Raw genomic sequence first — 115343 nt, 5'->3', positions numbered from 1 at the left:
GGATGGATAGATTTTTTGTTGCTTATGATCGAAAATGTAAAGCGTATGGGTTCGATGTAAAGTGGTTCTTTTCAGGCGGAAAGCGATTTAGTTTTTATAAGGATCTCGATATTGAGATTTGCCGGAAAACATCAGTTGAAAATTGCTTTTTAAGTTTTCAGCGGAAAGAGAAGACAGAATTTGACTTTATAATCACTCATTTTGTGGAATTGTGCACTCCTTTTTTTAAAAAGGTTAAGAAAATTGGGCAGCCTTATGTCATTTCCGTAGATCATAATCCCAGGCCCTTAAATGGATTTCCGCTTAAAAAAAAACTAAAGAATAAGCTGAAAGGAAAATTATATTCGTGCTATATCGATAAATTTATCGGGGTTTCAAACTATACTAAAACCCAGATCCTTAACGATTACGGTAAAAATTTATCTTCAAAAACCGAAGTCATTTATAATGGGATCGCTTTTGGAGAATACGCTTTAAGACAGCAGGCAAATCATGGACAATTTATCGTAGCTTCTCATTTACGGTCATCCAAAGGCATTCAGGATCTGGTAAACGCTATTTCTATATTGGATGCTGAACTAAAACAATTGCTGGAAATTGACATTTTTGGGGAAGGTCCCATGGAAGCTGAATTAAAAGCCCTTGTAAAAGAGAAAAATTTAGAAGAGCAGATTCGCTTTTGTGGTAGTTCCCCGGAGTTGCCGAAACTTTTTCAGAAATACTCCTATCTGCTCCAGCCAACTTATATGGAATGTTTCAGCCTTTCCATTCTTGAAAGTCTTGCAGCAAATGTTCCGGTGATCACCACTCCGGTTGGGGGAAATCTGGAAATAATTGAAGACGGCACTAACGGATTCATCTTTGAAGCCGGAAATACCGGGCAGCTTTCAGCAATTATTAAAGAAATTCTTCAGCATCAAAGAACGATCGCAGGCCCGGTGAATCATTTAATCGAGAATAAATATTATCTTGAAAAAATGGTAAATGATCATCTCTATCTTTTAAAGCTCTGATCGGTTCTTAAAATCGGCCTCAATTCTATGCACCTCGCTTTTTTAACTCCTGAATATCCTCATGCGGCCAGTACTACTTCGGGTGGGTTGGGTACCAGTATTAAAAATTTGACGCAGGAGCTGGTTTTGAAAGGTGTTGAGGTTAGTATAATTATTTACGGTCAGAAAAGGAATCAGACATTTACTGAAGGTAACATCCATTTTTATCTGGTTAAACAGAAGAATTATAAATTTGGCGGCTGGTATTTTTACCGGAAATTTTTACAGAATTTTTTGAACCGGCTTGCGGAAAAGGAAAAAATCGATCTTATTGAAGCGGCCGATTGGACCGGGATTACCGCGTTTATGAACATTAAAAAACCACTTGTTCTTCGGTTGCATGGCAGCGACACGTATTTTTGTACGCTTGAAGGGCGAAAGCAGAAGTGGAAGAACCGCTGGTTTGAAAGAAATGCCTTGAAAAATGCAGACCGCATTATTTCCGTTAGTGAGTTTGCCGGAAAAAAAACAATGCAACTTTTCGGTATAAATACCGGTTTCAAAGTGATTCCTAACGCGGTGAATCTGAAAAAATTTACTGCGGAAGATGAAAATATCGATCCTGACCAGCTTCTTTATTTTGGTAGTCTTCTACGGAAAAAGGGTGTTTTGGAATTGGCATCTATTTTTAATAGTGTAGTTGAAAAAAGACCTTCCACGACGCTTACGGTTTTAGGAAAGGATGTAAAAGATGCCCGGGAAAATACTTCCACACTAGAACTTTACAGAAATTTACTTTCTGCAAAAGCCATTAAAAATTTCACATATTTGGGTGAAATGCAATATGAACAGGTAAAATTTCAACTGGCGAAGGCAGCGGTAATCGTATTGCCAAGCTTTGCGGAAGCTTTTCCCATGACCTGGCTGGAAGCGATGGCCATGGGAAAAGCCCTGGTGACTTCAAATATTGGCTGGGCTCCGGAAATTATGATCAATGGAAAAACCGGATTTACAGAGCATCCTGAAGATCATGACAACTACGCAACGAAAATTCTAAAATTACTGGGAAACCCCGATCTTCGCAGAGAAATGGGCGTGAACGCAAGGAAAAAAGTCTGTCATGAATTTTCTTCGGAAATAATCGCGTCTAAAAATATCAGTTTTTACGAATCTGTTTTAAAACAAACCGATAATTGATCTTTCTTTATCATAACAATGCCGAAAAAAAGGTAAATCTTATGCGGAAAGGGGAAATCTTAAAGGATTTTCCTAACCGCCTGGTCGCCTGTTTCTGGCAGTTATGTAGCGATTACCCTGAAGAGCTCATTATCTGGATAGATAACGATCTGGATATAGAACCTGCAAATAATCTGGAGAAAATTTTTGAACATTCCCTGATCATGGCTTCATTTCCGGTGAAAAATTATGTGATTTCTGATGAAATTGGTTACGTAGATCAGTTGCCTTTTGTAAATCCTGACAGGAATTCAAAATATCCCACCTGGAGAATGAGTGCCGACATTGGCGGGATCTTTGGCAAAACAGCACTTCAGTTCCTATCTGTGCTTGGTGAAATCGAAGATTTTGGTTATCTCATCAATTCGATCGCAAAGATCGGGCAGCAAAATTCACTGTTTTGTTACAGTGAGCCCGGCTTGATTCAAAATTCCGGTAATAATTTTCAGAATAAGGTCAATGATTCGGGTTTGTTTCGGTTTACGGCACAACATTATAAAAGAGTAAGATTAGCGCTGCTGTTTGTATGTTTTATTAAATACGAACGGAAATTTCCAATTTTTCATTTCCTTAGAAACTGCTTCCGAAAATCTTATTTTCAGCAGCAGATTGTTCTGCAGGAAATCCAGCAAATTTCAGAGCAAAATGCTCCCGGAGAAACCATAGATGTAATTATACCAACGCTGAAACGGCCGGAGCATTTAAAAAATGTTTTGACAGACCTTAAAAATCAGCAAAAACTGCCGGAACAGGTAATTATAGTAGAGCAAAATCCCGATAAAAATTCAGAAAGTCAGCTACCGTTTATTAATTCCGATGAATGGCCTTTTAAGATCATTCATCATTTTACCCATCGCACCGGCGCCTGTTATGCTAGAAATATAGCTCTTGAAAATGTGAAATCTGAATGGATCTTTTTTGCTGATGACGACATTAGGTTTGAAGCCGACCTTCTTCAAGAATCTTTAGCTGAAGCGGAAAGGCTGAAAATAGATGCCTTAAACATAAATTGCATTCAACCACATGAAAAAACGGTTTTTTCAAAGGTTAAGCAATGGGGAGCTTTTGGTTCGGGAACTTCCATAGTCAGCTCAGAATATGCCCTGAAATGCCGATTTTCAGAAGCTTTTGAGCGAGGTTTTGGGGAGGATATCGATTTTGGGATGCAACTTAGAAATGTAGGTTGTGATATAATTTATCATCCAAACATTGTTATTACCCATCTCAAGGCAGAGCGCGGGGGATTTAGAGAAATGATGTCAGCAGAAAAGTTGAAAACCAGTAATATTCAACCGAAACCATCGCCCACCATGATGCTGCTCGTGCAGAAATATTTTAATTTCTATATGCAAAAAGGGTATAAAATGAATCTTTTTTTAAAGTTCTTTGGAAGGCAACGCATCAAAAATCCTTTCCTATATTACCGCACGATGCAAAAAAGATGGAAATTAAGTGAAAGTTTAAGTCGGAAACTGGAAAATTCCGATTCAAATTAATTCGGGCAATGCAGCAGGAATCAAAGATCTTCAATTTAATTATCTGTACTTACAAAAGACCAGATTCGCTAAGGCGACTGCTGGAATCTGTTGCGCTTCAAACGCTTTATCCTGAAAAGATCCTCATTATTGACGGTTCTCCTTCGCTTGAAACGAAGCAGATGCTTGCTGAAAATAACTTTCAAAACACTGAATATTATAAGGTTGAGGAGAAAGACAGGGGATTGACGAAACAGCGAAATTTCGGGGTCGGGAAAGTAAACAGTGAATGCGAAATCGTCTGTTTTCTTGATGATGATATTATTTTAGCGAAAATTTACTTTGAAGAATTGATTGGTACGTATACTATTTTTCCGGAAGCGCTGGGCGTTTCAGGATATATCACCAATGAAACCGACTGGAAAAAAAATGAGCCCGATCAAAAACCTCCTGCCGGAATATTTTATTTCGATGGCTGGAATAGGGTGGAAGGTTCCCGTTTTGCCCTGCGAAGAAAATTCGGACTGGCGCCGGATAAAGTTCCCGGATTTATGCCAGATTTTTCTCATGGTTATTCTACCGGTTTTTTGCCGCCGTCCGGAAAAGTTTATGAGGCTGAAATGCTGATGGGCGGGATCGCTTCATATAAAACTTCCGTGCTAAAAAAGCTTCAATTTTCTTCCTATTTTGAAGGTTACGGACTTTATGAAGACGCCGATTTTTCCCTTCGCGTGTCGAAAATTGGCAAATTGTATGTGAATACTTCCGCGAAATTAGAACATCACCATGACCAGGAAGGGAGGCCAGATAAATACAAATATGGAAAAATGGTGGTTCGCAACGGCTGGTATGTGTGGCGAATTAAATACCCAAAACCGGTTCTCAGAGCAAAATTGAAATGGTATGCCACCGCCTTACTGCTCACGTTTGTAAGAATAGGAAATATTTTCACAACAGCAGAAAAAAAAGAAGCTTTTTCTGAATCTTTAGGCAGACTTGTCGGCTTAACTGGAGTGTTGTTCTATCCTCCAAAAAGATATGACGCCTGATGAAAAAGTGGAAATTTATTGGTATTATCGCTTTCATTGTTCTGGTAATTTCACTTTTGATAATGAATTACAGGTATCCTTTTGTTACTGAAAAGGTCGGAAAATGGTCGGTCGGTTATGGCTTTTCAGAAGATCCTATAACGAAAACTGACATTTCCGAAGATCATCTTATTTCATATGAAAAAGTAGATAGCCTGCTGCAAAATGAAGGAAATTATATTGCCGATCCATTTTTTATAAAAGAAAAAGACAGTTTCTATTTGTTTACAGAACTCAAAGGACAGAAAAATGCTGATATCGCCCTGTTTACTTCGGCTAACGGACTCAATTATGAGTATAAAGGTGTAGTTTTAAATGAAGATTTTCATCTGTCCTATCCGCAGGTTTTTAAATACAGAGATGAATTTTACATGCTGCCGGAAACCAACCAGTCCGGGAACGTTTTACTGTATAAAGCAGAAGATTTTCCGTATCAATGGAGAATAGTCGACACGCTTATCGAAAATGTCAATTTTAAAGATCCTTCCCTGCTTTTAAGCCCCGATCTAAACCTTATCGTTACGGTAGATGATCATATGAACCAGTTGATGTTTACTGCCGATTCCCTGGAAGGACAGTGGAGAGAAGTCAGGAAATATACTTCTAAGAAAGGTAACGAAACCCGGCCCGGCGGAAGGTTTTTCAACTATAAAGGCGAATGGTTTCTGCCAATTCAGGATCGGCGTTTTGGTTATGGTTCCGGGATTTCGATTTATAGATTAAAAAATTCAGAAGAGAACATAGAACTTGTTCCTTTTAAAAATCGTTATCTTAAAGAGATGAAAAACATAAAGTGGTTTAACCGTGGAATGCATCAGCTCGATATTCAGAAAATCGGGGATGCTTTTTATTCGGTTTATGACGGGGATCGGAATATAAATAGAGAAAAAGCTTTTCAGATTAAGCGAACGCTGAAGTATAACTGGTACGATTTCTCAAAATTATGGCGGTAATACTATGAAATTTGGGATCATTACTTATATCGAACATAAGGAATATGAGAAACAATACTATTCTTACAGTCCGTATATAGATGAAATGAATTTATGGCTGAAGTATGCCAATAGTGCTCTGGTTCTGGCACCAAAATTTTCACAATCTCCGGACGACAGTGAAACCTCCTATGCCACCAATCCCGATTTTATTGAAGTACCAGCTTTGAATTTTTCAAGTACAGGAGAAGCTTTAAGATCGACTTTTAAAACTCCTGGAATTTTAATGAAAATCTGGAAAGTTTGTAAGGATTCAGACCATATTCACCTGCGCTGTCCAGGGAATATTTCCTTATTAGGTTGTATTGTTCAGATCTTTTTTCCGAAGAAACCCAAAACCGTAAAGTACGCCGGGAACTGGGACCCCGCTTCAAAACAACCAGGGAGCTATCGCTTTCAGAAATGGATACTCAGTAATACTTTTTTAAGCCGAAATATGAAAGTGCTGGTTTATGGCAAATGGCCAAAGCAGTCGACCAATATTGTCCCTTTTTTTACAGCCAGTTATTCAGAAAAGGAAATTCAGAGTAAAGAAAAGGTTTTTTCCGGAGTATTGAATTTTATATTTGTCGGCTCCCTTTCCGAAGGAAAGGAACCGCTTAAAGCGATAAAGATTGTTCAGTTTCTAAGGAAGAATGGGTTGAATGTAAATTTGCGACTTTATGGAGAAGGAATTTTGAAAAATGAAATTGAGGATTATATTTCCACATCCGGAAGTCATGATTATATAATGTTGAAAGGATTTGTAAAAAAAGAAAAATTAAAGAAAATATATCAGGATTCTCATTTTTTACTCCTCCCGTCACGATCTGAAGGATGGCCAAAAGCAGTTGCCGAAGCCATGTTTTTTGGCTGTATCCCGGTTTCCACACCGGTTTCCTGCGTACCCTGGATGCTGGGAAATGAAAACAGGGGAATTCTTATTGAACCCGAACCTGCTGCTGCAGGGCAGAAAATTCTGGATCTAATTAAAGATAAGGAAAAATTGAAACGACTTTCCGAAAATGCCAAAAACTGGTCGCGGCAGTACACTCTGGAGAGATTTGAAAGCGAAATTTCCAAATTGCTATGAAAATCCTTCAGGTAATCGATACCCTGGAAGCGGGTGGAGCAGAGCGCATGGCCCTGAATTATGCCAATGCACTGGCAGGGAAAGTGGAAGAATCTCATCTTTGCTGTACCCGAAGAGAAGGGGTTTTAAAAGATAAAGTATCTCCAGATGTTCCCTATCTTTTTTTAGAGAAGTCAGGTACTTTTGATTTTCGGGCTTTTCAAAAATTGGCTGAATATATCGATAAAAATAAGATCACTATAGTTCACGCACACAGTTCTTCATGGTTTCTCGTAACACTAATCAAAATTTTCAGAAGAAGATCGCTGAAGATCGTGTGGCATGATCACTATGGGAACAGCGAGTTTCTGAAAAAAAGACCCAAAAAAGCGCTTCAGTTTTTTTCCGGCTATTTCAATGGTATTATTAGCGTAAATAAAAATCTGCAAAGCTGGGCGCTGGAAAATTTAAGGTGCAGGAATGTGAAGATTTTCAATAATTTTATTAGTGAAAATAATTTTAAAAGACCTTCCGCAGAAAAACTGAAAGGAAATAATAGTGATTTTAAGATTATTTGTGTGGCAAATTTGAGACAGCAGAAGGATCATTATACATTGTTAAAGGCCTTCAAAATAATTGATCAAAAAATTCCTGCCAGTCTTCATTTAGTAGGTTATGATCCTGATAGCGCTTATTCCCGGAAATTAAAGGAGGCCTTTAAAAATTCTTCAGAGAATGGGAGCATATTTTATTATGGAGAACAACCTGATATAATTGTCTTCCTTCATGAAGCCGATCTCGGGGTTTTATCTTCACGATCAGAAGGTTTACCTTTGGCACTTTTAGAATATGCGGGAGCTGGTCTGCCGGTGGTAGTAACTAATGTTGGAGAATGTTCCAGAGTGGTAGGAAAATATGGAAAGCTGGTAGCGAGTGGAAACCCCAGTCAACTTGCAGAAGCTGTAGTAAAGTATTATAACAACGAAAAGAAAAGAAAAGTAGATGCTGCAAAGCTTCAGGATTCAGTCTTAAAGGAATTCTCAGAAAAGGCAGTCATTCGCAAAATTCTGAAATTTTATCAGGAGCTTTAAAAACAACAGGCAAATAAAAACTCTAAACCACATATCATATTTTCAACTAATCCTGGGGCATGTGCTAATGGGATTTCTGGTTTACCTGTACAGGCCTATGGCAGAAATTCTGCTTTTTGCTGTTTTAGGTTTTGCATTATTTTATGTGATTATAAAAGATAACAGGAATAATGAGGCTTTAATGGCTGCTGCTTATATTGCCGGTGCAGAGGTGTTTTTTCGTATGAACGGCGGAATGGTATTTTATGAAACGGGGAAATATTCTGTGATTTTATTTCTTCTTATCGGGATGTTTTATAAAGGAGCATCATCCAAGACAATTCCCTTCTGGATCTATCTGCTAATTTTGATACCGGGAATTGTAGTCGCCTCTCAAACGCTTGACTATAACGTAGTCTTCAGGAAAGCTATCGCCTTTAATCTAAGTGGTCCCTTTTGTTTGGGGGTTTCGGCTTTATATTGTTATTATAAGAAAATTTCCCGTCTTCAGTTTGAATACCTGATTCTGATGCTTCTTCTTCCTTTGGTGGCCAATATGGCCTACCTGTATTTTTATACTCCAAGTATTGGAGAGGCACTTATGTCTGGAACTAATTCCAATTACGCAGCGTCGGGAGGCTACGGTCCTAACCAGATATCTACAGTCATGGGTTTAGGGGCATTTTTGGTTTGCACCAGGTTATTTACTGTAAAGAATAAAATTATAAACATGGTAGATCTTGCATTAATGGCTTTATTCAGCTATCGTGCGGTGGTCACTTTTTCCAGAGGCGGAGTTTTAACGGCTGTTGCCTGTATTATTGCATTTTTGTTAATTTATTTTTTAAAACAGAATTCTCCCGGGCAGTCCAGGCTAATCAGAAAGATTGCCATTCTTGTTTTTACTGTTGTTGCCATTTGGTCTTTTGTTACTATCCAAACCCGCGGACTTATTACTTACAGATATACCAACAGAGATGCGTCAGGGAAACTGGAAGATGATATAACAACAGGAAGAGCCGAGTTAATTATTACAGAATTGCAGGGTTTTTATAATAATCCAATAATAGGAGTCGGAGTAGGGAAAGCCAAGGAATTCCGCATGGAGGAAACCGGTATAGAAACCGCATCTCATAATGAGGTAAGCCGGCTTTTATCGGAACATGGGCTGCTTGGACTGGCAGCTTTATTAATACTTATTTTTGTTCCCATTATATTTTGGACTAAATTTAGGAACAATTATTATTTTTTAGCGTTCTTAGCCTTTTGGTTTCTTACGATAAACCATTCCGCTATGCGAATCGCTTTGCCTGGCTTTGTTTACGGGCTTGCATTATTATATATTGTAGATGACAAAAAGGATCCTGTACATAGGAAACGACTTACAGCTTAACAGCTTTACCGCTACTTATATTTCTTTTTTGAGCAAGATGCTGGAAAGGGAGGGGTACGAGGTGAAAACGGCTTCCACCCGAAGCAATAAAGGTTTGCGTTTGGTTGAAATGCTCGCGATGGTGGCCAGGCATCATAAAAAGACTGATGTGGTGCTTATCGACACCTACGGGGCCATGAACTTTTACTATGCTTACCTGGTTGGAAAAACCTGTGATCACTATAACCTGGATTATATCCCTATTCTTCACGGCGGAAACCTGCCGGAGAGGCTTCATGATTCAGAATCTTACAGCAGGAAACTTTTTGGAAATGCCAAAGTGAACGTGGCGCCTTCCCATTTTTTATATGATATTTTTAAAAATAAGGGCTTCAAAAATATTAAAATTGTTCCCAATGCCATTCAGATGGAAAATTACCCCTTTAAAGAACGGAAGAATTTTCGCCCGCGGCTGTTATGGGTAAGGCGCTTTCAGAAAAGATATAATCCCCTCCTGGCTTTAAAAGTGTTGGTGCAGTTATTTCGCACTTATCCCGATGCCGAGCTGTGTATGGTGGGGCCGGATAAGGACGGGAGTATGCAAACCTGCAAATCTTATGTGCGAAAGCATAAACTGCCTGTTCGTTTTACCGGGAAACTTGAAAAAGAGGATTGGGCTGAACTTTCTAAAGACTATGATTTTTTTATTAATACCACCACTATAGATAATACCCCGATTAGCGTAATAGAAGCGATGAGCCTGGGCCTCGCGGTGGTCTCTACCAACGTAGGCGGAATGCCGCTGCTTATTGCGCATGAAAAGGATGGAATTTTGGTGCCCGAAAATGATCCAAAGGCGATGGCCGGGGCAATTTCAGATTTAATAGAAGATCCCAGTAAGGCTACGGATATCTGTAGTGCAGCAAGAAAAAAGGTGGAAAACTTCGATTGGGAAAGGGTGAAAACGGAGTGGAACCGGGTGCTGAATTGAAGTCTCCTGTGAAGCGCATTATCTATATTGGTAATAAGCTGGAAAAACAAGGCGCCTCCCCCACAACTATCGATGTGCTTTCCCCGCTTTTTCGGAAAGAAGGTTTCCAGATAACTGCAGCTTCTACTAAAAGAAACAAAATTTCCAGATTGTTGGATATGCTCCTTACTATTTCAAGGGCTGGAAAAAGAGCAGGGTTTGTTTTGATTGATACCTACAGCACCCAAAATTTCTGGTACGCGGTTCTGTCGGGAAAAATGTGCAGGCTTTTGGGGATAAAATATATTCCTATTCTTCATGGGGGAAATTTGCCACATAGGCTTCAGAAGAATAAGAAGGTCAGCAGGAATTTCTTTGAAAATGCATTTATAAATATCGCCCCTTCCCGATATTTGCTGGAGAAGTTTAGCCAAAGCGGATTTAAAAATGTAAAGTATATTCCCAACCCGGTGGAATTGGGAAATTACAGGTTCAAACTTAGAAAAAAACTTCAGCCAAAAATCCTTTGGGTACGCTCTTTTGCTGAAATATATAATCCGCTTATGGCGGTAAAAACCCTGGAGCTGCTGCTGTCTGAATTTCCAGATGCCAGTTTATGTATGGTAGGCAGCTCTAAGGATGATACTTTTGAAAGCTGCAGGGATTATGCGGAAGAGAAGAATTTACCGGTAGTTTTTACGGGAAAACTTGAAAAACAGGAATGGATAGCACTGGCAGCAGAATTTAGTATCTTTCTGAACACCTCTGCTATAGACAATACTCCTGTAAGCGTTATAGAAGCCATGGCACTGGGGCTGCCGGTAATCTCCACAAATGTTGGAGGCATGCCTTACCTGGTGCAAGACGGGAGGGAAGGTATACTAGTGAATAAAAATGCTGAAGCTGCGGCCGCCGCTGTCAAATTTTTATTAGGAAACCCTGGAAAAGCTGAAAAAATGAGTGCTGCCGCCCGTAATAAAGTTGAAAAATTCGATTGGGAAATAGTTAAGCAGGATTGGTTGCAGGTACTTAGCTGAAATTTTTATATTAGGCCCCAGCCAGAATAATGAATATGTCTGAAAAGCCATTACTACATTTTGAAATCTCTGAACGCCGGGTGCTTCTGCGCTTATTTGACAATATCGTAGTTCTATTTACCCTGAGTATCGTAGGGATCATCTTTGAATTTGATTACTTCCGGATCGATTCCCAATATTGGATCTGGACCCTGGTACTAATCCTTTTTTTAAATTTCTTTTCCACGGTTTTTGAACTTTACGACCTTCAGAAGGCCAGCAGGATAGATAGTGTGCTTAAAAATGTGATTTTAACCACATCAACCACCGTACTGTTTTACATGCTTACGCCATACTTCACTCCAAGCCTGCCGGAAAACCGACTGCAGATCCTGTTTTTTTTTCTTTCCATTGCCGGCGCGCTGCTCACCTGGAGGATTGCGTATATAAACCTGATTACTACTCCAAGATTTTACAAACGGGTATTGGTGGTTGGGGATTCTTTCGACATTAAACTTATCGTGGAAGCCCTTCAGAAAACCGATCCCAACTACCATATTGTAGGGTTTATAAATACAGACAATCAGGTTAAAGCCGGGCTGGACACACATAATTTGAAAGAATTCCATGTAGATGAGCTCCCGGATATTGTTCCTGAAAACCATATCAGCGAAATAGTCGTAGCCAGCGCGTATCGCAAAGGCCTGATGCTGCCGCTTTATAACAAGTTGTACGAATTGTTGACGAGAGGTTTTCCTATTAAAGATTATACCCAGGTTTATGAAGAATTAACGCAGCGCATTCCGGTGGAAAATGTAGATAAGGATTTCTACAGGTACTTTCCTTTTAGCCGTAATAACGCGAATAAATTCTACACGCTGGTATTTCGTTTTTTTGATGTACTGATCGCCTTTGTAGGAATGGCTGTAGGTTTGTTGCTTTTACCTCTGATCTTAATTGGAAATATGCTGGGGAACAGGGGGCAGCTCTTATACTCCCAGGACAGGATCGGAAAAAACGGCCATGTCTTCAAAATTCTGAAGTTAAGGACTATGCGGCATGATGCGGAACATAGCGGCCCCCAATACGCGCAAAAAAATGATTACCGCATTACTAAATTCGGAAAATTTTTGAGGAGGTCGAGATTAGATGAGATCCCGCAGTTCTATAATGTGCTGAAAGGGGATATGAGTATTATTGGCCCCAGGCCGGAACGTCCTGTTTTTGTTAAAGAATTGTCACAGATCATTCCTTTTTATGAAACCCGGCACGTGATAAAACCGGGACTTACCGGCTGGGCCCAGGTAATGGCGAATTATGGTACTTCCCATACCGATAGCCTGGAAAAACTACAGTACGATCTTTACTATATCAAACACCGTGGCATTTTTCTGGACCTGAATATCCTTCTGAAAACCTGCAGTACGGTTTTGTTTTTTAGAGGACAATAGTGTGAAGTTAGAAGTTAGAAGTGGGAAGTTAGAAGTTGAAATTTTGTGGAACGTGGTGAGTTGGATCTGCGGAAATCTGCGTGATCTGCGGGAGAATTAGTGAAGAGTGAGAAGGGAATAGTGGAAGTGGAGAGCGGAAAAATCGCCCGTCCTTTCACAAAGGATTGAGAATTGACTATTGCAATGGTTAATAAAAGTCAATTCAATATTTAAAATTCAGCATTTAAAATAATCTAAATTAAAGAGTGAATGAGTCAAAAAGAAAAAGTTCCTGAGTTACTTTTGACAGTCTACAGTCTACAGTCTACAGTCTACAGTCTACTATCTAAAGCCTACCACCTACCGTCTAAAGTCTCTTTACCTTAGCGTTTTCTCCTGTACTTAACCATAGCGAAAAGAAAGATAAACAAAGCAAGAAATTGCGCGATCCTGGCGATATAGTTTCCATACTTCACGTAGAATGTTTGCTCATCATTTATAATAACATCATTTTTAAGGCTTCCTCTTTTTTCATAACCCAGGCTTTTTTCAATATCCCCCAGGGGATTAATAAAAGCGGAAATACCGGTATTGGCGCTCCTAACCACCGCTTTCCTGTTTTCTATAGCTCTTAGCTTAGAATAACTGAGGTGTTGTTTATGGCCCTGGGTATCGCCCCACCAGGCGTCGTTGGTAATAATAGTAAGAAACTGGGCTCCGTTGCGCACATATCCCGTTACATATTCCCCGTAAACCGATTCGTAGCAAATAATAGGGGCAGTAAGCTCGCCATTATCCAGCTGAAAAACTTCCCGGTCTGGCTGCGTGGTTTTCATGGCTACCGTTCCGCCAAGGTCTATCATAATATCTCCCAGGATTGGGCGTAGCACACTTTGATAAGGAAAATTCTCCACACCCACCACAAGTTTGGATTTATGATAAAGCTGCGCTTGTTTAAAGTTGCTTATCAAAAATGCCGAATTATAATCATCATACCAGTCGTTTATGCCAATCTGGTTGCTTTGTGGTTTTACCAGCGCAGGATCGCTAAAGCGCTGAAAGAAAGAAATTCCGCCAAGAAAGCTCAGATTTTCATGTTTTCTTACCAGTTGCCTGCCAAAAAAGGCGGCTTCAGAATTTTCAAATTCTGATAAAACAGTACCGTCAGCAAAAACAGTTTCCGGGGCAACAACAAGCGCGGTGGAATCTGTTACTTTTTCCTTGCTTAAATCTGTCAATAGTTCTCCAATGCGGGTATCGGTGGTGTTATATTTTTCAGTATAAGGATTGATATTGGGCTGTAAAATGACCGCTTCCATGGTTGCGGCGGGCATTTTATAATTGTTCCTTATCAGGTAAGAAAGAGCTATGGGAATTGCTATTATCAGCCCCAGTTTTATAATTCCGCGGTAAATAATGGCTTTATCTTTAAATTCCCTGAAAAGGAGCAGGGCTTTATAAACAGCAATATTGGCCAGCCAGATCCAGAGGGTTCCGCCAAAAGTGCCGGTATATTCATACCATTGGATAAGGTTGTGATATCCAGAGAACCCGTTGCCCAGGTTTAGCCAGGGCCAGGAAAAATCCCAGTTAAGGTGTAGCTGTTCAAAAACCATCCAGAAACTGACCAGGAAGGTGGCAGCTGCTGAAAAACCTGTACGCTTGGCAACAATGTGATAAATAAGAAAAGCAATGCTCATCAACAGGGAATTGGCAAGAATGGCAAAAACGCCGCCAAAGGGAGTGGAAAACCAGATCCAGTACGTGGTGATAAGGTTCCAGATGAAAAACGTTAGGTAAGCCGTCCCGAATACTTTCAGCTTAATTGATTTTTTTGAAAAATTCCTGATTTGAAATTCTGCGAAAAGCAGCGGTACAAAGGCAATAAAGAGTAAAAAAGGAAAACCGTAGGTTGGCCAACCCATGGCAAGAAGTAGTCCACTTAAAACCGTGAGAGCAAGTTGTTTCATTTATATTTTTTTCGAATAAATAAAGGAAAATCAGTCGGAAATTGAATTGCGACACCTCAAAAATAGGAAACTGAGCTTCATTATGCTGAAATTGAAAAGTTAAAATAGTGAAATGTGGTGAGAAGTGAATAGTGAAAATTCCAGGTTTCAAACCTCGTACTTCTAACTTCGTACTTTAAAACTTATATTTATTATTACATTAGTATCTTCATACAACAAAAAACATGGTGCTAAAAAAACATATCCCCAACCTGATTACTCTTTTAAACCTGCTAAGCGGAACCATTGCCGTACTGTTTGCTGTACAGGGACACCTGATTATGGCAGCCGTTTTTGTGGCGCTTGGGATATTTTTTGACTTTTTTGACGGGCTTGCCGCAAGGGCGCTGGATGTAAAAAGCGAAGTTGGGCTGCAGCTGGATTCCCTGGCAGATGCCGTAACCAGCGGGGTAGTGCCGGGAATTGTGATGTACCAGATGCTGAATAAAGCCTTACCCGGCGGTGGACAGGAAATTTCTACGGAATGGGCTGCAGATACTTCTTTCCTGGAATGGGACTTTAATACCACCGCTCTTGTTGGTTTATTGATCACGCTGGCTTCTGCCTACAGGCTGGCGAAATTTAATGTAGATGAAAGGCAGACAGACTCTTTCATAGGTCTTCCTACGCCTGCTAACGCCCTTCTTATCCTAAGTTTACCTTTAATCCTAACTTATCAGCCGGGAGAAATTGTTTCTTCCCTTATTTTGAATGAATGGTTTCTTATTGGCCTAACGCTGGTAAGTTGTTATTTCCTCAATGCTGAAATAAAATTGTTCGCCCTTAAGTTCTCCGACTGGTCCTTTCAGCATAACAAACTCAGGTATTTATTTATCCTGTTGTGCCTTCTACTGGTAATCTTTCTGCAGTTTGCAGCTATCCCGGTAATTATTGTAAGTTATGTCCTGCTCTCGCTTATTTTTGGAGATCAGAAGAAACCGGCCTGATTATTCGAAGATTTTCTTTTTCCTAAGTTCGAAATTTTTGCCTAAATAAACTTTACGAACCATCTCATCTTCAGCCAGTTCTTCAGGCTGCCCGTGTTTAAGGATAGAACCTTCAAACATAAGGTAGGTACGGTCTGTTATGGCAAGGGTTTCCTGCACGTTATGGTCGGTAATAAGAATGCCGATATTCTTGTTTTTCAACTGCGCGACAATACGTTGAATATCTTCTACGGCCACGGGGTCTACTCCCGCAAAAGGTTCATCTAAAAGAATAAATTTGGGATCGGTGGCCAGGGCCCGGGCGATTTCGGTTCTACGGCGTTCCCCACCGCTTAAAAGGTCTCCCCGGTTTTTACGGATATGGTTTAAGCCGAATTCTTCAATTAAAGATTCCATTTTAAGATGGCGTTCTTTCTTTGATAACGAAGTAAGTTCCAGCACGCTCATAATGTTATCTTCAATACTCAGTTTCCTGAAAACCGAAGCTTCCTGGGCAAGGTAGCCTATACCGTTTTGCGCCCGCTTATACATGGGGAATTTGGTAATGTTCACCTTGTCCAGGATAATATTTCCACTATTGGGCTTTATAAGCCCCACGATCATATAAAAAGAAGTGGTTTTTCCCGCGCCGTTAGGGCCCAGCAATCCTACGATTTCTCCCTGGTTTACCTCAAGGGAAATTCCCTTTACAACAGATCTTCCTTTGTAAGTTTTAATAAGTTTATCGGCGCGTAATTTCATATTTTTAATATTTGTTGGGTCGCCTGGTTCTAATCAAAAATTTATCCAAAATTATTCTGCCACCTTCTAATTATAAGAATTTACCGGTTATAGCCATAACTTAAGGTTTGCAATTTCCCGAAACCACCCCTCCGGCCTTCGGCCACCTCCCTTAAAGAAGTGGAGGAGCTTTTTTAAGCGCGTTTCTTATGCTTTAAGTTATTAAGTTTATGCTTTTTTAGCAGTCTTCAGCTATTTAAACCATAGATTACGAATTCCATCACCCATCGCTATTTACAGATAACAGACAACAGACAACTGGTAACCTATTTTAACTTCTCACTCTTTTCAACCTCAAAACTCAAGGCTACTCTTCCCTTTTTGCATCTTCCAGAGCTTCCCAGTATTCAAAAGCCCGGCGCAGGTGGGGAATAACAATGGTCCCGCCAATTAGGGTGCCAATACTAAGGGTTTCCATTACTTCTTCCCTGGTAATGTTTTCCTTATGGCTGGATTCCAGGTGGTATTTCACGCAGTCGTCACATCGCAAAACCAGCGAGGCTACAAGGCCCAGCAGCTCTTTTGTTCGCTTGTCCAGGGCACCTTCAGCGAAAGCATTGGTATCCAGGTTAAAAATCCTCTTTAGAACTTTATTGTTTTCACTCAGGATTTTATCATTCATTTGTTGGCGGTAGGAATTAAATTCCTCAACCTTATTGATCATAGCCTTTTTTATTTAAATTTTTCAATTCTCTTTTGTAGATTATATTGGAGATAACAATACTCACTTCATATAAAATCAAAACCGGGATAGCCACAATTATCTGGCTCACAATGTCTGGAGGGGTAATAACGGCTGAAACAATCAGCACCACAACCAGGGCATATTTTCGGTAAGTCTTCAGGAAATCTGGTGTAACCACTCCCACTTTGGTGAGGAAATAAATTACTATTGGAAGTTCAAATATCAGGCCGCTGGCAAGTACCGAAGCCCTCACGAGGCTAATATAACTGCTTAAATCGAACTGGTTAAGAACCATATCGCTCACCTGGTACTTTCCGAGGAAATTAATAGAAAGCGGAGTGATTACATAATATCCAAAAACAACGCCCAGGAAGAACAGGAGGGAAGTAATAAAAATAAATCCCTTTGCGTTTCTTCTCTCATTTTCATGCATGGCCGGCGCTACAAACTTCCAGAATTCATATATTATATATGGAAAGGCAACGATGAATCCTGCGGTTATGGAAGTCCATACGTGTGCTGAAAATTGTCCTCCCATGGTACGGCTTTGAATGGCAAATGGTAGTTTTTCCTGGCAAAACCCACTGTCGAAACCCAGGGCCTGAGACATTTGGCATAAGATTTTATAAGAAAAGAAACTTCCTTTACTAGGGCCAAACAGCAAAACATCGAATATAAAATCTTTGGCAAGAAAAGCCAGGCTGGCCGCAATTACTACAGAGAGTGTTGCGCGTATTAAATGCCACCTGAGATCTTCCAGGTGGTCTAAAAAAGACATTTCTTTTTCCTGTTCCGGTTGCGGAGCTTTGATTTTTTTCATCTATAAAATTCCTTCGCGAATTAAATTATGAAGATGCACCACGCCGGCGTATTTCCCGCCTATTTCATCATCTATGGCCAGCAGCTGGGTTATTTTATTATCTTCTATTAGTTCCAGGGCATCTACGGCGAGGGCGTCCTGGCTTATGAGCCGCGGATTTTTGCTCATGATGTCCCTCGCGGTCAGGCCTTTAAATTCTTTGTTGTCCTTCAGCATTCTCCTAATATCCCCATCGGTAATCACCCCAATAATTTCATCATTTTCGATCACGGCGGTAACCCCAAGCATTTTTTCAGAAATTTCAATAATCACTTCCGATACGCTGCTTTCGGGTTTCACCAAGGGCTTTTCATTTTGGGAAGTGATATCGCGCACCCGCAGGTAAAGTTTTTTCCCAAGGGAGCCGCCGGGATGGTATTTGGCGAAATCTTTCCTGGAAAATTTTTTCAGCTTTAAGAGGCAAACGGCTATGGCATCACCAATTACCAGCTGCGCGGTAGTGCTTGTGGTAGGGGCAAGGTTGTTGGGGCAGGCCTCCTTTTCTACGTAAGAATTCAGCACAAAATCGGCTTCTTTTCCGAGGAAAGAACCTTTATCTCCGGTGATTGCCAGCAATGGATTGTTAAAATTCTTGATTAACGGGATTAAAACTTTTATTTCAGGGCTATTCCCGCTCTTTGAAATACACAATACCAGGTCGTCTTTTTGAATGGTACCAAGGTCGCCATGAATGGCATCTGCGGCGTGCATAAAGATGGCGGGGGTGCCTGTAGAATTTAAAGTGGCCACTATTTTTGTAGCGATAACGGCACTTTTGCCAACACCTGTTACTATAAGCCTGCCCTTAGACCGGTAAATTTTTTCCACGGCGCTAACAAATTCATCATCAAGGAGATTCTCAAGATTTGCAATTGCTTTAGCTTCGGTAGAAATGGTTTCTTTTGCGGCTGTAAGAATTTTTTCCTGAAGTTTCAAATTTGATGAATTAGGGATTGTAAGTACTAAAGAAATATGTATATTTAGTATTGCAAATGTATATAAAATTGTAAGACAATTGAATGAGTTTGACGGAAATTGATTTACACCAACAACTGAAGAAATACTTTGGATTTAGCCAGTTCAAAGGGCTTCAGGAAGAGGTGATTACCAGTGTTGTGAAAGGTAACAACACGTTTGTGGTAATGCCAACCGGAGGAGGAAAGTCCCTATGCTACCAACTCCCGGCTTTAATTGCCGACGGGACAGCAATTGTGGTTTCGCCCCTTATTGCCCTAATGAAGAACCAGGTAGATGCCATTCGCGGCATCTCCTCAGAACACGGGGTGGCCCATGTTCTTAACTCCTCGCTGAACAAGACCGAAGTACGGCAGGTGAAGGAAGATATCAGCAATGGAATAACCAAGCTTTTATATGTAGCCCCCGAGTCGTTGACCAAAGAAGATTATGTGGATTTTCTAAAGACACAAAAGATCTCTTTTCTCGCTATAGATGAAGCGCATTGTATTAGTGAATGGGGGCACGATTTCAGGCCTGAATATCGGAATTTAAGGAATATCATTGGCCGCATTGGGGACAATATCCCTATTGTGGCACTTACGGCAACTGCTACTCCCAAGGTACAGGAGGATATTCTGAAAAACCTTGGTATTACCGATGCCACTACTTTTAAGGCAAGTTTTAACCGGCCTAACCTCTATTACGAAGTACGGCCAAAAACTAAAAACGTAGATGCCGATATCATAAGGTTTGTAAAGCAAAACGAAGGCAAGTCTGGTATAATTTATTGCCTTAGCCGTAAAAAAGTAGAGGAACTGGCGCAAACCCTTCAGGTAAACGGGATAAGTGCCGTTCCATATCATGCGGGACTGGAAGCCAAAACCCGGTCCAGGCACCAGGATATGTTCCTTATGGAAGATATAGATGTGGTAGTTGCCACAATCGCCTTCGGGATGGGAATAGATAAGCCCGATGTGCGTTTTGTGATCCATCACGATATTCCAAAAAGCATAGAAAGTTATTACCAGGAAACCGGAAGGGCCGGGAGGGATGGTGGCGAAGGCCACTGCCTTGCGTTTTATTCCTATAAAGACATAGAGAAGCTTGAAAAATTTATGAGCGGCAAACCCGTGGCCGAACAGGAAATTGGCCATGCGCTGCTCCAGGAAATAGTGGCTTATGCAGAAACATCGGTTTCCAGGAGGAAATTCATTCTTCATTATTTTGGGGAAGATTTTGACCAGGAGACGGGAGAAGGCGCTTCCATGGACGATAATGTGAGGCATCCCAAAAAGAAAACGGAAGCGCGGGAAGAAGTGGAGCTCTTGCTGAAAACGGTTAAGGAAACCAGGGAATTGTACAAGGCCAAAGACTTGGTACGCACGCTGGTTGGCAAATCCAATGCCATTATCGCTTCACATAAAACCGATGAAAACCCGCTTTTTGGAAAAGGGAATTATAAGGATTCAAAATATTGGATGGCACTCATCCGGCAGGTTCTGGTTTCCGGAATGCTGAAAAAGGATATCGAGACTTACGGGGTGATAAAGATCACCGCCAAGGGAGAAGAATTTTTGCAACAGCCGGAATCTTTTATGATGACTGAAGATCATATTTTTGATGTGACTACAGAAGGGGTTTCTTCAGCTTCAAAAAAAGCGGGCGGAGCAGTAGACCAGCAGCTGGTAAATATGCTGAAGGATTTGCGGAAAAAGGTGGCAAAAAAACTTGGTTTGCCGCCATTTGTCATTTTCCAGGATCCTTCACTTGAAGATATGGCATTAAAATATCCCATAAGTATAGAAGAGCTGGGGAATATTTTTGGTGTAGGAGAAGGCAAGGCTAAAAAATACGGAAAGGATTTCGTAGAGCTTATCGCCAGGTATGTTGAAGATAACGACATTATTCGCCCAGATGACCTGGTGGTGAAATCTACCGGTGCAAATTCGGCCTTAAAGCTTTATATCATTCAGAATGTAGACCGAAAATTGCCTCTGGACGATATCGCTTCAGCCAAAGGAATGGAAATGAATGAATTTATAAAGGAAATGGAGGCCATTGTGTATAGCGGAACAAAGCTTAACATCGATTATTACCTTCAGGATATTTTAGATGAAGACCAGCAGGAAGAGATACATGAATATTTTCTTGAGGCGGAAACCGATAAAATTGATGACGCGATAGAAGAATTTGACGGGGATTACGATGATGAGGAATTGCGGCTTTATCGTATAAAATTTATTAGTGAAGTGGCGAATTAAGTAAGAAGTGAATCCTTTATGATTACACATACGCTTGTTTTATTTTGAATGCTGAATTATGGATTCTTATTGGTTTCAATTTGGAGTGCACAAACTACCCAGCCAGAAAACTCACAACCCACAACTCATAACATTAGATTTTTCTGTTTAGCTGGATATCATTGTCCATTCTCCATTTAAGAATATAACTGACAACTAAAAACTATAATATAATTCGACTTTTCGCTTTTTCTCCCGCAGATAACGTAGATTATGGCAGGGGTATTTTGAAGTTTTGGACGAATAAACTACCCAAACAGAAAATAAATCAGACAACCGACAACGGACAACTCATAACATTGTGCTTCCGGTTAGCCAGATTTTCCATTTTCCATTCTCCATTTTCAATTGGCTATTTTTAAGAATCAGCAATTGGATAATCTTCAACCTATATTATAATTTTCAATTTTTTCTCCCGCAGATAACGCAGATTATGGCAGGGGGTATTTTGAAGTTTTGGACGAATAAACTACCCAAACAGAAAATAAAATCAGACAACCGACAACGGACAACTCATAACATTGTACTTCCGTTTAGCCAGATTTTCCATTTTCCATTTTCAATTGGCCATTTTTAAGAATCAGCAATTGGATAATCGCCAACTTATATTATAATTTTCAATTTTTTCTCCCGCAGATAACGCAGATTACCGCAGAGGATATTGTGAAATTTTGGACCAATAAACTACCCAAACAGAAAATAAAATCAGCCAACCGACAACGGATAACTCATAACATTGTACTTCCGGTTAGCCAGATTTTCCATTTTCCATTCTCCATTTTCAATTGGCCATTTTTAAGATTCAGCAATTGGATAATCGCCAACTTATATTATAATTTTCAATTTTTTCTCCCGCAGATAACGCAGATAACGCAGATTACCGCAGAGGATATTGTGAAATTTTGGACCAATAAACTACCCAAACAGAAAATAAAATCAGACAACCGACAACGGACAACTCATAACATTGTACTTCCGGTTAGCCAGATTTTCCATTCTCCATTTTCCATTGGCCATTTTTTACTGCCACTAAAACCACCCCGGCCTTCGGCCACCTCTCCTTAAAAAGGATGGGAGCTTTTTTCAGCTGCTTTAAAGAATGATTAATTTTTTCAACCACAACCCTTACCCGATAAAGAAACCTTCTAACTTCCCACCTCTAACTTCATTTTATTAATTATCGGCCACCGTTGGCCTGAAGATCTGTAATACATTGGGCGTCCAGCATGGGAACGCCATTTTCATCCAGCATGTTGGCAATTCCATAGCCAAATTCTATAGAAGAACGCATAAGACAGCCGCGGGCAGTGCAATGTCCGTCATTCTCACTGTCGGCATGGTCACTTTGTGCTTCAGAACCAATGTCTACGAGGCCCAGCAGATGCCCGAATTCGTGGTTTAGTACCGCAGCTTCAACGGTTTTCCTGGACGGATTACCTGGTTTTGCCACAAATTCTTCTATTGTTTTAGTATAAATCACCATGGAGGTATTTCTAAAAGCCGAACCAAGAATTACTTTGCTGTCTTCATCATCTTCGTTACTGCCATCGGCATAATAAATAAAAACGGCAATTTCATCACCCGCATTGTAAGTGGTTCTTGTAGTCTTTTCGATATCTACAATTTCATCTATTTCAAAGGGCGCCAGGCCTGAAGACTCCACTGAGCGAAGGTTAATATTAATTCCATCGGGTTTAAATGTTCTTCTTTCCAGATAACTTTTAAAAATTTTAAGCGCATCAGGATTTGGCGCATAACCAGCTACATAAGCAATTTCAATATTAATAGAAGTGAATTTTTCATCGCTTAATAGATCGTGCGCAGAATCTCCCAGGCTCCTTAGATTTACACTTTTATCAATCCGGCTGCTTAGATCGTCATCGCCGGTAGTACAGGAAATAATAGTTGTAAATAGCGCAAAGATTAGCAGCAACCTGTTTAGCTGAATTTTCTTCGGAAGGTTTTTGGAGACTTTATAATACATTGAGCTTTAAAATCGGGATCTGGGTACCGCTTGTGCGGCATAAAAATCCAAAAATATAAAATTACTTCTTCTTTGGCTGAAGTCTTGCCAGATAATCGTAATGCCTGCCTTTTTTTAGAAGTTCACAATTAAAATTGTTATAATCGGCTATGTGTTTCAGCGATTCAAAATCTATATAAAGCCAGTCAAAACTTTCTGACTGTTCTCCCTTATAGCTTAGCTGAAACCGGATTTCCCCAATGTATTTATCATCCGGATCGTCGTCTTCATCCTGCAAATAACTCAGGTCTGAAGAGTCTATTAGCAGCTGCCCACCAGGTAGCAGCAGATTTTCGACATGTCTGAAAAATGAATTCAAATTCTTCAGGTTTCCTATTATGCCGGTGCCGTTCATCAGCATCAGGATAGTATCAAATTTTTCGTTTTTTAGCTCAAAGAAATCGAGGTGGCGAGCATCTTTTAATCCTCTTTCCGAAGCAATTTTAATGGCGCCCCCGGAAGTATCTATGGCCGTGACCTTTAATTTTTTCTTATTCTGAAGATATAAGGCATGGCTGCCTGCCCCGCAGCCAACATCGAGCACGCTCCCGCGGCAGGTTTTTAAAGCGGTTTTTTCTATGGGAGGCATATCGCCAAATTCCCTGAACAGGTAGAAAACCGGAATAATATCATCGTCAAAATCTGGGGAATGTACAATAATATCACTTTCATCCTTATGATAATAATAGGCTGAAATAGCCATTCCAAATATGTCCTTCTTAGTCTTATTCATATCTTTGCCAAATGCAGGAAACCTTAGAAAATCTTCCCGACCGCGCCAAAGATAAGCATAAGGAGAATAAAAAGTTTTTTTCAAAATTGAGAAAAAAGCCTCCCAAAGATCTGGACCGGCAAATGCAGGAGCTGCATGAGGAAGAATTTGCCAAAACAAATTGCCTTGATTGTGCGAATTGCTGTAAAACAACCGGCCCTCTTTTTACTAATAAGGATATTGAGCGTATTAGTAAGCATTTAAAACTAAAGCCACAGCAGTTTATTGAGCAGTATTTGCGGATAGATGAAGATAAAGATTATGTTTTGCAGGAGGTGCCATGTGCTTTTTTAGCCCCCGATAATTATTGTCTTATTTATGATGTTCGCCCCAAAGCCTGCAGGGAATATCCGCATACCGACAGGAAAGACTTTCATAAAATTTCTAATCTCACCATTAAAAATACCGCAATTTGTCCTGCCGCTTATAATATCGTGGAAAAAATGAAGGCGAGGCTGAAATAATTTTTAAAAAATTTTTAGCAGAGTTAAAAGAGAAAACTTATTTTGTGAAATATTTAAGAATTTATGAGAAAAATTACTCTTTTTATTTTAGTCCTTTTTAGTTTCAACTCCTATGCTGCCAATTGGCTTACCTCTTTAGATGAGGCCCAGGAACTCGCGTTAGGAACAAACAAATTAATTATTGTCGATTTTTGGGCAACGTGGTGCGGCCCGTGTAAGAAAATGGATTCGGAATCGTGGAGCGATCCGGAGATAGAGACATTAATGCAAAACTTTGTTCCTGTAAAAATTGATATTGATCATGAAAGGGCACTTGCCGGTAGTTATAATATAAGGGCAATTCCGGATGTTTTTATTCTGAATGGAAATGGGGACGTGATTGTTCACCACAAGGGGTATATGTCTAAATCACAATTAGCGGAGTTTTTAACGGAATATTCCCTGCAGACTTCTTTTTTACAAATGGAATCTATAGCCTATTTTAAAAATCCCAAATATCACACCGCCCTTAGGCTTGCCAAAAAGTATCAGGATTTTAGCCTTTACCTGGAAGAAGAGGTGCAAAGCAATATGCTGCGGTTATCTGAAGAATACCTGCGGGCGGCAAAAAGTTTATTAGACAAAGACCAGGCAAATTATGAGTGGGTGAACCAGCAGATTGAGTTGCTGGAAATGATCCCATTCCTGTACACCGGAAACTATGATAAAGTAGCAAGAAAACTTGATAGGAATTTTGAGCAGGAAGAAATCCGGGATAACAATCTGGACCTTTATTATTATCTCAATTACTGTTGTTCGAAAGGACTGGATTCTGAAGAAAAAGCCGAATGGAGGGAAGGTTTAAGCTCGTATGATACTACTCAGGAATTCTCAAAGAAGGCTAAGATTTTATTCGGGGAAATATAAAGCGCTAGGTCTTTTCCCCTTGAAGTAGGGAGCCTGCCGGAAATATTCCTTTTATGGAAGAAATATTAAAATCTATAATTTACCTGTAAATCGAATATTTCTTTCTGGTCTTCTGAAAATCTTCCAACCCTGGCTTCCAGCTTTTTCTTATTTCTTCAGCTGAAAGTCCGCTCTCTATTTGCTGCTGAAGTTTTTTTGTACCTGCCAGTTTTGTAAAAAATGAGTTGAAAAATTGCCCTTTATCTGAAGTATTTTGATAAGCTTTAATCAGCCATTCCAGGTTGATTTTTTCAGGGACATTAATTTGGCTAAGATCTTCTCCATAACATATCTTTCCAAGGTGCTTTGGGGATTTTGCCCCTGGCATTGACTGTGGCGTATAGGAAAAGTCATAGATACTTTTATCCAAAAAAGGAGAGGCGTACACCTGGAACTGTTTTGATGTTCCGCGGCCCGCATTAACATTGGTACCTTCAAAAAAGCATAAACTTGGATACAGCTGTATGGCCTGGTCATTTGGTAAATTAGGAGAAGGTTTCACCGGTAGGCTGTAGGCTTTGGAATGATCGTAATTTTTCATCTCAATAATAGTAAGATCGGCTTTTTTGGAATCTTTAAGCCAGCCCTCCCCATTGATCATTTTCGCATATTCTCCCATAGTCATTCCATGAACTACAGGAATAGGGTGCATTCCCACAAAACTCTGATATTCATTTTCAAGAACCGGCCCGTCTATATAATTCCCGTTGGGGTTTGGCCGGTCCAGCACGAGAAGTTGAAGCTTGTTTTCGGCCGCGGCCTCCATAATATAATGCAGCGAAGAGATATAGGTATAAAATCTGGTGCCAACATCCTGAAGGTCAAATATCAAAACGTCAATTCCTTTTAACTGTTCTGCGGAAGGTTTTTTGTTGTTTCCATAAAGGGAAACTACCGGAAGGCCGGTTTTGGGATCTTTCCCATCCTGCACTGCTTCCCCGGCATCGGCGTCTCCCCGGAAACCATGTTCAGGCGCAAAAACTTTTTTTACATTCACTCCCAGGCTTGTCAGGGAATCCACCAGGTGGGTATAGGTGCCGTTTTTATTTTTAATAAGTGAACTCTGATTTCCCACAATTCCTACACTTTTTTTCTTTAGTAAAGGCAGGTATTCTTCAGTTCTGTTGGCTCCCACAACTATGTCTTCGGAAGTCTGAACATCCTCCTGTGTGTTTTCTGCATTAAAAGCTTCAGCCTTTTTTGGCTTATTGTTTGTGTTTCCGCAGGAAAGGAAGCTTATAAGAACGAATAAAAATGTACTTTTGAATAACCTCTTAATCATAGTTCTGGTTTGAATTTCGAGTTTTTCGTCGTAAAACGACTTATTAGCACCAAAAAGTATAAAAGTAGCATTTCCGCTCCTATAATGAAAATAGCAGTGGTGGCTATTGCCATTGGTGTAATTATGATGCTGGTTTCTTTCGCCACAGGACTTGGGCTTCAGCAGAAAATACGGGATAAAATTGCCGCTTTTAACGGCCACATTATTATTTCAAACTACGATAATAACAGCTCCCAGATCACCTTTGAGCCGGTTTCCCGAAACCAGGATTTTTACCCCGACTTTCCAGAGGTGGAAGGGATTGAACATATCCAGGCCGTGGCTACAAAATTTGGGGTAATAAGAACGGCTACAGATTTTGAAGGCGTGATTGTAAAAGGCGTGGGGGAAGACTATAACTGGAATTATTTTAAGGATTTTCTGGTTGAAGGGGAGCTTCCTGATGTCCAGAATAATTTGAATGATGAGGTGTTAATTTCTGATTATCTTGCTAACCGGCTTCAGCTAAAAGTGGGGGATAAGGCCCCGACTTATTTTTTAAGGGAAGATAATGAGCGGCCGTTACTTCGCGCTTTTGTGATTACAGGGATTTACGATTCCGGGTTTCAGGAATTCGATGAGCTCTATATGATTGCTGATATCAGGCATATCCAGCGCCTCAATAAATGGGAAGATGATGAAGTGGGCAATTTTGAAGTTTTTATAGATGATTTTGATGAGATTGACTCCAAAGGAAACCAGGTTTATGAAAATACCGGCTCTTTCCTGGATACCCAAACGATCACCCAAAAGTATTACGCGATCTTTGAATGGCTTTCCTTATTTGATTTTAATATCGCCCTGATTATTGGAATTATGATCCTGGTAGCGGGGATTAATATGATTACCGCATTACTGGTGCTTATCCTGGAAAGAACGCAAATGATTGGGGTACTGAAAGCCCTTGGGAGTACCGACTGGGCCATCAGGAAAATATTTTTATGTAATGCGGGATATCTCATATTGCGCGGGCTCTTCTGGGGAAATTTAATAGGAATAGGATTATTATTGCTTCAGAAGTATCTGAAATTATTTCCGTTGGATCCCCGTACTTATTATGTTACCGAAGTGCCGGTGTATTTAAACTGGGACTATATTTTTGCAGTGAATATTGGAACGATGCTCTTGTGTATGCTGATGCTGCTTATACCATCAATTATCATTTCCAAAATATCTCCCGTAAAAGCCATGAAGTTCGAATAAATGAAGTAAGAAGTTTAGAGGTGCGAAGTTGGCAGTGAAGAATCAAAATGTTATCATATTTCCGTTCCTGGTACAGGTTGGCCACTAAAAGTGCAAATCTGTTTTTTCTCACAAGCAACAAATAATAGACAACAGGCGCCCCCCCCCCTGGTGGCAAAATCTTTGTTTATCTGCTATTCTGCGGGATAAAATTTTACCTTTGCAATCTTAAATAGAAAGAATGGAATACGCAGAAAATATATTGGGTACAATCGGCAATACGCCGCTGGTGAAAATGAATAAGATTACAAAGGAAATTGACGCGCTTGTACTCGCAAAATATGAAACTTTTAATCCCGGAAATTCGGTTAAGGACCGTATGGCCTTAAAAATGGTGGAGGAGGCCGAAGCGAAAGGCCTGCTGAAGCCGGGAGGAACAATAATAGAAGGAACTTCCGGGAATACCGGGATGGGCCTTGCTCTTGCAGCTATTGTGAAGGGCTATAAGATGATTTGCGTGCTTAGCGATAAACAAAGCAAAGAGAAAATTGACATTTTGAAGGCTGTGGGAAGTGAGATTGTGGTGTGCCCAACAGATGTGCCGCCGGATGATCCAAAATCTTATTATTCGGTTTCCCGCCGTTTAGCTGAAGAAACTCCCAACAGCTGGTACGTAAACCAGTATGATAATCTGGCAAATACCAGGGCACATTATGAAAGTACAGGCCCGGAGATCTGGAGGCAAACCGATGGAAAAGTCAAGCATTTTGTGGTAGGCGTGGGAACCGGCGGAACCATATCTGGAGTTGGAAAATATCTTAAAGAACAAAACCCTGATATTAAAGTTTGGGGAATCGATACTTATGGTTCGGTTTTTAAAAAGTATCATGAAACCGGGGTTTTTGACGAGAAGGAAATCTATCCTTATGTTACCGAGGGTATAGGGGAAGATATTCTTCCTAAAAATGTTGATTTCAGCGTGATTGATGGTTTTACCAAAGTTACCGATAAAGATGCCGCGGTTTACACCCAGAAACTAGCCAAAGAGGAAGGCTTCTTCCTGGGGAACAGTGCAGGGGCAGCAGCAAAAGGATTGCTTCAGCTAAAAGAGCATTTTACAAAAGATGATGTGGTGGTGGTGCTTTTTCATGATCATGGTAGCCGTTATGTTGGCAAGATGTACAATGATGAGTGGATGAAGGAAAAAGGTTTTCTGGAAGATGGCCCTGTGGAAGATGAGATTTCTTGATTTTAAGAGCTGCTTTTTTGGGCGGCTTTTTTGTTGCTAAGATTTACATGCTGCATAAGAAAAAATAAAACGGCACCACTAAAGTACATGATAACATCTAAAAAGTCTGCTGTATATCTGGACATAATTTCGGGGAGTAGAAGTTCAAAATACAGGCTGTAAAAGACGGTTAGGGAAAGTATGGGGAGAATCTTCAGGTTAAGCTGCTTATCCTGCTTTAACCATTGCACGGTTTTAAGGCAAATGCCAAGCACAACAGGCATGCAAAGAAAATCTTTTAGATAATGCCGTATACACCGGGGAAAACCAAAGCTGAAAATATTCAATTCTATAATTAGAAATAAGCCGGTGCAAACAAAAAAGAAAAACCACACAAGCCTCATACTGCTACTAATGAAACTATAAAAGCCAGGATGCCACCAAGCACCATTACCGCAATCCAAATGGTATAGCCGGTTTTTGCAAAAGCCCTTATGATAGGATTTTGATGCTCCCTTAGCGATTTTTTGTTTTTTTTATTTGCCTGTGTCTTTTTTTCGGAAACTGGTGGAGACACATTGGGATTGTCCGGAGCTTTCCGGTTTGGATTATTTGGATTTTGGGAGTCAGGCATAGCTCATTCTTCTTTGTATCTTAGAAAATACAAAAAATGCCTTCTACTTTTCAAAGGCTTTTCAATTTTACAACAGCTTTAACTTTTTCTCCAATAAAAACCATTTGTAAATTCTGTAGCTATCCGTTTCATTAAAATTTTCTAATTTGTAGCGAAAATCGAGTAAATGAAAAAAGTATACTTCCTGATAATTGCAGTATTTTGTATGGCCTGCAGTTCTACTTCAGAAACCAATACCCCTCCGGTGCCCTCAGAAAATTACAACATTAGCTATCTTGCCCTTGGCGATTCCTACACCATAGGTGAAAGTGTAGAGGCAGATGACCGCTGGCCGGTACAATTAGCCGTGTCATTAAGGGACAGGGGAATTAAAATTGCGCCACCAAAAATAATAGCTAAAACCGGGTGGACCACAGAGGATTTGTTGGATGGGATAGAGGAAGAACTTAATGTTCAGCGGGATTTTGACCTTGTTTCCATCTTAATTGGAGTCAACAATCAATACCAGCAGCGGTCTATAGATGAATATGAAACCCAGTTGCGGGAAGTTTTCAGGAAGGCCATCAACCATTGTAAAACCATGGAAAAAGGTGTGTTTGCTGTAAGTATTCCAGATTATGGAGCAACTCCGTTCGGGCAGGCCAATGCTGAAGTTATAACGGAAGAAATCAATGAATTCAATGCTGTATTTCGGGAAGTGGCCGAAGATTTTAATGTGCCTTTCTATAATATAACTCCTATTTCACGGCGTGCTGAAGATAATCCGGAGTTGGTGGCAGAAGATGGACTTCACCCGAGCGGTTTGATGTACCAGTACTGGGTAGATGAAATTGTTGATGAGGTAGCGCAAATTCTTCAGGATTAATTTTAGTCCGCTGATTTTCAAATTGATATTTTGCCTACTTTTAGTAGATGCAGGAAGATTTTCTACATTATATCTGGAAGTTCCAAAAATATGATTTTGCCAGGGCGGCCACTACCGCGGGGGAATCGGTTTTAATTCAGGATACCGGTATTCACAACGAGCTCTCCGGCCCCGATTTTTTTAATTCAAGGCTCAAGATAGGGGAACAACTTTGGGCAGGAAATGTGGAAATCCACCTGAAGTCTTCAGACTGGTACCTCCATAGGCATGAGTCTGACGAAAGCTATGATAATGTGATCCTGCATGTGGTTTGGGAGCACGATGTGGAAATATACCGTGCCGATAATTCCCCAATTCCCACCCTGGAATTAAAAAACAAAGTTCCTTTAGAGGTTGTTGAGAAGTATGAACTGCTGCTTTCCAAAAAGGCCAGGTGGATAAACTGTGAAGATTCTTTTGGCAAATTTGAAAGATTTGAAACAGCACATTGGCTGGAGCGGTTATATTTTGAGCGACTCGAAGCGAAGTCGGCACTTGTTTCCCGGCTGCTTCAAAAAACTGAAAACGATTGGGAAGCTGTACTTTTTCAGCTTTTAGCAAAGGCATTTGGCCTCAACATTAACGGGGAAAGTTTTTTAAGTATAGCGCAGAGCTTTGATTTTAAGATCTTCCGCAGAAACCAGGGAGAGATACTGAAGCTGGAGGCTGTTTTAATGGGGCAGGCGGGATTTCTGGAAAAGGAATGTGAAGATATTTATTTTCAGAAGCTAAAAGAGGAATATCAATACCTTCAGCATAAATATAAGATGTCCAATGCTGAGGTTATTAAACCCAAATTTTTCCGCCTGCGGCCGGATAATTTCCCGATGATCCGCCTGGCGCAACTGGCTAAAGTGTACGCAGGCACAGCCTTTCTTTTGGACAGGATAATGGGCGCTGAAAGTATAGAGGATTTCTACGGGATTTTTCAGGTAGAGTTGAATGCTTACTGGAGTTGCCATTATAATTTCGGCAAAGAGCATAAGCCAAAGAAAAAGCGAACCACCTGGGCATTTATTGATCTTATTCTTATAAATACCATAATTCCTTTTCAATTTGCTTACTTTAAACATTTAGGAAAACCCGTGGAAACCATTTTGGAGCTGGCTGAAAAAGTTCCTGCTGAAAATAATACCATTGTCGCGAAATTTAACCTGTTAAAGCCTGCTGTGGCTTTAAGTTCTATGGAGTCCCAGGCGCTTCTTCAGCTAAAGAAAAACTACTGCGATTTGAATAAATGCCTGCAATGTGAGCTGGGATTGAAGCTTTTGCAGCAAAAGACGCTGCAGTCTCCTTAGAAGGTTCACTTTTTAAACATTTGCAGGAAACTTAAAATTATTACCGGTTCTTATTTCTAAGCTTGTTCCCGTCTTATCATTTTTTCCTAATTTTGAAATATGCATAGTTTTATCTACGATATTCGCTATTTCTTTGAACGCCACGGCTTCTATGTATCCTCGAGGTTGGCAGACAAGCTAGGGATGCGGGCAAAAAGCGTGCGCCTATTCTTTATTTACGCATCGTTTTTTACCATGGGAGCAGGTTTTATTATATACCTTACGCTGGCATTCTGGTTAAAACTGAAGGATTTGGTGTACACAAAAAGGACATCAGTTTTTGACCTTTAGGAATTTATTATTACAATTTCCGTAATAAGGGGGGTAAAACTAAGGGGTGGCTTCAGAATTATTAACAAATCATTTGGAATTTAACTCCCAAAAATTTGAAATAGGCTAATTTTTTAGCATCTTGCTGCGCTGAAAATTAATCTAATCTAAAATACCCCGCGAAACATATGAGAAAGTATTTGCTTTCATTTATTTTCCTATTTTCTGTACTATCTGGCTTTGCTCAGGATATGACTGTAGATGCTGAAGTAGGAAACCCTTCAAATGTTATTAATAATGGATTTATTGACCTGAATGTTACCGGAGGAACTCCTCCCTACACCTATAAATGGAGCAATCAGGAAACACCTTTAGAATCTAAAAGAGCTGAAGGCCTCGTAGAGGGAATTCCTTACAGTGTGGTAATTACAGATAGCCAGGGAAATTCGAAAACAGTAAGTTACACAGTAGAAGCAGAAGCAATTACCGAACATTTTAATGGTACTTTTGTGCCTATTGTTGGGAGTATGACAGAAATTTTGTTCTGGGATCCTTTTGCTGCAATGGGGATTTATGATCCTGTGCAATATGCCGATCTAAAAAATGTTGCCACTCCGGGCTGGAGTGCCGATGTTGAAGACAGATTTGTGCTTCAGGAATGGTTAGTGGAAGAAGGCACTCACGTGCAGGAAGGACAGGCTATTGCTGTTGTAAATTCTGATAAAGGTGGCCCTGTGGAAGTAGAGGCTCCCGCTTCAGGTGAACTTAATTACCTGGTGGAAGAAGGCAATGTGATTTTTGACTATCAAAACGCTGAAGATGTTATCCAGACAGGAGCGCATTACCTGGCACAGATTGAGTATGATGAGCCGGTAATCCTTACACATCCTAATGGGACGCCTAAAACCAATTCTATTCCGTTTATCGTGGTTTGGCTGATCTTTGGTGCAGCCTTTTTTACTATTAAAATGGGCTTCATCAATATCAGAGGTTTTGGTCATGCGCTGGATTTGGCCAAAGGTAAGTATGACGATCCCGACGCGCCCGGTAGTATCACCCATTTTCAGGCTTTAACAACGGCTGTTTCGGCTACTGTTGGCCTTGGAAATATTGCCGGTGTGGCTGTGGCGATTTCCCTTGGTGGGGCAGGAGCTACATTTTGGATGATAATTGCCGGTTTACTGGGAATGTCCTCAAAATTTGTGGAATGTACCCTTGGGGTGAAATACCGCTTTATTAATTCTGAAGGAAGAATCTTTGGAGGTCCTATGAATTACCTTCGTTACGGACTGGAAAAACGAAACATGAGGGGCCTTGGTAAATTCCTTGCCGGATTTTTCGCCATATTAGGTATTGGCGCTTCTTTTGGAGGTGGTAATATGTTCCAGGCTAACCAGTCTTTTGAAATCCTTCAGGGGCAATTCCCTATGTTAACGGGGAACGGCTTTTGGTTCGGGCTGGTGGTTGCTATTCTTGTTGGAGTGGTAATTATTGGTGGGATTAAAAGTATTGCCAACGTAACAGGAAAAATTGTTCCTTTTATGGCCGGGGTTTACGTAATTGGGGCATTGATCGTAATCGGAATCAACATTGAAAATATTGGCCCTGCTTTTTCTGCAATCTGGGATGGCGCTTTTAGTCCGTCAGCTTTAAAAGGTGGGATTATTGGAGTATTGATCGTCGGTTTCCAGAGAGCGGCTTTCTCTAATGAAGCCGGTGTAGGTTCTGCAGCCATTGCGCACAGTACGGCCAAAACAAACAACCCGCCTTCTGAAGGTTTTGTGGCACTGCTGGAGCCGTTTATAGATACGGTTGTGGTTTGTACCTTAACTGCCCTTGTACTTATTTTTACCGGTATGCATGAAGTAGAAGGAGTAGGAGGAGTAGAACTTACCTCTTCAGCCTTCGCCAGTGTTGTTTCTTGGTTCCCTTATGTACTTGCATTGGCAGTTTTCCTTTTCGCATTTTCAACCATGATTTCATGGTCTTATTACGGAATGAGGGCATGGACCTATCTCTTTGGAAAAAGTGAGAAAACAGAGCTTGTTTATAAAATTTTATTCCTTGTATTTGTTGTTGTCGGGGCTTCAGTAAGTCTTGGAGCTGTACTGGATTTTTCAGATATGATGATCCTGGCAATGTCTTTCCCTAATATCATAGGCCTCTATATTATGTCTGGTGAAGTGAGGAAAGACCTTAGCGAATATTTCAGGAAATTAAGGGCGGGTGAGCTTTTTACCAAAGAAGGCAAGCCTAAAAAAGTGAAAACCACCTAGTGGTTGGCCAAATATGAATTTTTTTAAATCCCATTTTGTTTTCAACAGAAGTCAGCAAAATGGGATTTTTCTTTTGGTGTTCATTATCATCATTCTGCAGGTCATTTTGTTTGCTGTAGATTTTTCTTCGGAAGCTGTTACGCCGGAAATTTCTGATCACGAACTGGAGGGTCTCCAGAAAAAAATAGACTCTGTAAAGCTGGCTTCAGCTAAAAAAGATCCTGAAATTTTTCCTTTTAATCCAAATTTCATCACCGACTATAAAGGCTATACCCTGGGAATGTCCCCTGCGGAAATAGATCGGTTACTTGCCTTCCGGGAATCCGGAAAGTGGATTAATTCAGCAGAAGATTTCCAGGAAGTTACCAATGTTTCAGATGCTTTGCTTAAAAAGATATCGCCATATTTCCAATTTCCGAAATGGGTTCAGCAGCAGGGAAAAATTGCAGCTAAGCTGAATAATGCAATTTCTGCAAAGGTTGAAAGAAAAGATATTAATCAGGCTGGGTTGGAGGATCTGATGCAGGTAAATGGAATAGGAGAGGTGCTGGCTCAAAGAATTATCAATTATCGTAACAAGATTGGTGGTTTTATAGATGATATTCAGTTAAAGGATATCTATGGACTTGGCTACGAAGCAAGGGAAAACCTTTTGCGGGAATTTTCCGTAAAAAACGAACCGGAAATCGAAAAGAAAAGCATTAATACAATTAATGTTCTAGAGCTTTCAGAAGTTCCATATTTCAGCTATGAACTGGCAAGGGAGGTGGTGAATTACCGGAATCTGCACAGCGGGATCACTTCTTTTGAAGAATTAGCAAAAATCAGCAGTTTTCCAGCTGATAAGATTGATAGAATTAAATTATATTTGACTTTAGATTAATTATATTAAAATAAAGGTGGGTTTTATAGAAATTTCTGTGAAAATCGGCAGATCTTAAAAATTGCTTTTATTTTAGTGGCTTTAATTTTTACGGCTACTAAAATTATTTCTTCGGAAATGAAAAAAACAAGAATTGCTAAGTATGAATAGTATGTATTTTACAGAGGAGCACGAACTTTTTAGAAAAAGTTTTCAGGACTTTCTTCAAAAGGAGGTGGTGCCTCATATTGATAAATGGGAAAAATCAGGAACCATAGAAAGGTTTATCTGGGCCAAATTTGGGGAGATGGGTTATTTTGGCCTTAACCAGCCAGAGAAATATGGCGGTTTGGACCTGGACCTTTTTTATACGGTTATTTTTCTGGAAGAATTGCAAAAAATAGATTCTGGCGGTTTCGCGGCTGCTATGTGGGCTCATGCTTACCTGGCGATGACACATGTAAAAACCGAAGGGAGTGATGCTATAAAAGAGAAATACCTTAGCGCCAGTATAGATGGCGAAAAAATTGGATGCCTTTGTATTACTGAGCCTTTTGGTGGTTCTGACGTCGCGGGAATGCGTACAACGGCTGAGAAAAAAGGCGATAAATTTGTGATAAACGGTTCCAAAACCTTTATCACCAATGGGGTGTATTCAGATTATCTTGTGGTCGCCGCTAAAACCAGTCCTGAAAAAAGAAATAAGGGAATGAGTATTTTTATTATAGATCGTGATACCCCGGGAATCTCTGCGGGAAAACTGGATAAGCTTGGCTGGAGAGCTTCGGATACCGCCGAGATCGCTTTTGATAATGTTGAAATTCCAGCGGAAAACCTTATGGGAGAAGTGGATAAAGGCTTTTCTTATATCATGCAGCACTTTGCCATGGAACGATTAATCATGGGGATCAATGCCCACGCCAGGGCAGATTACGCCCTTAACTACACCTTAAACTATATGTCAGAAAGGGAGGCTTTTGGAAAGACTATCGATAAATTTCAGGCGCTTAGGCATTCTGTGGCAGATATGGCCAGTGAAATAGAAATGTGCCGGGAATTTAACTATTCCGTGGCGAAAAGAATGGAGGACGGTATATATGTGGTAAAGGAAGCCAGTATGTCTAAACTTCTCTCCACAAAGATGGCAGATAAGGTTATATATGACTGCCTGCAAATGCTGGGAGGTTATGGCTATATGGAAGATTATCCTCTGGCAAGACTTTATCGCGATAGCAGGCTCGGCCCAATCGGCGGCGGTACCTCTGAAATTTTGAGAGAAATTATCGCTAAAATGATAATCGATAAAAAGGAATATAAGCCAGCGGCAAATTAGCTTGATTCTCATTTTAGCGAAAATGTTTTTCAAATTATCGCTAAAATGATAATCGATAAGAAGGAGTACAAGGCACCGGTAGCAAAAGAATAGTGGAGGAGAGGGAAAGAGGAAAGAGAGATTTTAACTCTGTACTTTCCTCTCTCCACTTTTTATTTATCTGAATGGAAATAAAAAATAAAAAATAAATTGCGGGTTTGCATAAATGATTTATATTTGCAGCCTTAAATAATTTTTAAAGAAAGGAGGTGACACTATGTTAATAATACCAGTAAAAGACGGAGAAAATATTGATAGAGCGCTGAAGCGTTTTAAGAGAAAGTTTGATAAAACCGGAACTATGCGTCAGTTGAGAAGTCGTCAACATTTCACAAAGCCGTCAGTAGAACGTAGGGCTCAAATCCAAAAAGCTGAATATATTCAGCATCTAAGAGATCAGGAAGAAATTTAATTTTCTTTTGGTTCTTCAATTGGAAAGATTTAATTAAAATCCACTGAAGCCCTGCTTCATTGGTATGATTATACTAACTGTTGGTAAGCTAAAGTTTTTTAACTTTGCTTATCAACAGTTTTTTTATGCCCTATCCTGAATTCTTCGATTATCTTCAGCTAGAAAAGAAATATTCTGCGCACACCATAACAGCATACAAAGCCGATTTGGAATCTTTTCATCATTTTCTTCAGGAGGAATATAGCACAGGAGATCTGGCAGATGTGAATTACTCTCAGATAAGAAGCTGGATTGTACAACTGGTAGAGGAAGGAGTGTCCAACAGGAGTATCAACCGAAAAATTTCTTCGCTTAAAGCTTTTTATAAGTTTCTTCAGAAAACAAAGCAAATAGAGTTTTCTCCCCTTGCCAGGCACCAGGCTTTAAAAACTCCCAAAAAGATACAGGTTCCTTTTTCAGAAAAGGAAGTGTCTGATGTTCTTAAGCAAATGGAATCTTCAGATTTTTCCGGTCTCCGTGATAAATTAATGGTGGAGTTGTTTTATTCCACCGGAATTCGTCGTATTGAGCTTATTGAAATCAAATTAAATGATGTAGATCTATCCGGCGGGATGTTGAAGGTTCTTGGTAAAAGGAATAAAGAACGTTATATGCCTTTACTGCCATCGGTTATAAAGAGCATCGAAACTTACCTGGAAGAAAGAAACAAGATGAACGGAGGAAATGGGGAAAATGTTTATTTATTTATTTCGGATAAGGGGAAGAAACTATATGAAAGTTTTGTTTATCGGCGCATTAATAATTATTTTAGTAAGGTTTCTGGTAAACTTAAAAAGAGTCCGCACATATTGCGGCACTCCTTTGCCACACACTTGTTGAACCAGGGGGCGAATTTAAATGCTGTTAAAGAATTGCTGGGACATTCCAGCCTGGCGGCTACCCAGGTTTATACGCATAACAGTATTTCAGAATTAACTAAAGTTCACCAACTGGCACATCCCAGGAACAGAAAGGACTACTAGATCATCCATTGTTTAATTTAAATTGTTAGGTATGAAAGTAAATGTGCAATCCGTAAATTTTAATGCAGATCGAAAACTTGTGGATTTTATCCAGAGAAGGTTGGACAAGCTGGAAAATTATTATGATAAAATAATTTATGCAGATGTTTACCTGAAGGTGCAGAATACAAGTGGCAAAGAAAATAAAATCACTGAAATTTTACTCAGTGTTCCGGGTGGTGATGTAATGGTAAAAAAGACCTGTAAAAAATTTGAAGAATGTGTGGATGAATGTGTTGCATCCCTGCAGCGACAGCTTATTAAGAGGAAAGAAAAATTAAGCGCTCACGTTTAGGTAATTTTTTTATCTAAATGTTTTGAGAAAGAAATAATTTAATTACATTTGCAGTCCGTTAGAAATAGCGGACTTTTTTATGCTGAAAAAGTAGTTTAAAAGCCGATGTAGCTCAGCTGGCTAGAGCAGCTGATTTGTAATCAGCAGGTCGTGGGTTCGAGTCCCTCCATCGGCTCTTGAAATTTTGAAGTGATATTCTTTAAAAAAAGTTTTTGTTTAAAAAGCTGGTTTTAAAGGTACTGAAAAAAGTTCTCAGAAATTTTGAAAAAATGCTTTGGATGGTGCGGTAAAATTCTCTTTATTTGCAGCCGCAAAATACCATCATAAAGCTTAGTCGGTAAAACGGCTACGGTTCTATGAAATAGTGGAAATTAATTGGGGAGATACTCAAGCGGCCAACGAGGACAGACTGTAAATCTGTTGTTTTTTAACTTCGCAGGTTCGAATCCTGCTCTCCCCACACAAGGTAAGGTCAAAGGTTGAAGGTGTAATGTTTAACATTAATCTTTAAACCTTAATCCTTCAAATGCGGGAGTAGCTCAGTTGGTAGAGCGTCAGCCTTCCAAGCTGAATGTCGCCGGTTCGAACCCGGTCTCCCGCTCTAAGAAGTCTGGAACTTTGAGTTCATGATGGCTTTGTGAAAAGTGAAAGTTTCTTCTTTCGCTGGTGAATTTGGAAATACTGTCGATTGACTGATTTTTCTGATTTTATTATTTGCAGGCTTTGAGTTTGAGAGCAGAAAGTGGATATGACTTTCTGTTTTGTTGTAGGCAATATTTTAACCCATAAACCAGTAGGTTTAAGGTTTTTGTTGTTTATGAATATTGAATTTAAGGCCAGGGATGTTGATCATCTTTTAAAAGCCGACGTAGCTCAGGGGTAGAGCGCTTCCTTGGTAAGGAAGAGGTCACGAGTTCAATTCTCGTCGTTGGCTCTTGTTTTTGTATAAAATTGAACACTAATATATAACTAAGATTAAATAAGTATTAATTATGGCAAAGGAAACTTATGATCGTTCCAAACCGCACCTAAATATTGGTACAATTGGACACGTAGATCACGGAAAAACAACTTTAACAGCAGCGATTACACGTGTAATGGCTGACGCAGGTTATTCAGAAGCCAGTGCTTTCGATCAAATCGATAACGCTCCTGAGGAAAAAGAAAGAGGTATTACCATTAACTCTTCACACGTTGAGTATTCGACTGCAAACCGTCACTATGCTCACGTTGACTGTCCTGGTCACGCCGATTATGTGAAGAACATGGTAACTGGTGCTGCTCAAATGGACGGTGCTATTCTTGTGGTGGCTGCAACTGATGGTCCTATGCCACAAACTCGTGAGCACATCCTTCTTGGGCGCCAGGTAGGTATCCCAAGAATTGTTGTGTTCCTTAATAAAGTTGACCTTGTTGATGATGAGGAGCTTCTTGAGTTGGTTGAAATGGAAGTAAGAGATCTTCTTTCTTTCTATGAGTATGACGGAGATAATGGACCTGTAATTTCTGGTTCTGCACTTGGAGCTCTTGAAGGTGATGAAAAATGGTCAAAAACAGTTCTTGAGCTTATGGAGGCTGTTGATAACTGGATCGAATTGCCAGAGCGTGATGTAGATAAGCCTTTCTTGATGCCTATCGAAGATGTATTCTCTATTACCGGTCGTGGTACTGTTGCAACAGGACGTATTGAAACTGGTGTGGCTAATACAGGTGACCCTGTAGAAATTATAGGTATGAACGCTGGTAAACTTACATCTACTATCACAGGTGTTGAAATGTTCCGTAAAATATTGGATAGAGGTGAAGCTGGTGATAACGTGGGTATCCTTCTTAGAGGTATTGAAAAGAGTCAGATTTCCAGAGGTATGGTAATCACCAAGCCTGGATCTGTAACTCCTCACGCTAAATTTAAAGCAGAGGTTTATATCCTTAAAAAAGAAGAAGGTGGACGTCACACTCCATTCCATAACAATTACCGTCCTCAGTTCTACGTACGTACAACTGACGTAACAGGAACAATTAACCTTCCTGAAGGTGTGGAAATGGTAATGCCAGGAGATAACCTTACTATTACTGTAGAGCTTATCCAGCCTATCGCGATGAACCAGGGACTTCGTTTCGCTATCCGTGAAGGTGGTAGAACAGTAGGTGCTGGTCAGGTAACTGAAATTTTAGACTAATTATAGTTTGAATATAAAAGGTATCCCGTTTTTCTCGGGGTACCTTCTTTATACGGGTTTAGCTCAGTTGGTAGAGCACTGGTCTCCAAAACCAGGTGTCGGGAGTTCGAGCCTCTCAACCCGTGCAAATAATTTTAGAAATGGCAGGAATTGTTAATTACATATCAGAGTCTTATAACGAATTAAAAAACCATGTTACCTGGACAAGCTGGCCTGAAGCTCAACGCTTAACTATTGTGGTGGCGGCATTTTCAATTGTGTTTTCACTTGTGGTTTGGGGTGTTGATTCTTTGTTTAGTCAAGTTATCGAGCATTACTTCGAATGGATTAAATCTTAAATTAAACACACATGGCAGAGGTAAAAGATAAAAAATGGTATGTAGTTCGTGCCGTTAGCGGTCAGGAAAATAAGGTTAAAGATTACATTGAAAGAGAAATAGCCCACCATGGCCTCGAAGATCAGGTAGACCAGGTTCTTGTTCCTACCGAGAAGGTGATTCAGATTAGAAATGGGAAGAAAGTAAACAAAGAAAGGGTTTATTTTCCTGGGTATATAATGGTGCAGGCAAATCTGATTGGTGAAATTCCTCATATTATTAAAGGTATTAACGGCGTTATTGGTTTTCTTGGAGAAACAAAAGGAGGAGATCCTGTTCCACTTAGAAAATCTGAAGTTAACCGCATGTTAGGGAAAGTAGATGAACTTTCGGTTAAGGCAGATAATGTAGCTATTCCGTTTACTCTTGGTGAAACTATAAAAGTAATCGATGGTCCTTTTAACGGCTTTAACGGAACAGTAGAGAAGATTAATGAAGAAAAGCGCAAGCTTGAAGTGATGGTGAAGATCTTTGGTAGAAAAACTCCGTTGGAATTAAGCTACATGCAAGTAGAAAAAGTATAAACTAACTGTTACATATTTTTTGATAGTTTTTTCAGCTTCCACTCAACAAACTATCACTTAAAAATTTGAAAAATGGCAAAAGAAGTAAGTAAAGTTGTAAAACTACAAGTTCGAGGAGGTGCTGCTAACCCATCACCACCAGTTGGACCTGCTTTGGGTGCTGCCGGGGTAAATATCATGGAATTCTGTAAGCAATTCAATGCTAGATCCCAGGACAAGCAAGGAAAAGTACTGCCAGTTGTGATTACTGTATATTCAGATAAGTCTTTTGATTTTGTGATCAAGACTCCACCTGCAGCAGTACAATTGATGGAAGCAGCTAAAACTAAAAAAGGTTCTGGTGAGCCAAATAGAAAAAAGGTAGCAAGTGTTTCTTGGGATCAGGTTAAAACCATTGCAGAAGATAAAATGCAGGATTTAAATGCGTTTACAGTAGAATCTGCAATGAAAATGGTTGCCGGAACAGCGCGTTCAATGGGAATCACTGTAAAAGGTAATGCACCGTTTTAATCCAAAAAGAATTTAAGAAATGGCAAAAGTAACTAAAAAGCAAAAAGAAGCTCAGGCTAAGATCGAAAACGGGAAACTGTATTCGGTGGCAGAAGCTTCAGCTTTAATAAAAGAAGTTTCCAACGAAAACTTTGACCCTTCTGTGGATTTGGCGGTTCGTTTGAACGTAGATCCTAGAAAAGCAAACCAAATGGTAAGAGGGGTGGTAACACTTCCGCATGGTACCGGTAAAGATGTGAAGGTTCTTGCTTTGGTGACTCCAGATAAAGAGGAGGAAGCTAAAGAAGCTGGTGCAGATTTTGTTGGTTTAGATGAGTACCTGGAAAAAATTAAAGGTGGCTGGACAGATGTTGATGTAATTATCACCATGCCCAGCGTTATGGGTAAATTAGGTCCCCTGGGTAGAATTTTAGGACCCAGAGGTTTAATGCCTAACCCTAAAACCGGTACGGTAACTATGGATATCGCTAAAGCGGTTTCTGATGTGAAAGCCGGTAAAATTGACTTTAAAGTTGATAAAACAGGTATTGTTCACGCTGCAATTGGTAAGGCGTCTTTTGATGCTGAAAAAATTGCTGGTAACGCAAGGGAATTATTAACTACGCTGGTAAAGTTGAAGCCTCAGGCTGCCAAAGGTGTCTATATAAAGAGTATTTATATGGCTAGCACCATGAGCCCGAGTGTGGCAATTGACACTAAAAGGTTTACTGAGCAATAATAAGTTATTATGACAAGAGAAGAAAAATCACAAGTAATAAAAGATTTAACTGCCCAGTTAGCTGATGCTCCAACAATTTATTTAGCAGATATTTCTGGCTTGGATGCAGGTACTACTTCTAATCTAAGAAGAGCTTGTTTTAAGGCAGATGTAAAGCTATCGGTAGTTAAAAATACATTGCTGGCAAAAGCAATGGAAGCTGTTGAAAAAGATTTTGGCAACCTTCCTTCAACTTTAAAAGGCAATACCTCCATCATGTTATCTGAAACCGGAAACGCTCCGGCCAAGGTAATTAAAGAATTCAGAAAAAAATCCGAAAAGCCTCTTCTTAAAGGCGCTTTCGTAGAGGAAGCTGTATATGTAGGAGATGAATACTTAGATGCATTAGTAAACATCAAATCTAAAGAGGAAGTTATTGGAGATATCATCGGATTGTTACAATCACCTGCTAAGAACGTTGTTTCTGCGCTTAAATCTGGTGGTGGTAAAATAGTCGGTATTCTGAAAACCCTTTCTGAAAAAGAAGGATAAACAAGTACGCACTTTTTAACAATTATAAATTAAAGAACTTTTTAAAACGATAGAAAAATGGCAGATTTAAAAGATTTCGCAGAACAATTGGTTAACTTGACTGTAAAAGAAGTTAATGAGTTAGCTGATATTCTAAAAGAAGAATATGGTATCGAGCCTGCTGCTGCAGCTGTAGCTGTTGCTGGTGGTGCCGGAGGTGGTGAAGAAGCCGCTGAAGAGCAAACTGAATTTGATGTAATCCTTAAAGCTCCGGGTGGGTCTAAACTTGCAGTTGTAAAACTTGTAAAAGAACTTACCGGTCTTGGTCTTAAAGATGCTAAGGAATTAGTAGACAACGCTCCGAAACCAGTAAAAGAAGGAGTTGCTAAAGACGAAGCTGAAGCATTAAAAGCACAGTTAGAAGAAGCAGGAGCCGAGGTTGAGCTTAAATAAGCTTGACGAAAGCAATATTATTTAGGTTTAGGCCTCAGGATACGCTCCTGAAGGTCTAAACCCTTTTGCGTATATAACGGCACAGTCCTTGTAGCGCACCCACATATATAACTAAATTATAATTCCGTCCATAGATGTTAGCAAAGCAAACTGAAAGATTGAGTTTCTCTTCTGTAAAGAACAGGCCTGATTACCCTGACTTTCTGGATATCCAGATCAAGTCGTTCCAGGACTTCTTTCAATTAGAAACAAAATCAGAAGAGCGGGGAAATGAAGGTCTGTATAATACCTTCTTAGAGAACTTCCCAATTACGGACACCCGTAACCAATTTGTACTTGAATTTTTAGATTATTTTGTGGATCCGCCAAGATATTCCATCCAGGAATGTATTGAGCGTGGTCTTACTTACAGTGTTCCGCTTAAAGCAAGGTTAAAGCTTTATTGTACAGATCCGGAACATGAAGATTTTGAAACCATCGTACAGGACGTTTATTTGGGAACTATCCCTTATATGACTCCTAGCGGCACCTTCTGTATCAACGGTGCAGAGCGGGTTGTAGTTTCTCAGTTACACCGTTCCCCCGGCGTTTTCTTTGGACAGTCTTTCCATGCTAATGGAACAAAATTGTATTCTGCCCGTGTAATTCCTTTTAAAGGTTCATGGATAGAATTCGCTACCGATATCAACAGCGTAATGTACGCTTATATCGATAGGAAGAAAAAATTACCTGTTACCACGCTTTTCCGTGCAATCGGTTTTGAGCGTGATAAGGATATTCTTGAAATTTTTGACCTTGCTGAAGAGGTTAAAGTTTCAAAAACAGGACTTAAAAAAGTATTAGGGCGTAAACTTGCGGCCCGTGTATTGAATACCTGGTATGAGGATTTTGTTGATGAAGACACTGGAGAGGTAGTTTCAATTGAACGTAACGAGATTGTATTAGATCGGGATACAGAGCTTGAAAAAGAGCATATAGAAGAAATCCTGGAAACCGGAAGCAAAACTATTCTTCTTCATAAAGAAGATAACCAGACCGGTGACTATGCGATTATTCATAATACATTGCAAAAAGACCCTACCAACTCTGAAAAAGAAGCGGTAGAACATATTTATCGCCAGCTGCGTAACGCCGAACCACCAGATGAGGAAACCGCTCGTGGAATTATCGATAAGTTATTCTTCTCAGATCAACGTTACAGCCTGGGAGAAGTGGGTCGATACAGAATGAACAAAAAGCTTGGTCTTGATGTGGCCATGGATAAGCAGGTGCTTACCAAGGAAGACATCATTACCATTGTAAAATATTTAATCGAGCTGATTAACTCCAAAGCTGAGATTGATGATATCGATCACCTCTCTAACCGTCGTGTTAGAACTGTGGGAGAGCAGTTGTCCCAGCAATTTGGTGTTGGTCTTGCCCGTATGGCACGTACCATTCGTGAGCGTATGAACGTTCGTGATAATGAGGTGTTTACTCCTATAGATTTGATCAACGCGAAGACACTTTCTTCTGTGATCAATTCTTTCTTTGGAACAAACCAGTTGTCACAGTTTATGGACCAGACGAACCCGCTTGCAGAGATTACTCACAAGCGTCGTCTTTCAGCACTTGGGCCTGGAGGTCTTTCAAGGGAAAGGGCAGGCTTCGAGGTTCGTGATGTTCACTATACCCATTACGGAAGGCTTTGCCCTATTGAAACTCCTGAAGGACCAAACATTGGTTTAATTTCTTCTCTCGCGGTTTATTCCAAGGTAAACGGAATGGGCTTTATTGAAACTCCATACCGTACGGTTTCAGAAGGAAGAATTAACCTTTCTGAGGAGCCAATTTATTTAAGCGCTGAAGAAGAAGAAGGTAAGAAAATCGCCCAGGCCAATATTCCGTTAAAAGATGACGGAACTATAGAATCTGATCGTGTAATTGCACGTATGGAAGGTGACTTCCCGGTTGTGGATCCAAAAGAAGTTCATTATACCGATGTTGCGCCTAACCAGATTTCTTCAATTTCGGCTTCGTTAATTCCGTTCCTGGAACATGATGATGCGAACCGTGCCCTGATGGGATCTAACATGATGCGCCAGGCAGTACCACTTTTAAGGGCAGATTCTCCAATTGTGGGAACCGGTCTTGAAAGACAGGTGGCTACCGATTCCCGTGTGTTGATTAATGCTGAAGGTGAAGGGGAAGTGGAATATGTTGACGCTAACCAGATCACCATTAAGTACGATCGTACCGAAGAGGAGAGAATGGTAAGTTTTGACAGTGATTCCAAAACCTACGATCTTATTAAATTCCGAAAAACCAACCAGGGAACCTCTATTAATCTTAAGCCAATTGTAAGCGTAGGGGATAGAGTGACCAAAGGCCAGGTATTATGTCAGGGTTACGCTACCGAAGCCGGAGAACTTGCTTTGGGTAGAAACATGAAGGTGGCATTTATGCCCTGGAAAGGTTATAACTTTGAGGATGCGATCGTTATTTCTGAAAAAGTGGTTAGGGACGATATTTTCACCTCTATCCATATTGATGAATATTCTCTGGAAGTTCGTGATACCAAATTAGGTAATGAAGAATTGACTAACGATATTCCTAACGTTTCCGAAGAAGCTACAAGAGACCTTGATGAGCACGGAATGATTAGGATTGGGGCTGAAGTTAAGCCGGGTGATATTCTTATTGGTAAGATTACTCCAAAAGGAGAAAGCGACCCAACTCCTGAAGAAAAACTGCTTCGTGCGATATTTGGAGACAAGGCCGGGGATGTTAAAGACGCGTCTTTAAAAGCATCACCGTCATTAAGCGGTGTGGTGATCAACAAGAAACTTTTCGCGAGAGCCATCAAAGACAAACGTAAAAGAGCCCAGGATAAAGAAGATATTTCAGCGTTAGAGCAAAAATATGAAGCTAAGTTTCAGAGTTTAAAATCTGATCTGGTAGACAAATTGTTCGCTATTATAGGTGGAAAAACCGCTCAGGGTGTTCAGAATGATCTTGGAGAAGAGGTAATGCCAAAAGGTAAAAAATATACTCTTAAGATGTTGAACGCTGTAGACGATTACACGCACCTTACTCAAGGTACGTGGACTACAGATGATCATTTAAATACTTTAGTGGCAGACCTTCTGCATAATTATAAGATTAAGGAAAACGACCTTCAGGGTAATTTGAGAAGAGAGAAGTTTACAATCTCTGTTGGAGATGAGCTTCCTTCTGGTATTCTTAAACTTGCTAAAGTTTATATCGCTAAGAAACGTAAACTTAAAGTAGGGGATAAAATGGCAGGACGCCACGGTAACAAAGGTATTGTTGCAAGAATTGTTCGCCAGGAAGACATGCCGTTCCTTGAGGACGGAACTCCGGTAGATATCGTGCTGAACCCACTTGGGGTACCATCACGTATGAATATTGGGCAGATTTATGAAACTGTACTAGGTTGGGCAGGTCAGAAAAACGGGAAGAAATATGCTACTCCAATTTTTGACGGTGCAACTATAGATCAGATTAATGAACTTACCGATGAAGCGGGAATACCAAGATATGGTCACACTTATCTTTATGATGGTGGTACCGGGGAACGTTTTGACCAGCGTGCAACTGTAGGTGTAATTTACATGCTGAAATTAGGACACATGATTGACGACAAAATGCACGCACGTTCAATTGGTCCTTATTCATTAATTACCCAACAGCCACTTGGTGGTAAGGCACAATTTGGAGGTCAGCGTTTTGGTGAGATGGAAGTTTGGGCACTTGAGGCTTATGGAGCATCAAGCACGCTTAGGGAAATTCTTACCGTAAAATCTGATGACGTGATAGGAAGGGCAAAGACTTACGAAGCAATCGTGAAGGGAGAGCCTATGCCGGAACCCGGATTACCTGAATCTTTCAACGTACTTATGCACGAATTGAAAGGTCTTGGCCTGGACATTAAGTTAGAAGAATAAAAAATAGTTTGCAGTATTCAGTAATCAGTTTGCAGTGACTGATTACTGGATACTAAATACTGAATACTATAAGTATGGCTAGAAATAATGATAAAAATACAGTACAGAGGTTTGACAAAATCTCTATCGGTTTAGCTTCCCCCGAGTCTATCCTAGCGGAATCCCGTGGTGAAGTCCTTAAGCCGGAAACTATCAATTATCGTACGCACAAACCAGAGCGTGACGGTTTGTTCTGTGAGCGTATTTTTGGTCCTGTAAAGGATTATGAGTGTGCCTGTGGAAAGTATAAAAGAATACGCTACAAGGGGATCGTTTGTGACCGTTGTGGGGTAGAGGTAACCGAAAAGAAAGTACGTAGGGACCGTGTTGGGCACATTAACCTGGTAGTTCCTGTAGCACATATCTGGTATTTCCGTTCTTTACCTAATAAAATTGGTTATTTACTTGGCCTTCCGTCTAAGAAATTAGACATGATTATTTACTACGAACGTTATGTGGTAATCCAGCCGGGTAATGCCAAAGATGAAGAAGGGAATGCCCTTAAGAAAATGGATTTCCTTACTGAAGAAGAATATCTGAACGTTTTGGATAGCCTTCCTCAGGAAAATCAATATTTAGATGACAGCGACCCTAACAAGTTTATCGCTAAAATGGGAGCTGAATGCCTTATTGAAATTCTTAGAAGGATAGATCTTAACGAACTTTCTTACGAATTAAGGCACAAGGCTAACAACGAAACTTCCAAACAACGTAAAACTGAAGCATTAAAACGTCTTCAGGTTGTTGAAGCCCTTCGTGATGCCAACAAGAACCGTGAGAACAATCCAGAGTGGATGATCATGAAAGTGATCCCTGTAATTCCGCCGGAATTGCGTCCTCTTGTACCTCTTGACGGTGGACGTTTCGCGACTTCAGATTTAAATGATCTTTACCGTCGTGTTATTATTCGTAACAACCGTTTGAAAAGGTTGATGGAGATCAAAGCTCCTGAAGTGATTCTACGTAACGAAAAACGTATGCTTCAGGAATCTGTGGATTCGTTGTTCGATAATACCAGAAAATCTTCAGCAGTAAAAACTGACTCAAACCGTCCGCTTAAATCACTTTCAGATTCATTGAAAGGTAAACAAGGGCGTTTCCGTCAGAACCTGCTTGGTAAGCGTGTGGATTATTCGGCACGTTCCGTAATTGTTGTTGGGCCGGAACTAAAAATGTTCGAGTGTGGTCTTCCGAAGAATATGGCGGCAGAACTTTACAAGCCTTTCGTGATCAGGAAACTGATTGAAAGAGGAATTGTAAAAACAGTAAAATCTGCCAAGAAAATTATAGATAAAAAAGAGCCTGTAGTATGGGATATCCTCGAAAATGTATTAAAAGGACACCCTGTATTGCTTAACCGTGCTCCCACGCTTCACCGTTTAGGTATACAGGCATTCCAGCCAAAACTTATTGAAGGTAAAGCGATACAATTACACCCATTGGCATGTACGGCCTTTAACGCCGACTTTGATGGGGACCAGATGGCGGTTCACCTTCCATTGGGGCCTGAGGCTATCCTGGAAGCACAGATGTTAATGCTGGCTTCCCACAATATCCTTAACCCTGCGAATGGTTCGCCAATTACAGTACCTTCCCAGGATATGGTTTTGGGTCTTTATTATATGACCAAGCTTAAGAAATCTACCGAAGAAGAACCTGTGACCGGAGAAGATCTCACCTTCTATTCTGCGGAAGAAGTGATTATTGCTTATAACCAAAAGAAAGTAGATCTTAACGCTTCTATTAAAATTAGGGCGAAAGACTTTAATGATGCCGGAGAACTGGTTTACCAGATTATTGAAACTACTGTAGGTAGGGTATTGTTTAATGAAACTGTTCCTGAAAAGGCAGGTTTCATTAACGAAGTACTAACGAAAAAGTCGCTTAGGGATATTATTGGTAATATTCTTAAGATTACCAGTGTTCCTGAAACTTCAGAGTTTCTTGATAAGATCAAGTCTCTTGGGTATGGATTCGCCTTCCGTGGCGGTCTTTCCTTCAGCTTGGGTGATATTATTATCCCTGAAGAGAAACAAGCCATGATCGATGAAGCCAACGAACAGGTTGAAGGTATTATAGGTAACTATAACATGGGTCTTATTACCAATAATGAGCGTTATAACCAGGTTATCGATATTTGGACTTCTACCAATGCAGGTCTAACCGAATTGGCTATGAAGCGAATCCGTGAAGATAAGCAAGGGTTTAACTCTGTGTATATGATGCTTGATTCCGGTGCCCGTGGTTCTAAAGAGCAGATCCGCCAGCTAACCGGTATGCGTGGACTTATGGCCAAGCCGAAGAAATCAAGTTCTGGTGGTGGTGAAATTATTGAAAATCCGATTCTTTCTAACTTTAAGGAAGGGCTTTCAATTCTTGAATACTTTATCTCAACCCACGGTGCACGTAAAGGTCTTGCAGATACCGCACTTAAAACTGCCGATGCGGGATATCTTACCCGTCGTTTGGTAGATGTTTCACAGGATGTGATTGTTAACGATGAAGACTGTGGAACTTTAAGAGGTGTTGAAGTAAAAGCGCTGAAGAAAAACGAAGAAGTTGTTGAATCCCTGGGGGAAAGAATTTTAGGACGTATTTCCCTTCATGATGTTCGTAACCCTTCAACAGACGAATTGTTGGTTGCAGCGGGAGAAGAAATCACTGAAGATGCAGTTAAGAAAATAAACGAAGCACCAATAGAAAGCGTGGAAGTTCGTTCCCCGCTAACCTGTGAGGCTAAAAAGGGAATTTGTGTGAACTGTTACGGTAGAAACCTTTCCACCAACAAACTGGTGCAAAGAGGGGAAGCCGTTGGTGTTGTTGCCGCCCAGTCTATTGGGGAACCTGGTACACAGCTTACCTTGCGTACCTTCCACGTGGGTGGTATTGCAGGTAACATTTCAGAAGAAAACAAACTGGAAGCCAAGCTTGATGGTATCGCTGAAATCGAAGACCTTAAAGTGGTTAAAGGCGAAGCTCCCGATGGAAGCACTTCAGATATCGTGATATCACGTACTGCAGAACTTAAGATTAAAGACAAGAATACCGGGGTGGTATTGAGTAACAATAACATTCCTTACGGTTCCCAAATCTTTATTGAAGACGGGGCCGAGGTTTCCAAAGGCGATATTATTTGCCAGTGGGATCCATATAACGGGGTGATTATTTCTGAATTTGCCGGTAAGATCAAGTATGAAAACGTGGAGCAGGGGGTAACTTATCAGGTTGAAATTGATGAGCAAACCGGGTTCCAGGAAAAAGTTATTTCTGAATCTAGAAATAAAAAACTTATTCCAACGCTTCATATTTTAGGTAAGAAAGACGAAGTGATCCGTTCTTACAACCTTCCGGTAGGAGCTCACCTGATGGTGGACAACGAGGAGAAAATAGGTGTAGGTAAGATTCTTGTTAAGATTCCGCGTAAATCTTCCAAAGCTGGGGATATTACGGGTGGTCTTCCAAGGGTAACCGAACTGTTTGAAGCCCGTAACCCATCTAACCCTGCTGTGGTTAGTGAGATAGACGGTGTGGTTTCCTTCGGAAAAATAAAACGTGGTAACCGTGAGATTATAGTAGAATCTAAACTTGGTGAGGTTAAGAAGTATCTTGTGAAACTTTCCAACCAGATCCTTGTTCAGGAAAATGACTATGTTCGTGCAGGTATGCCGCTTTCTGACGGTTCCATTACTCCTGAAGATATCCTGAACATTAAAGGGCCTAATGCTGTACAACAGTACCTTGTGAACGAAGTTCAGGAAGTTTACAGGCTACAGGGTGTGAAGATTAACGATAAGCACTTTGAGGTGGTAGTGCGCCAGATGATGCGTAAGGTGAGAATCCAGGATCCGGGAGATACTATTTTTCTTGAGAACCAGCTGGTACACAAATCAGATTTCATCGAGGAGAACGATAAGATCTTCGGAATGAAAGTGGTGGAAGATGCCGGTGATTCAGAAAACCTGAAAGCAGGACAAATTATTAGCCCAAGAGATCTAAGGGATGAGAATTCAATTCTTAGAAGGGAAGATAAAAACCTTGTTACTGCAAGAGACGTGACAGCCGCAACGGCAACTCCGGTTCTTCAGGGTATCACCAGGGCGTCGCTTCAAACAAAATCATTTATCTCGGCTGCTTCCTTCCAGGAAACAACCAAAGTACTTAACGAAGCTGCGGTTAGCGGTAAGATAGATGAGCTTGAAGGCCTGAAGGAAAATGTAATTGTAGGTCATAAAATACCTGCAGGTACAGGAATGCGTGAGTACGACAGCATTATTGTTGGTTCTAAAGAAGAATTCGACCAGATGCTCGAGAAAAAGCAGGAAGTTAATTATAACTAATAGCAATACCCAAAGGCCGCTTGTTTGCGGCCTTTGTTTTTACCATAAAGGAGATCCCGGCCTGAGTCGGGATTTTTTGTACCTTTATTTTACTGAAAAATCAATGAATCATGAGCGAAGAAAAAAAGACTAAAAAAGGACAAATCAATATAGAACTGGATGAAGCGGTAGCAGAAGGAACTTATTCCAACCTGGCAATTATCAACCATTCCGTCTCAGAATTTGTAGTGGATTTTGTGAATATCATGCCGGGAAAACCCAAGAACAAGGTCAAATCAAGAATTATCCTGACTCCCCAGCACGCAAAAAGGCTTTTAAAGGCTTTGGCAGATAATGTGCAGCGTTTTGAGAAAGCCCACGGCGAAATAAGAGATTATGAGAAAGCGCCGCTTCCTCTTAATTTCGGCCCAACCGGCCAGGCCTAGCATCTTCAATACATTTAAGTAAAAACCTCACAAGTCTTCAAGGCCTGTGAGGTTTATTTTTTAAGAAGGAGACAGTTTCAGGCAAATTCGTTATCTTAGGAACACTACTAAAGACTTTACTTCAACTGTGAGATTATGAGCGAAACCTCCGGGAATGACCAACCTACAAAACGCATTGCTGCCATAGACCTCGGGACAAATTCCTTCCATGCCGTTCTTGTAGATATTTATCCAGATGGAAGTTTCAGGACTGTAGACAAGCTTAAAGAAATGGTTATTCTTGCTGAAAAAGGACTGGAGAACCGCCTTAGCAGGGAAGCCATGGACAGGGGAGTGGAAGCCTTAAAAAGGATCAAATTTTTATGCGATAGCCATAAAGTGGAAAATATTCTGGCTTTTGCCACCAGCGCCATTCGGGAGGCTGAAAACGGGGGCGATTTTATTCACGAGGTCGGGGAACAGGTAGGAATTAAGGTTCGTGCCATATCGGGAAAAATGGAGGCGGAGATGATTGGGCTGGCCATTAGGCACAGTATCGTCCTGGGGGAAGAAATGGTGCTAATGGTAGATATTGGTGGGGGAAGTGTGGAATTCATCATCGGGAATAATAAAGAATTTATTTACTATAACAGTCTGAAGCTGGGCGTGGCCCGGATGGCTGCTAATTTTGTTGAATCTGATCCTATCAAAAAGAAGGAAATCCAAAAGCTGCAAAAGCATTTTGAAGAAGAACTTTCTGAAGTCGCGGAATTGGCTAGAAAGCATAAGGTAAAGACAATAATTGGTTCTTCGGGCACGATGGAAAATATTGGTGCCATGGTAGCAGGAAGAAATTCCATTACCGCCAACAGAACGCTGAATGCCCTGGAATTCGATACTGCCGATTTCAACAGCCTGTACGATGAATTTATTCAGCTGAATAAAAAGCACCGCCTTAAAGAAAAAGCCCTGGAAGAAAAACGGGTGGATATTATCAATCCCGGAATGGTGTTGCTGAAATTCCTTGTGGACGAATTTAGAATCGGGAATATTAGAATTTCAGAAGGGGCATTACGAGAAGGCATGATCCTGAATTATATCAGGAAGGAAAAAGATCAGCTTAACCTGGATCTGGTGGCGAATTTCCAGGATCCGCGCCGCCGTAGTGTGTATGAATTACTTCGAAAATGCAACTGGCTTGAGGCCCATTCCCGTCATGTTTCAAATTTCGCGTTACAGCTTTTCGATGAATTTAAGGAGGAGTTAAAACTGAAAGAATCAGACCGGGAACTTCTGGAGTATGCCAGTTTAATGCACGATATTGGTTACTACATTTCTTACCGCAAACACCATAAACATGCGCTTTATCTTATCAGGAATTCAGACTTGCTGGGCTTTAAGGAAGATGAAATCAATATTATGGCGAATGTTGCCCGGTATCACCGCCGTTCTGTACCAGCCAAAAGGCATAAACGCTATAAACAATTAAATAAAAAGCTACGGAAGAGGGTAAAGAAACTTTCCGCCTTGTTGCGGGTGGCAGACGGTTTGGACCGCAGTCATTATCAGAATGTTCAAAAGCTGGAGATAAAAAATAAAGCTGAAGTCATCACTTTAATTATTACCACTCACAGCGATCCTGAGCTTGAAATTTGGGGATGCCTGCGCAAGGCTAAACTTCTGGAAAAATTAACCGGCAAAAAATTGAAGATATTTGCAGTTTTTGAAGGTTCTTCCATATAACGGCTGGCAGTAGCCTTACGAATTGAGACCGTAGAGGTTACGGGGCCGCAATGCCTGAACACCTTCTTTTACTTATATTTTTTGAAATATATTCTTGCCGCCTTCATTACCCTTGGGGCCATGATCAGAGTAGAAATCATAGTAGGGATTGCCATTAAAGCAAAAAACCCGTCAATAAGGTTAATCATCATACTTAGTGAAGTGGTCGCTCCAACCAGGATACTCAAAATATAAAAATAGTTGTAGTAGTGCTTATTTTCAGCACCAATAAGAAAATTAAGGCATTTGGTTCCGTAGTAAGAATAGGAGAAAAGAGAAGAAATACTGAATGCCGCGATGCAAAGGAGCAGTAAATAATCTCCAATATAAGGAATGGAGTCTTCAAAAGCCACTGCTGTTAAGGTCACTCCATTGGCATCACTGCTTTGCCATACGCCGGTTACCAAAATGTTAAGGGCGGTAAGGGTACAGATTACCAAAGTGTCAATTGCAGGGCCTAACATGGCCACTAAGCCTTCCCTTACAGGCTCAGAAGTTTTACTGGCCCCGTGGGCCATGGTGGCCGTTCCTATACCGGCTTCGTTGGAAAATGCCCCTCTTCTTATACCCAATATCATCAGCCCTCCGACAATTCCGCCAAATAGCGGCTCTCCTTTATAGTTTTCCGCGGCAAAAGCATCAGTAAAAATCATCCCGAGGTATCTTGGCAGTTCATCAATATTTACAAAGAGGATAATAAGTACAGAAATAAAATACAAGGCAACCATAGCCGGTACCAGTTTGGAAACCGTACGGCTAATACGGTAAAGGCCGCCAAGAATTACGGCAGAGGTGATAATTACTAAAATAACACCTATAATCAGGTTCGTCGTAAAATTGGTTTCCACGCCCTGAGGCTCCAGTAAAATCGTATTTATGGCCTGGGTGAGCTGGTTTACATTAAAAACCGGTAATGCCCCAATTAATCCCGCAACAGCGAAAAAAATAGCCAGGGGTTTCCACGCCTTCCCAAGGCCTTCCACAATAAAATACATCACCCCGCCCTGAATATTCCCCTGGGTGTCTTTTCCCCGGTACATTACAGCAAGGGTATTGGTGAAAAATTTAGTAGACATTCCCACAATGGCACTAATCCAGAGCCAGAAAACCGCGCCGGGGCCTCCTAAAGCTATGGCCACGGCCACCCCGGCAATATTTCCCATCCCTACTGTTGAAGATAAAGCCGTAGATAAGGCCTGAAAATGATTGATTTCCCCGGGTGCATTGGGATCGTCGTATTTCCCACGGAGCAGGTCCAGGGAATGGCCCAGGTACCGGAAAGGCAGAAACCTGGAGATGATCAACAAATAAAGCCCGCCGCCAATTAACAATATTACAAGGGGAAGCCCCCATACCAGGGAGGCAAATTCAGCAATTAGATGATCCAGTTGATCCATAAAAAATCAGGTTTGCACCGAAAATAGTAAATTAATGCTTAACCCTCTTTTGTAAATTTCCAAACTTTACTGAAATGAGAAGGAATTTCCTCTAAAATTCAGAAGTAAAGTGGAATTTGATATCTGGATATTTTTGCTGGGTCATCTGCAGGGAAAATTGGGAATCGGCTAAAAATACCAACTGCCCCTGTTTGTCTTTAGCAAGAAATTTGGCTTTAACTCTTTTAAAATCTTTGAATTCCTCACTTTTAGGATCTTTTGCTTCTACCCAGGTGGCTTTGTAAACGTTCAGATTTTCATAGGTACATTTCGCCCCGTACTCATGTTCCAGGCGGTACTGGATCACTTCAAACTGCAGTGCGCCTACAGTGCCAATCACTTTCCGGCCATTTAGTTCCAGGGTGAAAAGCTGTGCAACTCCTTCATCCATCAGCTGGTCTATACCTTTTTCAAGCTGCTTTGACTTCATAGGGTCGGCATTGTTGATATAGCGAAAATATTCCGGGGAAAAGCTCGGGATTCCCCGGTACATAAGGCTTTCTCCTTCAGTTAGAGTATCGCCGATTTTAAAGTTTCCGGTGTCATGCAGGCCCACGATATCGCCCGGAAAAGAAACATCCACAATTTCCTTTTTTTCAGCAAAAAAGGCATTTGGGCTCGAAAACTTAAGATTTTTATTATGCCTTACATGCAGATATGGTTTGTTTCTTTCAAACTTTCCGGAGACAATTTTAATAAAAGCCAAACGGTCACGGTGCTTGGGATCCATATTCGCATGGATCTTAAATACGAAACCGGTAAATTTATCTTCATCTGGTTCCACCACGCGCTCATCACTTTCTTTAGGCCTCGGAGTGGGAGCGATGTTTATGAAACAGTCCAGCAATTCCCGAACCCCAAAGTTGTTTAATGCAGAGCCAAAGAAAACCGGCTGTAAATTCCCGGCCAGGTAAGCTTCCTTATCAAATTCAGGATAAACTCCCTGGGCCAGTTCCAGTTCCTCGCGTAAGGTATCTGCTGGTTTATTACCTATAAGATCGTCCAATTCCTCGGAAGCAAGATCAGAGATTTCAACGGTTTCCTCGATATCTTTTCTTGGGTCGCCTGTAAATAAATTCACATTTTGTTCCCAAATATTGTAGATCCCTTTAAAATCATATCCCATACCAATAGGGAAACTCAAAGGGGTAACGGTGAGGTTTAATTTTTGCTCAATTTCATCAAGCAGTTCAAAGGCATCTTTTCCTTCGCGGTCCAGTTTATTGATAAAAACGATCATGGGGATATTGCGCATACGGCAAACTTCCACCAGCTTTTCAGTTTGTTCCTCAACCCCTTTGGCAACATCTATCACCACAATCACACTGTCTACCGCGGTAAGGGTACGGAAGGTATCTTCAGCAAAATCCTTGTGCCCGGGCGTATCGAGGATGTTGATCTTTATATCCTTATATTCAAACGCAAGTACCGAAGTAGCCACAGAGATCCCCCGCTGGCGTTCAATTTGCATAAAATCACTGGTAGCCCCTTTTTTGATCTTGTTCGATTTCACGGCGCCCGCTTCCTGTATGGCTCCTCCAAACAACAGCAGTTTTTCTGTAAGTGTAGTCTTACCGGCATCGGGGTGGGAAATAATTCCAAAAGTTCGTCTTCTTTTTATCTCTTTCTGAAAGCTCTTCATTCCTCGTAATTTGAAGCGCAAAAGTACTATTATTTTGAGGAATTTTGATGTGGCGGATAATGAAAATTCTTTTGCTGAACAAAGGCATTCCGGCGGTAAGACCTCTTTCCCACAAAGTTCGTAACTTAAGCCTAAGAAAGAAGTTTATGATTGTTGGGGCCAAAAATAAACTGCTTATGCCGATGGCTGTCTTTTTGATGTTGCCCTGGTTGTTTTTTGCCCAGTATGAAGAAGAGCAGGTGGCCGAAGGTTCCTTCCTTATCAATATGGGTATTGTGCCGCAAAATTTTGGCAATGCCTTAAAGCCTTATGGATTGATTTACGAACTTCTGGAAAAGGAGCCGGTGGAAATTAAGTGGGTAATAAACCCTGAAAAGAAGAAAGACGGGATAGATTTTGTTCATGACAGCGTCCAATATCGCGGCGGCACTTTTGTGATCCCGGTTTCATACATTAACCCGCAGGTAAAGCAGCGAATCGAAAGCTGGATAAAAAAAGGTGTTATTGGGGATTTCTCTGATAAGAACCTGCGCCTCCCTGTTTTCACTACGCTTTCCATAGCCCCCAAGTGGACGCTGGATAAACAGAATGGGAATATTGCGCTGCCTTTTTTTAAGGCTGCGGGAATCCCTGCTGAAGCTCACGGGGGCGATAGCAGTGCGCAATGGAAATCGCCTGAAGAGCTTGGGGTGTGCGACGATATTTTTGTAATGCCCCATGCCGAGCCAAAGTTTTCCACGCATCAAAATTTATATTACTGGAACCAGGATTTTAAAGGGGCGATCTGGGCAGGCTGCCATGCCGGGAGTCAGCTTGAAAATCTGTTGGGCCCGGTGAAGCCTTCAGAAGCAACGGAAAATGGCATAATCCAGCTCAACTTTTTGTCTTCGGGATTTGCGGGGGCTTCCAGTGCCGGGTTAATTCCTTTTTATGAACACCGCCACGCCACGCCGCCCTATACCCACAGGTTGCCGGCAGATCCCGTTTCACAATACATGGGCAGTTGTGATGAGGCTCATCTCAATGGATCTGAACGTGTTTTTTACCCAAAGGCTATTAATTTGTGGCGGCCAGGGACCAGGAAAATAGTGGTTGATGAGTCGGCACCTGATAATCCCGAACTTACTAAAGGAGAAGCTGCGGTTGTTGTATATGGCCATGGCTTCGATAATCCAGATAACGGACTGGTAATGTACCAGGCAGCGCATAGCATTTATGGCGATAAGGAAGCTAATGTCGCGGCAATGCGCGCGTTCTTTAACTGGAGTTTCTATGCTGCGGAAATAAAACGCCGGGAAAATATTATTAAGTTTGAAGACAATGCTTCGGGTGAATCTATTGTTGCGGCCAGGGTGGGGGATGACCTGGCAAAGCTGATGCAACTAAGAAATATCCTTTTTGATCTCGACAAGGCTGAAATAAGGGCAGAAGCCAAAGAGGAACTGGACCGGATTGTAAAATTCATGAAGGAATTTCCTGAGCTGCTCCTGGACATTCGCTCCCATACAGATTGCCGGGCAGACGATATTTATAATCTCAAATTATCTGAAGATCGTGTGGAAGCCACTATTAACTATCTGGTAAATCATGGGATAAGGGCGAAAAGGATCTCGGGCCGCGGCTATGGAGAAACCGAAGTTTTGAACGAATGTATCAACGGGATTCCCTGTAGTGAGAAGAAGCATGAGGTAAACCGCCGCTCAGAATTTATATTGTCTGTAGACTGCCGCGTGTATTCCGCTAAACTTAAACAAAGCACAAAGTAAATACGGCTGGCAAACAAATTTGGGAAACCCAGCGCCTATTTTGTACATTTGATTTCTTAATCAAAATCCCCGGATACAGCAGGAATTATGTCGCATATTGATCTTAAATTTGCTGCTTTACAGGGATGATAAACCCTTCAGAGGGAAAAAAATGACAAAGGAAAAGGTAATATTAGTCAACGAAGCAGATGAACAAATAGGCCTGATGGAAAAAATTGAGGCTCATGAAAAAGCGCTGCTGCACAGGGCATTTTCAGTATTTGTTTTTAATGATAAGAACGAGCTCATGATCCAGCAGCGAGCCCTTACCAAATACCATTCGCCGGGATTATGGACCAATACCTGCTGTAGCCACCAGCGGGAAGGGGAAACCAACATTGAAGCGGGAAAAAGAAGATTACAGGAAGAAATGGGTTTCTCTACAGATTTGAAGGACACTATTTCTTTTATTTATAAGGCTCCTTTTGATAATGGCCTTACTGAACATGAATTTGACCACATTCTTGTGGGCCAGTTTGAAGGGCAGCCTGATTTAAATCCTGATGAGGTAGCCGACTGGAAATGGATCTCCCTGGAAGATGTTGAAGAAGATATGAAACAGAATCCCGATATTTATACCGAATGGTTTAAAATTATTTTTGATAAATACTATTCCCACATAAAGGCATGAGGTTAACCGTACATAGAAAAGCACATTTTAATGCGGCGCACCGGCTTTTTAAAAAGGAATGGGGCGATGCCCGGAACGAAGCGGTTTTTGGCAAATGCAGCAATCCCAATTATCATGGGCATAATTATGAACTTACCGTATCTGTTACAGGAGAGGTAGATCCCGAAACCGGGTTTGTGATGGACCTCAAAATCCTGAAAGATTTAATTTATGAAAAGGTGGAGCAGGCTTTTGACCACAAAAATCTTAATGTAGAGGTAGAGGAATTTAAACACTTGAACCCCACGGCTGAAAATATCGCGGTGGTGATCTGGAAAAAACTGCGAAAGGAACTTAGGGAAAACCTGGAACTTGCCGTTACCCTCTATGAGACCCCGCGTAATTTCGTAACCTATAAAGGCGAATAAAATGGCATTAAAGATTGGAGACAGCATACCCGATATTGAGCTGAAGGACCAGCATGGGAAAATATTCGATTTTTCCTCTTTAAAAGGAGTACAGCCGTTTGTGGTTTATTTTTATCCCAAGGATTTTACTCCCGGCTGTACCAAACAAGCCTGTTCTTTTCGCGATCAGTACGAAGAGTTTAAAAAACTGGGGGCAGAGGTTATAGGAATAAGCTCAGATTCTGAAGGCTCACATGCGAAGTTTATAGAGAAATACGACCTGCCTTTTATCATGCTTTCAGATAAAGATAAGAAGGCAAGGGAGCTGTTTGGAGTGAAGCCAAACCTTTTAGGGATGGTTCCCGGTAGGGAAACCTTTGTTTTTGATATGCAGGGAATGCTAAAATACAGGTTTAACAGTATGAATGCCACGAGGCATATCCCCGAAGCTCTGACTGCCCTGGAGAAGATGAAATAAAATTTTTAAAAATTTCTGATTTACTTTTTCGGCGCGTAATGAAAAATAGATTAAATTCGCAGCCGGAAATTTGATTGTTATGGCAAGTAAAAGAGTTTTAAAAAGGGATGTGAACAATGTGCTGGGGGATATTATTGACGCGGCATACCTTCACCAGGCTGCAAATCCTAAGGAAGATCCTGCAAAATCTGAAGCTATTGTTGATGAGGCGATAGCGACCTTTGACGAGTTGATAGCAAAGATCAATAAAAGAAATGTTGAGAATAAAAAACAACATTTTAAAGAAGTAAATAAAGAATTTGAAACCAAAGCTGAAGCTTTAGTAGAAAAAGTAAACGCTTTATAATTTTTTTGCCGATGTAGCTCAGCTGGCTAGAGCAGCTGATTTGTAATCAGCAGGTCGTGGGTTCGAGTCCCTCTATCGGCTCTTGGTTAAAACCTCTCATTTTGAGAGGTTTTTTTATGGAAATTTGAAAGGGACGAGAAGTTTATCCTGAGCGAAGGCAGTTTTTGCAGCCGAAGTCGAAGGGAGTCCCTCTATCGGCTCTTGTTTGGAACCTTTCCGTTTAGCAGAGGTTTTTTTTAATTATTATTTGGGATGGGAAGCCTTCGGCTCTTGGAAAAAAGACCTCACAGGTTTTTAAAACCTGTAGGACTATAATTCGGTCAACTTCTCTATTCCTAGTGCAATACCTCAAGTTTCAATTTTTCAGAAGAATTTGCCTGAACCTTTTTAAATTCCTCCAGGTGGTCCTGAATATTCCTGTCCCACATCGGGATCATTTCGCTAAGTTTCTTTTTCCAGGCCTCCGATTTTATTTTTTCAGGAAAGGCAATTTTCAAGACATCTATCATAATAGGCACGGCTACTGAAGCCCCCGGAGATGCGCCAAGTAGAGCGGTTACTGTTCCATCGTTGCTATGTACTACGTCCGTCCCAAATTCCAGAACTCCGCCTTCTTTTTTGTCCCTTTTAATGATCTGGACCCTTTGGCCGGCGATGCGTAGCTCCCAGTCCTCCGATTTTGCTTCCTTTACAAATACCCGCAAATCTTCCATGCGCTCTTTGTGCCCCATAGTAACCTGTTTGATAAGGTATTTGGTAAGTGGTAAATTATGCCAGAACACGCCCCACATAGAAGGGATATTATCCAGTCTTATAGATTTTGGGAGGTCCATTTTTGATCCTTCTTTAAGAAATTTAGTGCTAAAACCTGCGAATGGCCCAAACAGCAATTCCTTTTTGCCATTGATGTACCTTGTGTCCAGATGGGGGGTAGACATAGGAGGCGCATCTGGCCCGGCTTTGCTGTATACTTTGGCATTGTGTTCTTTAATTACTTCCGGATTTTTACAGAAAAGCCATTGACCGCTTACGGGAAAACCACCATAGCCTGACTTTTCTTTAATTTCCACTTTTTGTAAAAGCGGCAAAGCACCCCCACCTGCACCAATAAAAACATGGATCCCGTCGTAATACTTTTTCTCTCCGGAATTTAAATCTTTGACTTCCACCGTCCATTCCAGTTCTTCATCTGGATCTACATCTAAAACCTCATGATTTCGCAGTACCGGTACATCAAATTCGGTTTCGAGGATTTTGTAGTAGTATTCGGTAAGTTTTCCAAAATTCACTTCTGTACCAATTTCCATTCTTGTCGCGGCTAGTTTTTCGTCTTCGCTGCGGTCCTTCATAATAAGTGGAAACCACTTGCGCAGGGTTGGGAAATCTTCAGAAAATTGCATGGTTTTAAAAAGAGGGTGGGATTTCATGGCTTCAAACCTCTTTCTAAGAAATTCCACATCATCCTCGCCCCGCACCCAACTATGGTGGGGAACCGATCTGAGAAAATTCTTTGGATCCTGTATTAAGCCTTTTTGCACAAGGTGAGACCAGAATTGTTTGGTGGTTTCAAATTGTTCAAAAATTTTAATGGCTTTAGAAATGTCTATGCTCCCGTCTTCACGTTCAGGAGTATAGTTTAGCTCACATAAAGCGGAATGTCCTGTTCCTGCGTTGTTCCAGGCTTCAGAACTTTCTTCGGCTACTTTTTCAAGCCTTTCGAAAATAACAATTTTGCTGTCTGGTTCGATCATTTTCAGCATAAGCGAGAGGGTGGCACTCATAATCCCGCCGCCTATACAGATAAGATCATAATCTTTCTCAGTGGTAATATTGGAAGTCATAGCCTGTCTTTTCCCAAATTTAGGGAAATGACAGGCCAATTGGTTTAAAGAAATATTAAAAGCTATAGCAGGGAGAGGATAAACCTGTGAAAGAAAAGCTGATCAGGAATTCTCTTCAGCGTATTCTTCCTCAACTTCTTCCTGAAGTTGCTCTTCTTTTCTTCTTTCTTTCAGGAAGCGCTTTAAATCTTCACCATACATGGATTTTTTTACCCTTTTATCCAGGGAATTGTAGATGGTGTCCAGGTACTTGATATTGGCATCAAAAACTTCTGAAAGGGCCAGATATGGAGCGATTTCCAGGTCTTTATTGTTTATGGCAAAATTTACAGTGTAAAGGTATTTCCTCCTGAGAAGTTTATCATATTGCTGGTCTATTTCCATAAGCTTTTCCTCGTCCTGTGCCTGTTGCGCCTCAAAATTGGCTTTTATCAGGTCCAGGTTACTGTCATTAAAACGCTTCATCATTTTGCGGTATTCCATCAGCTTTTCCTGGTTTTTGGAACCAACAATTTTTGCAGCGGTTTCAAATTTTTCAAGGCTTGTGGTAATATTTACCTGGCCTTTATCAGCGAAAAAATCCAGCCGGTCGTCATACTCTGAATTATCTACCTTTTCCAGGTACAAATACATCATCTGCGGACTATCGATATAGGTTTCCAGAACAAACTGAGGGTCTCCGTCAATTTGTACAGAATCAACGTTCACCAGGGCAGTATCTTCGATCTTCTGAAGGAAAACCGTACCTTTTTTAAGTCCTTTAATATTTCCGTTGACCACCAGATTGCTTTCCTTTTCGGAACAAGCGGAAAGGCTAATCATAAATAATAAAAGAAGGCCAAGTTTTTTCATCTGATCAATATAATTTTTGGAGCGCAAATATCTTATAATTTTTCATTTTTATCTAACCCGCGGAAGCCATTTGCATTAAAATTGTACACAAAATTGCACCATAAGTTCCCACCACATATCCAAATACGGCAAGAAGCACACCAACTGTGGCTAACGATGGATGAAAGGCCGCGGCTACAACGGGCGCAGAAGCGGCTCCGCCCACATTGGCCTGGCTGCCCACCGCAAGAAAAAAATATGGGGCTTTGATAAGTTTGGCGGTAATTAACAATACAATTACATGAATTAGGATCCATACCAGGCCAATGGCAATTAATCCCGGATTGTCCAGAACGCTGCCCAAATCCATTTTCATCCCTATCGTGGCCACCAGGATATAAATAAAAACACTCCCCAGTTTACTCGCCCCCGCGCCTTCGTAAGATTTGAACCTCGTAAAAGAGAGGAAAATCCCAATTGCAGTGGCAATGGTGATCATCCAGAAGAAATCTGAAGAAAAGGAGGACAGGGCACTTTTAGGGTCGGTGAAAACTTCAAAATTAGCAGAAAGAAATGCCGAAATCCCATCTGCTCCCCAATGGGCAAAACCTACCGCGCCAAATGCAAGGGAGAGTAAAATCATCAAATCTGCAAGGGAGGGATTGCGCGTTACGCTTGCGGCATAATTGGAAACCTTGGTCTTCAATTCTTCTATCGCAGAATTATCAGCCTTTAACCAGTTGTCTATTTTTTCATTTTTGCCAATTCCCATAAGAACAATGGCCATCCAGAGGTTGGCCACAATAATATCAACCAGTACCATCCCACCATAAAGTTCAGGGTTGTATTCGTAAATTTCCAGCATGGCGGCCTGGTTGGCACCACCGCCTATCCAGCTTCCCGCAATAGTGGAGAGTCCCCGCCAGATGGCATCGGGGCCCATGCCGCCAACGGTTTCCGGGGAAACAGCAGAAATTAATAATATCGCCACAGGACCACCAAGGATAATCCCTAAAGTCCCGGCAAAGAACATGATTAAAGCCTTTGGCCCAAGGTTAAAAATCGCTTTTAAATCTATGCTGAGCGTCATTAATACCAGCGCCGCTGGCAGCATATAACGGCTGGCCACAAAATAAAGATTGGAGGTGGAATCGTCTATTAATCCCAGGGAATTAAAAATCGCCGGAATAAGGTAGCACATAAGCAAAGCCGGTACTACCGCATAGAATTTTTTCCAGAAACCCGATTTTTGGGAGGAAGTGTAAAATACAAATCCAAGGGCAATCATTAATAATCCGAAAACAATCGCATCATTGGTAAAAACGGGTAAATCTTCCATAAAAATAAATTGTAGTTGCGGGGGCAAAATACAATTTTTAAGAAACTTTTTTAGATAATCCTCGTACTAGGAATTTTCCAGTTTAAAAAGCTCCCTTAAACTTTTTGCGACCCCGTCCTCAATTCCTGCATGGGTTACGTTATTGGCAACTTGCAGCACCTCGTCCCTGGCATTGGCCACAGCTACTCCCATTCCCACGCCTTTTATCATTTCCACATCATTATAATTATCTCCAAAGGCCACGCAATCTTTAACATCTATTTGATAGTGTTCCCGGAGCAGTAACTGAATAGCACTGAATTTGGAAATCTTCTTATTTGCAATTTCCAGATAGGTACGTTTTGAACGGTATAAATGAAGCTCTTCCGGAAATTCTTTACTCAGGAAATCCCTGATTTCGTCAATATCTTCTTCAGCGCCCATTGCCATTATTTTGTGTGCGCCTTTACCTTCTTTTTCCCATTTTTCGATGACTTCAGCATTGGATTTTACTTCAGGTGCCACTTTTGTGTTTTCCTCTTCCCGTTGTGCCCATTTATCAATCTGCGGAACGTACCATTCATCTTCATGATAAAGGCTGAGATGGCAATTAAACTTGCTGTTGAATTCGTAGAGTTTTTCAACAGTTTCTATAGGAATGGTGGTAGAGCTGATGGCTTTGTCTCCCACCATAACCAGTCCGCCATTATAAGCAATAATAGGATAATGTTTAATGTTGAGGTCGTCCTGAAGGTGGTGCATGGCCTTTGGCATTCTTGCTGAAATCAGTACAAAAGGAATTTTATCGCTAATTTCCTGTATGGTTTTAATCGTATGGTCAGAAAGGACCCTTTTTGAATTGAGAAGGGTTCCGTCTATATCTGAAAATATAATCTTGTAAGGCATTTATTCTTTTTTTTCGGTTTTAGGTTCTCTGTTTGCTTCTTTTAAAGTTTTGTTCAGCATCCATTCAATCTGGCCATTGGTACTCCTGAATTCATCAGCAGCCCATTTTTCAATAGCCTTCAGCATCTCTTCATTTACCCGTAGCGCGAATGCTTTCTTTTTACCCATTACTGTTCTACTGATTTTACAAAAGCGGTGATAGCAGGGATAAATTCCGGGTGAAGCGGCCGTTGCGGCTCATTATAAGTCTTGAAGTTAAAGAGGTTATCTTCTTCTTTTATTTCCCTGAAGATGTGGTTCATATTTTCAATTATCACTAATTCTGAAGAAGGTAATGCCTGGTGTAGAATTTTAGCTTCTTCTTCAGAAATCTGGATATCTGCAGTGCCATTTATAATGAGTACGGGAATATCAAGTTCTGCAATTTCCACAGCAGGATTGTACTTGATCCAGGAAGCCAGGAATGGTTGCAGCCCGGGACTGAAGATAGATTCCAGGAGCGGGTGATAATTGCTGGTGCTGCCGTTTTCTTTTATTTCCTGAAAAGCAGTTTGCATATTTTCCTTTAGTTGCGGCATTTGTTTCCCTATCTGTTCCACAAGAATTTTGTCTATACTTTGGCCGGCACCGGCAATGGAAATAAAAGCATCTGCTTTGTCCTTTGCGGCCAACATCCCTACAAGTGAACCCTGGCTGTGCCCCGCTACAACCAGATGATCAAATTTACCGTTGAAGTAATCCAGGATTGCTTCAGCGTCTTCCACAAAATCATCAAAACGAATATCTTCATCCTTCATTTGCGCACGGCTCATTTTTAAAATGCGTTTATCATACCTAAATGTTGCGATGCCATTTTCAGCTAACTCATGCGCTGTCTTCTTAAGGGCGTCGTTTTTCATCATGGGCTGGTTACAGTTGCGGTCTGTTGATCCCGAGCCGGCAATCAGGATCACCAGGGAAGAAGCCTGGCCTTCTACTGGTACAGTGAGGGTACCATCAATTACAGGGTTAATTGCTATTTCCTCTTCTTTGAATAACTCCTGAGCCCAGCCTGTCTGAGCGAAAATCATCAGGATAAAAATTGCAGTTTTCTTTATCATAAAGATGTTTTTAATTTCTGTAATTAATGGTTTAAAGTGCCGGCATTCACAATAGGGCTGGCATCCCTGTCCCCGCACAAAATAACCATTAAGTTACTCACCATGGCAGTGCGCCGCTCATCGTCCAGCTCAACGATTTGTTTCCTGCTTAGCTCTGATAGCGCCATCTCTACCATACTTACCGCACCTTCAACAATTTTATGCCTGGCGGCAACAATGGCAGTTGCCTGTTGCCTTTTAAGCATGGCGCTGGCAATTTCGTTGGCATAGGCCAGGTAGCCAATCCTTGCTTCCAGGACTTCTATCCCGGCAATATCCAGCCTTTCTTCAAGCTCTTTTTCCAGGGCATCGCTAACCTCATTTACGCTGGAGCGAAGGGTTATATCTTCATCCAGGCCTTCATCTGCAAAATTATCGTAGGGATATAAACTGGCCAGTTTTCTTACGGCAGCATCGGTTTGCACTACCACAAAATTTTCAAAGTTATCAACATCAAAAGAAGCTTTAAAGGTATCCCGTACCCGCCACACAAGAATTGTGCTTATCATTACGGGATTTCCCAGCTTATCGTTCACCTTCAGCCGTTCGCTGTCAAAATTTCTTGCCCGTAAGGAAATTTTCTTTTTTGTGTAAAGTGGGTTTACCCAAAAAAGTCCGTTTTTCTTCACTGTTCCTTTATAATCCCCAAAAAGAAGCAGCACCCTCGATTCATTTGGATTTACCAGGATAAGGCCCGGGAGGATAATAATGGAAATGAGAAATGCAAAGCCAAACCATATCCTGGGCATTACAATAAAACCGATAATGCTTCCGAAGAAAAGAATAATAAAAAGAAATAGCATGAGATAGCCGTTGGAAGGCTTTAAATCTTTTTCCTGTGTCATGACTGAAGTTGTTAGGTTGATATTAATATAATATCATAAATATATTGAATTAAAAGATGCCGGTTTAAAAGTTTAACAATTAATTTATATTGCTTCCTTATCTTTGCCGAAAATCGCAAAAACAGATGAAACAATCTTTAATACTATTATTTTCGGTCTTGATTATGAACACCACCCTTGCGAATAATGAAGACTGGGGAAAAACGGGCCACCGGGCTACTGCGGAAATCGCGGAGTCCTATCTCACCAAAAAAGCAAAGCGTAATATTGAAGAGCTGCTGAATGGAAGAAGCCTTGCATTTGTGGCAAATTATGCCGATGATATTAAAAGCGACCCTGAATTCAGGAAGTACGGCCCCTGGCACTATGTGAACATAGATCTTGAAGATGAAAAATATATGCCTGAAAAGGCCAATCCTAAAGGCGATCTGGTACAGGCTATTAGGAAATGTATTTCGGTTTTAAAAGATAACAGTGCTCCAAAGGAAGAGAAGCAGTTTTACCTTAAAATGCTGGTGCATTTTATGGGGGATTTGCATCAGCCTTTTCACGCGGGCAGGAGTGCAGACAAAGGCGGGAATGATATCCAGGTAAGGTGGTTTGGGGAAGGTTCCAATATTCACCGGGTTTGGGACAGCGATATGATCGATTCTTTCCAGATGAGTTATACCGAGCTGGCAGAGAACACCAAAGATCTTTCCAAAGAAGAAATGGAAAAAATAAAGTCCGGAAGTCTTTTAGACTGGGTTTATGAATCCAGGGATTTGGCAGATACTCTTTATGCCTCTGTAGATAACGGTGAAAAACTTGGCTACGAGTACATGTACGAGCGTTTCCCGATGGTACTGGAGCAGCTTCAAAAAGGAGGGCTGCGCCTGGCCAAAGTCCTTAACGATATTTACGGCTAAGCCTAATCAATTTTTCTGAAGGTAAGGTTAATCCTGTGTCCAATTTCCATTTTTGTTTTTGGGAGCTGGTGTTTCCAGAAATGCTGGGTAGAACCTTTCATTATTAATAAACTGCCATTTTCAAGCTTTAGTTTGAATCTGGCATTTTTCTTTTTATGTTTTAGATGAAAGATCCTTTCGGCACCAAAACTCACCGAGGCAATCTCCGGATTCCGGCCCAGTTCTTTCTCGTCGTCTGCATGCCAGCCCATACTGTCCCGGCCATTGCGGTACAAATTCAGGAGGCAGGCGGTAAAGCGTACCTCTGAAACCTTTTCCACCGCTTGTTTAATTTCCAGTAATACTTCAGGAAAAGCTTCAGGATGCATAGTTAGTCCGGAATAGGTGTAGGATTTGGTGTTTTCAGCAAAAAGGGCAGTAAGCCTTGGTTGCAGCATCTCTTTTCCGAAGATTTTGATTTTATCCTGCCGCCATGCGGTATCCTTCAGAATTCTTTCCGAATAAAGATCTGCTTCAGTTTCAGAAAAAAAATCAGGGAAATAAAGAATTTCAGCATCTGGCAAGTTTGGAGTTTCAATATTCATCATCTTAATATTTGAGATAGTTCCAGGCCCACCACATTAAAAAGAATTGCAGCGGAATTCTTAATGTAAGGATCCATTTTGGAATTCCGGCGCCTGCTTTTTCAGAAGAAAGCATGTAAAAATGGACCAGCAGGAAAACGATCAGCATTAAAATGAGCAAATAGATGGCCAGGTTTTTTGTTTCCTCAAAACACACGCCAGCGCCAAGAAGAATTTCTGCAATTCCACTTAGATGAACCAAAGATTTATGCGCGGGTAGATATGGCGGCATAATGCGCATATACATTTTTGGTTTTAAAAAATGATTTACCCCTGCAAGAATGTAAATAATTGCCATAACATAAAGGTGCCAGGGGTATTGCATGTGCCTAAATTTTAGTTAAAAAACATTAATTGTTGCCGGAAATATAAGCTTTTGTAATCGTTTAGCTACAATAGCTTGCGTATTTTGCTTAAATGAACTACATTTCGCAGCCCTTAGATTGTTGACTTAAGCCTATAACCACTTGAAGAAAAGTTATTTACTGTTTTTACTGCTTTTTATCACTTTCATCCCGGTTGGTGGTTTAGCGCAAAAAGATCCCTGTTTCGATGCCCAGCTGGATTCACTCTATAACATTTCCAGTAATTCCATAGAAAAGTACGATTATAAAGAAGCCATTATTCAGGCAAGGAATCTTATAGAAGAGGCCAGGCTAAGGGATAATAACAGCTATATTTTTCATGCCTATAACATGCTTGGGGCCAGTTATTCTGATCTTAAAGACACCATAAGAGCAAGGGAAAATTATGAAGAAGCTTTGGAATATGCCGTAAAATCCAGGAATGATACCCTTGTTCTATGGGCAAACAATAACCTGGGAAATATTTATTCTGAAGATAAAAAAACCAAACAAACCGGTATAGATTACTATAACAAGGCTATAGCACTGGCTAAAAAGCTGAACAGTAAAATTGAAGTTCTTTATCCTACCGTAAATATTGCCTGGACTTACCTTGATAATGATGCGCCCTCCAGGGCAAAGCCTTACCTGGAAGAAGCCTGGGAAATAGTGGAAGAGATTCACAAGGATGATAAATACCTGCTTTCACAGCTTAATTATTTGACCGGGCGTTACCACGCAGAAGTCAATGAGTTGGAAAAAGCGGAAAAATTTTTAAAAGAGGCCATAGCCAATGCTGAAGATGAAAACTATCTTATTGAAGCTTCCCTGGCCTATAAGGAATATGCAAAGGTTCTTTTTAGCCTGGAAAAATATGAAGATGCTTATCTGGCCCTTGATAAGTATGAAGAATATAATTCTGAGGTTTTTGAACAGGAGCGCTTGCGGCAGGTTGAAATCGCCAATGCCCAGTTTGATAATAACGAGTTTCAGAACAACCTTAAATTAGCTGAAAAGGAGCAGGAATACCAGGCACAAATAATAAAGAAATCCAACGAAAAGATATTTATAATGTTGGTTTCTTCTATAATCCTGGTGATTATCCTTTTCAGCCTTAACAAGATAAACCGGGACAGGACAAAGCTTATTCAGGAACTAAAGCATAAAAATAAGGAACTTAGGGATTCCAAGGATGAGGCAGAAAGGCTGGCCAGGTTAAAAACACAGTTTTTTTCTACTGTCAGCCATGAAATTCGAACCCCATTATATGGCGTAATTGGCCTTACATCTCTGTTGCTCGAGGATGAAAGTCTTAAAAAGCATGAAAGCGATCTTAAATCTCTAAAATTTTCAGCCGATTATCTTTTGGCGCTCATCAATGATGTGCTGCAAATGAACAAGATGGAATCGAAGCAGCTTAGGCTGGAAAAGGTTTCTTTCCATCTTCAGGATTTAATGACCAGTGTTCTGAATACCTTTGAATTCTCCAGGGTCCAGAACAACAATAAAATTCATGTAGATGTAGATAAAGACATTCCGTCTTACCTTATGGGTGATCCTGTGCGGCTTTCGCAAATTATGATGAACCTGGTTGGCAACGCTGTGAAGTTCACAGAAAGAGGTAATATCTACATTAGCGCACGCTTAAGAAAGGTTGTAGATGAAAATTATATAATTTACTTTGAAGTTAAAGATGATGGAATAGGAATTCCTGAAAACAAGCAAAAAACTATTTTTGAAGAATTCTCCCAGGTAAGCACCACCAATTATAGCTACCAGGGAACCGGCTTAGGCCTGCCTATAGTGAAGAAACTACTGGAATTGCATGATTCTGAAATTAAGCTGAAAAGTGAAGAGGGCAAAGGCAGTACCTTTAGTTTTGTTATTCCGTTTGAAAAAGATAAGGACAGGAGGGAAACGGCAAGAAATGAAGAGGTGAAGTCCAGTTTTAAAGAATATGAAGATAGCCTGCATCCTAAAAAAATTCTTATTGTAGATGATAACCATATAAACCAGGTAGTGACCACCAAGATCCTTAAAAAGGAAAATTTTGAATGTGATGTTGCCGGAAGCGGGGAGGAGGCTATCGAAAAACTTCAGGAAACGAACTTCGACCTTGTGCTAATGGACCTCAATATGCCTGGCATGGGTGGGCTTGAAGCTACAAAGAAGATCAGGGAAAGCAATACTAAAGTTCCTGTGGTCGCGCTTACCGCCGTGGAAGTGGATGAAATGCGGGAGAAAATTTATAATGCCGGAATGGATGATATTATCGTGAAGCCATACGATGTCCAGCAGTTTTACCAGATTATTTACAGGAATATGAGTGGTAGAAAAATTCCTTGTGAGCTCTAGACTCTTTTTTAGCATCCTGGGCAACTATTCTTAGTAATAATAGATAAAAAAACAGCCGTACCAGGTCAGGTACGGCTGTTTTGTTGAATAGATCTATACAGTTTACTTCACCATATCAAAACTACGTTTGATAAATGCTGTAAGTTCTTCTCCTTTTAAAAGGTTTTGAGACAGCCTTGCCAAATCCAGCGATTGCTTAATTAGGCGTTCCTGTTTCTTCTCTGTCTTGGTGTTTAGAATTTCAGAAACCAGCGGGTGATTGGTATTCACCACCAGGTTGTACATTTCTGGCATATTGCCCATTCCAAACATTCCGCCACCTCCGGTTTGCTGCATTTCTTTCATGCGGCGCATAAATTCCGGCTGGGTAATTATGAGCGGCGCTGCATCGCTATCCATAGCTTCCAGTTGTACGGTGTATTTTTCCTTCGAAACAACTTTTTCAAAATCAGCTTTCAGCTTTTCTTTTTCTTCATCTGAAAGTTTAGAAATGTTTTCATCATCTTTTTTGATAAGGTTGTTCACGTGGTCGGAATCCACACGTACAAAGGAAATTTTCTCTTTAGAAGTTTCCAGTTTTTGAAGTAAGTGGGAAACAATAGGGGAATCAAGAAGCAATACCTGGTAACCTTTATCTTTGGCCGCCTGTATATAGCTGTGCTGCTCGTCCTGGTTAGAGGCATAAAGCACCACCATATTTCCGTCTTTATCTGTTTGGTTTTCCTTGATTTTTGCCTCCAGCTCCTCAAAAGTAAAGAAATCACCATCTACGGTAGGATAAAGGGCAAATTTTTGAGCCTTGTCAAAGAATTTTTCTTCGGAAAGCATTCCGTATTCAATAACGATCTTTATGTCGTTCCATTTTTTCTCAAAATCTTCCCGGTTGTTGTTGAAAAGAGTTTTCAGTTTATCAGCCACTTTTCTGGTGATGTAACTGGAAATTTTCTTTACAGAAGAATCTGCCTGGAGGTAAGAACGGGAGACATTTAACGGAATGTCGGGAGAATCGATAACCCCACGCAGCATGGTTAAAAATTCAGGAACAATTCCTTCAACATTATCGGTCACAAAAACCTGGTTTTGATATAGCTGAATTTTATCCCGCTGGATATTCATATCCTGCGTCATCTTTGGGAAGTAAAGAATTCCGGTAAGGTTAAAAGGATAATCTACATTAAGGTGAATATGGAACAAAGGCTCCTCGAACTGCATTGGGTAGAGTTCACGGTAGAACTCTTTATAATCTTTTTCCTCAAGATCTGTTGGTTGTTTGGTCCATGCCGGCTCGGGGTTGTTGATGATGTTATCAACGGTCTTTGTTTCCGGTTTTGCATCTTCCGGCGCGTCTTCAGGAAGCGGAAGCGTTTCTTCTTTTGTTCCGAATTTAATTGGGATGGGCATAAATTTGTTATACTTCACCAATAATTCCTCAATGCGGTTTTCTTCAAGGAATTCTTCATCGTCTTCATTAATATGAAGGATAATTTCTGTTCCCCGTTCCTGCTTATCTGCTTCTTCTAAGGTGAATTTTGTGGTTCCTTCACAAATCCAGTGAGCTGCCGGTTCGTCTTTGTAAGATTTCGTAATAATTTCCACCTTGTGAGCTACCATAAAAGCGGAGTAGAAACCAAGGCCAAAATGGCCAATAATGCCACTATCTTTAGCTGAATCCTTGTATTTTTCAAGGAATTCTTCCGCACCAGAGAAAGCAACTTCGTTAATGTATTTTTCCACTTCCTCTTTGGTCATCCCAATCCCCTGGTCGATAACATGAATTTTTTTCCCTTCTTTATCAACCTTAACTTCAATTACAGGATTTCCGTATTCCACAGAAGCCTCTCCAATGCTGGTAAGATGTTTAAGTTTAAGGGTCGCATCTGTCGCGTTGGAAATTAATTCTCTTAGAAAAATTTCGTGATCGCTGTATAAGAACTTCTTTATTAAAGGAAAAATGTTCTCTACAGACACATTAATATTTCCGGTTGCCATATAGTATATTTTAAATGTTATTCAATTGGCTTGATACAGGTCAAAAAAAGTACCATTGAACTGCCGCTGACAAACTGACATAGGATTGGCATTGTAATGTTCAAGATATTGATTCGTCTAATCTAGGAACAATGTTCAGAATGAAATATTTAACAATTTTTTGTTTAATGTTTTTTAATTTTAATTGAACAAAAAACTACCTTTGAAAAAGAGTAAAAGCTATGACAGCCAAAGTAAAAGATACCCCTGCTAAGAAAAAACTGGATAAGGACCGCCTAATTTCCTTATATATGGATTACATCCTTGAGGAGGAAAGAACACCCGGTACGGTTTATAAATTTTGTAAGCAGAATAAGATAAAGGAAGAAGAATTTTATAAATTCTTCGGAAGTTTTGAAGGCCTGGAGAAAGGAATCTGGGAGCGTTTTTATGAGCATGCCGTAAATGTAATAGACAAGAGCCCGGAGTATGAAACTTTTACAAATCGGGAAAAAATGCTCACTTTCTTTTTTACATTTTTTGAAATTCTTACAGCCAACAGAAGTTATGTCCTTTTCACTTTGAACAAAAGCGATATGCCCCTGAAGAACCTTGAGCAGTTAACAGGATTAAGAAGAAAAATGAAGGGATTCGCGAAGGGCCTTTTAAGGGAATCAAATGAGGCAAAAACCGTAAATCTTCTTAAGCAGTCAGAAACTGTATTTTCAGAAGCCGCGTGGGTGCAACTTATGTTCCTTATGAAGTTTTGGATGGATGACAATTCCCCACAATTTGAGAGTACAGATGTGGCCATAGAAAAATCTGTAAATACCATTTTTGATGTTTTCGACAACACGCCATTAGAGCGGGTCCTGGATTTTGGCAAATTTCTCTGGAAGGAAAAGATGTCATAGTCCATAAGAAGTAAGAATGAAAACAATAGATAAAATACCAACAGGAAAAATTGGCCGTACCTCAAAAATGGTTCAAACGGGCGTTAAAATTGGTGGGAATTACCTGAAGTATTACGGCAAACGGGCATTAAATCCTGAAGTTAGCAGGGACGAACTGGATGAAAGCAATGCCAGTGATATTTATGACGGCTTAAAAAGCCTTAAAGGAAGCGCTCTTAAAGTGGCTCAAATGCTTTCTATGGAAAAAAGCCTGTTGCCCAATGCCTATGTGGAGAAATTCAGTTTGGCGCAGTTTAGTGTGCCACCATTGTCTGCTCCCCTTGTGCGAAAGACTTTTAAAAAATATCAGGGAGCTTTTCCCGAGGAACTGTATGATACGTTTGCAACCCAATCTGTTAATGCCGCCAGCATCGGCCAGGTGCACCAGGCGACAAAAGACGGGAAAAAACTTGCTGTGAAAATCCAATACCCCGGGGTTGCAGACAGTATCAGTTCAGATCTTGCTATGGTAAAACCCATTGCTATCAGGATGTTTAACCTTCAGGGCAAAGATTCTGAAAAATATTTTAAGGAAGTTGAAGGGAAACTTCTGGAGGAGACAGATTATATTTTAGAAGTAAAACAGAGCAAAGCTATTTCTGAAGCCTGTAAGCACATTCCAAATCTTCAGTTTCCGCAGTATTATGAAAAACTGTCCAGTGAACGCATTATTACCATGGACTGGATGGAAGGTAAGCACCTGAGCGAATTCGCGAAAGAAAATAAGGACCAGGAAAAAGCCAATAAAGTCGGGCAGGCGTTATGGGATTTTTATATGTTCCAGATGCACAATTTAAAAGAAGTTCACGCAGACCCCCATCCGGGAAATTTCTTGATAAATGAGAAAGGAGATTTAATAGCTATAGATTTCGGTTGTATTAAAAAGGTGCCTGAAGATTTCTATGTGCCATATTTTGAACTTGCCGAAAAAGAAAATATTAATAATCTGGAATTCTTCAGAAGCAAATTATATGAACTGGAGATTCTCCGGAATGACGATTCTCCCCATGAAATAGAATACTTTTCGGAGCTCTTTTTTCAGATGCTGAATTTGTTTACCAGTCCATTTCATCAGGAAACCTTTGATTTTTCAGATGAAGGCTTTTGGAATTCCATTACAGAGTTAAGCGAGAAATATAGTAAGGATACAGAACTTCGAAAAATGAACGGCAACAGGGGAAGTAAACACTTTCTATATATAAACCGTACGTTTTTTGGCCTTTATAACCTACTCCACGATTTAAAAGCAGAGGTTAAAATAAACAGGTATAAGGAATATCTGTAAAGGTTGATTTATTGGTTAGGTTGTTGGAAAAGCGCAATTTCTGTTTTAAGAATTGCGCTTTTCTTTTAACCTAAATTTATTTATTTCTTTGATTATAGCCGCACAAATGTTAGGATGGTTACAAAAGCCTGTGCGCTATTGTTAAACACTGATAAAGTGCTTCTTACAAGGATGGCATTGTATTAAATTGCGTACTTATTAACCATTAAAAATATATAAGGATGAAAACGCTAAATTTGAGGTTATTGGCTATATTTCTTTTCATTTGCGCAGTAGCAGGTGCACAGCAATATGGCGATTATGATGCCAATAGTGATGGAAGTATGAACCGTCAGGAATTTGATAATCAGTATAACAATCAATATTCCCAATGGGACGCTAACAGCGACCAGGAAATAGACGACAGGGAATTTTACAATGCAACCTACAGTAGAGTAGACCAGGATGGAGATAACCGCCTTTCTGAACAAGAATGGAATGACGGTTACGATAACCTGTATGGAGATTATTTCGATACTAACCAATATAATCAGTTTGATGCCAACGCAGATGGATACATAGATGGTGATGAATATTATGATGGTTTCAGGAATACCGATTTCTACACTAGTTATGATTCAGACGGGAGCGGATCTTTAAATCAGCAGGAGTTAAATGAAGGAGTTTACAATAATATGGACAGGGACAGGAATGGTTCTATAGACGAAAAAGAATTTAGTTCCGGCGGTTCTTACTATAATGTTTCAAACTCAGGTGGTACCAACGGTTCCAGGGGTACAACCGGCAGCATGAACAATGGAAATATGGATTAGGAAAATAATTTTCCTAAAACTACTCAAGGTCCGCAACTGCGGGCCTTTTTATATTCATTTACTTAAGGATATCACTTCCTAGAGAAGCTTTAAAAAATTGGAGTTTCCACGTTAAACTGTTTTGAAGATTTTTAATTAAACTTTTTCCATACTATTCTATATAAAATCGAAAATTATGAAATCAGGAATATCATTTATTTTACCGTTAATCCTTCTGCTTACTTCTTGTGAAAGTAATTTTGACCGCTACGATAGAGATAACGATGGCTTGTGGAATGGAGATGAATTTGACGAGGCCTACGGCGAAAATTTTGTCAGTTGGGACCTTGATAGCGATCAACTTCTGGATGGCAACGAATTCTTTGGCAGTACTTTCGAAAATACCGATCTTGACAGCGATGGATTTATAAATGAAGATGAATGGAAAGAAGGTAATGTAAATATGTACAGAAATTACGCCGGCGAAAATGACTTTACAGAATTTGATGTAAATGAAGACAGCCTAATTGATGAAGAAGAATGGAATGACGGCTTTATAAATTCAGATTGGTTTGATACTTATGATGTAGACAGGGACGGGTATATGAACACAGGGGAGCTTAATGAAGGCTTATTTAATGATTGGGACGATAATGGGGATGGCTTTTTGGATGAAGACGAATATGAAGCCGGTGATGCCTATTTTAATGCTGAAAAATAATAGTGACACTTATAATTAGTATGTTCTTAAAGCAATTCCCCTAAAAATGCTGTTTTCATAATAGTAATGTTTCTTATCTTGCGCCCACTGTTTTTGCCGGATTGCCAAAACTATGAGCGAAAAATTTCTAATAACGTAAATCTGAAAGATATGTACCAGTCCAAAATTGCCGGTTTGGGAAGTTATGTCCCTGAAAATGTTGTGACCAACCAGGATCTTGCGAAGATCATGGATACTAATGATGAATGGATACAGGAGCGCACCGGCATTAAGGAAAGAAGGCACATTAAAAAAGGCGATGGCAATTCAACCGCTATAATGGGCGTAAAGGCGGCTGAAGTTGCGCTTGAACGTTCGGGAATTTCTAAAGATGAAATAGAACTTATTGTTTTCGCAACCCTTAGCCCCGATTACTATTTTCCTGGCTGTGGTGTACAGGTGCAGGAAATGCTGGATATAAAAACCTGTCCGGCGCTGGATGTAAGAAATCAATGTAGCGGATTTATTTACGGCCTTTCTGTGGCAGATCAGTTTATCAAAACCGGAATGTATAAAAACGTGCTGCTTATTGGAAGTGAAAATCATAGTGGCGGGCTAGACATGACCACCCGTGGCAGGTCTGTTTCGGTGATTTTTGGGGATGGTGCAGGAGCGGCCGTTTTAACCAGAAGTGACCATAACAGCGAGGGCATCCTGTCCACACACCTGCATTCTGAAGGAAAACATGCCCTGGAACTTTCCCTTAAAGGCCCCAGTACAAACCATTGGGTGCCGGAAATTATTGCTGAAAACCCACAGGGCGATGATATTTCTTATTATCCTTACATGAATGGGCAGTTTGTATTCAAAAATGCCGTGGTACGCTTTTCTGAAGTTATTATGGAAGGCTTAAAAGCTAACGGACTTGAAGTTGAAGATATTGATATGCTTATCCCACACCAGGCAAACCTGAGAATTTCCCAGTTTATTCAACAGAAATTTAAACTAAGTGACGAGCAGGTTTTTAACAATATTCAGAAATATGGAAATACCACGGCGGCTTCTATTCCTATTGCCTTGACTGAAGCCTGGGAAGAAGGAAAAATAAAAGAAGGTGATGTGGTGGTGCTGGCAGCATTTGGAAGCGGGTTTACCTGGGGAAGTGCCGTAATACAATGGTAACAGGAGATAACATTAAACACCCTTAGAATACCTGTAAAGGTCGTAAATTCCAAAAATAATAAATCCTATAGCCAGTATAATCCCCAGCGTGTCCTTCTCTACTTTCAGGAGGCGGTAATAGAGCCTGTAACTTCCATAGCCAATAAAAAGAATGCCCAGCACAAGATGCCAGATGTTACGGGACCTTCTTTGAGAGTGGTCATCTTTCATTTTTATAATCTTCTGGAAAAGTTGTTCTCGCTATCTTATCGGCTTCAGGAAAATGCATCTTATCAACAAATAACAGAACCTGTCCAGGCATGCCGCCGCCAAAGCCGGCTCTTAAACCTGAATCAAAATCATTTCTGACACGGGAAGATATTCCCTGTTCCTCAAATAATTCCTGCAGGTATTGCACATTTGTTTCAGGACCGGTATAAACATGTTCGTAAGTCTCGTCTGTACTCATTATTTTAGATGTTTTGTAACTAAAATACGAATATAAGAAGGCTTAAGCAGGGGTTTTATACAGAGTTTAACGTTCTAGGCGTTATAGTATTTGCTGTTCCAGATCTCCGTACTAAAGTTTTTTCCTTTCTTAAAGCCGTAGAAAATAGCCAGGCCGGCCACCCATTTAAACATAAAGAAGAAAATTAAAAAGAATTCTGTAGTACTTGGTTCTGGGGAGAACAGCCCGTCTGGTACCATTAAGGTTAACAGGAAGCTGCCCAAAAGAAGCACGATTACAAAATTTTCCAGGGTTTTAAACGGCCACATTAGTATTCTGCGGAAAGGGCTAAGGTCATTTCCCCATTTATGGACCAGGTAAAAATAGTCGTTCCCCATTGGGGCAAGTAAAAGGGGATCGTCGGCATTTTCAAGTTTAAAAAGCTTTGAAGGAGCTATTATTCTGAAGCCTTTAAGAGCGGTTTCATGTTGTTTTTCCAGCTTTTTAATTTCCATTAAAGCCTCATATGGGATCTCCCCCTTAAAATACTTTGTGCTAAGAAACCGAAGGCGGTAGTGTACACAGATTTTTTCAATATCATTTATATGAAAAATACGGTTGGTTTCCAGCTGTTCAAAATCAAAATTATTGGTTTCCGTGATCCTTCCATCATTCAGATTTTGAAGAATTTCCTGTTCCTTTGTGGTATCGGCTTTAAAAATTGCCTGTACCTGTTCAAGGATTCTCTCTTCAGGAATTCTTTTATTTCGGACTTTTAGGAGTTGATTTTCAATGTTTGTGCGAGGGATATTCAGCTTCATTTTCTTTTTCTTTAGCATCCGGCATTAAATTTAAGTATTAAGTTGGACATTCCAAACGGAAACTTCGCAGTTTAGTAAGATAAAAAGCTTAAGCTGTGTTAATTATTTATAATGGGCCAGGAATTTTGAGCCGGGTAACCGGTGGATATTGATTTCAAGAAATGGGAATAAAAAAACCGCACAGGAAAGCTGCACGGTTTTTTGGTTTTAATTTCGTTTACTTAATAGTTATCTCAGTTCAGCATTGAGTTCTTTCTCAAATCTCTGCTGCAGCCTGTTCATCATTTTATCCACCTGCTTATCGGTAAGTGTTTTGTTTTCATCCTGGAAAAGGAAACTAACAGCATAACTTTTCTTGCCGTCGGGAAGATTATTTCCCTGGTAAACATCAAAGAGATTTACTTCTTTCAGCAGTTTCTTTTCAGTTTGATAAGCGATTTTTTCGATTTCTTCATATTTAATCATGTCGTCCAGCAGCAGGGCAAAATCCCTCCTGACTGCAGGATGTCTTGGAATAGCGCTGAATTTTGTTTTCTGCACCTTTACCAACTCCAGGATTGCATCCCAGTTAAAATCGGCATACAGTACCTCCTGCGTAACGTCAAAATGCTTTAACACCAGTTTTCGCACAACACCAAACTCTACTAGTTTTGCTTTTTTGGAACTCAAAGCCATTCCTTCTGAAAAAATATCATTTTTAGTGGAAGATGGTTTTAATCTGGAAATTCCCAGTCTGCTGAAAATTCCCTCTACAATTCCTTTTAAATAAAAAAAGTTACCATGGTTTTCTGCGCTGTTCCAGCCTTCCGGGTTCCTGCTTCCCGAAACGAATATTGAGAGGTGCTTATTTTCTGCCCTTCCGCTCACATAAGAATGATAGGTTTTCCCAAATTCAAAAAATTTCAGGTCACTCTGCTTCCTGTTAATATTATAACTAACTGCCTCTAATCCCGAAAATAACATAGACTGCCTCATCACGCTGAGGTCCTGGCTCAAAGGATTCAGCATTTTTACGCTGTGCTCTTCCTTTAATTGTTCGCTAAGGTTGAGGTATTCAGGAGAGGTTAAAGAATTTGCCATGGTTTCGTGAAATCCCTGTCCCGTAAGCTGATTGGCAATAATATTCTGCAACTTATAATCATCAAATTTGGAAGAATTAGAGACTGAAATTTTAAGTTTTTCCCCAAACTTAATGTTGTTGTATCCATACACTCTTAATATCTCTTCAATAACATCAGATTCCCGCTGCACATCTACGCGATATGAGGGAATGGTAAGGCCCATCCCGGTTTCGGTTACATTGTTCACCCTTATTTCCAAAGATGCGAGTATAGATTTGATGGTTTCTTCCTGAAGGTTTTCCCCAATGAGTTTATTCACCTTGTCAAAAGTGAGGAAGACCTGGAAATCTTCGACTTTACGGGAATAAATATCGTTTATGTCACTGGTAATTTCCCCGCCCGCGATTTCCTGAATAAGCAGCGCGGCACGTTTTAAAGCATATTCGGTTATGGAAGGGTCAATTCCCCTTTCAAACCTAAAAGAAGCATCGGTGCTAAGCCCATGCCTTTTGGCGGTTTTTCTAATGCTTACCGGATTGAAATAGGCGCTTTCAAGAAAAATGTTGGTAGTGCTTTCAGAAACCCCGCTATGCAAACCTCCAAAAACCCCGGCAATGGCAAGTGGTTTTTCGGTATCGCAAATCATAAGATCTTCTTCGTGAAGTTCACGTTCCACCTCGTCTAAAGTGGTGAATTTAGTTCCTGCAGGAAGCGTTTTTACATGAATTTCGTTTCCGGCGATTTTCGCGGCGTCAAAGGCATGTAAAGGTTGCCCGAGCTCATGTAAAACATAGTTGGTGGCATCTACCACATTGTTTTTTGGGGTGATGCCTATAGCTTTTAACCTGTTTTGCAACCATTTTGGAGAAGCCTGAATTTTAACGTCTGAAATGGTAACCCCGCAATACCTCGGCGCAAGGCTGGAATCTTCTACATGAATAGGAATTTTAAGGCTGCGGCTGTCAACATGAAAACTGCTAACCGATGGGGTGATGAGTTCCAGGCTTTTGTTTTTTTGCTGGTAACCTGCTTTTAAATCCCTGGCCACACCCCAGTGGCTCATGGCATCGGCGCGGTTGGGCGTGAGGCCTATTTCAAAAACCTGGTCGTTTTCAATCTCGAAAATCTCGGCAACCGGAGTTCCCGGTACCAGCTCGTTGTCCATTACCATAATGCCTTCATGGCTGGCTCCCAGGCCTATTTCCTTTTCTGAACAGATCATCCCGTAACTGGTTTCCCCGCGAATCTTTCCTTTTTTTATAGTCCATTCTTCTCCTTCTTCATCATAGAGAACCGTACCTATGGTGGCTATCGGCACTTTTTGGCCAGCGGCTATATTTGGGGCGCCGCAAACAATCTGCACATTTTCCCCATTGCCCAGATCTACTTTTGTAAGGTTTAACCTGTCGGCATTGGGATGGGACTCACAATTTAAAACATGGCCCACAACTATTCCTTCAAGTCCGCCTTTTACACTTTGGAATTTGCTTATACCTTCTACTTCAAGTCCGAGGTCTGTAAGTAATTCTCCTGTTTCTTCGGGGTTTTCAGGAAGCTTAATAAATTGCTTGAGCCAGTTATATGAAATTTTCATCAGATTAATTTTTCAGTAGGCAAAGATAATATTACGAATGGTTTTGGCATAATATCAAATCCGAATTTAAATGCCGCCGCTTACCAGAAACTTCTGCTTGTTTTTCCGCAGAAATCAGCTAATATAATTCCAGATATTCTTATGTTTTATCACCTGGGAATAAGTGTATTTCAATACCTTGTTCTTTTCCAGGGCCAGATCTGGGTCTTCTTTTAGAACCTGCATGGCATGGTAACGCGCGGCTTTAAGGATCTCATTATCTTTTACGATATCTGCAATTTTAAGGTTCAGCACCCCGCTTTGCTGTGTGCCCATTAGATCACCGGGGCCACGAAGTTTAAGGTCTACTTCGGCAATCTCAAAACCGTCATTGGTTTGCACCATGGTTTGCAACCTTGTTTTTGAATCGTTGGAAAGTTTATGCCCGGTCATTAAAATACAAAAACTTTGCTCTGCGCCGCGGCCAACCCTGCCGCGCAGCTGGTGCAACTGGGAAAGGCCAAAACGTTCGGCGCTTTCTATAACCATTACGCTCGCATTCGGTACATTTACGCCCACTTCAATTACCGTGGTGGCTACCATAATCTGGGTTTCGGCACGTACAAACCTGTCCATTTCATAGTCCTTATCAGCGGGTTTCATCTGCCCGTGTACAATGGAAATCTGCGTGATTGGAAATTCCCTGGCAATGCTTTCATAGCCGTCCATCAGGTCTTTATAATCCATTTTTTCAGATTCCTGGATAAGGGGATAAACTATATAAACCTGTCTTCCTTTTTCAATTTCCTCTTTTATAAATCTGAAAACTTTAAGCCGGTTGCTGTCGTAACGGTGTACTGTTTTTATGGGTTTCCTTCCCGGTGGCAGCTCATCTATAACCGAAATGTCCAAATCTCCATAAAGGCTCATGGCCAGGGTACGGGGGATAGGAGTTGCGGTCATTACCAGGATGTGCGGGGGCATGTGGTTCTTTTTCCACAATTTCGCCCTTTGTGCCACCCCAAAACGATGCTGTTCATCGATTATGGCCAATCCAAGGTTTTTAAACTGAACCTTGTCTTCCAGCAGGGCATGGGTGCCTATAAGAATATCAATCTCCCCGTTTTCCAGTTTTTCATGGATTTCCCTTCTTTCTGAAGTTTTGCTGGAGCCGGTAAGCAGATAAATACTGGTGCCCAGGTTTTGACAAAATTCCACCAGGCCATTGTAATGCTGAATGGCCAGAATTTCGGTGGGGGCCATTAAACAGGCCTGGAACCCATTGTCCAGCGCTATAAACATAGACATTAAGGCCACAATGGTTTTTCCTGAACCTACGTCCCCCTGCAGCAGCCGGTTCATCTGGGCGCCGCTGCCCAGGTCGCTTCGTATTTCTTTTATTACCCGTTTTTGGGCGTTGGTGAGTTCAAAAGGCAGGTGGTCTTTATAAAACCGGCCAAAATTTTCCCCAATCTGATCGAATACATAGCCCTTGATCCTTTTCTTCTGAAGCATGTTCTTGATGAGCAACTGCAACTGTATGTAAAAGAGCTCTTCAAATTTCAGCCTGAACTGCGCTTTTGCCAACAATTCCTGGCTTTTTGGAAAATGCACATTAAAAAGTGCTTCGGCTTTTGGAATCAATTTTAGCTTTTCCCTTATTTCCTCTGTAAGCGTATCATAAAACCTCCCTTTGGTTTCCAGGAAAAGCTGCTGCATGATTTTATTGACCACTCTGTTGCTAACACCCTTTTTTGCCAGCAGTTCTGTTGAAGGATACACCGGCTGCATGGCGGTACGCAGTTGTTTTTTGTACTCTTCCACCGGTTCCATCTCCGGGTGAGGCATGCTAAACATGCCATTAAACCAGTTGGTTTTCCCAAAGATTACATAAGGAGTATTCAATTTAAGGTTTTCCCGAATCCATTTATGGCCTCTAAACCAAACCAGTTCCATTTTCCCGGTATCATCAACAAAATCGGCTACCAGCCTTTTTCCGCGCTTTTGTTCCACGGTTTTTATATGGGTTATCTTTCCCACAATTTGCACTTCTGCGGAAGTTCTCTGAAGCTCATTTATTTTATAAAACCGCGTCTTGTCCAGGTAACGGTTTGGAAAAAAATTCAGCAAATCCTGGTAAGTATGGATGCCGAGTTCTTTACGCAACAATCCTGCCCGGCCGGGCCCTACTCCTTTAAGATAGTCGATTGGTGTTTGCAGGATATTGGGATTCATGAAAACGAAGATATTAAATCCGCTTTAAACCGCTGGAACCAATAGTATGGTTTATGCGGATTTTGATTTAGCGATACTGTTTAAGCGCCACATAATTTGTAAATTAGCGGTACATTGCCAATTTTCAGCATGAAGAATTTTTTTTTAATCCTGCTATTGTTTTCGTTCCTTGCAGGAATTGCCCAAAACACCGGTATTTCCCATCAGCGGGAGAAGGTAGATTTTCAAAACGTAGATGCCACAATCCGGATTTTTCCTGAAGATAAAAGGGTTCAGGGAGAAGTAATATATAGTTTCAACGTGCTCGCCCCGGCAGATTCCATTTTTATTGATGCTCAAAATATGGAATTTCAAGAGGTGCTTTTAAATGGAAAGGAAGCCCACATAAATAATGATGGTAAACGACTCTGGATAAGGTCTGAGTTTTCTCCTTCCGAAGAAAATAAAATAGCACTGAAATATTCTGCTTTTCCTTCACAAACCATGTATTTTATGAATTGGAATGAGCCGGCGGGAATGCAATCGCCGCGGCAGGTATGGACGCAGGGGCAGGGGAAATATACTTCGCACTGGTTGCCAAGTTTTGACGACCTTCAGGAAAAAGCAGTTTTCGACCTGAAGATAAAGTTTCCTTCTGGTTATAAGGTTTTGGCGAATGGTGTTCTCCGTCAAAAGAGAGTGCTGGGAGATTCTTTGGTAGAATGGGAATATGATATGAATGACCCCATGAGCAGTTATTTAGTTGCTGTTGCCGTCGGGAATTATCGTAAAAAGGAAATCACCACCGCTTCCGGCGTAAAAATGCAGCTTTATTATGAGCCGGAGGATTCCCTAAAAGTGGAGCCTACCTATCGCTATTCGAAGGAGATTTTCGATTTTCTGGAAAAGGAGATAGGCGTGGCTTATCCCTGGCCAAATTATAAACAAATCCCGGTTCAGGATTTTATTTACGCGGGAATGGAAAACACGGGCGCCACAATTTTTTCAAATATTTTGGTGGTGGATTCAACAGGTTTTAATGATCGCAATTTTGTAAATGTAAATGCGCATGAGCTGGCTCACCAGTGGTTTGGAGATTTAGTTACAGAAAAAGAAAGCAGGGACCACTGGTTGCATGAAGGTTTCGCCACCTTCTACGCGCTTTTGGCCGAAAAGGAAGTTTTTGGAGAAGATTATTATTACTGGAAATTATACGAATCTGCCGAGCAGTTAAAGGAGTTGAGTGACAGCGGGAAAGGGGAAGCGGTAATGGATCCCAAAGCCAGTTCCCTCACATTTTATCAAAAAGGGGCCTGGGCCCTGCATATTCTAAGGGAGAAAGTAGGGGAGGAGGCTTTTCGTGAAGCAGTGCGGAATTACCTGGAATTATATAGATTCCAAAGCGTTTCTACCGAAAATTTTATTGCTGAAGTCGAAAAAACTTCAGGCATGGATCTTTCAGATTTTATGGACAACTGGCTGAAGCAATCGGCTTTTAAAGCCAATGCCGCGCTTAATTCTTTAAAAGAATCGGAGTTTATACGGAATTATCTTGGAATTGCCGGTTTAAGGGAAGTGTCCCTGGAACAAAAATTCGACCAGCTAGGCCATGCCCTGGATTTTCTTGTTAACGATTATATTGGCCAGGAGGTGGTTTATCAGCTGGCCGGGAATTCTTCAGCTGAAGCCTTTCAACTCTACAAGAAGGCATTTGAAACCAACAATCTTTATGTACGGCAGGCCATTGCCACAAGCCTACAGAAAATTCCTTCAGAATTAAAAGCGAATTACGAGTCGCTTCTTAAAGATGATTCCTACCTCACTAAAGAAACCGCTTTGTACAATCTCTGGATGCAGTTTCCGGAAGACAGGACTTCCTATCTTACAGCAACAGAGGGAATAACTGGATTTATGGATAAGAATGTGGAAACCCTTTGGCTGGCTCTAAATCTTGCCACTCCAAATTTCCAGCCGGACAAAAAGCAAAAGGTTTTTAACACCTTAACCGCCTATACCGCTCCGGTACATCATTTTGAAACCCGAAAAAACGCGTTTGGTTACCTGTATCAGCTTAACATTTTTACTTCTCAAAATTTAAAAGATCTAATGGCCGGGACACAGCATCAAACTTATAGTTTTCGCAATTATTGTCGTGAGTTGCTGGAAGAGCTGCTAAAAAATGACCAATATAAAAATATGCTTCTGGATTTGCAGGATGGCCTTCCGCATAAGCAACAGGAGTTTCTGGAGAGTAAACTTGCTCAATCATGAAGGCTCTGGTAATTTCCGGAGGTGGCAGCAAGGGAGCCTTTGCCGGCGGCGTGGCCCAATATCTTATTAGGGAATTGAACAGGGAATACGACCTGTACCTTGGAACATCTACGGGAAGCCTGCTTATTTCCCATCTTGCCCTCAATAAAACTGAAAAAATAAAAGATGTTTTTACTTCGGTAAACCAGGCGAGTATCTTTAGTAACCGGCCGTTCCTAATCAGGCGCCGCCATGGTTATGATCAAATTAGTATCAATCATTTAAACGTATTGCGGAATTTCTTAAAAGGAAGAAAAACCTTCGGCGAGAGTAAAAATCTCCAGAAACTGATTAAAAATACACTGACCCCAGAGGAGTTTCAGCAATTAAAATCCGGCACAAAAGATGTTGTGGTAACCGTATCCAATCTGTCTTTAAATGAGGTGGAATACAAATCTATAAAGGACTTTGGTTATGATGATTTTTGTGAATGGATATGGATTTCCAGTAATTATACGCCGTTTATGAGCCTGGTTCATAAAAATGGCTGCGAATATGCCGATGGCGGACTGGGCTCTATGGTCCCGATTGAAGAGGCTATTAAGCGGGGAGCAACCGAGATTGATGCTATAATTCTGAAAACCGAAGTCACCAATTACAATCGCATGCCTTCTAAAAACGCTTTTGGATTAATTACCAATCTTTTTCAGTTTATGCTGGACAGGATTGAAAATCAGAATATCAGGATTGGGAAGTTTGCGGCAGCCAACAAAGACGCGATTATTAATTTCTATTACACACCCACAGTTTTGACTACGAATTCCCTTATTTTTGATGAAAATAAAATGAAAAGCTGGTGGGAGAGTGGTTACAGCTTCGCGAAACTTAAGAATGAAGAACTTAATCAAATTGAACCTTAATGCGGGCATTGGTAATTTCGGGAGGCGGGAGTAAAGGAGCTTTTGCAGGCGGAGTGGCGCAACATTTAATTGAAGAGGAAAAGAAAAAGTATGATCTTTTTTTAGGAACATCAACAGGAAGTTTGTTGATTCCTCACCTGGCAGCCGGGAATATTGAAAAAGTGCATGATATCTACACTAATGTAGATCAGCATAAAATCTTCAGCGTAAATCCCTTTATCGTTAAGAAGAAAGACGGCCGGGAATATGTTACCATCAACTATTTCAACATGTTCTGGCAGTTTATAAAACGTAAACGCACCTTTGGGGAAAGCAAGAATCTCAAAAAACACATTCGGCTTCATTTTTCTGAAGAAGATTTTATTGGGCTTAAAGCCAAAGTGAAAGATGTGGTGGTTACGGTTTCCAATCTTTCCAAAAACCGGGTGGAGTATAAATCCATCCACGATTTTTCTTATGATGATTTTTGCGACTGGATATGGATAAGTTGTAATTACATTCCCTTTATGAGTCTGGCCACAAAAGATGGCTACGAATATGCCGATGGTGGCCTGGGTTGTGTGGTGCCTATTCGGGAGGCTATAAAAAGAGGCGCGAAAGAGGTGGATGCCATAATCCTGGAGGCCGAAAATATGGAATACAACAAGGTGCTTGGGAAAAACCCTTTTTCTTTAATGATCAACCTCTTCGGGTTTTTACTGGACCAGGTGGAATATCACGATATTGTTGAAGGCAAACTTGCCGCCCTTAATAAGCAGGTAAAGCTGAATATTTACTACACGCCCACAAAACTTACTGAAAATTCGCTTGTTTTCAACAAAAAGGCAATGACGGAGTGGTGGCAGGAAGGTTTTGAATATGCCAAGAACCGGGCAGAACAAAACCGGAAAAAATCCCGGGGCTTCTTTAGGCTGTTTTCCTTTTAAACAATATTCCTTACTTCTTTTTTAATAAAGCCGAGGGCCGCATCTGTAGGTGCCGGTTTCTCAATCAACGCGGTAAGAATAACTTCCCTAAGTTTATCCGGGCTGTTTACTTCTTCCCTGGTGGTGGCTTTTCTAACAAGGCCAATGGTGGCATTCTTTGCAGTTTTTATATAGTCCCAGCAATCGGCACTAACATAAATTTGCTGGGCCAGGTTATGGTCAAATTCCTGTTCTATGGTGCTAACCAAGAGATTGGCATAAGCCTGGGCGTCTTCACTTACAGGTTTTACCCTAAATAAAATTCTACCCGGGGAAATGCGTTCCAGGAAAAGCGTCATCCTTTCATAAGCCTGAAGTTTAATGGGTAACGCGGTTTTTTGATTTTCGCGATGTAGTAAAAACCTTCTTCTTAGTTCCTCATTTTTGGAGTTGGTATGGAAGAAATAAAAAGCAAGCCCGCCAACTACAAGGGCGGGAAGTATACTGAAAAGTATAATATTAAATTCTGATTCTATCATTTTTGTTTGTGGTAAACTGCAGTGTCTTCTGTTTCTGCTTCTTTGGTTTCTACATCTTTGGATTTTTGAAAGCCGCCGAGGTACGGAGACTCCAAATGTTCCTTAACAGAGGTGAAAGGTACTTCTTCTTTATGGTATGTAAAAGTGGCGGCTAAAGATTTTGCCAGGTTCCGGTCACTCAGGTTTATCTGCACATCATCCATGGTGAACTGGCAGGGATGTTCATAACCACAGGCATGGCATATTTCCAGCAGTTCCTTGCGGAACTTTACAAAATAGTAATTCACCCTTTTTGCCTTGTCTTTTATATTAATACCAGATTGTAGCCACTTATTCTGCGTGGCGATACCAGTAGGGCAGGTGTTGTTGTGGCAGGACTGCGCTTGTATGCAGCCAATACTCATCATAGCTTCCCGTGCCACGTTTACGCAATCTGCCCCCATGGCAAAGGCCATGGCTGCCTTGGCCGGAAATCCTAATTTTCCACTGGCCACAAATACAATCCTGTTGGTAATTCCCTGGTCCAGGAATTTTTTGTACACTTTGGTAAAGGCATAAATCCAAGGTAACGAAACATGGTCTGCAAAGCTGGGCGGGGCTGCGCCGGTACCGCCTTCACCTCCGTCGATGCTAATAAAATCTGGACCCTTGCCGGAAACCTGCATTTTTTCAGCCAATTCTTCCCACTGTTCCAGTTTTCCCACTGCCGATTTAATTCCCACCGGCAATCCGGTTTCTTCGGCGATATCTTCTATAAACTCCAACAATCCGTCTAAACCTTCAAAAGCGGTATGGAAAGGAGGCGAAAGTACATCTTTACCCATGGGGATATGCCTTATTTCAGCAATTTCCTCACTTATTTTAGATGCCGGTAAAACACCGCCTTTTCCTGGTTTCGCTCCCTGTGACAATTTAATTTCTATGGCCCTTATCTGCGGATTTTCCTCAACCAGTGCAACCAGTTTTTCCATGCAAAAATTCCCATCATCATCCCTCACGCCAAAATATGCGGTGCCTATCTGGAACACCACATCTGCCCCTTTTTTATGGTAGCGGGACAATCCGCCTTCCCCAGTATTATGATAGGCCCCAGCTTCCTTACAGCCTTCATTCAGGCTTTCTATGGCTCGGGCAGAAAGCGAACCAAAGCTCATGGCTGAAACATTTATGATTGATGCGGGGCGGTAAGGCTTTCTTCTTTTGTTATACAGGCCCATTACCTTTGCGCAGGCAATAAAATTAGGATCTTCATGATTGGGGTGATCCTTTTTCATCTTAAAAGGCATCATGGCGTTATTCACGAAAATGTACTGGTTTTCATAAATATCCTGATCGGTTCCAAAACCTTCATAGTTGTTCTCATTCTTGGCCGAGGCGTAAATCCATCCCCTTTCACTGCGGTTAAACGGCCGTTCTTCCCTGTTGCTGGCCACAATGTACTGCCGTAATTCGGGGCCAACGCTTTCCAGGAAATAACGCAGGTTTCCTATAACCGGAAAATTGTGCTTTATGATATGTGTTTTATTAAAAAAGATATCTTTTATGGCAACCAGCGCGAGAAAAATCAAAATCCATCCCCACCAGCTTATCGCTCCCAAAAAAGAAAAAAAGGTTTCCATACTATTGTTGGTTTAAGTAATCCATGGCTAACTGCGACATCGCTTTAACTCCTAATATCAATCCACTTTCGTCAATATAGAAATCAGGAGTATGGTGCGGTGCCGCTTTGGTAGAATTTAAGGGTTTTCCGCCGAGGAAAAAATATAATCCGGGAACTTTTTCCTGGAAAAATGAAAAATCTTCCCCGCCCGTGGTGGCCTTTACTAATTTCACATTTTCGTTGCCGGCAGCTTTTTGCAGGCTTGGCAGCATTTTTTCAGTCAGTTGCGGGTCATTATAAGTGATGGAGGTATTGTTCTGAATTTCTATTGTGGCTTTTGCTCCGTAAGCTTCGGCAAGGGCAGGAACCATTTCTTTCATCCTTCTTAAAATAAGTTCCTTGTTTTCGGGATCTAATGTCCTTACGGTACCAATCATCTCCACTGTTTCAGGAATAATATTAAACCGCACGCCACCGGAAATTTTTCCCACGGTTATTACTGCTGCCGCATCGGTAAGCCTGGCTTCCCGGCTGATGATGGTTTGCAGCCCGTCTATAATTTTAGCTGAAATCATTATTGGGTCCACTCCAGCCCAGGGTTGGGAGCCGTGAGTTTGCTTGCCCTGTACATTAATTACAAAGCGTTCCACTGCAGCCATAATGCCTTCAGGCTTATAGGTAATGGTACCAACAGGAACTTCAGAATCTATATGAAGGCCAAAAATGGCATCCACATCAGGATTTTTAAGAACCCCTTCCTTTATCATTAAAGCAGCGCCACCTTCTTCTCCCGGTGGCGGCCCTTCTTCCGCCGGCTGAAAAATAAATTTAACCGTGCCGTTGATTTTATCTTTATGGTTAGAAAGTACTTCGGCAACTCCCATTAAAATGGCGGTATGTGTATCGTGGCCGCAGGCGTGCATCACCCCGGTTTCGGAACCCAGGAATTGTGTGGTAACTTCAGATTTAAACGGCAGGTCGTTTCTTTCGGTAACCGGAAGGGCATCAATATCGGCACGAAGCGCCACTGTTTTTCCTTCATTTTCGCCTTTTAGTATTCCCACCACTCCCGTTTTTGCCACGCCGGTTTCCACTTCCAGCCCCAGGCGGTTGAGGTGGGCCGCGATTTTTTCAGCAGTTTTAAATTCCCGGTTGGAAAGTTCGGGGTGCTGGTGGATGTCCCGCCGCCATTCAATTACCTTGTCTTCAATTGCCGAGATGTCTTTATCTAAATTGGTCTGGGCATTTGCTGTAATTCCGGCGAGGATGCCGAAAAGGAAGAAATACTGTTTCATTAAGTTGAGTTTTTTTTAAAATAGAGGCTAATACCTGCTTTTTCCGTAACCTGGGAAAGGCATGCAAAAAGCGCTTTGCTCAAGATATTCAAAAAATGTTTCCAAACATAATCCCGGCTCCAGGAATTGTTGGTAAGAAGCTCCTGCAGGTTTTTATAACCATGTTTTTTTAATTAAATTCACGCCCTAAAAGAGGAGGGAAAATTGGAATCTTATTTAGCTGAATTAAACGATGCGCAGCGGGCGCCGGTGCTGCAAAAAGATGGTGCAATGATAGTTATTGCCGGGGCAGGATCTGGTAAAACCCGGGTGCTTACCTACAGGATCGCTTACCTGATGAGCCAGGGTGTGGATCCTTTTAATATTCTTTCGCTCACCTTTACCAATAAGGCGGCGCGTGAAATGAAGAACAGGATTTCCAAAATTGTGGGTAGCAGTGAGGCCAAAAATTTGTGGATGGGGACCTTCCATTCTATTTTTGCAAAAATCCTTCGTTTTGAAGCCGATAAGCTGGGATACCCTTCCAATTTTACCATTTACGACACCCAGGATTCCCAAAGTGTTATAAGGGCGGTTATTAAAGATATGCGCCTGGACAAGGATGTTTATAAATACAAGCAGGTTTACAACCGTATTTCTTCATTTAAGAACAGCCTTATCACGGTTAAGGCCTATTTTCAGAATCCCGAATTGCAGGAAGCCGATGCCATGTCTAAAAAGCCAAGAATGGGGGAAATTTACCAGGCTTATGTGGAACGCTGCTTTAAGGCCGGCGCCATGGATTTTGATGATTTACTGCTAAAGACCAATGAACTTTTAAACCGGTTTCCTGAAGTACTTCAGAAATACCAGAACAGGTTTAGGTATATTCTGGTAGATGAGTACCAGGATACCAACCACTCCCAGTACCTTATTGTAAAGGCGCTTTCAGATAAATTCCAGAATATTTGTGTGGTGGGTGACGATGCGCAGAGTATTTATGCTTTCCGCGGAGCGAATATCAACAACATTCTTAACTTTCAGAAAGATTATGACGATGTGCATATGTATCGCCTGGAGCAGAATTACCGTTCTACCAAAAACATTGTAAACGCGGCCAACTCGATAATTGATAAAAACAAGACCAAACTTGAAAAAGTGGTGTGGACTGATAATGACGAAGGTCCTAAAATTGTGGTAAACCGCCTGCTTACCGATGGGGAAGAAGGGAGGTTTGTGGCAAGTTCTATTTTTGAGACCAAGATGCAACAGCAGTTGCCAAACAGCGATTTCGCCATTTTGTACCGTACCAACGCCCAGAGCCGGGCAATGGAAGACGCTTTACGCAAAAGGGATATTCCCTACAGGATTTACGGCGGACTTTCTTTTTACCAGCGGAAGGAGATTAAAGATGTGCTGTCTTACCTGCGATTGCTCATTAATCCAAAGGATGAGGAAGCCCTGAAAAGGGTTATTAATTATCCTGCCCGCGGAATTGGCCAAACTACAATGGACAGGCTTAGCATTGCCGCAAACCAATACGGTAAATCAATTTACGAAGTAATTGACAACCTGGACCATCTAAACCTGAAGATAAATAGCAGCACGCGCAATAAGCTCCAGAATTTTGTGAATATGATCAAGAGCTTCACAATTTTGAGCCAGAATGCCGATGCCTTTATAGTGGCCGATACGGTTACCAAGAAGACCGGGCTTGTCCAGGAGCTGAAGAAAGATGGTACCCCTGAAGGGATTGCCAGAATTGAAAATATCGAGGAGCTTCTTAACGGGATTCGCGATTTTGTGGAAGGGCAGAAGGAACTTGCCGATTCTACAGGTTCTTTAGCTGAATTTCTTGAAGATGTGGCCCTGGCTACCGATATGGACAAAGATACTTCAGATGAAGACCGGGTGGCATTAATGACCATTCACCTGGCAAAGGGACTGGAATTCCCTTATGTATATATCGTTGGCCTGGAAGAAGATCTCTTTCCTTCAGCAATGAGCATGAATACCCGAAGCGAGCTGGAGGAAGAGCGCAGGTTGTTCTATGTGGCCCTTACCCGTGCCGAGACCCAGGCGTATCTTACCTACACCCAAAGCCGCTACCGCTGGGGAAAACTTGTAGATGCCGAGCCCAGCAGATTTATAGAAGAAATAGACGATCAGTTCCTGGATTATATGATTCCGCAGGATGATTATAAATACAAACCGCTTATCGATACCGATATTTTTGGGGAAGTTGATAAAAGCAAGTTAAGGCAAACAAAACCCAAAAATGGCACTCCGCCTCCCGCGCATAAACCTACCGAGCAGCAACTTCAAAAACTGAGAAAATTAAAGCCTGCCTCGGCAGAGCCTGTAAAAGCAACAAAGTCTGTAGACCTCTCTGCCGGGAATGAAGTGGAGCATATGCGCTTTGGAAAAGGAAAGGTGCTAAAAATAGAAGGAGTGGGGCAGGACCAGAAAGCAGAGATAGATTTTGAGAACGGAGGCCTGAAAAAACTACTGCTTAGATTTGCAAAACTTAAGGTGCTTTCATAACAGTTTTTTTTGAGTTAAACTTCTGTTATAGAGGCTTTTTATCTCTTTCTTTATTTTTATATTCAAAATAAAAAATGATAAAGGAGGGCACTAAAGTAAAATGGAACTGGGGAAATGGTGAAGGTGTGGGCAAAGTAAAATCTGCTTTTGCCAATACGGTTACTCGAAAAATAAAAGGGAACGAAGTGACCCGGCATGGAGAAGAAGATAATAGAGCCTTGTATATAATGCAGGAAGATGGGGATCATGTGCTGAAGCTGGAAAGTGAAGTGGAGAAGGCGTAACTTCAGGAGAAAAATTTTATATAGCACTTATTCATATTCTTAAAATTCGATCTATGGCGGAATTACTGAAAATCTACAATGAAAATCCTGAACAAAACAAGATACAAAAGGTCATTAATACCTTAAGAAACGGTGGACTGGTAATTTATCCCACAGATACGGTCTATGGTTTGGGATGCGACATTACCAACACCTCTGCCCTGGAGAAAATTGCCCAAATTAAAGGAGTGAAGCTGGAAAAGGCAAATTTCTCCTTTATTTGTGAAGATTTGAGCAATCTTTCCGACTATGTGAAACAAATCGATACTGCCACTTTTAAAATTTTAAAGCGTTGCCTTCCGGGGCCATATACTTTTGTATTGCCGGGGAATAATAATTTGCCAAGCGTTTTTAAAAAGAAAAAAACTGTTGGTATTCGTGTTCCGGATAATAATATTTGTAAAGCTCTGGTATCTGGTTTAGGGAATCCTATTGTTTCAACTTCAATAAAAGATGATGATGAGGTCCTGGAATATACCACAGATCCTGAACTTATTAAAGAAAAATGGGATAATCTGGTGGATATCGTAATAGATGGAGGCTACGGGAATAATATTCCTTCCACGGTTATTGACCTTACCACTGCTACGCCGGAAGTAATCCGTGAAGGCAAAGGCAGCGTGGAGATTATGTAAGGTTAATCATTATAAACGAAAAAATAAGAAAGCCTCCCGGAATTCCGGAAGGCTTTCTTATTTTCTAAGCTGCAGTATTATACTTAATCTACAATACTTCCAATAACGGAAACAAAAGCTTCATGAACTTCCTGTTGTGTCAGGATGTGACCTTGTTTATGTGCGTTATGGGCAAGTTCATAACCCTGGCGTGCTGCTTCCAATCTCTGAAGAGGAGTTCCATGGTGCCCACTGCTGGAAAATCCACAGTCCCCAATCTGGAAGTATAGATCAAAAAATTCTTCTACTCTTTTCCAGTTATAGGTGGCGCCTCTTTTATGAGTCATATAATAGGCAGCCATAAAATCAGCTTCAAGCTCTGTATATCTTGTATCTGCAGCAGGATCTTGTGCTGCACCGTAAGGATACCAGTCGGCATAATTTAAAAACTGGATCTCATGTGCCCATTCGTGGGCAAGAATTCCTGTCCATACAATACCTTCATCTATACCAGTTTCCGACAACCATGTTGGCAATCCATCGCCAATAACAATTGTTCGGTTAGTGGATGCAAATCCGTCAGTAGCAAAATAAGGGTTCTCCGGTAAGTTAGGAGAACTTTCATTTAGCTCCAGGATAATATCAGCCTGTGCATATGCTTGTTCTGTGGTAAGAGGTACAAAAACGCCGTTAACTCTGAAACCATAAAAATTTTCAAAAACTTCAGCAATTTTATCTCTGTCGTTCAAGGTTGCGGTGTGTTGTCCGTTAACACGAATTTCCACTGGCATATCCCAGAATTTAACCAGTTCCCGTTGTCTTTTTATCATCAGTTTGGTGTAATCTCCTTCTGCACCAAAATACTGATCGCCATCTGCAAGATAATAGCTGTAGTAGTAATTAAGGTCGGAATATATCCCGTTGTTGGCCAAAGCCACAGGGTCATTAATTATATCCGTAATATACTTGTTTTGAACAATGGTAAGTTCCGTTGTGCTACATTCTGAAGGTGCTACGGCATTACGAAATAAAACCCCCAGATTTTCACTTGTTTCAGGTACTGCAGTTTTGCTTCCCTGAGGGATAAGTTCCGGAAAACCTATCTTATTCTCTAAAGATTGTGTTGTGGGATTGTTCCCAATTTCTTCCACTGTATCCTGTTCACAGGAAACTGTTGCTACTCCAAGAGATAAAGCCAATAGAGCTACCTTAATCTTTGTACTTTTCATTCAATATTTTTTTATGGTTAAAATTTTAATAAGCCAAATATATAATTTGAACTTTATCAGGAGGAGGAAATATTGTTAAAATTATTAACGTTTTTACAATTATTATGAATGATATAAGGCAGAATCTATTTTTGGTTGAATTTTATTCAAGAAAAACCCCGCTCGCTGGCGGGGTTTAAAATCTTTCCTGATGAAGATTTATTCCTGAGAAGCCTGGTTAGCTTCTTTCATTCCTTCTTCAATCATTCCGTAGAACTGATCAAGTTTAGGAAGAACGACAATACGTGTTCTTCTGTTCTTGGCACGTCCTTCTGCGGTATCGTTTGATGCAATAGGCACATAATCACTTCTACCAGCAGCGGTCATACGTTTTGGCTCAACACCAAATTCGTCTTGCAGAATTCTTACTACAGAAGTAGCTCTTTTCACACTAAGGTCCCAGTTGTCTTCAAGACAATTTGTGCTAATAGGATTACTGTCAGTATGACCTTCAACCATAAAGTCGATGTCCGGTTTGTTTTTAACAACAGTAGCTACTTTTCCAAGAACTTCTTTAGCTCTTTCTGTCACGTTGTATCGCCCGCTTTCGAAAAGAAGCTTGTCTGAAATAGAAACGTACACCACTCCTTTTTCAACATTAATTTCAATATCCTCATCACTAATATTACCCAAAGCACCTTTAAGGCTGGTAACCAAAGCAAGAGTTACAGAATCTTTTTTGTTGATGGCATCACGCATGGTCTTAATAGCCATGTCTTTTTCTTTAATACTTTCCAGGGAACGCTCAAGGTTTTCAGCCTCTTTTTTAGATAAAGTGGCAAGGTCTCCAACGTTATTTAGTAACGCAGCATTTGTGTTGTTTAAAGTTGTGATTTGCCTGTTCAGATTTTCTTTATCTTCCAGACAGGAGTTTAGTTTTACGGTTGCTGTGTTTAACTGGTCCTGGGTTTCTTGTTGCTTGGCTTCCAATTCAGCGTATTTTTTTTGGGAAACGCATGAAGAAAGCACAATAGCGGCGGTTGCCGACAAAAGCATGATTTTTTTCATAATTCGATAATATTATTAATGTTAGATGATGCCAAAAGTATCAAAAAAAAGCTAAGCTAAAAAGTAGATTTAACATTTCTTTGGCGTTAATCTGCTAATTCTGTAAATTTTCTTTTACCTGCTAAGAAATAGGAAGATACGATAGATTTGATCCTGAAATATCCCGCCCCCGCAGGAGGATTTTTTCTCTTGCTTTTTATGGCTGAAAAATGGCTGTAGAAATCCATGTGTGCCTGGAAAACTGCAAAGAAATGGTTAAATTTTCCCTGCCCTAGAAAGCGTAGTGCGGCAACGCCGTCCAATAGCATTCTCATCAATAGAACCGGGATAAGCTTTGATGAAGGCAAATTTTTAAGCAGGAGGTAAAGGTTGTTCCTGAAATTATAGAAAGTCTTACGCGGATTTATACTGCTTAAAGTCGCCCCGCCAACATGAAAGATGGCCGATTTTCCGGCATATTTTATTTTGTACCCCATATTATTCAACCTCCAGCAGAGGTCTATTTCTTCCTGGTGGGCGAAAAAATCTTCGTCAAATCCGCGTGCCTTTATAAATAGCTTGTTCCTTATGGCCAAACAGGCGCCGCTGGCCCAGAAAATCTCAGCGTCATCATTGTACTGGCCATGGTCTTCTTCAATCTCCTCAAAAATTCTTCCGCGGCAAAAGGCATAACCATACTTATCTATATATCCGCCCGCAGCACCGGCATACTCAAAGTGCTTCTTACGGTTATAGTCTAAAATTTTTGGCTGCACAGCTGCCACTTCTGGTTCATTTTTAAAAATTTCCAGCATTGGCTTAATCCAGTCCCGGGTTACCTCAATATCACTGTTTAGCAGGATGAGGATTTCTTCTTCCAGCCCCATCAAGGCATCGTTATATCCTTTGGCATAACCGCCATTCTGTTTATTCTGAATAATTGCTACATCAGGAAAATTTTGCTGTAGAAAATTCACCGAACCATCAGTAGAGGCATTATCTGCCACGTATATATTAGCCTCGCGGGAATGCGCAATCACGGAAGGAAGAAACTTTTTAAGAAGCGCTTTTCCGTTCCAGTTTAAAATTACTACAGCTGTGGTCATTGGTTAGTTTTGGGTTGTTCTTTTTGTTTTGGTTGCGTGTTTCCTGTTGTCTTTTCTCTTTTTCTAATTTCGAAAGTCTAAGGTCTGTTTCTAAAAGCGGGAATTTCAGGCAGGAATTTATATTTTTCATTCTGGTAATCCATCTGGCAAAAATAATGCTGGATGCCGTTGGTGACCATTAAGTAATTCGCGTTTAGGCTCATATTGTACCTGGCAATCTGGTCAAAAGTTCCCTGTGTGATCTTAATATTTGGAGCTTTGCATTCCACTACCAAATGAATACTGCCGTCATTTTTAAAAACCACGACATCATAGCGTTTGGTAAGCTCACCAATTTTCAGTTGTTTTTCAACATTTATCAGACTTTCCGGATAATGTTTTTCTTCAGAAATAAACCGTACGCAATTTTGCCTTACCCATTCTTCCGGGGTAAGGATGACGAACTTTTTCCGCAGTTTGTCAAAAACAGCTGTTTTATTTTGATTATTTTTGAAGCGGAATTTATAATGCGGGAAATTGAGTGCTTGCATGTGCCAAAAATAAGAAAGAATAGAAAATTCTGCCTTAAAAACTACAGATTTAAAGACCCTGATTTACCTGATGGAAGAAGCAAGACAAATTGTAAACAATATTAAAAACGGTAAAATTGATCCTATATATTTCTTAATGGGGGAAGAACCCTATTATATAGACAAAATTGCTGATTTTATTGCTGAAAATGTCCTGAAAGAGGAAGAGAAGGGGTTTAATCAGATGACCCTGTACGGGCGCGATGTATCAGTAGAGGATATTGTGAGCAACGCGAAAAGATATCCCATGATGGCTGAACGGCAGGTGATAATTGTAAAAGAGGCACAGGATCTTTCCCGTACTATTGAAAATATAGTAGATTATGCCGAAAAGCCCCAGCACACCACCACGCTTGTGATGTGCTATAAATATAAAAAAATAGACAAGCGCAAGAAACTGTACAAAGCCGTGAAAAAAACGGGGGTAATTTTTGAAAGTAAGCGGCTTTATGAAAACCAGGTTTCGGGATGGATCCAGGATACTTTAAAATCCAGGGAATACAGTATTTCTCCCAAAGCTGCACAAATGCTCGTTGAATTTTTAGGCATAGATCTGGGCAAAATCGATAATGAGCTTCAGAAACTTCAACTGATTTCGCCCAAAGGAACTGTTATTACGCCGGAATTAATTGAGGAAAATATCGGCATCAGCAAGGATTTTAATAATTTCGAGTTGCGAAAAGCAATAGGGATGAGGGATTCCCTTAAGGCGCACCGTATTATCAATTATTTTGCGCAAAATCCAAAGGATAATCCAATAGTGGTGATCATCTCGCTGTTATTTTCCTATTTCTCCCAATTGCTGCAGTATCATGGCCTTCCTGATAAATCCAAAGGCAATGTTGCGAAACAATTAAAGGTGAATCCTTATTTTGTTGGCGATTATGTAACCGGGGCTAAAAATTATCCCATGAAAAAAGTGAGCGCCGTCATCGCTATGCTGCATGAAACCGATGTAAAAAGCAAAGGAGTGGGTGCGGTTAGTATCTCCCAGGGGGATTTGCTAAAGGAACTTCTCGTAAAAATAATGCATTAATCCATGAAAAAAGTAAGCTCCTGGATAAGTGCCGCAAGATTAAGGACGTTGCCCTTATCTCTTTCCGGAATTTTAGCAGGTACAGCCATAGCCGTGGAAAAAGGATTTTTTAATATTGGGATATTTTGTCTTGCCCTGGGAACCACTTTAGGCCTACAGGTTTTATCCAACTTTGCCAACGATTACGGAGATGGCGTAAAGGGCACAGATAATGAAGACCGGGTAGGGCCAATGCGGGCGCTCCAAAGCGGAATTATTAGCCAGAAGGAGATGCTTATTGGCATTATAATTACAACGGTAATAACGTTAATTCTCGCCCTGCTGCTTATATATGCTGCTTTTGGAACTGAAAATTTTGTTTTTGCGCTGATTTTCTTTTTCCTTGGCCTGGGAGCGATTGCGGCGGCTATAAAGTACACCGTTGGAAATTCGGCTTATGGCTATCGCGGACTGGGGGATATTTTTGTTTTTATATTTTTTGGCCTGGTTGCGGTTTACGGATCCTATTTTCTTTACGCTCATATTTGGGACTGGAAAGTGATACTTCCTGCCGCGGCTTTCGGTTTTCTTAGCGCAGGAGTGCTAAACCTCAACAATATGCGGGACAGGATATCCGATGAAAAGTCGGGTAAAAATACCCTGGTGGTAAAAATAGGGGGTGCCAGAGCAAAGAAGTATCATTACTTTCTCATTCTGGCCGCTTTTGTCTGCCTCTCTGCCTATACCGCCTTTTCTTTTGAGAATTATACAGATTTACTGTATCTGCTGGCATTTATACCACTAATTTTTCATCTGAAAAGGGTATATCAAAATACTACTCCCATGATGCTTGATCCAGAGCTTAAAATCCTGTCCCTTTCAACTTTTGCAGCTGCGCTTCTCTTCGGAATAGGCCAGGTGCTTTAATACCATCTAAGTTTAACAAAATTATATATTATGCTAATCCGGGCTTCTTTATGCTTATCCTTATTTTTATAACCTAACCTGAAAATTTTAATTATGAAGATTACTTTTTACGGACAAAATGCCCTGGGCCTTAAGATAGGAGATGTAGATGTGCTGGTAGATCCTTTTATTTCAGGAAACGATCTGGCTAAAGATAAAATTGATATAAAAGATCTGAAGGCAGATTTTATCCTGCTTACACACGCGCACCAGGACCATACCCTGGATGCTGAAGAAATAGCCAAAAATACAGGCGCGGTAATCGTTGCTAATTTCGAAATTGCCAACCATTACGAAGAAAAAGGCATAGAAGTTCACCCGATGAATCACGGGGGGAGCTGGGATTTCGAATTCGGAAAGGTAAAATATGTAAATGCTATCCATACCAGTTCTTTTCCCGATGGAAAATACGGCGGCCAGTCAGGAGGTTTTGTGATAGAAAGTGAGCATAAGAACATTTATATTGCCGGCGATACTGCTCTGACGATGGATATGAAACTGATCCCAATGAGTACCAAACTTGATCTTGCCGTGCTGCCTATAGGTGATAATTTTACCATGGGAGTTGATGATGCTATAGTAGCCAGTGATTTTGTAGAATGTGATAAGGTTCTTGGCTGCCACTATGATACTTTTGGATATATTGAAATTGACCATGAAGAGGCCAAAAAGAAATTCTATGAAAAAGGAAAGGACCTGATGCTGCTGGAAATTGGCGAAAGTATAGAACTATGATTTATATCAGAATGTTGGATAATTAGAATAGTTAGATTAGTAAGCATCTTATAAATATGCACAGGTTCAAAGAGCTGGAAATTTGGAAAAAGAGCCGGAGCTTTTGTAAAGATATTTATAAGGTCACTGAAGATTCCTGAAGGAGAAAAGTTTGGGCTCGTAAACCAGCTAAGAAGGGCAGGTGTTTCTATACCTTCAAATATTGCAGAAGGTGCTTGCCGAGAATCAGCAAAAGATTTCAGTAGATTCTAAGGAATTGCAATAGGGGCTTGTTATGAGATAGAAACCCAGATTCTTATTGCAAATGATTTGTATTTTTTGAGTAAAAAGATCTAATGGATTTACAGTTTAAATTGGAAGCAATTATAAAAATGATTTCAAAATTTCGTTCTGCTATAAAAAATTGGAATAACAGCTAAGGCGTCTAATAATCTTCGAACCCTAACATCTAATTTGTCAATGATTGCAGAATACAAAAAGTACATCCTCAATTTTAAACGCCCCAGCGGAACTTCGCGGGGCGTTCTTACTACTAAGGAAACGTGGTTTCTAAAAATTTCCGAAGGAGATAAAAAAGGCATTGGCGAATGTGGAATTCTGCGCGGGCTGAGCGTGGATGACCGGCCGGATTATGAGGAAAAGCTAAAATGGGCTTGCGAAAACATCAATTTTGGAGAAGAGAAGCTCATGGAAGAATTACAGGAATTTCCCAGCATACAGTTTGGTTTGGAAATGGCTTTTCGCTCTTTTAATGCAGAAAATTCCTTTGAGCTATTTCCTTCAGAATTTACAGCAGGAAAAGATGCCATCCCTATAAACGGCCTCATCTGGATGGGGGAGAAAAGTTTCATGAAATCCCAGATTGAAGAAAAAATTGAAGCAGGTTTTAGTTGTATTAAACTAAAGATAGGGGCGATTGATTTTGAAGCTGAACTTGATCTTCTGAAATTTATCCGGCAGGAATTCACTTCCGCAGAAATAGAACTAAGAGTAGACGCCAATGGAGCTTTTGCTCCTGCTGAAGCCCTGGAAAAACTCGAAAAGCTGAGTGAATTTGAAATTCATAGTATAGAACAACCTATTAAACAGGGGCAACCGGAGGAAATGGCAAATCTCTGTGATAAAACTCCTTTGCCAATTGCTTTGGATGAAGAATTGATTGGCGTTTTTGATGTAACAAAAAAGCGGGAATTACTACAAATCATAAAGCCACAGTACGTGATTTTTAAGCCCAGCCTAATTGGGGGGTATAGAGGTACACAGGAGTGGCTCACTTTAGCGGAAGAAAATAATACAGGCTGGTGGATAACCAGTGCTTTGGAAAGTAACATTGGGTTAAATGCTATCTCCCAGTGGACCTATACCAGGCAAAACAGAATGCCACAGGGGCTGGGGACTGGAAGTCTCTACACAAACAATTTCGATTCTCCGCTGGAGGTAAAAAAAGGGAAAATTCAATATAATCCGGAGAAATCCTGGAAGGTTAATTTATTATAAAAAATGTTTATAGCTCAGGCATCCAAGTACACTCAATCTTTTTGGAAATATTTGGTTATTCCCATTTTGTTCTTTGGCCTTATGGCACTTAATTATGTGGCAGTGGAATTCCTTGAAATTGACATGAATCAGTTTATGCAGGAAGAAATTGCACGTAAAGGCGCCAACCGTGTTCTGGCCGAGAATCTTAGTGCATTTGTGTTGTTTCTTGGCGGACTTCTTTTTTGGGTAAAATATATCCATCGGCAACCCATACGTGCGTTAACAACTTCCCGTAAAAAAGTGGACTGGGGCAGGTTTGGATTCGCTTTTATTTTGGTGGCTGTTGTAAACACTATTATTATTGTTGCCGATTATTACAGTAATCCCAATGATTATCTCTATAATTTCAGGCCGGAGCCATTTCTTTATCTGGTAATTATTTCGGTTCTGCTTATTCCATTACAAACGAGTTTCGAAGAATACTTTTTTCGCGGATACCTTATGCAGGGGCTGGGGCTATTGGGAAAAAACCGGTGGGTACCGCTTATTTTAACTTCTGTAATTTTCGGTGGCTTGCATTACTTTAATCCAGAAGTTACCAAATTGGGAAATATCATCATGATCTATTATATAGGAACAGGATTTATGCTGGGAATTATAACGCTTATGGACGAAGGCCTGGAGCTGGCACTGGGTTTTCATGCTGCCAACAACCTGATCACCGCTTTACTGGTTACTGCCGACTGGACGGCTTTCCAAACCGATTCTATTCTAAAAGATGTTTCTGAACCTTCAGCAGGTTGGGATGTGCTAATTCCCATATTTGTGATTTACCCGGTTTTTCTTTTTATACTGGCGAAAAAGTATGGCTGGAAAAACTGGAAAAATAAATTATTCGGAAAAGTCGTACCATCAAATACTTAAAACTTTCTAAAAAACCTTAAAACTATCCTAGCTATTTGTTAACTTCCAATAATCAAAAGAATTCTATTTTGGTTTTGGCTATGACGGAAAAATACAGGATACCGGAAACGCACCCCGATTTCAGGCTTAATAAGCAGCATTTTACCAATGCTGAACTCCGGCAGGTGGCTTATAGTTTTATAAAAGAAGGAGAGGCTTTTGAAGAAAAACTGGGAAGCTTTTTGCTGGACTGGCTTAAACCTTCTGCCTATGTAATTAGCAAAACTTCAGGTTCTACGGGCAAGCCAAAGGAAATCAGGCTCAAAAAAGAGCATATGATAAATTCTGCACTGGCTACTTCAAAATTTTTTGACCTTCCGGAGAAAACAACCGCCCTGCTATGCCTTCCCGCAAATTACATTGCCGGTAAAATGATGTTAGTGCGGGCGATGGTGCTGGGCTGGCAATTGGACATTATTCCTCCTTCCTCCACTCCGCTGGATCAGGTTTTTAAACGATATGATTTTTGTGCCATGACTCCCTTTCAGCTAGATAATTCTGTGGGACGACTTCACCTAATAAAAAAGCTTATTGTGGGTGGGGGAGCAGTTTCCTTTAGGATTAAAGACATGGTAAGGGATCTTGAAACCAAGGTTTATGAAACTTATGGGATGACAGAAACGGTTACGCACATAGCCGCCCGAAGGCTCAATCCCGTCAAAAGAAAAGACGAAGAAAGGGCATTTAAAGTTTTGCCTAATATCAATATTTCTAAGGATAAGAGGGGTTGTCTGGTGATTAAAGCTCCCAAACTTTCAGATGAAGTGGTGGTGACCAATGATATTGTGGATATTCTCACTTACAAAAAGTTTCAATGGAAAGGTAGGATTGATAATGTTATTAATTCAGGAGGTATTAAAATTTATCCTGAAGAGGTGGAGAAGAAAATAAGCTCCGTAATCCATCAGCGGTTTTTTATTACTTCCCTTCCGGACGATGCTTTGGGAGATAAAGTCGTGCTCTTTGTGGAAAATGATTTTTCCGAAGAATTGCTGGAATCTTTGACACAAAATATAAAGGCCTTGGATACTCTCGATAAATATGAAGTTCCGAAGAAAATATATCTCATCGAGAAATTTGAAGAAACTTCTTCAGGAAAAATCCACCGGGAGAATACGGTTAAAAGCAGGAGGTTATCCGGAAAAGAAAATCAGCCTGAACAATAAGAAACCATTTTTAAGAAGTGGAGTTCTTCTTTAACAATGCAAAAATTCTAGCTGTTGCCTCTCCAGTATAAATTGAAATGAAAGCCTGTTATTCATAAAACCTAGAGTTGATATAAAATTCCAGGTCATTAACTTCAATATCTTCTTTATCTAAAGGCTGCTGCATTTTTTGCCAGTTTTCGGTAGGCAGGATCCTTTTTTCTTCTCCTTTGATAAAGACGTCAACAGGCATTTTAAAATTTTGCACATCGGCCTTCCAGCGGTAAGAAAAAGTATTACCGTCTCTTTTAAACTGAAGCTCAGGAATCCCTTTTTCCCTTAAATACTGATCAAATACCGGCTGAAGGTTGGTGGCAATAGGTTCATTAAAAAAATCTTCTACCTGTTGGGTGGTGACAGTCTGGTGCTTAAAAGTTTCAGTATATTCCCTTAAAGTATTCCACCACAGCTCATCGTTTTTATAAATGCTCCTGATGGTATTTAAGAGGTTGGCGCCCTTAAAGTACATATCTCCCGAACCTTCAGCGTTCACACCGTAATCTCCAATTATAGGGCTTTGGTTTCCAATGTTCCTTCTAAGGCCTTTAATGTATTTTAAGCCGGCTTCTTTCCCTTTCTGGCATTCAACGTAAATTCCTTCGGTATAAGTGGTAAAGCCTTCATGAATCCACATATCGGCAATGTCTTTTGCAGTAATGCTATTCCCATACCATTCGTGCCCGGTCTCGTGGATAATAATGTAGTCCCAGCTAAGCCCCAGGCCGGTGCCGGAGAGGTCATTGCCTAAATACCCTTTCATGTATTTGTTCCCATAGGCCACGGCACTCTGGTGTTCCATTCCCAGGTAGGGAGTTTCCACAAGTTTATAGCTATCTTCCGGAAAAGGGTAGGGCCCCATTTTTTCATAAAAGCAATCCATCATGGGGTGAACTTCCTCAAATTGGTTCTTTGCCTTCTCAAGGTTATACTCAAGCACGTAATAATCTAGGTCCAGGGCTTTATATTCATCATGAAAATGGGCGTACTTTCCAATATTCAGGATCACATCGTAGTTGTTAATAGGATTTGTAACCTTCCATTTCCAACGCGTATAACCGTCATTTAAATCTTCGCTGCCCAGCAACCTGCCGTTGGAAACATTGGTGAGGCCGGTGGGGACTTCAATTTCGCTTAAAACCTCTTCAGGTTCGTCACTCTGGTGATCTTTGTTGGGATACCATAAACTGGCGCCGGTGCCCTGTACGGCAACTGCAATCCAGGGATTGCCATTCTTATCCTGTGTCCAAACAAATCCGCCATCCCAGGGCGCACGCTCTGCAACTATGGGATTGCCCGAATAGTAGAACCTGATGGAATCTTTTTTTCCTTTGCTAAGTGCTTTCTTAAAATTGATAAAAACCGCATTGTATTTGCGTTCGTAGTTAAGCTTTTTGCCTTTATGGATAATAGAATCGATTTTCATATTTTCAAAAAGGTCTACCTGCATTACCGGCAGTTTTTCTTCAGCTTTAAAAGTAATAGTATTGGAACCCGAAATAAATTTTTTCTCGGGTACAACCCTTAGTTTAAGGTGGTATTTTAACGCGTCGTAAGCGCGCTCTTTTCTAAGGGAACCTCTTAGCGTATCAGCTTCTGTATATTTGCCTTCTTTATTGCTTAGCACCTGGGAATAAGCGTGCAGACCGAAGCAAAGCAGACTGATTGTTACAAAAATCTTCATATTTTCAATATTATAATATTTTCTTTTTGCCGCGATACCCTTAATTAAGAACTAAGTTCTTTGCCATTTCTTTGGCGAATCGGCAGTATTAAATACTCCCCGTATGATAATCAGATCTTCTTTTTCCGAAAGACTGAAATGAACCATGTAAGGGAATTTTTTTAGAGGAAGACACCGTACTTTGTCATATCGGATCTGATAGTAAGGATTAATTCTTATGCTATTGAAAGTTGTTCTTACTTCTGCATAAAATAAGCGGCCAAGGCCTTGTTGCTGTTTATTGTACCAATTAATTCCTTCCTGAATATCATTAATGACTTCTGGTTCTATCTTAATGAGGAATTCACTCATTAAATTTGAAATTTTCCTGCACATTTTCCCATTCCAAAAGACGTTCGGGATTCTGCTGGGATTGTTCTATTCTTTTTCTTACTGTAGATTTGTGCTCTTCAGAAGGGGGTATGCTCTCCTTGGAAATTTCAAAACCTAACTGCTCCACTAGTTCCAGAAAAAAACGCAGCTTCTTATCGGGAATTTTAAGGGTTACTTCTCTCATTTTAGCAGTGTTAAAAGTTGAATTTTTTTACATGGATAAAGATATTAATTTGAGGCTTGAAAATTTGTCTTTCTGACTCATGTTTGGATCACGCCCATGTTAAAATCTTTCTGAATGGGAGCATGATTGGCGGCTTCAATCCCCATGGAGATCCATTTTCTGGTTTCCAGCGGATTTACTACCGCGTCTGTCCACAACCTTGCGGCCGCGTAATAGGCTGAAGTCTGCTCGTCGTATTTAGCTTTGAGTTTCTCAAAAACCTCCTTCTCTTTTTCTTCATCTACTTTTTCGCCCTTTTTTGCCATCGAGGCAGTTTCGATCTGGGCCAGCACTTTTGCTGCCTGTGTGCCGCCCATTACCGCAAGTTCTGCACTTGGCCAGGCAAATATCAGCCGGGGGTCGTAAGCTTTTCCGCACATGGCATAATTTCCAGCGCCGTAGGAATTGCCAATTATCACGGTAAATTTCGGCACTACAGAATTGCTAACCGCATTAACCATCTTAGCTCCGTCTTTAATAATTCCCCCATGCTCGCTTTTGCTGCCCACCATAAAACCTGTAACATCCTGAAGGAACACCAGCGGAATTTTTTTCTGGTTGCAGTTGGCGATAAACCTTGTGGCTTTGTCGGCAGAGTCGGAATAGATCACGCCGCCAAACTGCATCTCGCCTTTTTTTGTCTTTACAATTTTACGCTGGTTGGCAACAATTCCCACAGCCCAACCGTCAATCCTGGCATAACCGGTGATAATTGTCTGGCCGTAACCTGCTTTGTATTCTTCAAATTCAGAATTATCGACCATCCGCTTTATAATCTCCATCATATTGTACTGGTCGCTGCGTTTTTTAGGCAAAATTCCGAAGATCTCATTTTCATCTTCTTTAGGCTTTATAGCCTTTTTCCGATTATAACCGGCTTTATCAAAATTTCCAATCTTATCCATGATGTTTTGGATTTTCTCCAGTGCATCTGCGTCATTTTTAGCTTTATAATCGGTAACGCCGCTAATTTCAGAATGAGTGGTGGCACCGCCAAGGGTTTCGTTGTCCACACTTTCCCCAATGGCCGCTTTTACCAGGTAACTTCCAGCCAGGAAAATGCTGCCGGTTTTTTCAACAATCAGCGCTTCATCGCTCATAATTGGCAAATACGCGCCCCCGGCAACGCAACTTCCCATTACGGCCGCTATCTGGGTAATTCCCATGCTGCTCATTACCGCGTTGTTCCTAAAAATCCTTCCGAAGTGTTCTTTATCGGGGAAAATTTCATCCTGCATAGGCAAATAAACCCCTGCGCTGTCTACAAGATAAATAATAGGCAATCGATTTTCTATGGCAATTTCCTGCGCCCGTAGATTTTTCTTGCCGGTTATGGGGAACCAGGCACCTGCTTTAACAGTGGCGTCGTTGGCTACAACAATACATTGTTTGCCCGAAACATAGCCAATTTTTACAATTACCCCGCCACTGGGGCAGCCGCCGTGCTCTTTGTACATGCCTTCGCCCGCTAAGGCCCCAATTTCAATACTTTCCCGGCCTTCATCCAACAGGAATTCTATCCTTTCCCGGGCGGCCATTTTGCCTTTCTCGTGGTGCTTTTTTATTCTTTTCTCTCCGCCGCCCTGCTTAACTTGTTTTAATTTGTGGTTCAGGTCAGCAACCAGAAGTTTATTATGGTCTTCATTTTTATTGAAGTTGATATTCATCGTTCTCTTGTATTTTTAAACTTTTTAAAGTGAAGCCAAAAAATATTGGTATATCTTTAAGACACTTTCAGGAAAAACTCCCTTAAATTGGTTTTTAGCTAAAATACAAAATCAAGTCTATTGTAAAATTTAAAAGCAGAATTATATACCTGCGCATTTTATTTAAACTGGAAAAATATGGGAATGAATAAAAATACCATCTTCGGGTGGGCTTCATTCGTCCTGTTCATTATAGGGGCAGCAGTCATTTTATTGGGAGTATTGAAATACCTGGAATATGCCATAGGATTTTCAGTAGTAGGAATAGGATTTTTCGCAATTTCATGGGCTTTTAACGCATTAAAAGGCAGAGTTTAATATGGCTTCAGAAAAAGAGGTAAAGAAACAACTGGTCAAACATTTACAGGGAGGGGAAGCTTACCTTTCCCTGGGAAAGTTTTTAGATGAAATCCCCTTTGAAGAAATCGGGAAACGTCCCGCTTCACTGCCATATTCTTTTTATGAGCTGTTTTACCATATTCATTATGCTCAAAAAGATATAGTTGAATATTGCACTGCAGATTCTTATAAAAGTGCAAACTGGCCAGACGATTACTGGCCGGAAAAGCCATCTCCCGAGACCGAGGAAGAATGGGAAGACCTCAAAGCCGATTATTTTGACTGCCGGAAGGATTTTGAAGATTTTGTTATGGATAACAAAAACAAGTTGATGCATCCGGTAAAGAATAGCACAGAACACAGCCTGTTAAGGGAGCTGATGCTGGTAATAGAACATACTTCTTACCATACGGGCCAGTTAATTGTTATTCTTAGGTTGCTGGGCTTGCACAAAAGCTGATATTTAACCGCACAATAATTTTTTCTGACTTAATTTTAGGATATTTGCATAACTTCTGAAGGAGCCGATCGTGGCTTTTCAGAATATTTATATCATTAAAATTCTAAAATATGGCAGATGATAAAAAGGTGATTTTCTCCATGTCCGGGGTCACCAAAACTTATAAAAACGCGAATACGCCTGTTCTTAAGAATATCTACCTCAGTTTCTTCTACGGGGCTAAGATCGGGATTTTGGGGCTTAACGGTTCCGGTAAATCCACCCTGCTGCGTATTATTGCCGGGGAAGACAGCAATTACCAGGGCGATGTGGTATTCTCCCCGGGTTACAGCGTAGGCTACCTTGAACAGGAGCCTAAACTTGACGACGAAAAAACGGTTTTAGAAGTGGTTAAGGAAGGTGTGGCAGAAACCGTTGCGGTTCTTGATGAGTACAACAAGATTAACGATATGTTCGGTTTGCCTGAAGTTTATGAAGATGCCGATAAGATGCAGAAGCTAATGGATAAGCAGGCAGAACTTCAGGATAAAATTGATGCCAGCAACGCCTGGGAGCTGGATACCAAGCTTGAAATTGCAATGGATGCCCTGCGAACTCCAGATGCCGAAAAGAAAATAGGGGTGCTTTCCGGAGGGGAAAGAAGACGGGTTGCACTATGCCGGTTGTTATTGCAGGAGCCGGATATTTTGCTTCTGGATGAGCCTACCAACCACCTGGACGCCGAATCTGTTCACTGGCTGGAACACCATCTTGCGCAATACAAGGGAACAGTGATCGCGGTGACTCACGACCGTTATTTTCTGGACAATGTTGCCGGATGGATTTTAGAACTGGACCGCGGGGAAGGCATTCCATGGAAAGGCAATTATTCTTCCTGGCTGGACCAGAAATCCAAACGCCTGGCGCAGGAACAAAAACAGGCCAGTAAACGTCAGAAAACCCTGGAACGGGAGCTGGAATGGGCAAAGATGAATCCTAAAGGAAGGCAGGCCAAGCAGAAGGCACGTTTAAATAATTACGATAAACTGCTTAGCCAGGACCAGAAGCAGGTAGATGAAAAACTTGAAATCTATATTCCTAATGGCCCAAGGCTGGGAACAAACGTGATTGAGGCTAATGGGGTAAGTAAAGCTTTTGGAGATAAACTGCTTTATGAAGATCTTAATTTTAAACTTCCGCAGGCGGGAATCGTGGGGGTTATCGGGCCTAATGGAGCTGGTAAAACCACTATTTTCAAGATGATAATGGGAGAGGAGCAGCCCGATAAAGGTAATTTTGAAGTAGGGGAAACCGCGAAAATAGCTTATGTAGACCAGAGCCATGCCGATATTGATCCTGAGAAAACCATTTGGCAGAACTTCAGCGATGAGCAGGAACTGGTAATGATGGGTGGCCGGCAGGTAAATTCCAGAGCCTATCTTAGCCGGTTTAATTTCAGCGGAAGTGAGCAGAACAAGAAGGTAAACATGCTTTCGGGCGGGGAACGCAACAGGCTGCACCTGGCCATGACGCTGAAAGAGGAAGGAAACGTACTGCTTTTGGATGAGCCTTCCAACGACCTGGATGTAAACACGCTTCGGGCCCTGGAAGAAGGTCTGGAGAATTTTGCCGGGTGCGCGGTGGTTATTTCTCACGACCGCTGGTTCCTGGACAGGGTGTGCACCCATATTCTCGCTTTTGAAGGAGATTCGCAGGTGTACTTCTTTGAAGGAGGCTTTTCAGATTATGAAGAAAATAAGAAAAAACGCCTTGGCGGAGACGTGATGCCAAAACGGATAAAATACAAGAAACTGGTAAGGTAAAACCTAAGCCATTATCAAAAAAAAGGAGTTGAACTCATTCTGTTCAACTCCTTTTTTAATTTTGTCTACAGTCTACAGTCTACAGTCTACAGTCTACAGTCTACAGTTTACAGTCTCATTTCTTTTCAGGCATTGGCCCTCTAAGGTGAATAATTAACCCATTTAGGAAATTCCGCAGAAACTGATCTCCGCATTCCACATACTTGGGATGGTTTTCATTTCTGAAAATTGCGCCCAGTTCGCTTTTGGTGACTTTAAAATCTACGAGTGCGCAAATTTGCACAATATCGTCATCGCGTAATTTATGAGCCACCCTCAATTTTTTGAAAATATCATTGTTTGTTAATGCCATAGCTGCAAAAATAAGTTATTCCTTTTCAAAAGTATCGGTTTTTAATCCAAGTTTTTTCGCCAGAGACATTATTACCTCACAGTCCCTTTCATTAGAAATAGCATTTTGCGCATCTGCAAGCAGCGCGGCAGCTTCTTTATCTATTACATCATAATAACAGGAATGACTGGCTTTTTGGGATTTTAGGTACATGAACATAATTGTTAGTTTTTGAACCAGGATAACATCATGTTTGCAATACGATCTTATAGAAGCAAGAACATTATACATAAGCCTTTCAAAGTTAATGGTAGAAAGTTTTATATACACTTTTTTATCTTTTGAAATCATGCTTTCATCCCGCTTTAACATGCGAAGGGCAAAAAGTTCGGTGAGATAATCAATTCCATTTAAAGCGGTACCCGGGTCATTAATACCAGGAGACATTGCTTTTACAATAATTTCAGTAATTTGCTTAAAGGCAAGGGCGTAATTATCTGCCACCAACTCGCCACGGGCAAAATTAAAATTGTCCAGAATTTCATCTATAGTTTCTTTATCCAGTTCTTTCCTGGATTTGAATACCGGGATTCCCTGTAGCACAAAAATTCCTTTTACGGGCAGGATGTAAACCTGGGTGTTTTCTCTTTCACAAATATGCCTGATATTCTTCAGGGCTACATTTTGAAAATATCCAGTTTTTTCGGTATGGTATTCATGCCAGCCTGAAGTATCCGGAAATTCCTCAAGTTCCCCATCTTCAGCCTCAATGAGATATTTCAGCCGTTTTTCGGAAAGTTTAAAGATTTTATCCAGGATGTTATTGATCTGGATATTTTGCGAAATGTTATGGATGAAATAAATAAAAGCGCAGATACAAATCACGGTAAACAAAATTCCTAATAACACCGAGAAGCCGGGAATCTGGTATTTGTCTCCTGTAGGCTGAATAGAAAAGAGAATAAAAATGCAATACAGGATAGTAAAGAGGTAAATTCCCAGGATTATCTGGTGATTTTTATCAGAAATAAGTCCGGGCAATAACCTGGGACTGTAGTTACTGGATGCCTGGTTTAATAAAACCATTACCATGGAAAAACTAAAAACCATCATAGAAATTAAACCTGTTATGAAAGAACTCAACAGGGTAAGGGCGGTATTGCCATTATCTACCACCAGCACCGGAATGGTTTCCAGGAGATATTTGGATATACCCCTGTCTTCAAGGTACATCATAAAAAATGCGAAATTGAAGCCCAGAGCAGCCAGTACAGTAGGATAAAAGGCTATTTTGCTTTGTACAGAATTTAAAAAAGAGAATATTTTATTAAACAGGTGCTCCATGGAATCATTTCTTGTTAAATATAGGAAACTTCACGTCTATAACCATTAAAAACATTTTAATGACAATATGGCGCTAATATTAAGAATTTAAGCGACATATTGTCTGAAATCCGGTTTGGAATTTGAATTGCTATATACCTTGTGAAAACAAAAAATAATAACCTTAAAATATTTGAAGCTATGAGTTTAATCAAAAGAAACGAGGCCAACTGGCTGCCATCAGTTTTTGACGATATGTTTAAAACTGATTGGTTAGGTGGAACTACAAATGTAAACAGTATTGGAACCACAATTCCGGCTGTAAATATTCAGGAAACCGATGAGGCTTTTTCTGTGGAAGTAGCTGCGCCTGGTAAGAAGAAAGATGATTTTAATATTGAATTGGAAAATGATGTCTTGACTATTTCTTCCGAAGAGAAAAAAGAAAACGAAACTTCTGATAAAAACGGAAGGTTTACCAGGAAAGAATTTAGCTATACCACTTTTAAAAGGGCGTTTAGCTTGCCCGATTCTGTAGACAGCGAGCAAATTTCTGCCAGCTATAATGATGGCGTGTTACAAATTGCATTGCCTAAAAGGGAAGAAGCTAAGGTTCAGCCTAAACGCCTTATCGAAATTGCCTGATAAACTGGTTTTAGTTTACAAA

General features: G+C 40.8%; 106 protein-coding genes and 6 tRNA genes (1 of these 112 running past the window's edge). 72 read left to right on the top strand and 40 right to left on the bottom strand.

Translation table 11 applies throughout. The features are described from left to right. The 11 genes from RM553_RS09360 to RM553_RS09310 form a co-directional block, all read left to right on the top strand. Positions 1–1013, top strand: partial view of a glycosyltransferase family 4 protein gene (locus tag RM553_RS09360; RefSeq protein ID WP_311534654.1) — the 3' portion only. The gene continues 55 nt to the left of window position 1, outside the view; the window shows 1013 of its 1068 coding nt (coding positions 56–1068); the start codon falls outside the window, past its left edge; the stop codon is at positions 1011–1013. 27 nt (positions 1014–1040) lie between these two features. Beyond that, positions 1041–2189, top strand: coding sequence for a glycosyltransferase family 4 protein (locus tag RM553_RS09355; RefSeq protein ID WP_311534653.1), 1149 nt, complete (start codon positions 1041–1043; stop codon positions 2187–2189). A gap of 41 nt (positions 2190–2230) precedes the next feature. Then, positions 2231–3724, top strand: coding sequence for a glycosyltransferase family 2 protein (locus RM553_RS09350; protein ID WP_311534652.1), 1494 nt, complete (start codon positions 2231–2233; stop codon positions 3722–3724). Between the two features lie 8 nt (positions 3725–3732). Continuing rightward, the gene (locus tag RM553_RS09345; RefSeq protein WP_311534651.1) at positions 3733–4752 is read left to right on the top strand and encodes a glycosyltransferase family 2 protein; all 1020 of its coding nucleotides are present in this window, start codon (positions 3733–3735) and stop codon (positions 4750–4752) included. Next, positions 4752–5744 carry a glucosamine inositolphosphorylceramide transferase family protein gene (locus tag RM553_RS09340; protein WP_311534650.1) on the top strand — a complete coding sequence of 331 codons (993 nt, stop codon included), beginning with the start codon at positions 4752–4754 and terminating at the stop codon, positions 5742–5744. The genes RM553_RS09345 and RM553_RS09340 overlap by 1 nt, the downstream gene beginning before the upstream one ends. A 4-nt stretch (positions 5745–5748) precedes the next feature. Beyond that, entirely contained in the window at positions 5749–6855 is a 1107-nt protein-coding gene (locus RM553_RS09335) for a glycosyltransferase family 4 protein (protein WP_311534649.1), read from the top strand. Next, positions 6852–7925 carry a glycosyltransferase gene (locus RM553_RS09330; protein ID WP_311534648.1) on the top strand — a complete coding sequence of 358 codons (1074 nt, stop codon included), beginning with the start codon at positions 6852–6854 and terminating at the stop codon, positions 7923–7925. The genes RM553_RS09335 and RM553_RS09330 overlap by 4 nt, the downstream gene beginning before the upstream one ends. A gap of 97 nt (positions 7926–8022) precedes the next feature. Continuing rightward, on the top strand, positions 8023–9297 hold the full coding sequence (locus RM553_RS09325; RefSeq protein ID WP_311534647.1) for an O-antigen ligase family protein: 1275 nt from the start codon (positions 8023–8025) through the stop codon (positions 9295–9297). After that, a complete protein-coding gene (locus tag RM553_RS09320; RefSeq protein ID WP_311534646.1) occupies positions 9254–10267 on the top strand; it encodes a glycosyltransferase family 4 protein in 1014 nt (337 codons plus the stop codon). Before RM553_RS09325 ends, RM553_RS09320 begins: the two co-directional genes overlap by 44 nt. Then, the gene (locus RM553_RS09315) at positions 10225–11283 is read left to right on the top strand and encodes a glycosyltransferase family 4 protein (RefSeq protein WP_311534645.1); all 1059 of its coding nucleotides are present in this window, start codon (positions 10225–10227) and stop codon (positions 11281–11283) included. Before RM553_RS09320 ends, RM553_RS09315 begins: the two co-directional genes overlap by 43 nt. Before the next feature lie 35 nt (positions 11284–11318). Continuing rightward, the gene (locus RM553_RS09310) at positions 11319–12713 is read left to right on the top strand and encodes an exopolysaccharide biosynthesis polyprenyl glycosylphosphotransferase (RefSeq protein WP_311534644.1); all 1395 of its coding nucleotides are present in this window, start codon (positions 11319–11321) and stop codon (positions 12711–12713) included. A 362-nt stretch (positions 12714–13075) separates the two neighbouring features. Here RM553_RS09310 and lnt read toward each other — a convergent pair whose 3' ends face one another. Next, the gene (gene lnt, locus RM553_RS09305) at positions 13076–14662 is read right to left on the bottom strand and encodes an apolipoprotein N-acyltransferase (RefSeq protein WP_311534643.1); all 1587 of its coding nucleotides are present in this window, start codon (positions 14660–14662) and stop codon (positions 13076–13078) included. Positions 14663–14886: 224 nt separating this feature from the next. Here lnt and RM553_RS09300 point away from each other — a divergent pair, with 224 nt between their 5' ends. Then, positions 14887–15648, top strand: coding sequence for a CDP-alcohol phosphatidyltransferase family protein (locus tag RM553_RS09300; protein ID WP_311534642.1), 762 nt, complete (start codon positions 14887–14889; stop codon positions 15646–15648). Here the strand turns inward: RM553_RS09300 and lptB are convergent, their stop codons facing one another. From lptB to RM553_RS09280, 4 genes are all read right to left on the bottom strand, one after another. Then, entirely contained in the window at positions 15649–16389 is a 741-nt protein-coding gene (lptB, locus tag RM553_RS09295) for an LPS export ABC transporter ATP-binding protein (protein ID WP_311534641.1), read from the bottom strand. It abuts the gene before it with no gap. Between the two features lie 346 nt (positions 16390–16735). Then, entirely contained in the window at positions 16736–17092 is a 357-nt protein-coding gene (locus RM553_RS09290) for a carboxymuconolactone decarboxylase family protein (RefSeq protein WP_311534640.1), read from the bottom strand. Then, entirely contained in the window at positions 17082–17933 is an 852-nt protein-coding gene (gene tatC / locus RM553_RS09285; RefSeq protein ID WP_311534639.1) for a twin-arginine translocase subunit TatC, read from the bottom strand. Before tatC ends, RM553_RS09290 begins: the two co-directional genes overlap by 11 nt. Beyond that, on the bottom strand, positions 17934–18908 hold the full coding sequence (locus RM553_RS09280) for a KpsF/GutQ family sugar-phosphate isomerase (protein WP_311534638.1): 975 nt from the start codon (positions 18906–18908) through the stop codon (positions 17934–17936). An 83-nt stretch (positions 18909–18991) separates the two neighbouring features. On the opposite strand from RM553_RS09280, the gene RM553_RS09275 reads away from it, so the two are divergent. Further along, positions 18992–21190, top strand: coding sequence for a RecQ family ATP-dependent DNA helicase (locus RM553_RS09275; protein WP_311534637.1), 2199 nt, complete (start codon positions 18992–18994; stop codon positions 21188–21190). 1216 nt (positions 21191–22406) lie between these two features. Here the strand turns inward: RM553_RS09275 and RM553_RS09270 are convergent. Next, on the bottom strand, positions 22407–23213 hold the full coding sequence (locus RM553_RS09270; RefSeq protein ID WP_311534636.1) for a hypothetical protein: 807 nt from the start codon (positions 23211–23213) through the stop codon (positions 22407–22409). A 61-nt stretch (positions 23214–23274) separates the two neighbouring features. Beyond that, positions 23275–23985: a class I SAM-dependent methyltransferase gene (locus RM553_RS09265; RefSeq protein ID WP_311534635.1), complete on the bottom strand. Its 711-nt coding sequence runs from the start codon at positions 23983–23985 to the stop codon at positions 23275–23277. An 11-nt stretch (positions 23986–23996) separates the two neighbouring features. On the opposite strand from RM553_RS09265, the gene RM553_RS09260 reads away from it, so the two are divergent. Continuing rightward, complete coding sequence (locus tag RM553_RS09260; protein ID WP_311534634.1) at positions 23997–24488, top strand: YkgJ family cysteine cluster protein; 492 nt, start codon at positions 23997–23999, stop codon at positions 24486–24488. Between the two features lie 63 nt (positions 24489–24551). Continuing rightward, positions 24552–25394, top strand: a complete 843-nt coding sequence (locus tag RM553_RS09255) for a thioredoxin family protein (protein WP_311534633.1) — start codon at positions 24552–24554, stop codon at positions 25392–25394. Between the two features lie 79 nt (positions 25395–25473). Here RM553_RS09255 and RM553_RS09250 read toward each other — a convergent pair whose 3' ends face one another. After that, positions 25474–26715, bottom strand: a complete 1242-nt coding sequence (locus RM553_RS09250; protein ID WP_311534632.1) for an exo-beta-N-acetylmuramidase NamZ family protein — start codon at positions 26713–26715, stop codon at positions 25474–25476. 9 nt (positions 26716–26724) lie between these two features. Here RM553_RS09250 and RM553_RS09245 point away from each other — a divergent pair, with 9 nt between their 5' ends. Continuing rightward, positions 26725–27957, top strand: a complete 1233-nt coding sequence (locus tag RM553_RS09245) for an ABC transporter permease (RefSeq protein WP_311534631.1) — start codon at positions 26725–26727, stop codon at positions 27955–27957. Between the two features lie 220 nt (positions 27958–28177). Beyond that, the gene (locus RM553_RS09240) at positions 28178–29185 is read left to right on the top strand and encodes a PLP-dependent cysteine synthase family protein (RefSeq protein WP_311534630.1); all 1008 of its coding nucleotides are present in this window, start codon (positions 28178–28180) and stop codon (positions 29183–29185) included. Positions 29186–29187: 2 nt separating this feature from the next. On the opposite strand, the gene RM553_RS09235 is transcribed toward RM553_RS09240, so the two are convergent. Both RM553_RS09235 and RM553_RS09230 read right to left on the bottom strand, forming a co-directional pair. Continuing rightward, positions 29188–29448 (bottom strand): hypothetical protein, encoded by a 261-nt coding sequence (locus RM553_RS09235; protein WP_311534629.1) that lies wholly within the window; start codon positions 29446–29448, stop codon positions 29188–29190. 116 nt (positions 29449–29564) lie between these two features. Then, complete coding sequence (locus RM553_RS09230) at positions 29565–29798, bottom strand: hypothetical protein (RefSeq protein ID WP_311534628.1); 234 nt, start codon at positions 29796–29798, stop codon at positions 29565–29567. Positions 29799–29964: 166 nt separating this feature from the next. Between RM553_RS09230 and RM553_RS09225 the strand changes: the two genes are divergently transcribed. From RM553_RS09225 to RM553_RS09105, 25 genes are all read left to right on the top strand, one after another. Next, positions 29965–30663 (top strand): SGNH/GDSL hydrolase family protein, encoded by a 699-nt coding sequence (locus tag RM553_RS09225; protein WP_311534627.1) that lies wholly within the window; start codon positions 29965–29967, stop codon positions 30661–30663. 47 nt (positions 30664–30710) lie between these two features. Then, positions 30711–32000, top strand: coding sequence for a DUF2851 family protein (locus tag RM553_RS09220; RefSeq protein ID WP_311534626.1), 1290 nt, complete (start codon positions 30711–30713; stop codon positions 31998–32000). Between the two features lie 99 nt (positions 32001–32099). Further along, a complete protein-coding gene (locus RM553_RS09215) occupies positions 32100–32330 on the top strand; it encodes a PspC domain-containing protein (protein ID WP_311534625.1) in 231 nt (76 codons plus the stop codon). Positions 32331–32497: 167 nt separating this feature from the next. Then, positions 32498–34585, top strand: a complete 2088-nt coding sequence (locus tag RM553_RS09210; protein WP_311534624.1) for an amino acid carrier protein — start codon at positions 32498–32500, stop codon at positions 34583–34585. Between the two features lie 13 nt (positions 34586–34598). After that, positions 34599–35468 carry a ComEA family DNA-binding protein gene (locus tag RM553_RS09205; RefSeq protein WP_311534623.1) on the top strand — a complete coding sequence of 290 codons (870 nt, stop codon included), beginning with the start codon at positions 34599–34601 and terminating at the stop codon, positions 35466–35468. A 142-nt stretch (positions 35469–35610) separates the two neighbouring features. Continuing rightward, the gene (locus RM553_RS09200; RefSeq protein ID WP_311534622.1) at positions 35611–36780 is read left to right on the top strand and encodes an acyl-CoA dehydrogenase family protein; all 1170 of its coding nucleotides are present in this window, start codon (positions 35611–35613) and stop codon (positions 36778–36780) included. A gap of 256 nt (positions 36781–37036) precedes the next feature. Beyond that, positions 37037–37231, top strand: a complete 195-nt coding sequence (gene rpsU / locus RM553_RS09195; RefSeq protein ID WP_311483079.1) for a 30S ribosomal protein S21 — start codon at positions 37037–37039, stop codon at positions 37229–37231. Positions 37232–37356: 125 nt separating this feature from the next. After that, positions 37357–38253 (top strand): tyrosine-type recombinase/integrase, encoded by an 897-nt coding sequence (locus RM553_RS09190; protein ID WP_311534621.1) that lies wholly within the window; start codon positions 37357–37359, stop codon positions 38251–38253. Between the two features lie 31 nt (positions 38254–38284). After that, positions 38285–38587 carry a ribosome hibernation-promoting factor, HPF/YfiA family gene (hpf, locus tag RM553_RS09185; RefSeq protein WP_311534620.1) on the top strand — a complete coding sequence of 101 codons (303 nt, stop codon included), beginning with the start codon at positions 38285–38287 and terminating at the stop codon, positions 38585–38587. 101 nt (positions 38588–38688) lie between these two features. Next, positions 38689–38762: transfer RNA gene (locus tag RM553_RS09180), tRNA-Thr, on the top strand. 202 nt (positions 38763–38964) lie between these two features. Further along, positions 38965–39047, top strand: a tRNA-Tyr gene (locus RM553_RS09175). Between the two features lie 68 nt (positions 39048–39115). Further along, a tRNA-Gly gene (locus tag RM553_RS09170) sits at positions 39116–39188 on the top strand. Between the two features lie 261 nt (positions 39189–39449). After that, a tRNA-Thr gene (locus RM553_RS09165) sits at positions 39450–39521 on the top strand. 58 nt (positions 39522–39579) lie between these two features. Continuing rightward, entirely contained in the window at positions 39580–40767 is a 1188-nt protein-coding gene (gene tuf / locus RM553_RS09160; protein WP_311534619.1) for an elongation factor Tu, read from the top strand. 52 nt (positions 40768–40819) lie between these two features. Beyond that, positions 40820–40892 (top strand) — tRNA-Trp (locus RM553_RS09155). Positions 40893–40907: 15 nt separating this feature from the next. Then, entirely contained in the window at positions 40908–41105 is a 198-nt protein-coding gene (gene secE, locus RM553_RS09150; protein WP_311534618.1) for a preprotein translocase subunit SecE, read from the top strand. A gap of 11 nt (positions 41106–41116) precedes the next feature. Next, positions 41117–41668, top strand: a complete 552-nt coding sequence (gene nusG / locus RM553_RS09145) for a transcription termination/antitermination protein NusG (protein ID WP_311534617.1) — start codon at positions 41117–41119, stop codon at positions 41666–41668. A 72-nt stretch (positions 41669–41740) separates the two neighbouring features. Then, positions 41741–42178 (top strand): 50S ribosomal protein L11, encoded by a 438-nt coding sequence (rplK, locus tag RM553_RS09140; RefSeq protein WP_311534616.1) that lies wholly within the window; start codon positions 41741–41743, stop codon positions 42176–42178. Positions 42179–42197: 19 nt separating this feature from the next. Then, positions 42198–42896, top strand: coding sequence for a 50S ribosomal protein L1 (gene rplA / locus RM553_RS09135; protein WP_311534615.1), 699 nt, complete (start codon positions 42198–42200; stop codon positions 42894–42896). 9 nt (positions 42897–42905) lie between these two features. Continuing rightward, positions 42906–43427, top strand: coding sequence for a 50S ribosomal protein L10 (rplJ, locus tag RM553_RS09130; protein WP_311534614.1), 522 nt, complete (start codon positions 42906–42908; stop codon positions 43425–43427). A gap of 57 nt (positions 43428–43484) precedes the next feature. After that, positions 43485–43859: a 50S ribosomal protein L7/L12 gene (gene rplL, locus RM553_RS09125; protein ID WP_311534613.1), complete on the top strand. Its 375-nt coding sequence runs from the start codon at positions 43485–43487 to the stop codon at positions 43857–43859. A 134-nt stretch (positions 43860–43993) separates the two neighbouring features. Then, positions 43994–47806, top strand: a complete 3813-nt coding sequence (gene rpoB, locus RM553_RS09120) for a DNA-directed RNA polymerase subunit beta (RefSeq protein ID WP_311534612.1) — start codon at positions 43994–43996, stop codon at positions 47804–47806. Positions 47807–47880: 74 nt separating this feature from the next. Next, positions 47881–52182, top strand: coding sequence for a DNA-directed RNA polymerase subunit beta' (rpoC, locus tag RM553_RS09115; protein WP_311534611.1), 4302 nt, complete (start codon positions 47881–47883; stop codon positions 52180–52182). A 110-nt stretch (positions 52183–52292) separates the two neighbouring features. Then, a complete protein-coding gene (locus RM553_RS09110) occupies positions 52293–52607 on the top strand; it encodes a DUF3467 domain-containing protein (RefSeq protein WP_311534610.1) in 315 nt (104 codons plus the stop codon). A gap of 135 nt (positions 52608–52742) precedes the next feature. Further along, positions 52743–54329, top strand: a complete 1587-nt coding sequence (locus RM553_RS09105; RefSeq protein ID WP_311534609.1) for a Ppx/GppA phosphatase family protein — start codon at positions 52743–52745, stop codon at positions 54327–54329. Positions 54330–54397: 68 nt separating this feature from the next. Here the strand turns inward: RM553_RS09105 and RM553_RS09100 are convergent, their stop codons facing one another. Together RM553_RS09100 and RM553_RS09095 are read right to left on the bottom strand one after the other, a co-directional pair. Further along, a complete protein-coding gene (locus RM553_RS09100) occupies positions 54398–55765 on the bottom strand; it encodes an alanine/glycine:cation symporter family protein (protein WP_311534608.1) in 1368 nt (455 codons plus the stop codon). Between the two features lie 91 nt (positions 55766–55856). Beyond that, a complete protein-coding gene (locus tag RM553_RS09095; RefSeq protein WP_311534607.1) occupies positions 55857–57446 on the bottom strand; it encodes a peptide chain release factor 3 in 1590 nt (529 codons plus the stop codon). 59 nt (positions 57447–57505) lie between these two features. Between RM553_RS09095 and RM553_RS09090 the strand changes: the two genes are divergently transcribed. The 6 genes from RM553_RS09090 to RM553_RS09065 all read left to right on the top strand — a co-directional run bounded on the left by RM553_RS09090 (position 57506) and on the right by RM553_RS09065 (position 61173). Next, positions 57506–59212, top strand: coding sequence for an OmpA family protein (locus tag RM553_RS09090; RefSeq protein ID WP_311534606.1), 1707 nt, complete (start codon positions 57506–57508; stop codon positions 59210–59212). Between the two features lie 151 nt (positions 59213–59363). Beyond that, the gene (gene idi, locus RM553_RS09085; protein WP_311534605.1) at positions 59364–59882 is read left to right on the top strand and encodes an isopentenyl-diphosphate Delta-isomerase; all 519 of its coding nucleotides are present in this window, start codon (positions 59364–59366) and stop codon (positions 59880–59882) included. Then, on the top strand, positions 59879–60289 hold the full coding sequence (locus RM553_RS09080) for a 6-pyruvoyl trahydropterin synthase family protein (protein WP_311534604.1): 411 nt from the start codon (positions 59879–59881) through the stop codon (positions 60287–60289). The genes idi and RM553_RS09080 overlap by 4 nt, the downstream gene beginning before the upstream one ends. Position 60290: 1 nt before the next feature. After that, positions 60291–60746 (top strand): peroxiredoxin, encoded by a 456-nt coding sequence (locus RM553_RS09075; RefSeq protein ID WP_311534603.1) that lies wholly within the window; start codon positions 60291–60293, stop codon positions 60744–60746. A 79-nt stretch (positions 60747–60825) separates the two neighbouring features. Continuing rightward, positions 60826–61092, top strand: a complete 267-nt coding sequence (locus RM553_RS09070; protein WP_311534602.1) for a hypothetical protein — start codon at positions 60826–60828, stop codon at positions 61090–61092. A gap of 7 nt (positions 61093–61099) precedes the next feature. Next, a tRNA-Thr gene (locus RM553_RS09065) sits at positions 61100–61173 on the top strand. Between the two features lie 254 nt (positions 61174–61427). Here the strand turns inward: RM553_RS09065 and mqo are convergent. The 7 genes from mqo to RM553_RS09030 all read right to left on the bottom strand — a co-directional run bounded on the left by mqo (position 61428) and on the right by RM553_RS09030 (position 67972). Continuing rightward, positions 61428–62933 (bottom strand): malate dehydrogenase (quinone), encoded by a 1506-nt coding sequence (gene mqo, locus RM553_RS09060; RefSeq protein ID WP_311534601.1) that lies wholly within the window; start codon positions 62931–62933, stop codon positions 61428–61430. Positions 62934–63035: 102 nt separating this feature from the next. After that, the gene (locus tag RM553_RS09055) at positions 63036–63785 is read right to left on the bottom strand and encodes a DUF4369 domain-containing protein (RefSeq protein ID WP_311534600.1); all 750 of its coding nucleotides are present in this window, start codon (positions 63783–63785) and stop codon (positions 63036–63038) included. Positions 63786–63837: 52 nt separating this feature from the next. Further along, complete coding sequence (locus RM553_RS09050; RefSeq protein WP_311534599.1) at positions 63838–65103, bottom strand: DUF819 family protein; 1266 nt, start codon at positions 65101–65103, stop codon at positions 63838–63840. Between the two features lie 66 nt (positions 65104–65169). After that, the gene (locus RM553_RS09045; protein WP_311534598.1) at positions 65170–65988 is read right to left on the bottom strand and encodes an HAD family hydrolase; all 819 of its coding nucleotides are present in this window, start codon (positions 65986–65988) and stop codon (positions 65170–65172) included. Further along, entirely contained in the window at positions 65989–66156 is a 168-nt protein-coding gene (locus tag RM553_RS09040) for a type II toxin-antitoxin system antitoxin (RefSeq protein ID WP_311534597.1), read from the bottom strand. It lies immediately after the preceding gene. Continuing rightward, complete coding sequence (locus RM553_RS09035; protein ID WP_311534596.1) at positions 66156–67088, bottom strand: alpha/beta hydrolase; 933 nt, start codon at positions 67086–67088, stop codon at positions 66156–66158. The genes RM553_RS09040 and RM553_RS09035 overlap by 1 nt, the downstream gene beginning before the upstream one ends. A 23-nt stretch (positions 67089–67111) precedes the next feature. Continuing rightward, positions 67112–67972 carry an SPFH domain-containing protein gene (locus tag RM553_RS09030; protein ID WP_311534595.1) on the bottom strand — a complete coding sequence of 287 codons (861 nt, stop codon included), beginning with the start codon at positions 67970–67972 and terminating at the stop codon, positions 67112–67114. Positions 67973–68097: 125 nt separating this feature from the next. Between RM553_RS09030 and RM553_RS09025 the strand changes: the two genes are divergently transcribed. Then, a complete protein-coding gene (locus RM553_RS09025; protein WP_311534594.1) occupies positions 68098–68880 on the top strand; it encodes a S1/P1 nuclease in 783 nt (260 codons plus the stop codon). A 2-nt stretch (positions 68881–68882) separates the two neighbouring features. Here RM553_RS09025 and RM553_RS09020 read toward each other — a convergent pair whose 3' ends face one another. Beyond that, the gene (locus RM553_RS09020; protein ID WP_311534593.1) at positions 68883–69467 is read right to left on the bottom strand and encodes an alpha-ketoglutarate-dependent dioxygenase AlkB family protein; all 585 of its coding nucleotides are present in this window, start codon (positions 69465–69467) and stop codon (positions 68883–68885) included. A 1-nt stretch (position 69468) separates the two neighbouring features. Next, complete coding sequence (locus RM553_RS09015; RefSeq protein WP_311534592.1) at positions 69469–69828, bottom strand: DoxX family protein; 360 nt, start codon at positions 69826–69828, stop codon at positions 69469–69471. A 142-nt stretch (positions 69829–69970) separates the two neighbouring features. Here RM553_RS09015 and RM553_RS09010 point away from each other — a divergent pair, with 142 nt between their 5' ends. Then, entirely contained in the window at positions 69971–72202 is a 2232-nt protein-coding gene (locus RM553_RS09010) for a tetratricopeptide repeat-containing hybrid sensor histidine kinase/response regulator (RefSeq protein WP_311534591.1), read from the top strand. A 102-nt stretch (positions 72203–72304) separates the two neighbouring features. Here the strand turns inward: RM553_RS09010 and htpG are convergent, their stop codons facing one another. Beyond that, a complete protein-coding gene (htpG, locus tag RM553_RS09005) occupies positions 72305–74191 on the bottom strand; it encodes a molecular chaperone HtpG (protein WP_311534590.1) in 1887 nt (628 codons plus the stop codon). 221 nt (positions 74192–74412) lie between these two features. Between htpG and RM553_RS09000 the strand changes: the two genes are divergently transcribed. From RM553_RS09000 to RM553_RS08980, 5 genes are all read left to right on the top strand, one after another. Then, positions 74413–75084, top strand: coding sequence for a TetR family transcriptional regulator C-terminal domain-containing protein (locus RM553_RS09000; protein ID WP_311534589.1), 672 nt, complete (start codon positions 74413–74415; stop codon positions 75082–75084). A gap of 16 nt (positions 75085–75100) precedes the next feature. After that, on the top strand, positions 75101–76408 hold the full coding sequence (locus RM553_RS08995) for an ABC1 kinase family protein (protein WP_311534588.1): 1308 nt from the start codon (positions 75101–75103) through the stop codon (positions 76406–76408). Between the two features lie 221 nt (positions 76409–76629). Further along, on the top strand, positions 76630–77220 hold the full coding sequence (locus RM553_RS08990) for an EF-hand domain-containing protein (RefSeq protein ID WP_311534587.1): 591 nt from the start codon (positions 76630–76632) through the stop codon (positions 77218–77220). A gap of 175 nt (positions 77221–77395) precedes the next feature. Then, positions 77396–77920 carry an EF-hand domain-containing protein gene (locus RM553_RS08985; protein WP_311534586.1) on the top strand — a complete coding sequence of 175 codons (525 nt, stop codon included), beginning with the start codon at positions 77396–77398 and terminating at the stop codon, positions 77918–77920. Between the two features lie 150 nt (positions 77921–78070). Further along, a complete protein-coding gene (locus tag RM553_RS08980) occupies positions 78071–79081 on the top strand; it encodes a 3-oxoacyl-ACP synthase III family protein (RefSeq protein WP_311534585.1) in 1011 nt (336 codons plus the stop codon). Between the two features lie 12 nt (positions 79082–79093). Here the strand turns inward: RM553_RS08980 and RM553_RS08975 are convergent, their stop codons facing one another. From RM553_RS08975 to recG, 5 genes are all read right to left on the bottom strand, one after another. Continuing rightward, positions 79094–79291, bottom strand: a complete 198-nt coding sequence (locus RM553_RS08975) for a hypothetical protein (RefSeq protein WP_311534584.1) — start codon at positions 79289–79291, stop codon at positions 79094–79096. Beyond that, entirely contained in the window at positions 79281–79529 is a 249-nt protein-coding gene (locus RM553_RS08970; protein WP_311534583.1) for a DUF2007 domain-containing protein, read from the bottom strand. Before RM553_RS08970 ends, RM553_RS08975 begins: the two co-directional genes overlap by 11 nt. Positions 79530–79603: 74 nt before the next feature. Further along, positions 79604–80329 carry a hypothetical protein gene (locus RM553_RS08965; protein WP_311534582.1) on the bottom strand — a complete coding sequence of 242 codons (726 nt, stop codon included), beginning with the start codon at positions 80327–80329 and terminating at the stop codon, positions 79604–79606. 228 nt (positions 80330–80557) lie between these two features. Beyond that, positions 80558–82984, bottom strand: coding sequence for a phenylalanine--tRNA ligase subunit beta (gene pheT / locus RM553_RS08960; protein ID WP_311534581.1), 2427 nt, complete (start codon positions 82982–82984; stop codon positions 80558–80560). A gap of 114 nt (positions 82985–83098) precedes the next feature. Then, positions 83099–85198, bottom strand: coding sequence for an ATP-dependent DNA helicase RecG (gene recG / locus RM553_RS08955; protein ID WP_311534580.1), 2100 nt, complete (start codon positions 85196–85198; stop codon positions 83099–83101). Between the two features lie 129 nt (positions 85199–85327). Here recG and RM553_RS08950 point away from each other — a divergent pair, with 129 nt between their 5' ends. The 3 genes from RM553_RS08950 to RM553_RS08940 are packed head-to-tail and all read left to right on the top strand — an operon-like array spanning position 85328 to position 89273. Continuing rightward, positions 85328–87448, top strand: a complete 2121-nt coding sequence (locus RM553_RS08950) for a M1 family metallopeptidase (RefSeq protein WP_311534579.1) — start codon at positions 85328–85330, stop codon at positions 87446–87448. Further along, the gene (locus RM553_RS08945) at positions 87445–88347 is read left to right on the top strand and encodes a patatin-like phospholipase family protein (RefSeq protein WP_311534578.1); all 903 of its coding nucleotides are present in this window, start codon (positions 87445–87447) and stop codon (positions 88345–88347) included. Before RM553_RS08950 ends, RM553_RS08945 begins: the two co-directional genes overlap by 4 nt. Further along, complete coding sequence (locus tag RM553_RS08940) at positions 88347–89273, top strand: patatin-like phospholipase family protein (protein ID WP_311534577.1); 927 nt, start codon at positions 88347–88349, stop codon at positions 89271–89273. Before RM553_RS08945 ends, RM553_RS08940 begins: the two co-directional genes overlap by 1 nt. Here the strand turns inward: RM553_RS08940 and RM553_RS08935 are convergent. From RM553_RS08935 to RM553_RS08925, 3 genes are read right to left on the bottom strand one after another with little or no spacing between them, the layout of a single operon-like run. Continuing rightward, positions 89270–89791, bottom strand: coding sequence for a DUF7935 family protein (locus RM553_RS08935; protein ID WP_311534576.1), 522 nt, complete (start codon positions 89789–89791; stop codon positions 89270–89272). The genes RM553_RS08940 and RM553_RS08935 overlap by 4 nt on opposite strands. Continuing rightward, positions 89788–91410, bottom strand: a complete 1623-nt coding sequence (locus RM553_RS08930; RefSeq protein ID WP_311534575.1) for an FMN-binding glutamate synthase family protein — start codon at positions 91408–91410, stop codon at positions 89788–89790. The genes RM553_RS08935 and RM553_RS08930 overlap by 4 nt, the downstream gene beginning before the upstream one ends. A gap of 1 nt (position 91411) precedes the next feature. Next, positions 91412–92686, bottom strand: coding sequence for an amidohydrolase (locus RM553_RS08925; protein WP_311534574.1), 1275 nt, complete (start codon positions 92684–92686; stop codon positions 91412–91414). A 204-nt stretch (positions 92687–92890) separates the two neighbouring features. On the opposite strand from RM553_RS08925, the gene RM553_RS08920 reads away from it, so the two are divergent. The 3 genes from RM553_RS08920 (at position 92891) to RM553_RS08910 (ending at position 96167) form a co-directional block, all read left to right on the top strand. Then, a complete protein-coding gene (locus tag RM553_RS08920; protein ID WP_311534573.1) occupies positions 92891–95209 on the top strand; it encodes an ATP-dependent helicase in 2319 nt (772 codons plus the stop codon). 74 nt (positions 95210–95283) lie between these two features. After that, on the top strand, positions 95284–95493 hold the full coding sequence (locus RM553_RS08915) for a hypervirulence associated TUDOR domain-containing protein (protein ID WP_311534572.1): 210 nt from the start codon (positions 95284–95286) through the stop codon (positions 95491–95493). A 53-nt stretch (positions 95494–95546) separates the two neighbouring features. Next, positions 95547–96167: an L-threonylcarbamoyladenylate synthase gene (locus RM553_RS08910; protein WP_311534571.1), complete on the top strand. Its 621-nt coding sequence runs from the start codon at positions 95547–95549 to the stop codon at positions 96165–96167. A gap of 83 nt (positions 96168–96250) precedes the next feature. Here the strand turns inward: RM553_RS08910 and RM553_RS08905 are convergent, their stop codons facing one another. The 4 genes from RM553_RS08905 to RM553_RS08890 form a co-directional block, all read right to left on the bottom strand. Then, positions 96251–97375: a hypothetical protein gene (locus tag RM553_RS08905; protein WP_311534570.1), complete on the bottom strand. Its 1125-nt coding sequence runs from the start codon at positions 97373–97375 to the stop codon at positions 96251–96253. A gap of 198 nt (positions 97376–97573) precedes the next feature. Then, on the bottom strand, positions 97574–98422 hold the full coding sequence (locus RM553_RS08900) for an OmpA/MotB family protein (protein ID WP_311534569.1): 849 nt from the start codon (positions 98420–98422) through the stop codon (positions 97574–97576). A gap of 86 nt (positions 98423–98508) precedes the next feature. After that, positions 98509–99507 (bottom strand): glycosyltransferase family 2 protein, encoded by a 999-nt coding sequence (locus RM553_RS08895; RefSeq protein ID WP_311534568.1) that lies wholly within the window; start codon positions 99505–99507, stop codon positions 98509–98511. Positions 99508–99584: 77 nt separating this feature from the next. Continuing rightward, positions 99585–100037, bottom strand: coding sequence for a type I restriction enzyme HsdR N-terminal domain-containing protein (locus tag RM553_RS08890; protein ID WP_311534567.1), 453 nt, complete (start codon positions 100035–100037; stop codon positions 99585–99587). A 70-nt stretch (positions 100038–100107) separates the two neighbouring features. Between RM553_RS08890 and holA the strand changes: the two genes are divergently transcribed. The 7 genes from holA to RM553_RS08855 all read left to right on the top strand — a co-directional run bounded on the left by holA (position 100108) and on the right by RM553_RS08855 (position 106400). Further along, entirely contained in the window at positions 100108–101112 is a 1005-nt protein-coding gene (gene holA, locus RM553_RS08885; RefSeq protein WP_311534566.1) for a DNA polymerase III subunit delta, read from the top strand. Between the two features lie 3 nt (positions 101113–101115). Then, entirely contained in the window at positions 101116–102018 is a 903-nt protein-coding gene (menA, locus tag RM553_RS08880; RefSeq protein ID WP_311534565.1) for a 1,4-dihydroxy-2-naphthoate octaprenyltransferase, read from the top strand. Positions 102019–102111: 93 nt separating this feature from the next. Further along, complete coding sequence (locus tag RM553_RS08875; RefSeq protein ID WP_311534564.1) at positions 102112–102792, top strand: metal-dependent hydrolase; 681 nt, start codon at positions 102112–102114, stop codon at positions 102790–102792. Positions 102793–102846: 54 nt separating this feature from the next. After that, complete coding sequence (locus RM553_RS08870) at positions 102847–103044, top strand: four helix bundle protein (RefSeq protein ID WP_311534683.1); 198 nt, start codon at positions 102847–102849, stop codon at positions 103042–103044. A 207-nt stretch (positions 103045–103251) separates the two neighbouring features. Next, positions 103252–104289, top strand: a complete 1038-nt coding sequence (locus RM553_RS08865; protein ID WP_311534563.1) for an o-succinylbenzoate synthase — start codon at positions 103252–103254, stop codon at positions 104287–104289. 3 nt (positions 104290–104292) lie between these two features. Then, positions 104293–105195 carry a CPBP family intramembrane glutamic endopeptidase gene (locus RM553_RS08860; protein WP_311534562.1) on the top strand — a complete coding sequence of 301 codons (903 nt, stop codon included), beginning with the start codon at positions 104293–104295 and terminating at the stop codon, positions 105193–105195. A gap of 80 nt (positions 105196–105275) precedes the next feature. Next, positions 105276–106400: an AMP-binding protein gene (locus tag RM553_RS08855; protein ID WP_311534682.1), complete on the top strand. Its 1125-nt coding sequence runs from the start codon at positions 105276–105278 to the stop codon at positions 106398–106400. Between the two features lie 88 nt (positions 106401–106488). On the opposite strand, the gene RM553_RS08850 is transcribed toward RM553_RS08855, so the two are convergent. The 4 genes from RM553_RS08850 to RM553_RS08835 all read right to left on the bottom strand — a co-directional run bounded on the left by RM553_RS08850 (position 106489) and on the right by RM553_RS08835 (position 110382). Next, positions 106489–108120 carry a M1 family metallopeptidase gene (locus tag RM553_RS08850; RefSeq protein WP_311534561.1) on the bottom strand — a complete coding sequence of 544 codons (1632 nt, stop codon included), beginning with the start codon at positions 108118–108120 and terminating at the stop codon, positions 106489–106491. Positions 108121–108171: 51 nt separating this feature from the next. Further along, a complete protein-coding gene (locus tag RM553_RS08845; protein ID WP_311534560.1) occupies positions 108172–108471 on the bottom strand; it encodes a hypothetical protein in 300 nt (99 codons plus the stop codon). Then, positions 108464–108676: a hypothetical protein gene (locus RM553_RS08840; RefSeq protein WP_311534559.1), complete on the bottom strand. Its 213-nt coding sequence runs from the start codon at positions 108674–108676 to the stop codon at positions 108464–108466. The genes RM553_RS08845 and RM553_RS08840 overlap by 8 nt, the downstream gene beginning before the upstream one ends. A 77-nt stretch (positions 108677–108753) precedes the next feature. Then, entirely contained in the window at positions 108754–110382 is a 1629-nt protein-coding gene (locus tag RM553_RS08835; protein ID WP_311534558.1) for an acyl-CoA carboxylase subunit beta, read from the bottom strand. A 177-nt stretch (positions 110383–110559) separates the two neighbouring features. Between RM553_RS08835 and RM553_RS08830 the strand changes: the two genes are divergently transcribed. The 3 genes from RM553_RS08830 (at position 110560) to ettA (ending at position 113022) form a co-directional block, all read left to right on the top strand. Next, positions 110560–110739 carry a CAL67264 family membrane protein gene (locus tag RM553_RS08830; RefSeq protein ID WP_311534557.1) on the top strand — a complete coding sequence of 60 codons (180 nt, stop codon included), beginning with the start codon at positions 110560–110562 and terminating at the stop codon, positions 110737–110739. 1 nt (position 110740) lies between these two features. After that, positions 110741–111220 (top strand): DinB family protein, encoded by a 480-nt coding sequence (locus RM553_RS08825; RefSeq protein ID WP_311534556.1) that lies wholly within the window; start codon positions 110741–110743, stop codon positions 111218–111220. Positions 111221–111330: 110 nt separating this feature from the next. Beyond that, entirely contained in the window at positions 111331–113022 is a 1692-nt protein-coding gene (ettA, locus tag RM553_RS08820; RefSeq protein ID WP_311534555.1) for an energy-dependent translational throttle protein EttA, read from the top strand. Between the two features lie 115 nt (positions 113023–113137). Here the strand turns inward: ettA and RM553_RS08815 are convergent, their stop codons facing one another. Both RM553_RS08815 and RM553_RS08810 read right to left on the bottom strand, forming a co-directional pair. Next, on the bottom strand, positions 113138–113374 hold the full coding sequence (locus RM553_RS08815) for a DUF1456 family protein (protein ID WP_311534554.1): 237 nt from the start codon (positions 113372–113374) through the stop codon (positions 113138–113140). 15 nt (positions 113375–113389) lie between these two features. Next, the gene (locus RM553_RS08810) at positions 113390–114697 is read right to left on the bottom strand and encodes a DUF2254 domain-containing protein (protein WP_311534553.1); all 1308 of its coding nucleotides are present in this window, start codon (positions 114695–114697) and stop codon (positions 113390–113392) included. A gap of 180 nt (positions 114698–114877) precedes the next feature. On the opposite strand from RM553_RS08810, the gene RM553_RS08805 reads away from it, so the two are divergent. Further along, positions 114878–115321, top strand: a complete 444-nt coding sequence (locus RM553_RS08805; RefSeq protein WP_311534552.1) for an Hsp20/alpha crystallin family protein — start codon at positions 114878–114880, stop codon at positions 115319–115321. Positions 115322–115343: the final 22 nt, after the last annotated feature.

This window comes from Autumnicola tepida (assembly GCF_031846485.1).
GTDB lineage: Bacteria > Bacteroidota > Bacteroidia > Flavobacteriales > Flavobacteriaceae > Autumnicola > Autumnicola tepida.
Note: the sequence above shows the minus strand (reverse complement) of the source record. Positions and strands in the feature narration are given on the sequence as shown.

Excerpts from the sequence above, each read along its gene's own strand:
- RM553_RS09355 (WP_311534653.1), top strand. The coding sequence starts at position 1,041 with ATGCACCTCGCTTTTTTAACTCCTGAATATCCTCATGCGGCCAGTACT.
- RM553_RS09350 (WP_311534652.1), top strand. The coding sequence starts at position 2,231 with ATGCGGAAAGGGGAAATCTTAAAGGATTTTCCTAACCGCCTGGTCGCC.
- RM553_RS09345 (WP_311534651.1), top strand. The coding sequence starts at position 3,733 with ATGCAGCAGGAATCAAAGATCTTCAATTTAATTATCTGTACTTACAAA.
- RM553_RS09340 (WP_311534650.1), top strand. The coding sequence starts at position 4,752 with ATGAAAAAGTGGAAATTTATTGGTATTATCGCTTTCATTGTTCTGGTA.
- RM553_RS09335 (WP_311534649.1), top strand. The coding sequence starts at position 5,749 with ATGAAATTTGGGATCATTACTTATATCGAACATAAGGAATATGAGAAA.
- RM553_RS09330 (WP_311534648.1), top strand. The coding sequence starts at position 6,852 with ATGAAAATCCTTCAGGTAATCGATACCCTGGAAGCGGGTGGAGCAGAG.
- RM553_RS09325 (WP_311534647.1), top strand. The coding sequence starts at position 8,023 with ATGGCAGAAATTCTGCTTTTTGCTGTTTTAGGTTTTGCATTATTTTAT.
- RM553_RS09320 (WP_311534646.1), top strand. The coding sequence starts at position 9,254 with ATGACAAAAAGGATCCTGTACATAGGAAACGACTTACAGCTTAACAGC.
- RM553_RS09310 (WP_311534644.1), top strand. The coding sequence starts at position 11,319 with ATGTCTGAAAAGCCATTACTACATTTTGAAATCTCTGAACGCCGGGTG.
- lnt (WP_311534643.1), bottom strand. The coding sequence starts at position 14,662 with ATGAAACAACTTGCTCTCACGGTTTTAAGTGGACTACTTCTTGCCATG.
- RM553_RS09300 (WP_311534642.1), top strand. The coding sequence starts at position 14,887 with ATGGTGCTAAAAAAACATATCCCCAACCTGATTACTCTTTTAAACCTG.
- lptB (WP_311534641.1), bottom strand. The coding sequence starts at position 16,389 with ATGAAATTACGCGCCGATAAACTTATTAAAACTTACAAAGGAAGATCT.
- RM553_RS09290 (WP_311534640.1), bottom strand. The coding sequence starts at position 17,092 with ATGATCAATAAGGTTGAGGAATTTAATTCCTACCGCCAACAAATGAAT.
- tatC (WP_311534639.1), bottom strand. The coding sequence starts at position 17,933 with ATGAAAAAAATCAAAGCTCCGCAACCGGAACAGGAAAAAGAAATGTCT.
- RM553_RS09275 (WP_311534637.1), top strand. The coding sequence starts at position 18,992 with ATGAGTTTGACGGAAATTGATTTACACCAACAACTGAAGAAATACTTT.
- RM553_RS09270 (WP_311534636.1), bottom strand. The coding sequence starts at position 23,213 with ATGTATTATAAAGTCTCCAAAAACCTTCCGAAGAAAATTCAGCTAAAC.
- RM553_RS09265 (WP_311534635.1), bottom strand. The coding sequence starts at position 23,985 with ATGAATAAGACTAAGAAGGACATATTTGGAATGGCTATTTCAGCCTAT.
- RM553_RS09260 (WP_311534634.1), top strand. The coding sequence starts at position 23,997 with ATGCAGGAAACCTTAGAAAATCTTCCCGACCGCGCCAAAGATAAGCAT.
- RM553_RS09255 (WP_311534633.1), top strand. The coding sequence starts at position 24,552 with ATGAGAAAAATTACTCTTTTTATTTTAGTCCTTTTTAGTTTCAACTCC.
- RM553_RS09250 (WP_311534632.1), bottom strand. The coding sequence starts at position 26,715 with ATGATTAAGAGGTTATTCAAAAGTACATTTTTATTCGTTCTTATAAGC.
- RM553_RS09240 (WP_311534630.1), top strand. The coding sequence starts at position 28,178 with ATGGAATACGCAGAAAATATATTGGGTACAATCGGCAATACGCCGCTG.
- RM553_RS09235 (WP_311534629.1), bottom strand. The coding sequence starts at position 29,448 with ATGCCTGTTGTGCTTGGCATTTGCCTTAAAACCGTGCAATGGTTAAAG.
- RM553_RS09230 (WP_311534628.1), bottom strand. The coding sequence starts at position 29,798 with ATGCCTGACTCCCAAAATCCAAATAATCCAAACCGGAAAGCTCCGGAC.
- RM553_RS09225 (WP_311534627.1), top strand. The coding sequence starts at position 29,965 with ATGAAAAAAGTATACTTCCTGATAATTGCAGTATTTTGTATGGCCTGC.
- RM553_RS09220 (WP_311534626.1), top strand. The coding sequence starts at position 30,711 with ATGCAGGAAGATTTTCTACATTATATCTGGAAGTTCCAAAAATATGAT.
- RM553_RS09215 (WP_311534625.1), top strand. The coding sequence starts at position 32,100 with ATGCATAGTTTTATCTACGATATTCGCTATTTCTTTGAACGCCACGGC.
- RM553_RS09210 (WP_311534624.1), top strand. The coding sequence starts at position 32,498 with ATGAGAAAGTATTTGCTTTCATTTATTTTCCTATTTTCTGTACTATCT.
- RM553_RS09205 (WP_311534623.1), top strand. The coding sequence starts at position 34,599 with ATGAATTTTTTTAAATCCCATTTTGTTTTCAACAGAAGTCAGCAAAAT.
- RM553_RS09200 (WP_311534622.1), top strand. The coding sequence starts at position 35,611 with ATGAATAGTATGTATTTTACAGAGGAGCACGAACTTTTTAGAAAAAGT.
- rpsU (WP_311483079.1), top strand. The coding sequence starts at position 37,037 with ATGTTAATAATACCAGTAAAAGACGGAGAAAATATTGATAGAGCGCTG.
- RM553_RS09190 (WP_311534621.1), top strand. The coding sequence starts at position 37,357 with ATGCCCTATCCTGAATTCTTCGATTATCTTCAGCTAGAAAAGAAATAT.
- hpf (WP_311534620.1), top strand. The coding sequence starts at position 38,285 with ATGAAAGTAAATGTGCAATCCGTAAATTTTAATGCAGATCGAAAACTT.
- tuf (WP_311534619.1), top strand. The coding sequence starts at position 39,580 with ATGGCAAAGGAAACTTATGATCGTTCCAAACCGCACCTAAATATTGGT.
- secE (WP_311534618.1), top strand. The coding sequence starts at position 40,908 with ATGGCAGGAATTGTTAATTACATATCAGAGTCTTATAACGAATTAAAA.
- nusG (WP_311534617.1), top strand. The coding sequence starts at position 41,117 with ATGGCAGAGGTAAAAGATAAAAAATGGTATGTAGTTCGTGCCGTTAGC.
- rplK (WP_311534616.1), top strand. The coding sequence starts at position 41,741 with ATGGCAAAAGAAGTAAGTAAAGTTGTAAAACTACAAGTTCGAGGAGGT.
- rplA (WP_311534615.1), top strand. The coding sequence starts at position 42,198 with ATGGCAAAAGTAACTAAAAAGCAAAAAGAAGCTCAGGCTAAGATCGAA.
- rplJ (WP_311534614.1), top strand. The coding sequence starts at position 42,906 with ATGACAAGAGAAGAAAAATCACAAGTAATAAAAGATTTAACTGCCCAG.
- rplL (WP_311534613.1), top strand. The coding sequence starts at position 43,485 with ATGGCAGATTTAAAAGATTTCGCAGAACAATTGGTTAACTTGACTGTA.
- rpoB (WP_311534612.1), top strand. The coding sequence starts at position 43,994 with ATGTTAGCAAAGCAAACTGAAAGATTGAGTTTCTCTTCTGTAAAGAAC.
- rpoC (WP_311534611.1), top strand. The coding sequence starts at position 47,881 with ATGGCTAGAAATAATGATAAAAATACAGTACAGAGGTTTGACAAAATC.
- RM553_RS09110 (WP_311534610.1), top strand. The coding sequence starts at position 52,293 with ATGAGCGAAGAAAAAAAGACTAAAAAAGGACAAATCAATATAGAACTG.
- RM553_RS09105 (WP_311534609.1), top strand. The coding sequence starts at position 52,743 with ATGAGCGAAACCTCCGGGAATGACCAACCTACAAAACGCATTGCTGCC.
- RM553_RS09100 (WP_311534608.1), bottom strand. The coding sequence starts at position 55,765 with ATGGATCAACTGGATCATCTAATTGCTGAATTTGCCTCCCTGGTATGG.
- RM553_RS09095 (WP_311534607.1), bottom strand. The coding sequence starts at position 57,446 with ATGAAGAGCTTTCAGAAAGAGATAAAAAGAAGACGAACTTTTGGAATT.
- RM553_RS09090 (WP_311534606.1), top strand. The coding sequence starts at position 57,506 with ATGAAAATTCTTTTGCTGAACAAAGGCATTCCGGCGGTAAGACCTCTT.
- idi (WP_311534605.1), top strand. The coding sequence starts at position 59,364 with ATGACAAAGGAAAAGGTAATATTAGTCAACGAAGCAGATGAACAAATA.
- RM553_RS09080 (WP_311534604.1), top strand. The coding sequence starts at position 59,879 with ATGAGGTTAACCGTACATAGAAAAGCACATTTTAATGCGGCGCACCGG.
- RM553_RS09075 (WP_311534603.1), top strand. The coding sequence starts at position 60,291 with ATGGCATTAAAGATTGGAGACAGCATACCCGATATTGAGCTGAAGGAC.
- RM553_RS09070 (WP_311534602.1), top strand. The coding sequence starts at position 60,826 with ATGGCAAGTAAAAGAGTTTTAAAAAGGGATGTGAACAATGTGCTGGGG.
- mqo (WP_311534601.1), bottom strand. The coding sequence starts at position 62,933 with ATGACTTCCAATATTACCACTGAGAAAGATTATGATCTTATCTGTATA.
- RM553_RS09055 (WP_311534600.1), bottom strand. The coding sequence starts at position 63,785 with ATGAAAAAACTTGGCCTTCTTTTATTATTTATGATTAGCCTTTCCGCT.
- RM553_RS09050 (WP_311534599.1), bottom strand. The coding sequence starts at position 65,103 with ATGGAAGATTTACCCGTTTTTACCAATGATGCGATTGTTTTCGGATTA.
- RM553_RS09045 (WP_311534598.1), bottom strand. The coding sequence starts at position 65,988 with ATGCCTTACAAGATTATATTTTCAGATATAGACGGAACCCTTCTCAAT.
- RM553_RS09040 (WP_311534597.1), bottom strand. The coding sequence starts at position 66,156 with ATGGGTAAAAAGAAAGCATTCGCGCTACGGGTAAATGAAGAGATGCTG.
- RM553_RS09035 (WP_311534596.1), bottom strand. The coding sequence starts at position 67,088 with ATGATAAAGAAAACTGCAATTTTTATCCTGATGATTTTCGCTCAGACA.
- RM553_RS09030 (WP_311534595.1), bottom strand. The coding sequence starts at position 67,972 with ATGACACAGGAAAAAGATTTAAAGCCTTCCAACGGCTATCTCATGCTA.
- RM553_RS09025 (WP_311534594.1), top strand. The coding sequence starts at position 68,098 with ATGAAACAATCTTTAATACTATTATTTTCGGTCTTGATTATGAACACC.
- RM553_RS09020 (WP_311534593.1), bottom strand. The coding sequence starts at position 69,467 with ATGATGAATATTGAAACTCCAAACTTGCCAGATGCTGAAATTCTTTAT.
- RM553_RS09015 (WP_311534592.1), bottom strand. The coding sequence starts at position 69,828 with ATGCAATACCCCTGGCACCTTTATGTTATGGCAATTATTTACATTCTT.
- htpG (WP_311534590.1), bottom strand. The coding sequence starts at position 74,191 with ATGGCAACCGGAAATATTAATGTGTCTGTAGAGAACATTTTTCCTTTA.
- RM553_RS09000 (WP_311534589.1), top strand. The coding sequence starts at position 74,413 with ATGACAGCCAAAGTAAAAGATACCCCTGCTAAGAAAAAACTGGATAAG.
- RM553_RS08995 (WP_311534588.1), top strand. The coding sequence starts at position 75,101 with ATGAAAACAATAGATAAAATACCAACAGGAAAAATTGGCCGTACCTCA.
- RM553_RS08990 (WP_311534587.1), top strand. The coding sequence starts at position 76,630 with ATGAAAACGCTAAATTTGAGGTTATTGGCTATATTTCTTTTCATTTGC.
- RM553_RS08985 (WP_311534586.1), top strand. The coding sequence starts at position 77,396 with ATGAAATCAGGAATATCATTTATTTTACCGTTAATCCTTCTGCTTACT.
- RM553_RS08980 (WP_311534585.1), top strand. The coding sequence starts at position 78,071 with ATGTACCAGTCCAAAATTGCCGGTTTGGGAAGTTATGTCCCTGAAAAT.
- RM553_RS08975 (WP_311534584.1), bottom strand. The coding sequence starts at position 79,291 with ATGAAAGATGACCACTCTCAAAGAAGGTCCCGTAACATCTGGCATCTT.
- RM553_RS08970 (WP_311534583.1), bottom strand. The coding sequence starts at position 79,529 with ATGAGTACAGACGAGACTTACGAACATGTTTATACCGGTCCTGAAACA.
- RM553_RS08965 (WP_311534582.1), bottom strand. The coding sequence starts at position 80,329 with ATGAAGCTGAATATCCCTCGCACAAACATTGAAAATCAACTCCTAAAA.
- pheT (WP_311534581.1), bottom strand. The coding sequence starts at position 82,984 with ATGAAAATTTCATATAACTGGCTCAAGCAATTTATTAAGCTTCCTGAA.
- recG (WP_311534580.1), bottom strand. The coding sequence starts at position 85,198 with ATGAATCCCAATATCCTGCAAACACCAATCGACTATCTTAAAGGAGTA.
- RM553_RS08950 (WP_311534579.1), top strand. The coding sequence starts at position 85,328 with ATGAAGAATTTTTTTTTAATCCTGCTATTGTTTTCGTTCCTTGCAGGA.
- RM553_RS08945 (WP_311534578.1), top strand. The coding sequence starts at position 87,445 with ATGAAGGCTCTGGTAATTTCCGGAGGTGGCAGCAAGGGAGCCTTTGCC.
- RM553_RS08940 (WP_311534577.1), top strand. The coding sequence starts at position 88,347 with ATGCGGGCATTGGTAATTTCGGGAGGCGGGAGTAAAGGAGCTTTTGCA.
- RM553_RS08935 (WP_311534576.1), bottom strand. The coding sequence starts at position 89,791 with ATGATAGAATCAGAATTTAATATTATACTTTTCAGTATACTTCCCGCC.
- RM553_RS08930 (WP_311534575.1), bottom strand. The coding sequence starts at position 91,410 with ATGGAAACCTTTTTTTCTTTTTTGGGAGCGATAAGCTGGTGGGGATGG.
- RM553_RS08925 (WP_311534574.1), bottom strand. The coding sequence starts at position 92,686 with ATGAAACAGTATTTCTTCCTTTTCGGCATCCTCGCCGGAATTACAGCA.
- RM553_RS08915 (WP_311534572.1), top strand. The coding sequence starts at position 95,284 with ATGATAAAGGAGGGCACTAAAGTAAAATGGAACTGGGGAAATGGTGAA.
- RM553_RS08910 (WP_311534571.1), top strand. The coding sequence starts at position 95,547 with ATGGCGGAATTACTGAAAATCTACAATGAAAATCCTGAACAAAACAAG.
- RM553_RS08905 (WP_311534570.1), bottom strand. The coding sequence starts at position 97,375 with ATGAAAAGTACAAAGATTAAGGTAGCTCTATTGGCTTTATCTCTTGGA.
- RM553_RS08900 (WP_311534569.1), bottom strand. The coding sequence starts at position 98,422 with ATGAAAAAAATCATGCTTTTGTCGGCAACCGCCGCTATTGTGCTTTCT.
- RM553_RS08895 (WP_311534568.1), bottom strand. The coding sequence starts at position 99,507 with ATGACCACAGCTGTAGTAATTTTAAACTGGAACGGAAAAGCGCTTCTT.
- RM553_RS08890 (WP_311534567.1), bottom strand. The coding sequence starts at position 100,037 with ATGCAAGCACTCAATTTCCCGCATTATAAATTCCGCTTCAAAAATAAT.
- holA (WP_311534566.1), top strand. The coding sequence starts at position 100,108 with ATGGAAGAAGCAAGACAAATTGTAAACAATATTAAAAACGGTAAAATT.
- menA (WP_311534565.1), top strand. The coding sequence starts at position 101,116 with ATGAAAAAAGTAAGCTCCTGGATAAGTGCCGCAAGATTAAGGACGTTG.
- RM553_RS08875 (WP_311534564.1), top strand. The coding sequence starts at position 102,112 with ATGAAGATTACTTTTTACGGACAAAATGCCCTGGGCCTTAAGATAGGA.
- RM553_RS08865 (WP_311534563.1), top strand. The coding sequence starts at position 103,252 with ATGATTGCAGAATACAAAAAGTACATCCTCAATTTTAAACGCCCCAGC.
- RM553_RS08860 (WP_311534562.1), top strand. The coding sequence starts at position 104,293 with ATGTTTATAGCTCAGGCATCCAAGTACACTCAATCTTTTTGGAAATAT.
- RM553_RS08855 (WP_311534682.1), top strand. The coding sequence starts at position 105,276 with ATGACGGAAAAATACAGGATACCGGAAACGCACCCCGATTTCAGGCTT.
- RM553_RS08850 (WP_311534561.1), bottom strand. The coding sequence starts at position 108,120 with ATGAAGATTTTTGTAACAATCAGTCTGCTTTGCTTCGGTCTGCACGCT.
- RM553_RS08845 (WP_311534560.1), bottom strand. The coding sequence starts at position 108,471 with ATGAGTGAATTCCTCATTAAGATAGAACCAGAAGTCATTAATGATATT.
- RM553_RS08840 (WP_311534559.1), bottom strand. The coding sequence starts at position 108,676 with ATGAGAGAAGTAACCCTTAAAATTCCCGATAAGAAGCTGCGTTTTTTT.
- RM553_RS08835 (WP_311534558.1), bottom strand. The coding sequence starts at position 110,382 with ATGAATATCAACTTCAATAAAAATGAAGACCATAATAAACTTCTGGTT.
- RM553_RS08830 (WP_311534557.1), top strand. The coding sequence starts at position 110,560 with ATGGGAATGAATAAAAATACCATCTTCGGGTGGGCTTCATTCGTCCTG.
- RM553_RS08825 (WP_311534556.1), top strand. The coding sequence starts at position 110,741 with ATGGCTTCAGAAAAAGAGGTAAAGAAACAACTGGTCAAACATTTACAG.
- ettA (WP_311534555.1), top strand. The coding sequence starts at position 111,331 with ATGGCAGATGATAAAAAGGTGATTTTCTCCATGTCCGGGGTCACCAAA.
- RM553_RS08815 (WP_311534554.1), bottom strand. The coding sequence starts at position 113,374 with ATGGCATTAACAAACAATGATATTTTCAAAAAATTGAGGGTGGCTCAT.
- RM553_RS08810 (WP_311534553.1), bottom strand. The coding sequence starts at position 114,697 with ATGGAGCACCTGTTTAATAAAATATTCTCTTTTTTAAATTCTGTACAA.
- RM553_RS08805 (WP_311534552.1), top strand. The coding sequence starts at position 114,878 with ATGAGTTTAATCAAAAGAAACGAGGCCAACTGGCTGCCATCAGTTTTT.